Raw genomic sequence first — 115343 nt, forward strand, 5'->3', positions numbered from 1 at the left:
GACGAGCTGGTGGTGAACACAAATCCTGCATACACCCATAATCCACTGTGGGAGCGGGCTTGCTCGCGAAGGGGCCTGTACATCCGACATCAATGCAAGCTGACCCACCGCTTTCGCGAGCAAGCCCGCTCCCACAGGTCTGGTGGTGAACACGAATTCTGCATTTACCCCGCCCCCCACTGTGGGAGCGAGCCTGCTCGCGATAGCGGTATCAGGCGAACACGATCCCGTCGCCGCCAACCTGATCGAGACCAACCCCCACCAAGGTCACGGAACTGTCGCCGACCTTGAGCAGCGTGTCATTGCCCACTTGTGACAGGTACTCGCTGTAGGCATGACCTGTCCCGGCGCCCGGTACACCGAGAAACACCAGTTTGTCCCCCGCCTCATACCCCGTGATCCGGTCATGGCCGAACGAGCCGTTGAACAGGAAGGTGTCACTACCACCACCCGATTGCATCTGGTCATTGCCCGCGCCGCCGACGAAAGTGTCGTGGCCCGCACCGCCCAGCAGCACGTCGTTGCCGTCCTGGCCGAACAGCCAGTCACCCTTAGCACCCGCCACCAGGGTGTCGTTGGCCGCACCGCCCTTTATCGATGAGGCATACGCCGTCAGGTTGGCGCCCGCCACCAAGCCGTTGGCGGTGACGCTGTGGCTCACCTCATCCTTGAGCAGCCCCCAGAACAATCCGGACTCTTTACTGACCAAGGTGCCGACGTCGCGAGTGACGCTGATCGCGCCATGGGCATCGCGCAGGTACAGCGTCCCGGCGCCGTCATGGGCGAAACTGAAATCCTTCACCGACTGCTGCAGTTGCAGACTGTTGCTGCCCTGCCCGCCCTCGATCACGTTGTAGCCACCGCCATCACGAAAGGTGTCGTTGCCGGCGCGACCTTCCAGGTAGTCGTTGCCCTGGCCGCCCTGGATCAGGTCATGGCTGTCACTGCCGATAATGAACGTGCTGCCGGTGTGGGTTTCAGCGTTGCGGTTGAGGTCCTGGACCCAGGTATTGGCCCGCGCGGGGTCGGAAAGGTTGGCGACAATGACGGTGGAGTCTTTTTCGGTGAGGTCGTAGAACGCCGAGCCCATGATCCGCCCCATGCCATCGCTGTAGCCGCTGGGCAGGTGGGAAATCCAGGTGGGAATGTTGAGGATGGAAAACGGCAACACGTTCCAAGCCGCCGACGCGTAGTGATCATTGAAACTGACGATGTTGTTGGTGGCGGATTCCTGTTGCCCATCGTGCACACCCACCGACGCAAGGTTGAACGTCGAGCCATCCAGAGCGCGGAACACCGGATCGTTCTCGTAGCCGATGTTCAAGACCTTATCGGTACTGCTCTGGGTCGGCGAGGCGTAGGCGATGTAGTTCGCATCGGCGTAGAAGCCCGACCATTGGTTAGCGCTCAAGTCCGCCAGGCTGTTGACTGCCAGCCCACCCAGGCTGTGGCCGCTGACCAGCACGTCCGCGCCCGTCAGGCCATGGGCCTGGGCAAACTTCGCAACGTCCGCCAGCAGGCTGCCAAAGGCTTCGCCAGCGTAGTTTTTTGCGTAGTCCTTGGGGCCCAGCGCGGCCAGCAGGTCGTTGATCACGTCGCCAATGGAATCGCCAATCAGGTTTTCCCGAGGGCCGCTGGTGCCACGAAACGACACGCCGATTTCCTGCAACTGCCCCGTTGCGTCGTACTTGCCAAGGATCTCGACCTGCGCGGTGGTGTAGCCGGCCTTTTCGCCAAAGAACGTCCCGCGAGCATCCACCTTGCCGGCGTAACCCAGTTGCGCGGCGCTGATGGGTGTCCAACCGGCTTTCTGAACGGCTTCCAGGGCGAGTTTTTCCGAATCGGGATTCCACGGTATGCCGGGAATCACTCCTTGGGAATCCGTGCCCCCCAACAGCGCGGTGACCAGGGTCGCCGGCAGGCCGGCACCGAAGCCGTTGTGCTGGTACCCGGCGGCAAAGCCGTGGTCGAGGTTGTGGTAGGAATACAGCATGATCGCCATTGCGTCGCTGACCAGTGCCTTGGATTCGGTGGTACCGAGGTTCTTGTAGTCGTAGATACCCATGGTGGTTGCTCTCTTTTTGTTGTTGGAATGCTAAAACCATCTGATGGAGGATCATTGTGGCGAGGGACCTGTTCAGCCCCTCCTTCTGCAGAAGTGCCTGTTCAACGCCTTCTCTTGGTCAGAACTGCCAATCCAGGGTCAAGCCCACGCCATGGGTTTTATCCCGGGCGCCGAGCAGGCCGTTGTAGTCCAGGTTGACCCGCACATCCTTGGCGACCGCGAGCCCGGCACGGGCGCCGATCACCGCGGCGTTGCGGTCCATGGACACGCTCTGCACCGCGAAGGTGTTGCTGCTGCCGGCGAAGGCCAAATCCTGTTCGGACGAGGTGCTGCTCAGGTTGTGCTGCCAACCGAGGGAACCGGACAGTTGCAGTTGCTGTTGATCCGACAGCGCCAGGGTGTGGCTGGCCCGCACGCCCAGGGTCGAGAGCACGGCATCGCGACGATCATCGCCACCGTGCAGGGCCGCGTTGTCGCCTTTCTCGTGGAAGCTGTCGCTGTCCAGGTGCACATAGGCCAGGTTGGCGAACGGTTCCAGGGCCACCGGTTGCACATCGAGGCGGTACGCCGCTTCAGTGAAGAGTTGGGTGGTCCGCGCATCACGCTTGGCTTTCTCCCGGCCACTGACGTCGCCCCATTGCAGGTCGCGCTTGACGTCGATGCGGTGCCAGCTGTGGGCGCCGCCGACGGTCAGGCGCAGCGCGTCGATCTCATGCCCCAGATAGACACCCAGGTGATAGCTGTCGGCCTTGGCCGAGGAATGGGTGCCGTCGCCCATGCTCAACGAACTGTCGCTGTAGCCGGTGACGAAACCCAGTCGCGTCTGCTCGCTGATCAGGCCGTCGACACCGGCCAGCAATCCGCCGATGGAGCTGGTCGTACTGGCGTGATCATTTCCACCGTCGTTCTTGCCCCAAGCGCCCAGCACCTTGAACCAGGCATTGCTGCTGGCATCGGTCGGCGTACCGGCGTCATAGAGCACGTCCTGGCGCAGGCGGTCACCCACGGCGTCACGCAAATGGCGGCTGTCGTTGATCAACAGCGTGCCGATGGCCGGGTGGATTTCGCCGGACAACTGCTGGAATGCCTGTTGTGCCACGGCGGCGCTGGGGGCCAGCAGCAAGGCCTCGTACAGCCCGTTGCCCGCGCCGAGTTGCTCGGCGGCAGTGGCCACGGAGCGCTGGTTGGGCGTCAGGCCGAGGCTGGCAAATGACGCGTCGTTACGCTCGACAGCCAGTTGAATGCCGCTGGCGCTGTACGCCAGGTCGCCCCCCAGGAACGCGTAGTTGGGCAGCACTTCGGCAAAACGCCCATCAATGCCACCGGCAGCTTGCAGGATGTTGAACTGTCTACCCAGCAGGCTTTTCACTTCTCCGGCGGTGAGCAGCGTCGGGCTGTTTTCCAGGGACAGCGACACCGTCGCCCCGTCAATGGAGGCCGTGCCGCCGGCTACGATCAGGTCGCTGGAACTGGGCGAGACTTCCACCGCGTAGTTCGAACCGGGCTGGAACGTCACGTCGCCAGCCACTTGCAAGGTGCCGATGGAGTTACCCGGCGCCACGCTGCCGCCGCGGCTGGCGGTCAGGCTGGCGATGCGGCCGTTGCCGCCGAGGATGCCGCCGTCGTTGACCGTCACGGCCGATGCCAGCGAACCATTGATCGCCAGTCGTCCTTGATTGACCAGGGTCGGCCCGCTGTAGGTGTTCTCGCCGGTGAGCACCAGGGTGCCGATGCCTTCCTTGGTCAGCCCGCCGTGACCAGCGATGTCGTTGCGCCAGACGTCCAGGCCGCATTGGATGCCGCTGCACACCCGCTCCGTGGACTTGCCGGCATCGATGATCGCGCCGATGCCCGGCAGGTCCGCCACGAACTGACCGGAGCCGTAGGCGCCATCGATGCGAAATTCCTCGGGAATGTCCTGTTCGGTCACCAGCATCGATGGACCATCGATGGCCTTGCCCAGGTTGATCATGCCCCAGCCATACAACGCATCGACGCCCGGCGCGCCCATGTCGGTGGCGGTGGTGCGCAACACGCTGGCGACCTGGGCGCCGGTCATGTAGGGAAAACGCTCCATCAACACCGCCACGCTGCCGGCGACATGGGGCGCGGCCATGGAGGTGCCGCTCTTGTTGGCGTAGCCCACGGTCAGGTCGTCGGCACCGGTGCCGCCGATCACGGCGCTATAGACCCGGGTGCCCGGCGCCGACACGCAGAAACTGGCGGTGTAGCCGCAGCGCGACGAGAACGTACTGATGGTGTACGGGTCGGGGCTGGCGGTGTCCGGGTTGACTTGCAGCGCCGCCACGGTGAGCCAGTTCGCCGCGATCTCCGGGACGAAATACGCCAGGCCCGCGATGGCATCGGGGTTATTGAGGTTGTAGTCGTTGCCGGCGGCAAAAATCGTCACGATCCCACTGCGAGCCGCGGCAATCGCCCCTTCGTAGGCACCGCCGGGCTTGGTGCCCAGCAACGGCTGGATCTGATCGAATTGCAGTTGTGCATCTTGCACGGTGAAGTGCGGGAACGCCGGATCGCGACCGCCCTGGTCGAAGCGGTCAGTGATGCCGATGCCCCAACTGTTGTTGATGATCCGTGCGCCGCTGGCGATCAACGCGTCCCACCCCGCCTTGTACACCGCGCCATCGTTGCCACGGATAATGCCGTCCTCTGGCCCCGGGTCGCCATTGTCGGCGCTGATGATCTGCGCATCGAACGCCACGCCGTGCATCGGGCTGCCATCGCGGCTGCCAGCGGCGATCCCACCGACGTGGGTGCCATGGGAACCCAGCTTGCCGTCCGAGCCAACAGTGGGTGAGCCATCGTAGCGGAACGGATCGCCGGCCTTCACCGGGATGTAGGGGTCGGTGTATTCGCGGATGCCGCTGGTGACCAAGGTCACGACTTTGCCAGTGCCGGAAAACTCCGGGTGCGCCGCGTAGACCGGCTGGTCGAAGATCCCCAGCTTGACGCCCTTGCCGGTGTACCCGGCGGCGTAGGCCTGCTGCGCGTTGATCGCACCCAGCCCCCATTCGGCGTTGAATTCGCTGCTGCGCCAACTGCCTGGGTCACCCGCCCTGCCGTCCTCGACATAAGGCGCCGCCTGGGCCGTGCCCAAGGTCGCCAGGGCGCAGAGCATGGCGCGGTTGAGGGTCTTGAGCAGGAACACGCGACCTGTCGGTCTGGGTTGTTGTTTGTTTTCGATTTTCATCACGAACCATCCTTAGTTGTTGCAAAAATCCTGTGGTGTTCCTGGCTTTGTGGCTTGCCATGGCTTTGTGGCTTGCCCAGCTTCTGTGGCTTACCCAGCTTTTGTGGCCTACCCAGCTTCTGTGGCGAGGGAGCTTGCTCCCGCTGGGTTGCGCAGCAGCCCCAAAATGCCTGCGAGCGCTTCGCACTCGAGCGGGAGCAAGCTCCCTCGCCACAAAGGCATTCTCGCTGTCATTGAGCGCCCGACCGGGACACAAACGCCTCATCCACCTTCGCCAAATCCTGCGCACCGAGGGTGCCGGCGTAGTAATGCAGCTTGGTCCAGGCCATGAGGTAGTCGTAGCGGGCCTGGGCCAGGTCGCGGCGGGTGGTGTAGAGCTGCTGCTCGGCGTTGAGCGCGTCGAGGTTGACCCGCTCGCCGCCAAGAATGCTTTGCCGGGTCGAGACCACCAGCGCTTCGGCGGAACTCAGGGCCTTCTGGTACGCCCGCAGTTTGTTCACCCCCGACACGCAAGCGCTGAACTGCCGGCGCAGCTCGATCAGCGTCTCGCGGGTCTTGGCCTCCAGCTCGTATTCAGCGTGTTCCATGTTGCGGCTGGCCTGGCGGGTCGACGCCGAGACCCCGCCGCCGGCATACAGCGGCACGCTGACTTCCAGGCCGATGGTGTTGGTGTCGTAGCGCTGGTTGTAGGTGTTGCCGCTTTCCGATTCGTTCTGGCGCATCGTCGCGTAGGCATTGACCTTGGGCAGGTGCCCGGCACGGTTGCGTTCCACCTCGAAGCGCGCGACGTCCACCGCCTGGCGCTGGGACGCCAGGCTGGGGTTATTGCTCACCGCCAGCTCATGCCAGGTGTCGAAACTGGCCGGTTGCAAGGCAAAGACCTGGAAGGTGTCGTGCAAGGGCGCCAGGTCGCCGATGTCCAAGGCCGGGACGCCAATCAACGAGCCGAGCTCACGCAAGGCGGCATCCTGCTCATCCCGGGCCTCGATTTCCTCGGCGATTGCCAGTTCATAGCGCGCCTGCGCCTCAAGGATGTCGGTGCGGGTGCCTTCGCCCTGGCGAAACAGCTGTTCGTTCTGCTGGAACTGGTGCTCGAACGCCTTTTTCTTGGCCTGGGCGATGTCGATCTGGTCCTGGGCGAACAAGGCCTGGGTGTACTGGCTCAGTACCCGCACCAACAGCGCCTGGCTCTTTTCCCGAAAGCTTTCATCGGCGAACAGCGCCTGGGCCACGCCCTTTCGGTAGGCGGCGTACGCCTCATAATCCAGCAAGGGTTGTTGCAGCGTCAGGCTGGAGCCGTAGCTGCTGTAGTTGCGATCGTCGTGCTGACTGGCACCACGGTCATTGAGGTACGTGACCTTGGATTGGTTGCGGCCCTTGTTGTAGCTGTAGCCCAAGTGCGGCAACAGCCCGGCACGGCCAATGGCGCGGTTCTCCAGGCCCGCATCGCGCTCCTTGATCGCACCCAGGTAGACCGGGTCATTGCGCAAGGCCTGCTCATAGAACTCGAACGGCCCCATGGCCCAGGCGCTGTTGCCCACGGAAAAGGCAAGCAAGGCCATCCAATAAAAACGCTTCATACCGCCGGACATCCTTATTCTTCGGTCAACGCAGAGCCGGCTCGGTCGAGCAGCGGTTTGAACAGGTAGTTGAGCAACGAGCGCTCGCCGGTGCGCACGAACATCTCAGCCGGCATGCCGGGCTTGATTACCAGGCCGTTGAGCTTGTCCATGGCCACGGCGCTGACGCTGCTGCGCAGCACGTAATACGGCGCGCCGGTTTTTTCATCGAGCATCTGGTCTGCGGAAATCAGGCTGACTTCCCCCGGCACTCGCGGCGTGCGGTTCTGGTTGAAGGCGGTAAACAGGATGTCCACCGGTAAATGCGGGCCGACCTTGTCGATCAGGTGCACCGGCAGGTGCCCTTCCACCTCCAGCCGCGTGCCCTGGGGCACGATTTCCAACAAAGTGTCGCCCTGGCGCACCACCGCGCCTTCGGTGTGCACCCCCAGGTTCACGGCGATGCCATTGGCGGTGGCGAGGATTTCGCTGTGTTGCAACTCGAACCCGGCGGACTTCAGTTGCTGTTGCAGGGTTTCGCTCTTGAGTTGGGCGTCAGCCAACTGGCTGCGCACTTCTTTCTGGTATTCCTCGTTGTGCTGCTGCAGCTTCAGCCGCGACTCGACGATCCCCTGCTCCACCCGCCCGCTTTCGCCGCTGTTCTGCGCCAGTTCCTGCTGCACTTGCGACAACTGGCGCTGATAGTCCAGCAGGCGGTTGCGCGGGATGTAGCCGTTGTCGGCCAAGGGTTGCAGGTTGCCCAGTTGCAGGCGCAGGGATTCGGCCTGGGCAGTCAGGTCGCTGCGGGCCCGGCGCATGCCCGCCAGTTGCGCCGTGGCGCCCTCGATGCTGGCGCGCAACGCCGCCTGTTCCCGGGCGAACGCTTCACGGCGACTGCTGAATAGTTGCCGCTGGCCTTCGAGCACCAGGGCCAGGCGTGGATCGGGATCGCGGCTCAGTTCGGTCGGGAAACTCACCTGCAACAGGTTGTCCCGCTCGCTTTGCCAGCGCGCCAGGCTGGCCCAGGTCATCCGGTACTGCGCCTGCAGCGATTGCACGTCGGCGGCGGCCTGGGTCTGGTCCAGGCGGAACAACGGCTGCCCTTGCTTCACCGCCTCGCCTTCGCGCACCAGGATCCGGCTGACCACTCCGCTGCTCATCGATTGCACGGCCTTGCGCTTGCCTGAAACCACCACGGTGCCTTGTACAGGAATCCCTTGGTCCAACGGCGCCAGGCTGGCCCAGGTGAAAAAACTGCCCGCGCCCACGAGCGCCAGTGCCCAGCCCATGCGGGTGAAGAAACGAGCATCGCGCTCCGGGCGTTCGACGTCCTGGGAATGTTCGAGATTCATCTCGCGATCCTTGCTCATGCGCCGCTCGGTTTGCTGGCGGCTGGGTACTGGCGACTCATGCTCAGTCCGTTGGGCGCCTGGGGGGCACCGGTTTGTGGATTGCGTTGTGGCTCCGGCTGGCCGGACAGTGCCCGCAGCACTTGCTGGCTCGGGCCGAAGGCTTGTAGCCGGCCGTCATCGAGCACCAGCAACTTGTCGGCCTGGGCCAGAGCCGAGGAGCGATGGGTAACCAGCACGACGCTGATGCCTTGGGCCTTCATCTGCGCAATGGCACCGGCGAGCGCGGCCTCGCCAACTGTGTCGAGGTTGGAATTGGGCTCGTCGAGCACCACCAGGCTCGGCCGGTCGTACATCGCCCGGGCCAGGGCGACCCGTTGCTTCTGCCCGCCGGACAAACCACCGCCGTCCTCCCCCAGCACCGTGTCGTAGCCCTGGGGCAGGCGCAGGATCAGTTCATGGACCCCGGCCTGTTGCGCGGCAGCGACGACTTTCTGCGGATCGGCCTGGCGAAACCGGGCGATGTTCTCGGCGATGCTGCCGCTGAACAGCTCGATGTCCTGGGGCAGATAGCCGATGTGCGGGCCGAGTTGCTCGCGATTCCAGCGATGAATGTCAGCCCCGTCGAGGCGTACCGTCCCCGTGAACGTCGGCCACACGCCGACCAAGACCCGAGCCAGGGTCGACTTGCCGGAACCGGACGCCCCCAGCACACCGAGCACCTCCCCGGCGGCCAGGCTGAAGCTGACCTGCTGCAACGTCGCGTTGCGTTGTCCTGGCGGTCCTGCGCTCACTTGTTCGAAGCTCACCTGGCCCTTGGGCGCTGGCAGCGTCATGCCGTCATCCTGGGGCGCAAACGCCTGCAACAGCGCATCGAGACGGCGATAAGCCAGCTTGGCGCCGCTCCACTGCTTCCACACGGCAATCAATTGGTCGATGGGGCTCAACACCCGCCCCATCAGGATCGAGCCGGCAATCATCATCCCGGCGGTCATGTCCCCCTTGATCACCAGCAGCGCGCCCAGGCCCAGCACCAAGGATTGCAGGCACAGGCGCAGGGTCTTGCTCAGCGAACTGATCACCGCACCGGTGTCGCTGGCCTGGTTTTGCAGGCCGAGAAAGCGCGAATGCACGGCAAACCAGCGGCTGCGCAGCGCGCCGAGCATACCCATGGCCTGGATCGTCTCGGCGTTGTGCAAATGGCTGGTGGCCAATTGGCTGGACTGTTGCGAGTAGACGCTGGCCTGCCCCAAGGCTTTTTTGGTCATGGCCTCGTTCAGGCACGCCAAGCCGATCAACAACAGCGTGCCGACGGAAGCAAACACGCCGAGCCACACGTTGAACAGATAGATCACCAGCAGATACACGGGAAACCACGGCGCATCGAAGAAAGCGAACAGCGCCGGCCCAGTGAGGAATTGGCGAATGTGCGTGAGGTCGCCCAGGGATTGCCCAGCATTACCTTCACCCTGGCGCAGATTGCGCTCGAACGCGGCCCGGTACACCTGGAGGTTGAAGCGCCGTTCCAACTGGCTGCCGATGCGGATAACCACGAAGCTGCGGACCATTTCCAGCAGCCCGATGAACACGAAGAAGCCCACCACCATCAGCGACAACATCACCAAGGTGGTTTCGTTCTGTGATGACAGGCCGCGGTCATACACTTGCAGCATATAAATCGAAGGCGCGAGCATCAGCACGTTAATCAGCGCGGTAAAACAACCGACACTGATCAGGATATTCTTATAATCGCCCAGCGCTTTAACCAGCGGCACTGCGGCAGCGCTCCTTGCCCTGTTCATGATCTTCCCTGCTGTTGGCTTCGCCAGCGAACCGGCCGTTAGTTCAACTTACCAATTTTTGATTGTTGATACGGTGCACACCGACATGCACACCTGTTCGAACAAGCGTGCTTCGATAATTGCCGCAATTATGCAAACTCGTTAATGGGCATTCTGGGACTTATTCCGTTCAAGCCTAAGTATCAAACCGGACTTCAAGGTGACTAAGTAATGATGTTCCCCCCGCAGCCCCAGGTGAGTCCTGGAGTCTTGCTGGCCGATCAAGGAAAGACCGTCGGGTTCGGTGAACCAACGAACCGGCTCATCCCCCAACCATTGGCCCAGGCAATCGGTTTGCCCACCGAGGGTCTGGTCTGCCTTGAGTTCGACCAAGCAGGTGTTGGACGGTTTGTCCTGTATTGCCTGGCTTTGCGTGGTGTCTTGCGGGCTCGACAGAATCGCCTGCCACTGACCGGCCAACTGCGAGGGTTCTGCTAACAACAGGCTGCGCGCCATGGCGACTTCTCCACAAAACATCATCAGCGTAGCGAGCAACCCGACGGTTGCCTGAACGCTACTGGGCATGAATTCTCGATGCATATCCTTGATCCTGACCAGAGTCCCCGTAGGAGCTGCCGAGCGAAGCGAGGCTGCGATCTTTCCCTTACCACTTGAGTCCCAAGCAAAAAGATCGCAGCCTTCGGCAGCTCCTACAGGAGGGTCGGCATTACGCCACGATATCCGAGGCCGCCGCCTGGCCAACGGTGCTGACCAGGAAGTCAGCCACGCCGTGCCCGGAGAAGTCCACCGACAATAGGCTGTTGCCACCCGATGTCGACAGCACCGCATCCCCCGCCGCACCGGTGAAGGCGCTGACGAAATGCAGGCCCGCGCCCTTGGTGATACCGGTCAGGTCGATCTTGTCCAGGCCACTGACGAAATCGAGGATCTGGTCGGTTGCCCCCGGCCGCGAATCGGAACTGGCAGCGAACACGAAGGTGTCCGAACCCGAGCCGCCCCAGAGCTTGTCCGCACCACCGGCGCCCCAAAGGATATCGTTGCCGGCACCGCCCTTGAGGTCGTTGGCCACCGCGTTGCCGATCAACAAGTCACTGCCCGAGCCACCGATCGCGTTCTCGATGGTTGCCCCCTGGGCGATGGACACGTTGCCGACCATGCCGCCAACATCGGAGAACGAGGCGTCATTGAGATTGATTTTCTGATTTTGGGTAAAGCCAGAGAAATCCAGGGTGTCACGGCCGCCCGCATCCCATACTGAAAACACGACTTTGTCCGAAGATGATGAGGCGCTAAGGAAATCGCGACCGGTGTTTGAATTGAAACCGTAGGTCGAATCGCCGGTACGGGTCGTGGTGTTGGCACCGTAGAGTTTCTGGATAGCCGCGATGTCATCCATCAGCGGACCCGAGGCGTAGGCTTCGACGCCGCCCTTGCTGAAGTTCTGGTCGGTATTGCTTTCGCTCCAGTAGCTCATGAGGCTGTAGCCACGGGTGTCCTGGCCATAGGTGGCGTCATCGTAGGTCGGGCTGCCTTCGCCGGCATTGTAGTCACCCGGATGGGCGAGGCCGAGGGTGTGACCGATTTCGTGGGTCAGGGTCTGGCGGCCGTAGTTGTTCAGGTCCGGGTTCTTGTTCTGGGTGTAGCTGCTGTTGATCAGGTACCAGGATGTCCCGTCATAACCGGCGCCAGTCCCCGGCAGATAAGCGAACGCCGCGGCGCCATCCTGGCCGCCGCTGTAGTTACCGAAGGTCATGTGACCGTCGCCACCGCTGGCCTTTTCGGTGAAGGTGACATTGGCCACGTCCGCCCAGGATTGCATGGCCAGGGCGGCCTGGCCCTTCTGCTGGGAGCTGAACTGGCTGAAGCCACTGATCCCATGCTTGTTCATGGTGCTGGACGAGGCTGACGTCAGGAAGGTGTAGGTCAGCTCGATCTTGCCGCTGCCGTCCCGGTCCTGGTAAGCCGCGCCGTCGCGCAGCAACTGGGTGGCCGCCTCGTCGACGGAGTACGACGGTTTGCCGTTGACGGTCAGGTTACCGCCACGGTCGTATTGATGACTGAAACTATTGATCTGGTTGAACGCATTACTGGGAGCGGCCAGTTGCGGCGCCCAGAGCAGTTGTTCGGCAGAATCGATAGCGCTGTTTTTGACTTTCGACATAAACACACTTCCTTGTTTGCAAATGGAACAGTTTTAGTCAGACAGACGATCTCTGGCGAGATCGTCCTATTCACTCGCCCAATGAGGACGTAAGAAACCTGACACAATTGGAAATCAAACGTCTAGCAATTTTTTTCGTTCGATTTCACGCCCTGCCCCTTAACGCCCCTAAACAATAGACTTCGGCCTCGCTAGTGTCCGCGTGCAACTGCCGAAACTGCGGATTGTCGGACAAAACTATATTTAAATATTAAATACCAATAACTACTCATTTGCGGAGTACGTCGCACTTTTGCCAACTAAGTGCCAGCGAAATGCTATTAATGAATATCTACTAACGCGTTAGGGTTTACTTGCGCACACTTCCCGCAAACAGCCTCGAAGCCAGCGATGCACGGGGTCGGCGTCCATCCGTGGATGCCAGAGCATGGCAATCGTGAACCCCGGCACCGGAAATGGCAGCGCAAAACTGTGCAGGCCAACGCGTAGGCTGGTGGTGTAGCGCTCAGGCACGCTGGCGATCAAGTCGCTGGACCGGGCCAGCCCCAGCGCCGAGGAAAAACCTGGCACGCTGGTGACGATTTCCCGGGACAGGCCCAACGCTGCCAGGGCCTGGTCGATGAGACCGTGATCCAAGCCGCGCATCGAAACCCCGATATGCCCGCTCGCAGCATAACCGGCAGCGCTCACCGCCGCCTGGCTCAGCGGGTGTCCGGCACGCGTCACCCCGATCAAGCGGTCGCTGAACAGCGCCTGGGTCCGCAGTTCCGGACTGGTGTCCTTGTCCACTACGGCCGTTTCCAGGTCCACGGTGCCTTCGCGAAGCGCCGTGCTGTCTCGGTCGGTCTTTTCCACGAAACGCAGCCGCACGCTGGGCGCTTGTTCGTGAATGCGGGCGATCAGGTCGATGGCGAAGTTTTCCACGAAGCCCTCACGGGTGCGCAGCGTGAAAGTCCGGTTCAAGCGCCCAAGGTCCGGGATCGTCACTGGGCGCAGCGCCGCCTGGGCCTGCTGGACCAAGAGGCTGACCTGTTCACGCAACTCCAGCGCCCGGGGTGTCGGCACCAGCCCTCGCCCGGCCCGTACCAACAGCGGATCGCCAGTGGTTTCTCGCAACCGCGCCAGTGCCCGGCTCATGGCCGACGGGCTGAGCCGCAGCCGCCGGGCGGCCCGGGCCACGCTGCCTTCGCAGAGCAGTGCATCGAGGGTGACAAGCAGATTGAGGTCAGGCGAAGACATGGCGCTAATCTCGAATTGAATAGAGGGCGTTTTGTGCAGCTATAACCTGCAAACGCTGCGTCTTCCGCCATGTTATGCCCAGCGGTAACGTTGTGACAGCGCCGTATTGAGCGCGCGGAGACAGGTGACACGATGAAACCCATCAACACGCAACCAAACCAGCCGGCAACCGCACCCGCGAGCCAGTCCTTTTCACCTCGCTGGGCCTTGGCGAGCCTTGCGCTCTCGACGCTGCTGGCCTCCCTCGGCGCCAGCGTGGCCGCGGTGGCGTTACCGACACTGGCCCAGGCCCTCGATGCCTCTTTCCAGCAGGTCCAATGGGTGGTGCTCGTCTATCTGCTCGCCATGACCACGCTGATCGTCAGCGTCGGCCGCCTGGGCGACCTGATGGGCCGGCGCACGCTGCTCTTGGTCGGCATCGCTTTGTTCACCTTGGCCTCAGTACTTTGCGGCCTGGCGCCTTCGCTTTGGCTGCTGATTGCAGGCCGGGCGCTGCAAGGCCTGGGGGCCGCCATCATGATGACGCTGACCTTGGCCCTGGTTGGCGAAACGGTCGCCCCGGAAAAAACCGGCAGTGCCATGGGCCTGCTGGCCACGCTGTCGGCGGTGGGCACGGCCCTGGGTCCTTCCTTCGGCGGTCTGCTGATCGGCGGGTTCGGCTGGCAGGCCTTGTTTCTGGTCAACCTCCCCCTCGGCCTGTTGACCTTAGGGCTGGCGTGGTACGCGCTGCCGGTGCGGCAGGTGCCGCCAAAGGCCGGAACGGCCGGCTTCGACATCACCGGCACCGTGTTGTTGGCGTTGACGCTCGGCGCCTATGCCTTGGCCATGACTTCCGGGCGCGGGACCTTTGGCGAGTCGAATATTGCGCTGCTGCTGGTCGCGCTCGTGGGCGGCGGATTGTTCATTCGGGCCCAATCCCGGGCCGTGTCGCCGCTGATTCCGTTGACTTTATTTCGCGACAGGTCATTGGTCCCGGGTCTGACGACGAGCGCCCTGGTCGCGACCATCATGATGGCAACGCTGCTGGTCGGGCCTTTTTACCTGTCCATCGCCCTGGGGCTGCCGGCGGCCCTCGTCGGGCTCGTGCTGGCGGCTGGGCCATGCGTCGCGGCGCTGGCCGGGGTGCCTGCCGGACGCCTGGCTGATCGGTTCGGCGTGCAGCCCATGCGGCTCACCGGGCTGGCGACCATGGTCCTCGGCTGTCTGCTGCTGTCACTTGTCCCCCCTGCGCTCGGCATCGCCGGCTATCTCCCGGCCATCGTGGTAACAACCCTGGGCTACGCGTTTTTCCAGACGGCCAACAACACGGCGGTCATGGCCGATGTGCCGGCCCAAAGGCGGGGCGTCGTCGCGGGGCTGCTTAACCTGTCGCGCAACCTGGGTTTCTTCACCGGAGCCTCCGTACTCGGCGCGGTGTTTGCGGCCGCAGCGGCGACGAATGACATCACTCACGCCAGCCGCGAGGCGGTGACGAACGGTCTGCACACGACCTTCGCCGTTGCCCTGGGAATGGCGATCCTGGCCCTGATCATCGCCCTGAAATACCGCGTGCCAGAGCGGTCGGGCGAGCCCGAGGAGACTCCCGATCAAGCGTGATGGCATTCTGAACATCACCGTTTAAGTCGTGATCCAGATCAAAAAAAGTGAACCAATCGCAAAACGGACTGAAAAAATCCACATGAGCTTCATTTTCAGGTGCTATTTTTAGTTCTCACTGGTAGAGCCAAGATGGCTCTTCCTTCCTGACATGAGCAAAAGGAAGCGCTCGATTGAAGAAGGCGGGCAACACATGAATAAAGGATCTTTCAGCAAGGTTACGTTCCCCAACGCTTGCCAGTTGATGCGCTGGCACTTCCATCCCATGGGATTCGAAGCGAGCATGGATGCGCCTGGCAGTATGGTTGCCCGGTTGTTCGATCGTGCCAGCGGCGAGACCATGATCGCCATTGCAGGAATCCCCTGTGCGACGGTAATGAATGCGCCGGATGTGGAACGAATAATCGAGGCGGTTGAGGCCGAGCTGGAAGCTTTTGTGCCACCGGTTGGGCTGCGGCGGTTTGCTTCCTGATCGAATTGGTTCCTTTGCTAGATAAGCGGCGCCTCCCTTTTTGGGAAGGCGCCGTTTTTTCGAGGTACATAACCGTTGCTGCGGTAACGGCGGCTTAGGGTTCCGCTTTACAGCGGGTCACTATTGCGAGGCGGCCTGAGAGCCGACTTGGCTCTTCAGTTCGTACACCCATCAGATCTGTGGGAGCAAAGTTTGCTCGCGATTGCGGTTTCACAGTCGATGAGGATGTTGGATGGGCCGACCTCTTCGCGAGCAGGCTCGCTCCCACAGGTGATCTGGGTATTCATGAGTTTTGTGTTCACCGCCCGGCCCTTTGTGGGAGCGAGCCTGCTCGCGATTGCGGTTGTTCAGCCACAGAGAGGCTGGATGTGCCCCGCTTTTGCTTTGCTTTGCTTTGGATCTTGATCTGGGCGCCCCGTTAAACCACGCTGGCCGAACGCAGGCATTGCGCAGTGGGCATCCCGGCATGGATGCCGGGATAGCCGCGCTGGGCCATGGATGGCCCTTCGCGGCGGCCCACGGAGCAATGCCGGAGTGAGGGCACACCGAGCCTAGGCGAGGTGCCGAGTGGTGGGGCAAAGCGCTTTTGGTTACTTTTGGCGCTCTTCCAAAAGTGACCCGCTGTTGAACTGCCCCCCGAATGTTGGACACCTGCCCCTCGGGAGGGTGTTCCATGACGAAATACAACCTAGCACTCAAGCAATCACTGATTGAAGAGTGTCTGTCTGCCAGTAGCGTTCATGAGGTGGCCCTCAAGCATGGCTTGAGTCCATCGCTGCTGCGGCGCTGGGTCAAGGGTTTTGAAAAGCACGGCGCCTCTGGCTTGATTGCCAAGTACAGCCATTACGATGCCCCGTTTAAATTGAAGGTTTTGCAGTGCATCGAACAAAACGGACTGTCGGACCAACAGGCCTGTATACGGTTTGATATCCGTGGTCCAAGCAGTATCAGGCAGTGGCGAAAGCTGTACGATGAAGGCGGTGTAGAAGCACTACAACCGCATCGTCTTAAAGAGTCCAGCATGCCCCGCAAACCTTCCAGGCAACCCAAAGCAAATCCTGCTCTTCCTGCGGATGCAGAGCTGAGCTCTGAACAAATGCTCGCAGAACTGGCCTATCTGCGCGCGGAGAATGCCTATCTAAAAAAGCTCGATGCCTTAATCCAAGCGGATCCCCGTACTGCGCAGCCAAAAAAACGCAGGCCGTCCAAGGATTGAGGCATGAGTATCCACTTGCTCTGTTGCTACGTGCTGCGGGACTTGCACGCAGCACCTTCTATTACCAAAGCAAAACACTGCTAACCGACAAGCATGCCGACCTTAAAGATCGCATCCGCAGCGTCTATCACGGGCATAAGGGGCGTTACGGCTACCGCCGTATCACCGCAACCCTTGGAAACAGTGGTGAGTTGATCAATCACAAGAAGGTGTATCGGCTGATGCAGATGATGGGCCTCAAGTCGCTGGTCAAAGTGAAGAAGTATCGCTCTTACCGAGGTGCTGAAGGGCTTGTTGCGCCTGATCTACTAAAGCGCGAATTTAAGGCAGAAGCCCCTAACCAGAAATGGGCAACCGACGTGACGGAGTTCAAGGTAAAGGGGCAAAAGCTGTTTCTCTCGCCTCTCATGGATTTGTACAACGGCGAGATCCTGGCTTACCAGATCAACCGACGTCCCGAATTCAGGATGGTTTCGATGATGCTGGAAAAAGCCTTCGGGCGACTGAGTCGAGATGAAAAACCAATACTGCACTCTGACCAGGGTTGGCAGTACAGGCAGCCTACCTACCGACACATGCTGGCCGAAAAGAGCATCGAGCAGAGCATGTCGCGCAAGGGTAATTGCTTGGACAATGCCGCCATGGAAAGCTTTTTCGGCACGCTCAAGAGCGAGTTTTTCTATCTGGAATCATTTGAGAGTGTGGAGCAACTGGCATCAGGCATAGAGGATTACATCGCCTACTACAACCAAGACCGCATAAGCCTCAGACTGAATGGCTTGAGTCCGGTACAATTTCGGACCCAGGCATTAAATCAATAGCGTCCCCTGTCCAACTTTCGGGGGGCAGTTCATGTAAGAGCGGAACCCTAAGTAGCCGTTACCGAAGAAACGGATATACACACCATTCCCCCTGAACAAAAAACTACCACTGCAACGAAATACCACTCTCGAACACCCGTTCCAAGCCAGTAACCGGATCAACAAAACGCAACCCTTGAGCCAGCAGCTTCAAAGGATTCGAGTAATCATCCTCAACATCCCGAAGCACATCCGGATAAAACGGATCGTTGCAGATCCCCGCCCCAAGGGCATTCATGTGAACCCGCAACTGATGCTTCTTACCCGTAACCGGATACAAGCCATAGCGCCACAGCTCACCATTCCTTTCCAATACTTCAATGGCCGTTTCGGTATTGGGCTCGCCCGCCCCCTCTTGCATCCGGAAGAACGGTTCGCCATCGATCATCCGGCTTTTATGCACCCGGGGAAAGGTCAACCCAGGCAATGCACGGGCAATGGCCTGGTAGCGTTTCTCGATCTGCCGCGTCGGAAATAGCGACTGATACGCCGAACGGGTGTCCGGATTGGCCGAAAACAACACCAGCCCGGCCGTATGCCGATCGATGCGGTGCAGGGGCACCAGATGCGGATTGTCCAGCCGTCGGATCAACCGTCGCAACAAGGTTTGCTCGACATATTCGCCCGCCGGCGTGACAGGCAGAAAATGCGGTTTGTCTGCCACCACCAGATGCTCGTCGGCGTACAGGATCGACTCCACCACCGGGATCGGTTTCTCGTCGGGTACTTCACGGAAGTAGTGGATGCGCAGGCCTTCGCGGTAGGGCAAGTCAACAGGGATGGCCTTGCCCTCCCCGTCCAACACCCGGCCCCGGGCAATCCGGTCCAACCATTGCTCTCGACTGATGGCACCGAAATGCTCGCATAGACACTCCAGCACCGTCGGCCAGGAACCGGGCGGCAGGTACAACGTACTGGCCTGATGATGAGCAGCGGAAAACGATGAACCGGACATTGATAACTCTTGGGCATTTTTACAGGACCGCATTATCTGACAGTCGCACGGGCCAGCCCAGCAATGATTGCTTTACGCCGTGGCTGACGTCGGTTTTGCCGCCGCTTCGGTGAACTCTTTCAACCAGCGCAGTACGTCCACCGCCTCCCAGCGACCTGGATCGTAAAGCGCGTACAGCAAGCCCTGGTAACCCACCACATCCAACTGCTTGTGGTAGCCGGCACGCTGGAACAATGCTTCGATCTCGGCGAAACAGGTATTGAAATGCAGTTTATTGAAGGGTGTCTTGCCTTCCGTTACCAAGCCATCCAGGCGCAACTCCAGGACCGCCTCACGCACAACGTCCGCGGACATCCTGTTTACGCTGCTTTTCAGTTGTTCGACATTGACCAAGGGGGAGCACTCCAGATAGCTGTATGCGCATACAGTAACCGAAGGACGCCGCTTCCGCCAACCACAGTGTCAGGAACTGACGAACGAGCCGTTCAACGGAGGAATGTCACGATCTGTTCGGTATCGAAGGGCCAGTCCAGCTCGGCACCGGTATCCAGCCTGCGCAGCACCGGAATACGCAGCCCGTAATCCTCCACCCAGTCTTCACGTTCTGAAATGTCCACCAGTTCCACCAACAATCCATGTTCGACCAAAGGCATCAATTCAGCTTCGGCGACTTCGCAAAGATGGCACCCCAGGGTACCGAACAATTGGCATTCAGGAGGCATGGCGGGTAGACCCAAAAAAGATAGACGGTCATTCTAGGCCCGCCTCGGAAAACCGTCGAGTCGCTGGCTCGCTTCAGGGTGTTTCGGTAAAACGCTGATGCAAATCACTGAACGCAAATGCTTTTCCAGCGACGCTTGTCGCGTTTTCCCTTCTACGCTGTGCGTTGTAGCCTTGAATGGAGTTCCCCCTTGTTTGCCAACCTGCTGATCATCCTCGCCTCGTCCCTGGTGGTCATCGCCCTGTTCAGGCGGCTGCGCCTGCCCGCCGTATTGGGTTATCTCTGCGTCGGGTTGGCGGTAGGGCCTACCGCGCTGGACTGGGTCAACGACAGCGAAGAATTGCCAGACCTGGCCGAGCTTGGGGTGGTATTCCTGTTGTTCTCGTTGGGCCTGGAGTTTTCCCTGTCGAAAATGTTCGAACTGCGCCGGGTCGTGTTCGGCCTCGGCAGCCTGCAGGTGCTGTGCACGGGAGCGCTGCTGGCGGGCTTACTGGCTGTGTGCGGCGCGCCAGCAATTGCCGCGTTGCTGCTCGGCGCCGGGCTGGCCTTGTCCTCCACCGCCATTGTCAGCAAGGAATTGACCAGCCTGGGTGAGATCTTCAGCAGCCACGGCCAGAACGCCATCGGCGTGTTGTTGTTCCAGGATGTTGTCGCGGTGCTGCTGTTGACCCTGGTGCCGGTCTTCGCCGGCAGCAGCGAGCACCCGTGGTATTGGGCGCTGCCCCTGACCCTGGGCAAGACCCTGGTGTTGTTTGGCGGCCTACTGCTGGCCAGCCGGCTGCTGTTGCCCCGGCTGTTCCATGAGGTGGCGGCGTCCCGGTCCGCGGAACTGTTCGTTCTGTTGGCCCTGGTGATCGTGCTGCTGACGGCATGGCTGACCCACCTGCTCGGTTTGTCACCGGCCTTGGGCGCTTTCCTGGCAGGCATGCTGTTGGGGGAAAGCCACTACCGGCATCAGATCGAGGCCGATATACGCCCGTTCCGTGACATCCTGCTGGGGCTGTTTTTTGTCAGCATCGGCATGCTGATCGACCTGCAGTTGTTCCTCGATGACGGCCTGTTGATCCTGGGACTGACCCTCGGCTTGATGCTCATCAAGGGCTGCGTGGTCGCCGTCCTGGTGAAATGGCGCGGCAGCGACGGTGAAACCGCCTGGCGTAGCGGCCTGGCCCTGGCCCAGGGCGGGGAGTTCTGTTTTGCCTTGATGGCACTGATGCAACAGAACCAGCTCATGCCTGCCGACATCAGCGGCCTGTTGCTGGCCGCGACATTCTGCTCGATGCTGCTGACCCCGTTGTTATTGCGCGCGGCGCCACACATCGCCGCACGCCTGCATCGCAAACCCAACGAAGAAGCACAACTGGACCAGATCAGCGCACTCAATGCCGGGTTGTCGAATCATGTGGTGATTTGCGGCTACGGGCGTGTCGGCCAGTCCATCGGACGCTTCCTGCGTCGCGAAGGCCAGGCGTTCGTCGCCCTGGATGACGACCCGGTGATCATCCAGGAAGCCACCGTCGGAGAGCACTGCGTACATTATGGCGATTCACGACGAGGTGACCTGCTCACCGCCGTTGGCTTGAGCCGCGCCCGGCTGCTGGTGATCGCGGTGGATAAGACCGACATCGCCATCACCGTGCTCAAGGCGGCCCGACAGATCAACCAACAGGTGCCGATCCTGGTGCGCACCCGTGACGACAGCCAACTGGCCGAGTTGCAGGCGGCCGGGGCCAGCGAAGTGGTCCCGGAGCTGTTGGAGTCGAGCCTGATGCTGGCCTCCCACGCCCTGATCATGCTCGGCCTGCCTGAACAGCAGGTCCGGCATCATGTGGATCAGGTCCGTCACGACCGCTATCGCCTGCTCCACGGCTTTTATCCCGGCAACCAGGACAAGGAGCCCTAGTGCGACGATCAGTCCTGGCTGACCGCACCGATCTTGTGAATCGACAGGTCGGCGCCGTAATACTCTTCTTCCTGGGTCAGGCGCAGTCCCAGCACGGCCTTGATCGTGCCATAGACCGCGAAGCCGCCGGCCAGGGCGACGACAACACCCAGCACCGTGCCGATCAACTGGCTGATGAGACTGACCCCACCCAGGCCGCCCAAGGCACTCTGGCCAAAGACACCGCAGGCAATACCGCCCCAGACCCCGCACAGCCCATGCAATGGCCAGACACCGAGCACGTCGTCGATCTTCCATTTGCCCTGGGCCGCCGTGAAGCACCAGACAAACAAGGCACCGGCAATGGCACCGGTAACCAGCGCACCCACCGGGTGCATCAGGTCGGAACCGGCGCAGACTGCCACCAACCCGGCCAGCGGGCCGTTGTGCAGGAAACCTGGGTCATTGCGCCCGACAATCAATGCCGCCACGGTACCGCCCACCATCGCCATCAACGAATTGATCGCTACCAGCCCGCTCACCCCAGGCAAAGTCTGGGCACTCATCACGTTGAAGCCGAACCAGCCGACAATCAGGATCCACGAGCCCAGGGCCAGGAATGGAATGCTCGAAGGCGCGAACGCCACCAGGCGCCCCTCCCGGTAGCGGCCATTACGCGGGCCGAGCAAGAGCACGGCGGCCAGCGCCAACCAGCCACCCATGGCATGCACCACCACGGAACCGGCAAAGTCATGGAAACTGGCGCCGAACCGGGCTTGCAGCCAGGCCTGCAGGCCGAAATTGCCGTTCCAGACCAAACCTTCGAAAAACGGATAGACAAACGCCACGATCAGCACCGTGGCGCACAGCTGCGGGGCGAACCGCGCGCGCTCGGCAATACCGCCGGAAATGATGGCCGGGATCGCCGCAGCAAAGGTCAACAGGAAGAAGAACTTAACCAGGCTGTAGCCATGATCGGTGCTGAGCACCGCTGCCGGTTGCAGGAAGCTCACGCCGTAGGAAATCCAATAGCCGACAAAGAAATAAGCCAGGGTCGAGACCGCAAAATCGCTGAGGATTTTCGACAGCGCATTGACCTGGTTCTTTTGCCGGACCGTTCCCACTTCAAGGAACGCGAAGCCGGCATGCATGGCCAGGACCATGACGGCGCCGAGCAGGATGAACAGCGTGTTGGAGCTGTGGATCAGACTGTCCACGGCACTTTGCATATTTTCCATGGTGTTGGCAGACCTGAAAAAGTTGAAAAAAGCACCAAGCCGGTTCGCTCACCTCACAAACGCACCAAGTTGAAACGGACCAACGACCAAATGGAGGTCGACGAACCGCTTTGGTGCACCAGAACGGGCAAACGAAGCCCCGCTTCGCGGGTTTCGATTATTTGAGTTAAGGTTTTACGGGCTTGCGCCCAGCTTCAGCGCACTGGCGCAGGCTGATGCACCAGTACATGGCGGGAGCCTGAGCAAAAGTTGTACCAGCCACTTGCACTGAACCTTCCGGCAAGGCTCATACTCGAACGCTTCAGACGTCACTTACGGAGATTCACCCATGGCCAGAACCCAGGCAAAGACTGCTCAAGAAATCCTGATGGAAGACTTCCAGACGCTGGTCAGCGACACGGAGCGCTTGCTCGATCACACCGCGACGCTGGCAGGCGATCAAGCCGATGCACTGCGCAGCCAGATCCACGAAACCCTCCTGCGCGCCCGTGAAACACTCAAGCTGACCGAAGATTCCATGCGCGAACGCGGCCAGGCTGCGGTAGTCGCCACCGAGGAGTACGTACAGGCCAACCCTTGGCAATCGGTGGGCATCGCCGCGGGCGTTGGTTTTCTGATTGGTCTGTTGGCAACACGGCGCTGATCATGGGTATCGACGAATCCGGCTCGTCCGAAGCGGGCACACAACCTACAGCGCGCCGCCTGGGCGCGGCGTTTCTCGGCTTGCTGCACAGCCACGTCGAATTGTTCGGCATGGAATTGCAGGAACAGAAGGCTCGCACCGTCAGCCTCCTGCTGTTCGCCGGCCTTGCGCTGGTATTCGGCTTGCTGCTGTTGGTCGGGCTTTCCGCGCTGGTGCTGATCCTGGTGTGGGACACCTATCGCCTGTCGGGCATCATCGGCCTGTGCCTGTTTTACCTGCTGGCGGCCCTGTTTTGCGGCCTGCGGCTCAAGGCGGCGATCTACGACGAGTCCTCTCCTTTCAACGCCACCCTCGAAGAACTGGCCAATGACCGGGAGCGCCTGCTGCCATGAGCCTGCCTGATATCCCCCAAGCCCGGACGCGACAGGAAATGCGCAAGGCACTGGTGCGCCTGCGCATGGAAATGCATCGCCAGGAAATCCGGCAAGAGACGCGCCAGTTGTTGCAGCCCTTGCATCGAGTACGGGGCTTGACGCAAAGCTGGCACGAAGGCTTCGGCATCAAGCATGCGCCACTGTGGGGCGTGGCGGCGGTGTCCCTGCTGGGCTTTCTCACTGGCAAACGGACCCGCCGTGGTGGCGGCGGTGGTGTAACAGGCTTGATCCGCCTGGCAACCACATTGCTGCCGCTGATCAAGCTGGCCAAGACCCTGCGCAAACCCTGAAAAACCTACACCTGTGGCGAGGGAGCTTGCTCCCGCTTGAGTGCGAAGCACTCACAAAATTTGGCCTGCTTCGCAGTCCAGCGGGAGCAAGCTCCCTCGCCACAAAGGGTATGTATCCAGCCTGCGCAGGCCTATAGGCCTTGCAGGCCGCCCCACGAACCGGGAAGCTAGGGCATCGACCTCATCGAACGGAGCAACCGGCCTTGGATTGGCATACCCTGCTGACTCGCGAACGCCTCGGAAAACCGCTGCACAGCCCGCAAGAGCTGGGCCGCAGCCCCTTCCACAAGGACCACGACCGCATCATCTTTTCCGGAGCCTTCCGCCGCCTCGGGCGCAAGACGCAAGTGCATCCGGTGTCCAGCAACGACCACATCCACACGCGCCTGACTCATTCCCTGGAAGTCAGTTGCGTCGGGCGTTCCCTGGGCATGCGTGTAGGCGAAACCATCCGCAACGCCCTGCCCGACTGGTGCGAGCCCAGCGACCTGGGCATGGTGGTGCAATCGGCCTGCCTGGCCCACGACATCGGCAACCCGCCGTTCGGTCATTCCGGAGAGGACGCGATTCGCTATTGGTTCCAGCAGGCCGCCGGGCGTGGCTGGCTCGATGCTATGAGCGAAGCCGAGCGCAACGACTTTCTCAACTTCGAAGGCAACGCCCAAGGCTTCCGCGTCCTTACCCAACTTGAATACCATCAGTTCGACGGCGGGACCCGGCTGACCTATGCCACCCTCGGCACCTACCTGAAATACCCCTGGACCGCCCGCCACGCCGATTCCCTGGGCTACAAGAAACACAAGTTCGGTTGCTACCAGAGCGAACTGCCACTGTTGGAGCAGATCGCCCACAAGCTCGGTTTGCCACAAATCGAGGATCAACGCTGGGCACGGCATCCCTTGGTGTACCTGATGGAAGCCGCCGATGACATCTGCTACGCGCTGATCGACCTGGAAGACGGCGTGGAGATGGACCTCCTGGAGTACCCCCAGGTGGAATCGCTGCTCCTGGACCTGGTGGGCGACGATCTTCCGGACACCTACCGGCAACTTGGACCGCTGGATTCGCGACGGCGCAAGCTGGCGATCCTGCGGGGCAAGGCCATCGAACACCTGACCAATGCCGCCGCCCGGGCGTTTGTCGAGCAGCAGGAAGCGTTGCTGGCCGGCACCCTGCCAGGGGATCTGGTGGAGCATATGCACGGCCCGGCAAAACGTTGCGTGTTGAATGCCAAGGACATGGCGCGCCGGAAAATCTTCCAGGACAAGCGCAAGACCCTGCATGAGATCGGCGCCTACACCACGTTGGAAATCCTGCTCAACGGCTTTTGTGGCGCCGCCCTCGAACAGCACGGCGGACGCACGCCTTCGTTCAAGAATCGCCGCATCCTCGACCTGCTGGGGAACAATGCGCCGGATCCCAACGGCCCTTTGCATGGTGCGTTCCTGCGCATGATCGATTTCATCGCCGGGATGACCGACAGCTATGCCAGCGAAATGGCCCAGGAGATGACGGGCCGTACGCGTCAATAAAAGGCGCGGGATTTCCACCCTGTGCTGTGCCTTGGTCCACAACTGTGTGTGCGGGCTTGCTCGCGAAAACGGCGGATCAGGCTGTAGCGATGTTGAATGAGCCTACGTCTTCGCGAGCAGGCCCTTTCCCTCAATGGCTCATCGCGCGAGTGCCCCTAAGGTGGGGACATGAAACTTATCAGCGACATTGAACAACCCCACATCCATTTTGCTTGCATAAACATCCTACTGAAAAGAAATATCCTTTCACAAACAGCCTTTAATTCTTCGCCCTGTTTCATCTGCCTACTAAAAAACCGATTACATCGTAATACCTTGCCTCTTTTTTTGTAGGAAACTTCTGAAATTGAAGTTGTATGCCTGTCTCTTCGTACGGCCCTGGCTATAAGTGGGCTAAGGTGCGCGCTTTATTCAAGTTCGCAGGGTATTTATTCATGAACTCCGTTTTCATTGTCGACGATCATCCGGTCATTCGCCTCGCCGTTCGCATGCTACTGGAACATGAGGGTTACAAGGTCGTAGGAGAAACGGACAACGGCGTCGACGCGATGCAAATGGTGCGCGAATGCATGCCAGACCTGGTTATCCTGGACATCAGCATCCCTAAACTTGACGGACTGGAAATCCTGTCGCGCTTCAACGCCATGACCACGCCGCTCAAGACGCTAGTGCTCACAGCACAATCGCCGACGCTCTTCGGGATCCGATGCATGCAATCCGGTGCCTCTGGTTACGTTTGTAAGCAGGAAGACCTCAGCGAACTTATCAGTGCGATCAAAGCGGTATTGTCCGGCTACAACTATTTTCCCAGCCAGGCGCTGAACCCGGTACGCCCGGATGATCCACGCAGTTTAGAGCTGGATCTTTTCAAGAGTGTCAACGATCGGGAACTGATGGTGCTGCAACTTTTCGCCCAGGGGCGTACCAACAAGGAAATAGCCAAGGGGATGTTTCTCAGCAATAAAACCGTCAGTACCTATAAAAAACGTTTGATGCAGAAATTGAAGGTCAAGTCCCTGGTCGAGCTGATTGAAATGGCGAAGCGCAACGCGCTGGTGTGAAAAACAGATGCTCAGACGCATAACCGAATGTCTCTTGCTGATCAGCGTAGCGTTGTGCACAGGAGCGCTCGCGGCGACGCCAGATATGCCCGGGCGGTACACGCTACTGGGTCGTTCGTCCACGGCTCAGGCCGAGATCATGCTCAATGACGCTCATCGCGCCTGGCTAAAAAGCCGGCAGGAACTGGTCCTGGGAACTTCTGCGCCGGATTACCCGCCCTTCGATCTCTCCGCCAGCGGACGCGACTATGAGGGCATGACCGCCGACTATGCCGATATCATCAGCAAGGCCACCGGCCTGCCCATGAAAGTCCTGCGTTTCGCTTCCCGAGAGACAGCCATGGCGGCGCTCAAGGAGGGCCAAATCGATATGCTGGGCACCGCCAACGGATTCGAGGCCCGCGACCCCGATGTTGTGCTCTCGACGCCGTACGCAGTGGACCAACCCGTGCTCGTCACCCGAACGAATGAAAGCCGATCGCTGAATGAAGACCTCAAGGGTTTGCGGCTGAGCATGGTCTATCACTACCTGCCGCTGCGGGAAATTGAAAAGCTCTACCCCGAGGCAATCATCACCACCTATCCGTCGTACCAGAACGCCATCAATGCCGTCGCCTTCGGCCAGGCCGATGTATTTCTCGGCGATACCGTTTCCACCCACTACATGATCAGCAAGGGCTACCTAAGCAATATTCGCATGGCCAGCTTTGGCAAACATGAATCCTACGGATTCGGTTTCGCCGTACACCGTGGCGATACCCGCTTGCTGGAAATCATCAACACCATACTGAACCAGGTCCCCGTCGCCGAGCAGACGGCCATCTCCAAGCGCTGGAGTGCAGGCAGCGACCTGTACCTAACCGACCACCGCGTACAACTGACCGACCGCGAGCAACGTTGGCTGGACAGGCATCCGGTGGTTCGGGTGGTAGTGAACGAAACCGCCGCCCCCTTCACCTTCTTCGATTCGGACGGCGATTTTCGCGGCATCAGTGCCGACCTGCTGGAGCTGATCCGACTGCGCACCGGCCTGCGCCTGGAGATCCAGCGCCGCCAGAACGACAGCGACATGATTGCCGCGGTCCTGAACGATCAAGCCGACATGATCGCCGCACTGTTGCCCAGCCGCGAAAGGCAAAGCCAGTTGAAATTCAGCCGTCCGTACATCAACAGCGCGTTCGTCCTGCTGACCCGCAAACAGTCCGACACACCCACGACACTCGATCAGTTCGATCACGCCAGCCTGGCAATCGCCAAAGGCAACCCAGTCATTGACTGGCTTCGCAGCCAGTACCCGAATATCCAGGTCATCGAAACGGACGGCCCCTTGCACGCCGTGGAAATGCTCGCCCATGGCCAGGTCGACGGCAGCGTGCACTCGCAGGTGATGGCCAACTACTTCATCTCTTCCTATACGTGGCGGGACAGGTTGCAAATCAGCAGTACGGTGGGCACCCAGCAAGCCCTGTTCGCGCTGGCCACCGCCAAACACGCCACCGAGTTGAATGCCATCCTCGACAAGGCCCTGACCAGCATCGACCCTGACGAACTGGGCGTCATCAACAACCGCTGGCGCGGTTACGTCTCACCCTCGGAAAACACCTGGCGCACCTATAACCGCCTGTTCTTCCAGATCGTCGCGGGTGTCGGCCTGTTGCTGCTGCTGTCGCTGGCCTGGAACGCCTACATGCGGCGCCAGATCAGGCAACGTCAACGGGCGGAACTGGCCCTCAACGATCAACTGGAATTCATGCACTCACTGCTCAATGGCACCCCGCACCCCATCTACGTGAGGGATCGCAACGGCATCCTGCAAAGCTGCAACGACAGCTATCTGGAAGCGTTCAACGCCAAGCGCGAAGACGTCATCGGCAAGGACTCGATGCCAGGCTCCATGAGCAACGCCTTCGAAGCGCAGGAGTACCAGGCGGACTACCAGCGCGTCATGGCCGAAGGCAGCGCCCTGATCGTCGACCGCCCCCTGCACATCGGCGACCGGAAGCTGACGATCTATCACTGGATCCTCCCCTACCGAAACTCCGCCGCCGAAGTGCAAGGCATCATTGGTGGCTGGATCGACATCAGTGAACGACGGCAGTTGTTCGAGGAATTGCGCGCGTCCAAGCAACGGGCCGATGATGCGAACCGCGCTAAAAGCACGTTCCTGGCAACCATGAGCCATGAAATCCGCACCCCGATGAACGCGGTGATCGGCATGCTCGAGCTGGCCCTGAAACACGCCGACAGGGGCCACGTAGACCGCTCGACCATCGAAGTCGCGTACGAGTCGGCGTCCGGCATGCTCGAGCTGATCGGCGATATCCTCGACATTGCCCGTATCGAATCCGGCCATCTGAGCCTGGCTCCCGAACGCGTCAACCTCAGGACCCTGCTGCAATCGGTCATACGGGTCTTCGAGGGCGTGGCCCGGCAAAAAAACCTGGTGTTGTCGCTGCAGTTCGACGCCGCCGAGGGAAACCCTGACGTGTCGATTGACCCCTTGCGATTCAAGCAAGTGCTCTCGAACCTGATCAGCAATGCCCTCAAATTTACCGAGCAGGGCCAAGTCGTGGTCAAGGTCCGGCTATCGCCAACCGAGCGGGACGACGTCCTGCACATGCATCTGGAAGTCAACGACAGCGGCATCGGCATCGGCCCGGCCGACCTGCATCGATTGTTCGAGCCTTTTGCCCAGGTCGATAACAGCAGCCGGATGGCCCGCAATGGCGCGGGACTGGGGCTGGTGATCAGTCGCAACCTGTGCCAGATGATGGGGGGCAACCTCCATATGAGCAGCCAACCGGGCGTCGGCACCCAGGTTCAGGTCCGCCTGCGACTGACGGTCCTGTCGACGGCACCGGTTCGTCCCGTACCTGAACCGACCATCGAAACGGCACAGGCCATCTTGAACGTCCTGATCGTGGACGATCACCCAGCCAACCGCCTGCTGATGTCCCAGCAATTGGAGTACCTCGGCCATCAATACCAGGTCGCCCACGATGGCGCCCACGGGCTCGAGGTCTGGCAGAAAGGCGATTTCGACCTGGTCATTGCCGATTGCAACATGCCCATCATGAGCGGTTACGAACTGGCCCGGTCGATTCGTCGCGATGAAGCCGAACAGCAACGGCCGCCCTGCACCCTCCTGGGGTTCACCGCCAATGCCCAGCCGGAGGAGAAACAACGCTGCCAGGACGCTGGAATGGATGACTGCCTGTTCAAACCGATCAGCCTGAGCGCGCTGAGCCAGTGGATCAAGACAGTCAAACCGGTCGGCCATCCAGCGGTTTTCAGCATGCATAGCCTCCAGGCGCTGACCGGCGGCGACCCTTCGTCGAACCGGCGGCTGCTGGCGGAACTACTCAGCAGCAGCCGCGCGGATCGCCAGGAGTTGCTCGACGCCGCCCAGGGTGGGAGCCGGCAAGCCCTGACCGAAACGGCGCACAAGATAAAAGGCGTCGCGCGCATCGTCCAGGCGACCTCTTTGATCCAACGGTGCGAGGCGCTGGAACAGGCGTGCCATCAGGCACAGGCGCCTGAACGCATCAGCGACTGCATCGATGCTCTCGACCGCGCCATGACCGAACTGGAGCGGTCTCTGGAAACAGAGATCGCCAAGGCAAAATAACCCAGTGTTTACTATGCTATTCGCTCAGCAGTGGGTACCTGGGGGGTTCTCGATCGGTTTCCCTTGCACGCAGGAACACTCATCGAGAACGCCCCCCTGACACTTGGAGTGACTGCAATGCCCAGCGCACCGCGTCCGGACAAACGCCGGTTCCCCCTGCACGTCCACATCAGTGTGATGTTTACTCTGCTTTTGTTGTTGACCGGGGTGGTGCTGGGCATTTTCAACTACCGGCAAACCACGCAAATCATCCTTTCCAGCAGTGAACAACTGTTCAACCGCATTGAGCAGGACGTACGCCTGGACCTATATGACACCTACGAACCCATCCGCCACCTGTTGAGCCTGTTGGCGGACTACCCGGCGACGCGTACGTCGCAGATGGCTCAGCGCCTGGCCCTGCTCGCGCCCTTCAGCCAGGCCCTGCGGGACAACCCGAACCTGGCGTCGTTGTACCTGGGCGATCAGCGCGGCAATTTCCTGATGGTTCGGCCATTGCGCACCCCAGCCCTGAGAACCGCCCTGCAGGCACCCGCCGAGGCGGCCTATCAGGTCTGGACCGTGGAGCGAGCCACCGAGCAAGGCCCGGTCCATTCCCAGTCGCTGTTCTACGACCAGACCCTGACGCTGATCGAGCGCCGGGACATCGCCGACGAAACCTACGATCCGCGCAATCGTGGCTGGTTTCGCAGCGCCGTCGGCAGCACCGAGCAGATCACCACCGAGCCCTACGTTTTTTTCTCGACCCATAACGTCGGCACGACCCTGGCCCGGCGTAGCGGCGAGCAGGCGGTTATCGGCGCCGACCTGACCCTGGCGGCCCTGTCCCAGACCCTGGCCAAGCACAAGGTGACCACCGGCACCGAGATCGTCCTGCTCGACCCCAAGGGCAACGCCGTGGGTTATCCCGACAGCGACCGGCTGCTCGCCGATGCCCAGTCGGCGCGCCTGATCAAGGCCCGCGACCTCAGCCCGGCCATCGCCGCCGTCCTCGATGACAACGCTGACACCACCCGCCTGGAGGCGGCCGGACGCCAGTGGATCGTTTCACGCAGCCACATGCAGGAAGGGGGTCCCCGAGGCCTGGAACTGGCGTTGCTGGTGCCTGAAGACGAACTGCTGGACAACGCTTATCGCATGCGCTGGCAAGGCGCACTCATCACCCTTGCCACCCTGCTGCTGTGTCTGCCCCTGGGCTGGCTGACGTCCAGAATCCTGGTCAAACCGTTGCGCGAACTGGTGCAGGAAGCCGACGCCATTCGCAGCTTCGATTTCAACTACCCGGTGTCCCGCCGCTCCCCGGTGCTGGAGGTCGACCAGTTGAGCGTCTCGATGGCGCGTATGAAAGAGACCTTGGCGAGTTTCTTTGAAATCACCGCCAGCCTGCGCGCCGAAACCCGCTTCGCCCCGTTGCTGGAGCGGGTGTTGTTCGAAACCGTGAAAATCGGCCAGGCCCAGGCCGGCCTGATCTACCTGCACGAGAATGACGATAACCGGTTCAAGCCCTATGGGCTGGTGATCGATGGCACGCCCAGGGACCTCGACGCCTTCAAGCTGCGCAGTCATGAGTTGCAGGCTGGCGACAGCCCGCAATGGCTCCAGCAACTGGCCGTCTCGGACAATCTGGTGACCTCCCTGGGCTTCGAGCAGGCGGCTGACCTGCAAGGCATCCTGCGGGCTCTGGACTCGCCCCGGGTCCACCTGATCGGCATCCGCCTGCGCAATCGTCACCAGGAAACCGTCGGCGTGTTGGTGCTGCTGATCACCGACAGCGGCACCGAAGCCGACCTGGAAAAACTCCAGCCCGACCGCATCGCCTTTCTCCAGGCCGTGTCCGGTACCGCCACCGTGAGCATCGAAAGCCAGCGCCTGCAAGCCAAGCAAAAACAACTGCTGGACGCTTTCATCCAACTGCTGGCCGGCGCGATCGATGCCAAGAGCCCCTACACCGGCGGCCACTGCCAACGGGTGCCGGTCCTGACCCTGATGCTCGCCCAGGCCGCCGCCGCCAGCCAGGCGCCGGCATTCGACGCCTATCGGCCCACGGAGGATGAATGGGAAGCCCTGCACATCGCTGCCTGGCTGCACGACTGCGGCAAGGTCACCACCCCTGAATACGTCGTCGACAAAGCCACCAAACTGGAAACCCTGAACGACCGGATCCACGAGATACGCACCCGCTTCGAAGTGCTCAAGCGCGACGCCTGGGTCGATTACTGGCGGGCCGTGGCAAACGGCGGCGAGTCGTCCTCCCTGGCGCAACAGCGTGACGCCACGTTGACGACCCTGGATGACGACTTCGCTTTCGTCGCCCGCTGCAACCTGGGCTCCGAAGCCATGGCCGAGGCCGATCTGCAACGCTTGCGACACATTGCGCAACGCCCGTGGACCCGAACCCTCGACGATCGCCTGGGGGTTTCCTGGGAGGAGAACCGACGCCAATCCCGTACGCCCAATCCAACGCTTCCGGTCACCGAGCCGCTGTTGGCGGACAAGCCCGAGCATCTGTTCGAGCGCCACGCGGCCGAACTGATCCCGGCGGACAACCCTTGGGGCTTCCAGCTCGATGTTCCGGCCTGGAAATACAACCGCGGCGAGCTCTACAACCTGAGCATCGTGCGCGGCACGCTGACCCGCGAGGAGCGCTACGTCATCAATCATCACATGGTGCAGACGATCCTGATGCTCAGCCAGTTGCCCTTCCCCAGCCACCTGGGGAATGTGGCGGAGATCGCCGGCGGCCATCACGAGAAGATGGACGGCAGCGGTTATCCCAAGCGCCTCAAACGCGAGGAAATGAGCCTGCCTGCACGCATGATGGCGATTGCCGACATCTTCGAAGCACTGACAGCGGCCGATCGCCCCTACAAGAAAGCGAAGACGCTGAGCGAAGCCCTGGGCATCATGGCCACCATGTGCCGTGACGCCCATATCGATCCCGAACTGTTCGGGCTGTTCATCGAGGAAAAGATCTACCTGAGCTACGCCGAGCAGTTCCTCGACCCGCACCAGATCGATGAAATCGACCCCGACAGCCTGCTGGTCAAGGCAGGGCTGAAGGCATGATCAGCAATCCGTCAGGCGCAGGAATATCGCGGCCAGATGCTCGATGCCGGCTTGATCATGCTCGGTAAAGCGCGCCAGTTTCGGACTGTCCAGGTCGAGCACGCCAATCAGGCGCCCGTCCTTGACCAGCGGCACCACCAGCTCGCTGTTCGACGCACTGTCGCAAGCGATGTGCCCAGGGAAGGCATGGACATCTTCGACGCGCTGGGTCTGCCGGGTCGCTGCCGCCGTGCCGCAGACGCCGCGGCCAAAGGGAATCCGCACGCAGGCGATCTGGCCCTGGAACGGCCCCAGGACCAGTTCTTCATTGCGATTGAGGTAAAAACCAGCCCAGTTCAGGTCTTCCAGTTGCGTGAACAGAAAGGCCGAGAACTGCGCGGCATTGGCGACGAAATCACGCTCATCGGCCAGCAAGGATTCCAGCTGTGCCGATAACAAGCCGTAGCCATCGAGGCCTTCGCCGGCAGCGTTCAAATCGATCATGCCTTGTGCTCCAACAATTTCAGGCCAACCCAGTAACGGGCAAACTGATAAGCGCAACGTCCGTTGCGATTGCCGCGACCGGTTGCCCAGCGCACGGCTTGTATATCCAGGGTTTCATCGCGCTCCCAGGCCAGCCCGGCCTTGGCCGCCAGTTCGCCGATCCAGTGCTCCACGACGTCGAGGAAATGCTCCTGGGTAAACGGATAAAACGACAGCCACAAACCAAAGCGGTCGGACAAGGCGATCTTGTCCTCCACCGCTTCGCTGGGGTGAAGTTCGCCGTCGACCCGTTTCCAGTTCTCGTTGTCGCTTTCCTTTTCCGGCACCAGATGGCGACGGTTGGAGGTGGCATACAGCAGCACGTTGTCCGGCGCCTGTTCCAAGGAGCCATCCAACACGCTCTTGAGCACGCGGTAGTCGCCCTCGCCGGACTCGAACGACAAGTCATCGCAGAACAACACGAAGCGCTGTGGCAGTTTTGCAACCTGCTCGACCACCCGGGGAAGATCGGCCAGGTGGTCGCGTTCGATCTCGATCAACCGCAGGCCATGGGGGGCATGTTCGGCCAGCAGGGCGCGCACCAGGGACGATTTGCCGGTGCCACGCGAGCCCCAGAGCAAGGCATGGTTGGCGGGCATGCCATCGATGAACTGCCGCGTGTTGCGGCCCAGTTGTTCGACCTGGCGATCCACGCCGATCAGGTCCGACAGGCGCATGTCGAGGCTGACTTGCAGCGGCAGCAGGTAGCCGCTGCGCCCGTCCCGCTGCCAGCGGGCGGCCAGGGTCTGGGTCCAGTCGATGGTGGGCCGTGGCGCTGGCAGCAACGGCTCGATCCGGGCCAGCGCGGCATCGGCGCGCTCAAGAAAAGCATTCAATCGCGAGTCCACGTCTTCTCCTCGGACAGGTTCACAGTAATGATGGCGCTCCAGCAACGAAACGCCGTATCCAATGGCGGGTCTACTTCACACAAAACCAACCGGTTGCACCGGTATTCAGAGATGATCAGCTATGCTTGACCGGCGAAGGGAAACGTAAGTGGTTCATCACTCAATGGACATCCGATTCACCCAACGGCTTTCCTATAAGCAGGCCCGCCTGACCGTCCTGGTGGGTTTCCTGTTGGGCACCCTGCTCAGCCTGATGCAGATCGGCATCGATTATGCCAGCGAAGACGCGTCGATCAACCGTGAAATCCTGTCGTTGCTGGAAATCAGCCACAACCCGGCCTCGCGCATCGCCTACAACATCGACGCCGAACTCGCCCAGGAGCTGTCCATGGGCCTGTTGCGCTCGCCGGCCATCATCGGGGCCGAACTGATCGACAACAACAATACCGTGCTGGCCAGCGTCAAGCGGCCCGAGCTGCAAAGCAGCTACCGCTTCATCAGCGACTTCCTGTTCGGCGCCCAGCGTCAGTTCGAGGACCGGCTCTACTTGGACCACCTGCCCGGTGAATCCCTGGGCATACTGCGACTGGACGTCGACACCTATGCGTTCGGCAGTCGTTTCCTGCGCCGCGCCGAGGTCACCTTGCTCAACGGCTTCGCCCGCAGCCTGATCCTGACCGGCCTGCTGCTGGCGCTGTTCTACGTGATGCTGACCAAGCCCCTGGTGCGGGTCATCCGCGAGCTGAGCAGCCGCGACCCGAGCAGCAGCGAACAGAACCGCCTGGAATGTCCGGCTGGCCACCAGTCCGATGAAATCGGCGTGCTGGTGTCCGTCGCCAACCAGCAGTTCGAAAATATCTCCACGGAAATCCAACAGCGGCGCACGGCCGAAAACCGTCTCACCGAATACCTGGCGCAACTGGAGAACATCGTCTCGGCACGCACCGCCGAGCTCAAGGCCATCAATGCCCGCCTCAGCCAGTCCAACGAGGAGCTGGAGGTAGCCCGGCGCACGGCCCTGGACATGGCCGAAGCCCGTTCCGCGTTCCTCGCCAACATGAGCCACGAGATCCGCACACCGCTCAACGGCCTGCTGGGAATGATCGCCCTGTCCCTGGATGGTCCCCTGACGGCGGAACAACAACAGCAGCTCTCGATCGCCCATGACTCGGGCAAGGTATTGGTCGAACTGCTCAACGACATCCTCGACCTGTCGAAATTCGACGCCGGTCAATTGGAACTCGAACGCATCCCGTTTGACCTCGGCGCCCTGGTGGAAGATACCGCTAACCTGCTTTCCCAGAATGCGGCCCCCAGTGTCGAACTGGCCTGCCTGATCGAGCCGCAGTTCCCGGCACAAGTCATCGGCGACCCGACCCGGGTGCGCCAGATCGTCAGCAACCTGCTGTCCAACGCATTGAAGTTCACGCGCTTCGGCCGGGTCGACGTGAAGTTGAGCCATTACGAAGGCGGCGTGCGAATCGAAGTCTGCGACACCGGTATCGGTATTCCCCAGGAAGCCCAGGCGAGAATCCTGCAACCGTTCACCCAGGCAGGGGCCGGGATTACCCGTCAGTTTGGCGGCACCGGGCTGGGCCTGGCACTGACCTACAACCTCTGCGAAGCCATGCAAGGACGATTGACGATCAGTTCCGAAGCCGGCTTCGGCAGTCAGTTCTGCGCTGACCTGCCCCTCCCCTGCCATCTCCCGGCAACGCCGGTCGAACCGCTGCACGGCAACGTCGTCGCCATCACCGCCAGCAGCAGCGGCCTGGCCGAGTTGCTGGGCATGCTACTGCCGGGATGGGGCCTGGAATATGTACAGCGTTCCATCGATGATGGGCTGCTGGGGCTCAAGCCTGACGTGTTGATCACCGACTGCCCGGAATGCCTGTTCAACCTGCGGCCGACCTTTGATGCGCCGATCTTGCTGGTGACCGCCTATGGCAGCTTCATGCCCAGCGAAGAAGCGGCTGCCCTCGCACCGCTGATCCAACAGGCCCGACCACTGGCACGTCATGCGCTTTATCAGATCTTGCGACGCGCCATGCAAAACGAGGCGACCACCATCAACGACGCACAGATCGAAACCCTGGTGCCGTCCAAGCGCGGACAGGTACTGCTGGTGGAGGACAATCCGGTCAACCAACTGGTGGCCAAGGGCATGTTGGTCAAGTTGGGTTGTGAAGTCACCGTCGCGGCCCACGGCGTCGAAGCCCTGGATCAACTGGAACAGCGGGCGTTCGACCTGGTGTTGATGGACTGCAACATGCCAGTGATGGACGGTTACGAAGCCAGCCGACAGATTCGCCGCAGCGGGCGCTGGTCGGACCTGCCGATCGTGGCACTGACGGCCAACGCGATGCCCGAGGAACGTGAGCGCTGCCGGGCGGCCGGCATGAACGATTACCTGTCCAAGCCATTCCGCCGCGAAGAACTGGCGGCCGTGTTGGACCAGTGGGTCCCCACTACGTCAGCGCTTTGATCTGGCCCAGAAGATGATCGAGACCGTCTCGCAACGCGCCCAGGCGGTCCAGATCGACACCGCTGTCGCACAACAGGCGGGCCTTGAGCGGGCCAACCTGCTCGCGCAAGGCCCGCCCCGCAGCCGACAGGCTCAAGTGCACCTCCCGCTCGTCCCGGGCTGAACGCTGGCGCTGGACCAGGTCCAATTGTTCCAGGCGCTTGAGCAGCGGCGTCAGCGTGCCGGAATCCAGCAGCAACCGCTCACCCAGGGCCTTGACGGTCGGCTGTGGCGGGGCCGTGTCCTGCCATTCCCACAACACCAGCATCGCCAGGTATTGGGGATAGGTCAGGCCAAGTTGATCGAGCATCGGCTTGTAGCCACGGATCACTGCACGGGAAGCGGCGTACAGCTTGAAGCACAACTGGCTGTCGAGCTTCAACGAATCGGCTGGCAGGTCATTCATTTGAGCAGTGCTTCGATCTCGCCGGTCAGGTCCTGGGGTTTGGTGGTCGGGGCAAAACGCTTGACCACCTGACCGTCCTTGCCGATCAGGAACTTGGTGAAATTCCACTTGATGCCCTTGGAACCCAGTACGCCGGGGGCACGCTGTTTAAGCTGGACGAACAGTGGGTGGGCGTTGGCGCCGTTGACTTCGATTTTCTTGAACAGGGGAAAACTCACGCCGAAGTTCAGTTCGCAGAACTCGGTGATCGCCCCTTCATTACCCGGCTCCTGCTTGCCGAACTGGTTGCATGGAAAGCCCAGTACCACCAGGCCCTGGTCCTTGTAGGTCTGCCACAACGCCTCCAGCCCCTTGTACTGCGGGGTGAACCCGCACTGGCTGGCCGTGTTGACCACCAGCACCGCCTTGCCGGCGAAATCGGCGAGGGTCTTTTGCTCACCCTTGATGGTGGTGCACGGGATGCTCAGCAGGTTGTCGCTCATGGCAAGACTCCGAAAAAACAATAGGATTGGCGGCGAAGATAGCGAACGATTCAATTGCGTGCAATCTAATTGTCCGCCCCGATGGTTTTTTCGAATCTACGGGACTCTGTGGCGAGGGAGCTTGCTCCCGCTCGGCGGCGCAGCCGTCGTAAACCGGCCGACACGGTCTTCTTGAAAAATCGCGTCAAGCCGTTTTGGGGCGGCTGCGCCGCCCAGCGGGAGCAAGCTCCCTCGCCACAAGGGTCGTGGTGAACAGTCCCTACCGGGGGACCAGGTCCAGGCACACCGAGTTGATGCAGTACCGCAACCCCGTAGGCGGCGGACCGTCGGGGAAGACATGGCCCAGGTGGGCATCGCATTGGGCGCAGACCACCTCGGTGCGGATCATGCCGTGGCTGACGTCCCTTACCTCTACCACCGCGCTGCCTTCGATCGGCGCGTAGAAACTCGGCCAGCCACAGCCCGAATCGAATTTGGTCCGCGAATCGAACAGCGGCTCGTTGCAGCAGATGCAGTGGTACACACCGTCAGTCTTGGTTTCGTTGTATTTACCGGAGAATGGCCGCTCGGTGCCCTTCAACCGACAGACGTTGTACTGCTCCGGGTCGAGCATGGCGCGCCATTCTTCAAGGGTTTTCTGCAACTTTTCCATCGTCCTACCTCGGCAATTGAAAAAGCCCGATCCGACGCTTTTCCGCAGATCGGGCGGCACGTATGATTGCGCCTCGTCAGACGCCAGTCTGGCAGTCACGTCATGCGCATTCAAACGGATTGTGGCGCCTATACCGCGTCAGGCCTGGGCACAGACGCAGGATTCCCAGTACGGTAGTTCATACGCCGCCTGGATCGTTCATTTTCGGGAACACATCGCCATGCAGGTCAGCAAATCGAACAAGCTCGCCAACGTCTGCTACGACATTCGCGGCCCGGTGCTCAAGCACGCCAAACGCCTGGAAGAGGAAGGCCATCGCATCCTCAAGCTGAACATCGGCAACCCGGCCCCCTTTGGTTTCGAAGCGCCCGATGAAATCCTCCAGGACGTCATCCGCAACCTGCCGACCGCCCAAGGCTACAGCGACTCCAAGGGCCTGTTCAGCGCGCGCAAGGCCGTGATGCAGTATTACCAGCAAAAGCAGGTCGAAGGGATCGGCATCGAAGACATCTACCTGGGCAACGGCGTGTCCGAGCTGATCGTGATGTCCATGCAAGCCCTGCTCAACAACGGCGACGAAGTGCTGGTGCCGGCACCGGACTATCCGCTGTGGACCGCTGCCGTGAGCCTGTCGGGCGGCAACCCGGTGCATTACCTGTGCGACGAACAGGCCAACTGGTTCCCCGACCTGGCGGACATCAAGGCCAAGATCACGCCCAATACCAAGGCATTGGTGATCATCAACCCGAACAACCCGACTGGCGCCGTGTATTCCAAGGAAGTGTTGCTGGGCATGCTGGAACTGGCCCGCCAGCATAACCTGGTGGTGTTCTCCGATGAGATCTACGACAAGATCCTCTACGACGACGCCGTGCATGTGTGCACCGCCTCCCTGGCCCCGGACCTGCTGTGCCTGACCTTCAACGGCCTGTCCAAATCCTATCGGGTCGCCGGTTTCCGCTCCGGCTGGATCGCCATCTCCGGGCCCAAGCACCATGCCCAGAGCTACATCGAAGGCATCGACATGCTGGCCAACATGCGCCTGTGTGCCAACGTGCCGAGCCAGCATGCGATCCAGACGGCATTGGGCGGCTACCAGAGCATCAACGACCTGATCCTGCCCCAGGGCCGGCTGCTGGAGCAGCGCAATCGCACCTGGGAATTGCTCAACGACATTCCCGGCGTCAGTTGTGTCAAGCCGATGGGCGCGCTGTATGCCTTCCCACGGATCGACCCGAAGGTCTGCCCGATCCACAACGATGAAAAATTCGTCCTCGACCTGCTGCTGTCCGAGAAGCTGCTGGTGGTCCAGGGTACGGCGTTCAACTGGCCTTGGCCGGACCACTTCCGCGTCGTGACCCTGCCGCGGGTCGATGACCTTGACCAGGCCATCGGCCGGATCGGCAACTTCCTCAAATCCTACCGTCAATAAGCCGGGCAGCGTGCGAGGCGTCCTCACCTCGCACGCTGTTTGATTCAGCAACATATCCGTTCCGCCGACTCCGTTGGGCCTTCTAAACTCGGGAGTGGACAGCCAACGTGCATCCAGGCTCAACGTTCACGGGGCGCAGGCAGCGCATTTCTTTTCCCTGGTCACTTTCAGAAAAGTCTTTCAAACATTTAGGACGGCTGTAGGACACAGTTTGAAATAGTCGGCGAGTTGAATAGCCTGCGGCAGCACCTTATATACCCCGCATAACGCTACATCTTTAGCATGAGGAGATTTTCACAACCATGATGCGCATCCTGCTGTTCTTGGCCACTAACCTGGCGGTCGTGCTGATTGCCAGCATCACCCTGAGCCTATTCGGCTTCAACGGGTTCATGGCGGCCAATGGGGTTGACCTCAACCTCAGTCAGCTGCTGATCTTCTGCGCGGTGTTCGGTTTCGCCGGTTCCCTGTTCTCGCTGTTCATCTCCAAGTGGATGGCGAAGATGAGCACTGGCACCCAGATCATCAGCCAGCCGCGCACGCGTCACGAACAATGGCTGTTGCAGACAGTCGAGCAGTTGTCCCGCGAAGCTGGTATCAAGATGCCGGAAGTCGGTATCTTCCCGGCCTACGAGGCCAACGCCTTCGCCACCGGCTGGAACAAGAACGACGCCTTGGTCGCCGTCAGCCAGGGTTTGCTCGAGCGGTTCTCGCCCGATGAAGTCAAGGCCGTGCTGGCCCACGAGATCGGTCACGTCGCCAACGGCGACATGGTGACCCTGGCGCTGATCCAAGGCGTGGTGAATACCTTCGTGATGTTCTTCGCCCGGATCATCGGTAACTTCGTCGATAAGGTGATCTTCAAGAACGAAGAAGGCCAGGGCATCGCCTACTATGTGGCGACCATCTTCGCCGAACTGGTACTGGGCATCCTCGCCAGCGCCATCGTCATGTGGTTCTCGCGCAAACGCGAGTTCCGCGCCGACGACGCCGGTGCACGCCTGGCCGGCACCAGCGCCATGATCGGGGCCCTGCAACGCCTGCGCGCCGAGCAAGGCCTGCCGGTGCACATGCCCGACACCTTGAATGCCTTTGGCATCAACGGTGGCATCAAGCAGGGCCTGGCTCGCATGTTCATGAGCCATCCGCCGCTGGAAGAGCGTATTGATGCACTGCGTCGTCGGGGTTGATCACCGGGCTCAAAAAAACCGCAGTAATGTTGTTCACTTAGAAAAAACGGCGCTTCTTTCAGAAATGGGAAGCGCCGTTTTTTTTGGTTTTGTTGTTTTGGTGTGTATATCCGTTATTTAGGTAACGGCTGCTTATGGTTCCGCTCTTACAGCGGCTCACTTTTGAGAAGCGCAAAAGTAAGCAAAACGCTTCGTGCCCCACCACTTGGTGCCTCGCCTAGGCTCGGCATGCCCTCACTCCGGCATTGCTCCGTGGGCCGCCGCGAAGGGCCATCCATGGCCCAGCGCGGCTAACCCGGCATCCATGCCGGGTTGCCCACTGCGCAACGCCTGCGTTCGGCCATCGTGGTTAACGGGGCGCCGAGATCAACGTCCACTGCGAGGCGGCCTTATAGCCGACCTGGCTCTCCCGGTCATACACCCATCAGAACTGTGGGAGCAAAGCTTGCTCGCGATGGCGGTGGCTCAGTCACATGGATGTTGGGTTTGCTGGCCTCATCGCGAGCAAGCTTTGCTCCCACAGGGGATTTGGGTGTTCATGAGTCTTGTGTTCACTGCAGCCCCATTGTGGGAGCGAGCCTGCTCGCGATAGCGGTGGCTCAGCCACATAGATGCCGGTATGTGCCCTGCTCTTGCTCTTGCTTTGGATCTTGATCTGGAGCGCCCCGTTAACCACGCTGGCCGAACGCAGGCATTGCGCAGTGGGCATCCCGGCATGGATGCCGGGATAGCCGCGCTGGGCCATGGATGGCCCTTCGCGGCGGCCCACGGAGCAATGCCGGAGTGAGGGCACACCGAGCCTAAGCGAGGTGCCGAGTGGTGGGGCAAAAGCGTTTTGGTTACTTTTGCGCTCTTCAAAAGTGACCCGCTGTAAAAGCGGAGCCCTAAGTGGCCGTTACCGCAGCAACGGATATGTACTCGATCAACAAATCCAAGCCACCTGCCAGGCCGCCTTCGCGAGCAAGCCCGCTCCCACAGGGAACTTGGGTGACCACAGGTTTTGTATTCACAGCAGATCAAATGTGGGCAATGGCATCAGCACAACCACCGCTTCAACCTCTGGACAGCCGATAAACACGCTCATCCAACCGTTTCACACCCGCCTGCAAAAACTTCCAGCTCTCCCCCAGTACATCCTGCTCCTGCAACACCTCCAACTGCCAGACACCTCCCAGCAGCCGCTGCACCTCATCATTCCCGACAGAGAACGGTGGGCCAGGCATTTCATCCTGGTTGTAATCCAAGGTAATCAACAAACCGACCCCATCAGGCAGGATCTTCTGCAGATGAGCCGCGTACCGTTCCCGCATTGGCACGGGCAACGCGATTAATGCAGCGCGGTCGTACAGTGCCGTGCAATCGGCCACATCCTGCGGGCCCAGGGCAAAGAAATCACCACAGCGAATCTCGATATCACCAGCACGGAACACCCTGAATGCGCCCTCTTCACTCACCACCGGCTCAAGCTGATGCTCAAGGAAAAAATCAGTGGCGGCTTTTTCCGACAGTTCCACGCCCAACACCGAATACCCCTGATCGGCAAGCCACAACAGATCCAGGCTTTTCCCACACAACGGCACCAGCACCCGACTGCCCCGGGCCAACCCCAGTTGCGGCCAGAAACGCTGCAGGTAGGGGTTCACCTCCGGCAAGTGAAAACCGATCTGGTTCGATGACCAGCGCTTGTGCCAAAACTCGGGCTCCATGATTCGCTCCAAAAAATCGATCAAAACGGGCTAAAACTTATATTAGATTTAGATCATAGACCTGACGGAAGATGGCCCATCTTAACGCTCAGGAGTCCGCTCATGCTGCCCAGCCTGTTTATCTCCCATGGCTCACCGATGCTCGCCCTGGAGCCTGGTGCCAGCGGCCCAGCGCTGGCCAGCCTTGCCGCTCAATTGCCCAAGCCCAAGGCCATCGTCATCGTCTCCGCTCACTGGGAAAGCAACGACCTGCTGGTCAGCGCCAATCCGCAACCGCGCACCTGGCATGACTTCGGCGGTTTCCCCCCGGCGCTGTATGAAGTGCAGTACCCCGCCCCTGGTGATTCACAACTGGCGAAGCGAGTGGCAGACATGCTCAACGCCGCCCACCTGCCGGCGCGCCTGGACCCTCAACGGCCGTCCGATCATGGCGTCTGGGTGCCATTGTCGTTGATGTACCCCGAGGCCGACATCCCGGTGGTGCAGGTCTCCCTGCCCAGCCGCCAGGGACCGTTGCTGCAGACCCAGATCGGCCAGGCCCTGGCAAGCCTGCGCCACGAAGGCGTCTTGCTGATCGGCTCCGGCAGCATCACCCATAACCTGCGCGACCTGGACTGGAACGCCGGCCCGGACAGCATCGAGCCGTGGGCCAAGGCCTTTCGCGATTGGATGGTCGAGCAACTGGTGGCCGACGACGAAACAGCGTTGCACGACTACCGCCGTCAGGCGCCCAATGCCGTACGCAGCCACCCCAGCGATGAGCACTTGCTGCCGCTGTATTTTGCCCGGGGTGCGGGAGGGACATTCAATGTTGCCCATGCGGGGTTCACCATGGGGACGCTGGGGATGGACATCTATCGGTTCGACTGATGGACCGCGTCGCTTCAATCGCGAGCAGGCTCGCTCCCACAGGGGAACTTGGGTGATCACAGGTTTTGTGCTCACAACAGATCGAATGTGGGAGCGAGCCTGCTCGCGATTGGCGTCCACACCACTCCCCCTCAAGGAGCCCCAAACGACAGGCGAAAAAAATCCCCGAACCAGTCGGGGATTTTTCATGTTCGATCAGTCAGCCCAAGGGCCGATCAATCTTCGCGGTAGCGACGCAGCTTGAGCTGCTTGCCGGCCACGCGGGTGTCTTTCAGCTTGGTCAGCAACTTCTCCAGACCATCTTCCGGCAGCTCTACCAGGCTGAAGCTGTCACGCACCTGAATGCGGCCGATCGCTTCGCGGGCCAGGCCGCCTTCGTTGAGGATGGCACCCAGCAGGTTCTTGGCGGCGATGCCGTCACGGGCACCCAGCGCGGTGCGGCAGCGCGCACGACCTTCGGCCAGCGGGATCGGAGCACGACGCTCGCGATCACCACGGTCCGGACGATCACCGGTGCGCTCAGGACGATCGCCACGCGGTGCGTTGTTCGGCACCAGGGGACGTTCCTTCTCGATTGCAGCCAGGTTCAGCGCCTGGCCATTGGTGGCCTTGCGCAGCAGTGCGGCGGCCAGGGCGCGTGGGGTGCAACCGATGTCAGCGGTCAGGCGATCGAGCAGATCACCGTGGGTCGATTCGGCGTCAGCTACCAGCGGCGACAGGCTGTTGGTCAGTTTCTTGATGCGCGCATCGAGAACGGCCTGGGCGTCCGGCAGGCGAACTTCAGCCACCTTCTGGCCAGTCACACGCTCGATCACTTGCAGCATGCGACGCTCACGCGGGGTAACCAGCAGCAACGCACGACCTTCACGACCGGCACGGCCGGTACGGCCAATACGGTGAACGTAGGATTCCGGATCGTACGGCATGTCCACGTTAAATACGTGGGTGATGCGCGGAACGTCCAGGCCACGGGCCGCGACGTCGGTCGCCACAACGATGTCCAGACGGCCATCCTTGAGGGAGTCGATCACGCGCTCACGCTGGTTCTGGGCAATGTCACCGTTCAGCGCGGCGGCTTTGTAGCCTTTGGCTTCCAAGGCACTGGCCAGGTCCAGGGTCGCTTGCTTGGTGCGTACGAACATGATCAGGGCGTCGAAGTCTTCGACTTCCAGCAGGCTCAGAACGGCAGAAGTCTTCTGGTCGGCGTGAACCAGCAGGTGAGCCTGCTCGATCGCGGTGACGGTCTGGGTCTTGGTCTGGATCTTCACGTGTTGCGGATCGCGCAGGTGGCGCTCGGCAATGGCACGGATCGATTGCGGCAAGGTGGCCGAGAACAATACAGTCTGGCGAGTCGCTGGCAGGGCCTTGAAGATGACTTCCAGGTCATCCATGAAGCCCAGCTTGAGCATTTCGTCGGCTTCGTCGAGAACCAGGTGATTCACGGTAGCCAGGACTTTTTCGTCACGACGCAGGTGGTCGCACAGACGACCCGGGGTGGCGACAACGATCTGCGCGCCATTACGGATGGCTTTCAGTTGTGGGCCCATCGGGGCACCGCCGTAAACGGCCACAACGGTAACGCCAGGCATCTGTTTGGAATAGGTTTCGAAAGCGGTTGCTACTTGCAGCGCCAACTCACGAGTTGGCGCCAGGATCAGGGCTTGCGGTTCGCGCTTGGCAGGATCGATGCGATGCAGGATCGGCAGGGCGAACGCAGCGGTTTTACCCGTACCGGTTTGCGCCTGGCCAATCATGTCGTGGCCGGCCATGATGATCGGGATCGATTGCTGCTGAATCGCCGAAGGTTCTTCGTAGCCGGTCGCAGTGACGGCAGCAAGAATGTTCGGGTTGAGATTAAAAGCGGCGAAGCCGCCGGTTTCCTGGGTCATGGGTCTGCCTCTAAGTGCATCCGCAAAGACCCATGCTCCAAAGCTGCGCGTGCCGTGTTGAGACTCAAGAGTCGCCCTGGCTGCTTTGTCGGCGGGGATTTGCGAAAACGAATGAATGGAAAAAGAACGTCGTGGAAGCATCCGTTGTGCGGACATGCAACCGAAGCTGACTTCGGGGAATTGCGCTACCTTGACGCGGCCCGGCTAAAGGCCGGCGCGCACTATACCGGAATTCGCCCGAAATGGGAGATTTTTTTACTACAAAACCCCGTTATGGGGCTCGCTGTCACAAGGCATTGGGGCAGCCATCTAAAACGATTCACCTCCAGAAGCCTCTGCCCTTGTGGCGAGGGAGCTTGCTCCCACTCGGCTGCGAAGCAGACGCCTGGGTTGATATCTAAAATCGAAGGGCCGCTTCGCGACCCAGCGGGAGCAAGCTCCCTCGCCACAGGGCATTCACTTGCCACAAGGACTTATGGCTTTGCTCGATCACGTCGCCGGGCGAATGGCCTTGATCAGCGACTGCAACGAATAACCCAGCCGCGGCGCCAACCCTTCGGCCCTGGCCACCAGCCCTTGCATATCCAATTCCTGATCCAGGTCCGCCGGCACGATCAGGATCACGTTGCCCTCCTTCACCGGCAACTCCCAATAATGCCGGTGGTACAAACCACGCAACAGCGCCGCGCCCAACGGCTTGCCGTCGTCGGTGGCCCATTGGTTGATCACCAGCCAGCCACCGGGGTTGAGGCGTTTCTGGCAGTTTTCCAGGAACCCCCAGGCCAAGTGCCCGACGCCTGGGCCGACATCGGTATAGAGGTCGACGAAAATCAGGTCCGCCGGCTCCGCCGTTTCAAGCAATTCCAAGGCATCGCCAACGCGGATATACAGCCGCGGATCGTCATCCAGCCCCAGGTATTCGATGGCCAGGCGCGGCACGTCGGGGCGCAGTTCGATGGCTTCGACATCTTCCAACGGCAGGAACTTGAGGCAGGCCTGGGTCAGCGTCCCGGCGCCCAGACCCAGGAACAGCGCGCTTTCCGGCTGCTCATGACACAACGCTCCAATGAGCATGGCGCGGGTGTAGTCGTATTCGAGCCAGCTGGGATCAGCCGTGAACACGCAGCTTTGCTCGATGGCATCGCCGAACTCGAGAAACCTGTAATCGGCCACTTCGAATACGCGAATCATGCCGAACTCGTCGTGCACCTCGGCGAGCAAATGCTCGACACGCTCCTCTGTCATTTCATCTCCTGATGGCTGCCGTGCCGGCATGAGCCTGTGGATGCGGGGCAAAGGCGCGATTGTCCGCGAAGCAACCGGAACAGGTCACGCACTAATTTGCTGATAACATGACCGTCCGAGCGTAAATCACCTAGAGATCATGATGAGCCAACCCTGGAGCCCTGACAGCTGGCGCGCCCTGCCGATCCAGCAACAACCCCGCTACCCCGATGCCTCGCACCTGTTGCAGGTGGAGCAGACCCTGGCCAGTTATCCGCCACTGGTGTTTGCCGGTGAAGCCCGGGAGTTGCGCCGTCAGTTCGCCGAGGTGACCCAGGGCCGGGCGTTCCTCCTGCAAGGCGGCGACTGCGCCGAAAGCTTTGCCGAGTTCTCGGCGGCCAAGATCCGCGACACCTTCAAGGTGCTATTGCAGATGGCGATCGTCATGACGTTTGCCGCCGGCTGCCCGGTGGTCAAGGTCGGGCGCATGGCCGGGCAGTTCGCCAAGCCGCGCTCGGCCAACGATGAAACCATCGACGGCGTGACCCTGCCGGCCTACCGGGGCGACATCGTCAACGGCATCGGTTTCGACGAGAAAAGCCGCGTACCGGATCCAGAACGGTTGTTGCAGTCCTATCATCAGTCCACCGCCACCTTGAACCTGCTGCGGGCCTTCGCCCAGGGCGGGTTCGCCGACCTGCACCAGGTGCACAAGTGGAACCTGGACTTCATCGCCAATTCGGCCCTGGCGGAAAAATACAGCCACCTGGCCGACCGCATCGACGAAACCCTGGCATTCATGCGCGCCTGCGGCATGGACAGCTCGCCGCAACTGCGCGAAACCAGTTTCTTCACTGCCCACGAAGCGTTGCTGCTCAATTACGAAGAAGCCTTCGTGCGCCGTGACAGCCTGACCAACGATTATTACGATTGCTCGGCCCACATGCTGTGGATCGGCGACCGCACCCGCCAGTTGGACGGCGCCCATGTCGAATTCCTGCGCGGAGTGAACAACCCGATCGGCGTCAAGGTCGGCCCGAGCATGGACCCGGACGACCTGATCCGCCTGATCGACGTGCTCAACCCGGACAACGATCCCGGCCGGCTGAACCTGATCGCCCGGATGGGTGCCAACAAGGTCGGCGAACACTTGCCGCCGCTGTTGCGTGCCGTGCAGCGCGAGGGCAAGCAAGTGCTGTGGAGCTCCGACCCGATGCACGGCAACACCATCAAGGCCAGCAGTGGCTACAAGACCCGGGACTTCGCGCAGATCCTCGGCGAAGTGAAGCAGTTCTTCCAGGTCCACGAAGCCGAAGGCACCTATGCCGGCGGGATTCATATCGAAATGACCGGGCAGAACGTCACCGAATGCATCGGCGGCGCACGCCCGATTACCGAGGATGGACTGTCGGACCGCTACCACACCCACTGCGACCCGCGGATGAATGCCGATCAGTCGCTGGAATTGGCATTTTTGATTGCCGAGACATTGAAACAGGTTCGGCGCTAGGTTCTTCTTCGCCTGTTCAATCGCTTCGCGAGCAGGCTCGCTCCCACAGGGATCTGCGGTGACCACAGCTTTTGTGTCCACAGCAGATCCAATGTGGGAGCGAGCCTGCTCGCGAAGGGGCCGGTTCAATCACCGGCGACATCAGCCAATGCCACCGCCAACCGCACCCCACTCACCCGCTGGCAATTGAGCTGCACCCGCTCCAGCCCCAGCCACCTGGCCATGCGCCACAGGTTCAGTGCAAGAGCCTGCATCCCCTCCTCGTCCAGCCCCGGCGCTTCCTCGTGCACGGCATGCACCGCCAATTGCCCCAACGCCCGCTCCGCTCGCAGATCAACCCGGGCGGCAATCCGCTCGTTGTGCAGAAATGGCAGGACGTAATAGCCATACACCCGCTTGTGCACCGGTGTGTAGATCTCCAGCCGATAGCGAAAGTCGAACAACCGCTCGGTACGGCCGCGCTCCCAGACCAGTGAATCGAACGGCGACAGCAAGGCACTGGCGGCGACCTTGCGCGGAATTTTCACCGCGGGTCGGCACCAGGCCGGTTGCTTCCAGCCCTGCACCTCACAGCGCAGCAATTCTCCGGCCTCCTCCAACTCGGCCAGCCGACCACGGCTGTCGGTCAGGTCGAGACGAAAGTAGTCGCGCAGATCTTTCTCGGTCGCGATGCCCAGGGCTTCGGCGGCATGCACCAGCAAGGCGCGCTGGGCCTGGGCTGCGTCCGGCAGTGGTTGCTGCAGGATCGAAGCCGGCAGTACCCGCTCGGGCAAGTCATAGAGCCGCTCGAACCCACGCCGCCCGGCTACCGTGACTTCACCTGCCGCGAACAGCCATTCCAGTGCATGTTTTTCGGCACTCCAGTCCCACCACGGCCCGGCCTTTTCCTGGCGTGTGGACAAACTGCCTGCGCCAAGAGCGCCCTGCTCCTGGACCGCCGCCAGGACACGGCGGATGACATCCTGGCGTTCCTGGCCGAAACGCGCCAATTGCTGGTAGATCCCTTCGCCACCCGACGCCCGATTCATGCGCCAGCGCATCAGCGGATACATCGACATCGGCAATAGCGAGGCCTCATGGCCCCAGTATTCGAACAGCGTGCGACGTCGGCCCTGGCTCCAGGCAGCTTGATCGAGCAAATCGCGATTGTAGTGACCGAGGCGGGAGAACAGCGGGAGGTAATGCGAGCGCACCAGCGCATTGACGGAATCGATCTGCAGGACGCCGAGGCGTTCGATCAGGCGGTTGAGGCGCGAGGGTTGCACCGAAGCTGGCGGCGACCGCCCATCGAATCCTTGGGCGGCCAGCGCCAGACGCCGGGCCTGTTTGAGGGTAAAGGACACAGTCGCGGGCATGGAGATCTCCTTGTCTGCTCGCAACCTACCTCACCAATAAGGGGTTTGTGTAGGAAAGGATGGCTCATTTGTGCATTGGGTCATCCCAGAATGGCCGAACCACTTCCTGCTCTACGTCGGCACGACTCACGCCAATGTCCTTGAGCGCCTCGTCGCTCATGCCGGCCAGCAACTCACGTTCGTGGTGCAATTCGTACCAGCGACTAACCTTATGCATCAGAGCACTGACCGAGAAGCCGTGGGAGAGTTTGTCTATCAGTAGATAACCTTTTTGACCTTTCATCGTGATGTCCTCCGTTGGGGATGGCTCAAGTCTCGCGCTGACGCTAAGATCAATCCAACGAATGTTTCTTATGCAATACATCTCGGAGATTGATCAATTGTCGAGTTACCCGAGCATCGATACGGAAGTGCTGCGTACCTTTGTCGCCATCGCCGACCAGGGCGGTTTCACCCGGGCCGGGGAATTGGTCAATCGCACCCAGTCTGCCGTCAGCATGCAGATGAAGCGGCTGGAAGAAGACGTGTTGCAGCGACGGCTGTTCGAGCGTGACGGGCGCCAAGTCAAGCTCACCGCCGAAGGCCAGGTGCTATTGGGTTACGCCCGGCGGATCCTCAAGCTGCACAGCGAAGTGTTCAATACTCTGCGCGAACCGCACATGGTCGGCACGGTGCGCATCGGCACCCCGGACGATTATGTGATGCGTTTCCTGCCGGGCATCCTGCAACGCTTCGCCCAGTTCTACCCTTTGATCGAAATCGAAGTGCACTGCGAGTCGTCCAAGCAGTTGCTGCTGCGCCAGGACCTGGACCTGTCCATCGTCACCCGTAAACCGGGGGATGAGATCGGCCAGTTGCTACGCAAGGAGCGCTTTGTCTGGGCCGAAGCCGCCTGTTTCAACGTTCACGAACAAACACCGTTGCCGCTGGCGATGTTCAACAGCGATTGTTTCTGCCGGCAATGGGCCTGCAATGCGCTGGATGCCATGGGCCGCGATTACCGCGTCGCATACAACAGCTCGAGCCTGTCGGCGCTCATGGCCGTGGTGGGTGCCGGCCTGGCAATCACGGCGCAACTGGAAAGCCTGCTGACCCCGGACATGCGCGTACTCGGCGAGGCCGAAGACCTGCCGGAACTGCCCGAGGCCAGCATCATGCTGATCCGCAACCTGCACAACCCGTCGCCGATCACCGAGTGCCTGGCCGAACACATCGTCGAAGGGTTCAAACTTTAAAGGCGAGCAGCACCGCGCACAGCACCAGGAAACCGCAGAACAGCCCGCGCAACAGCCGCTCCGGCAAGGCGTGGGCGACTTTCACCCCCCAACTGATGCTCAGCAAGCCACCGACGGCCAGCGGCAGGCCGATGCTCCAGTCCACTTCGTGGTGAAACGCATACGTGGCGAGGGTCACACCGGTACTGGGCAAGGCCAGCGCCAGGGACAAGCCTTGAGCAACCACTTGGGTAGTGCCAAAAATACTGGTCAGGATCGGCGTGGCGACCACCGCCCCACCGACACCGAACAGGCCACCCATGGTGCCGGATGCGGCCCCCAGCACGGCGAGCCATGGCCAGCCATGACGCATCTGCGCCGAAGCCGGTGCACTGGCGGCGAACATGCGGACCAGGTTGTAGAGTGTCAGTGCGATCAGGAACGCCACGAAACCGATCCGCATGCGGTCCGCGTCAATCCCCACCGCCCAGATCGAGCCGAGCCAGGCAAAGCAGAACCCCATGGAAGCCAACGGCAGGACATGGCGCAACTCGATGCGGTTGCGCTGGTGATAGCGCCACAACGCAAGCATGACGTTGGGCACCACCATGACCAGCGCCGTACCTTGGGCCAGTTGCTGGTCGAGGCCGAACCAGACGCCCAACACCGGAATGGCAATCAGGCCGCCACCGATCCCGAACAATCCCCCCAAGGTTCCCAATACGGCACCAAACAGCAAAAACTGCACAAATTCGAACAAGACAATTCCCCTTTCCTTAGGGCGTATATCCTACGCAGTCCGCGCCAACGGGGAAACGGGACACTGGGTCAGCACGTCAGAATTATCTGGCGCATTAAAGATTTGCCCGCTAGATTCGTAACGATCATTGATTGAAGGTTTTGCCATGAACACGTTGCGCGACACCCCCGAAGCCTGTGAAGCCCTGTTGCTCGACAATCAGGTCTGCTTCGCCCTGCACTCCACGTCGCTGCTGATGACCAAAGTCTACAAGCCGCTCCTACAGGCCCTGGGCCTGACGTATCCGCAATACCTGGCGATGATGGTGCTGTGGGAACAGGACGGATTGACCGTCGGTGAAATCAGCACCCGCCTGCTCACCGATCCCGGCTCGCTGACTCCTCTGCTCAAGCGCCTGGAGGCCGAAGGGCTGTTGAGCCGCACCCGTAGCCGTGAGGACGAACGCGTGGTGATTGTCGAACTCACCGAACAGGGTCGTGCCCTGCGCGAGAAGGCCCTCGACATCCCCCAATGCATTCTCGCCGCCAGCGGCCAGACATTGGAGCAGTTGAAGAAGCTGCAACTTGACCTGCAAGCGCTGCGCGGCCATTTGCAAGACAGCCTCTAAAAACACCGCTAACCCCTGGGGGGCGGGCTTGCTCGCGAAAGCGGCGGCACATCCAACATCCTCTGTTCAGATCCACCGCTATCGCGAGCAGGCTCGCTCCCACAGGGTTTTGTGTCGGACATGAATTTTGTGTTCACCGGAGATCCAGTGTGGAAGCGAGCCTGCTCGCGATAGCACCAACCCTGTCTACCCTGCCCTCCTAAAAAATTCTAGACGCTCAATAACCGCTCTAGCTAAAGGCTTTCAGGCTTTTTCAGATCGCCGATTCCATCTCGCTTCGAAAATTTATATTGCGCGCAAAATATTAGCGCTATACATTTGCCTCACACCTACTTAGCGCGCAAACATTTAGCGCAAATAATCAACCCAGAAACGAGGCGATCATCATGCAAACTCTCTACACCGCAATCGCAACTTCCACTGGCGGCCGTGACGGTCGTGCGATCTCCAGCGACAACATCCTCGATGTCAAACTCGCCACGCCCAAGGAACTCGGCGGTGCAGGCGGTGCGGCTACCAACCCTGAGCAGCTGTTCGCCGCCGGCTATTCGGCCTGCTTCATCGGCGCCTTGAAATTCGTGGCTGGCCAAAGCAAACGCAAGATCCCGGACGACGCCTCGATCACCGCCCATGTCGGCATTGGCCAGATCCCCGGCGGTTTCGGCCTCGACATCGACCTGCACATCAGCCTGCCGGGCCTGGCCCAAGCCGACGCGCAAAGCCTGGTGGATGCGGCTCACCAGGTCTGCCCGTACTCCAACGCCACTCGCGGCAATGTCGATGTGCGCCTGCACGTAACCGTCTAAACCACCCAAACCGGCCCCGATTTTAAGGAGATACCCATGAACACGCTCAGCAAAGCCTTGACCGCCACCCTTCTCGCCCTCAGCGTCAGCAGTGCCTTCGCCGACGGCATCGTCGAACACAACACCCAGGCGTTTCTCGACGCGCTGAATGCCGGCACCGGTAAGCCGCTGGAACAGCTGTCGCCCAAGGATGCACGTGCCGTACTGGTCGGCGCCCAGGCAGGTGTGAAGTTGACGCTGCCCAAAGCCGATGTCAGCGAGAAGACCATCAAGGTCGACGGCCAGTCGATCAGCCTGACCATCGTTCGCCCCGCTGGGGTCAAGGGTGAGTTGCCGGTGTTCATGTTCTTCCACGGCGGTGGCTGGGTATTGGGGGACTTCCCGACCCACGAACGACTGGTTCGGGATCTGGTGGCGGGTTCGGGCGCCGTCGCGGTGTTCGTCAACTACACACCCTCTCCCGAAGCGCATTACCCGGTGGCGATCAACCAGGCCTATGCGGCGACGAAATGGGTCGCTGAGCATGGCAAGGAAATCAATGTCGATGGCAAGCGCCTAGCGGTAGCGGGCAATAGCGTGGGTGGCAACATGGCCGCGGTCGTGGCGCTGATGGCCAAGGACAAGGGCACCCCGGCGATCCGCTTCCAGGCATTGCTGTGGCCGGTGACCGATGCCAGCTTCGAGACGGCGTCCTACAACCAGTTCGCCGAAGGACACTTCCTCAGCAAGAACATGATGAAGTGGTTCTGGGACAACTACACCACCGATGCCGGGCAACGCAGCGAGATCTATGCCTCGCCATTGCGGGCAACCACCGCGCAACTCAAGGGCCTGCCGCCCGCGCTGGTACAGACTGCCGAGGCCGATGTCTTGCGTGATGAGGGTGAAGCCTATGCCCGCAAACTGGACGCGGCGGGGGTCCCGGTCACAGCTGTACGTTACAACGGCATGATCCACGACTATGGCTTGCTCAACGTGGTCAGCCAGGTGCCTGCGGTGCGTTCGGCGATGTTGGAGGTGTCGCAAGAGCTCAAGCAACACTTGAAGTGATTTGTGGTGAAACACTGTGGGAGCAAGGCTTGCCCGCGATGAAAACAGCGCGGTGCCTCTGGAACCTAGGCGCCTGTATCGCGAGCAAGCTTTGCTCCCACAGAGCGGGGAAAAATCCCTTCACCACAGCCTCCATAATGCCTCTGGTCTAAATCTGATCCGGCAGACATAAAAAAGCCCGACTCAATGGTCGGGCTTTTTTCATACAGAGGGCTTCGCTTATTTAGCGCGACCTTTGTAGGAACCGCCTTCGCGGGTATCGATCTCGATCATGTCGCCGATTTCGATGAAGTCAGCTACCGACAGCTCGGTACCGTTCTTCAGTTTGGCAGGCTTCATGACCTTGCCGGAGGTGTCACCGCGAGCGGAGCCTTCGGTGTAGTCAACCTGACGCACGATGGTGGTCGGCAGTTCTACGGAAACCAGGCGCTCTTCGAAGAACACGGCTTCGCAGACGTCGGTCATGCCTTCTTCGATGAACGGCAGAACGCTTTCGATGTCTTCGGCGTTCAGCTCGTACATGGTGTAGTCAGTGGTGTCCATGAACGTGTAGGTGTCGCCGCTGATGAAGGACAGGGTCGCTTCTTTGCGGTCGAGGATCACGTCGTCCAGTTTGTCGTCGGCGCTGTAGACGATCTCGGTCTTGTAACCGGTCAGCAGGTTCTTCAGCTTGGTCTTCATGATCGCGCTGTTACGACCCGACTTGGTGAACTCAGCTTTCTGAACCAGCCAAGGATCGTTTTCGAGACGGATCACGGTCCCGGGTTTCAGTTCTTTACCAGTTTTCATTGCGAATATCCGAATTTGGATGGGATTTACAAAAATCTAGGCCGCGTATCATATCCAATTTACATAAAACTTCACCAGCGCTGCGGCAAGATCGGGTCGCGAGGCCTGTTCCAGACACCACGCCTGGGCGTGTTCGAGCAGTTCCGGCTGCTGTTCGCGGCTGGCTTTCCAATGTTCGGCCATGTCCTGGCCGGCATTCCAGGCCCGCCACAGACCACTGGTCGCTTTTTGCGCGGCCGGCGAAAGCCCCTGATTGTAGAGGGTGAGAAACGCCTCGAGCTTTTCCAGGTGGACGTCCTCTTCCTGCTGGTAGATATGCCACAGCAGCGGCCGGCCGGCCCATTGAGCGCGCACGAAGGAGTCTTCGCCGCGCACGGCATTGAAATCACAGCACCACAGCAAGTGGTCGTACTGGTCCTGGCGGACGAACGGCAGCACCTGCACCGTCAGCGCGCCGCGTCGATGCAGCGCACCGGCCTTCAGGCCTTCGACACCGAGCCAACGCTCGACATCGCCCAACACCCGCCCTTCGGGAACCAGCACATGGAACGCCTGGGCATCGGTTGCCATTGCGTCAAACCAGCTCGCCAAACCTGCGTTTTCATAGGCAAACAGCGAGATCAGGCAAGTCTCCAGCGCCCGCTCGATGCCCAATCCCTGGAGGAAAATACGTTGTGCCTCGGCATCCTGCTGGAATTGCCGACGACGCTCCAGCAAACCGGCCTCACGCAGCAAACCACCTGTTCCCTCCCGAAAGCCCGGAAAAAAGAAGTATTTCTGCACGTGCTTGTATTTGACCGACGGCAAGCCGTGGCAACCGATCACCCAGTCCTCGGCGCTCAAATAATCGAGGTTCATCCACAAGGGCGCGGTCGGGCGCTCGGCCATCGCCTCCATGTAGGCACTCGGCAACTGGCAGGCAAAAGCGGCGATCACCACCTCGGCGGCCTCGGTAGCCGGCCAGTCCGCAGGCCAGTGGCGCACCTGTACGCCCTGCTGCCATTGCTCGGACAGGGTGATATCGATTTCCGGACACAGCCGTTCGAAGGCGCGTAGATCGTCAACCCAGAGCCGCACCGCACATTGGTGCTCGGCCACCAATTGCCGAGCCAGGCGCCAAGTGACACCGATGTCGCCATAGTTATCGACGACGGTGCAAAAAATATCCCAGCGCACAGCCATTCCCGACTCCCTGTGACAAAGGCCTGATTGTCCCGAATAAACCGATCGCGCAGAAGAGCCGACGGCGATTAAATCTTCATGCGACAATCACCGCCTGCCCATGCCCCTGCCAGGAAGCAGCCATGCCTGATCACCCGCCAGCCCCACGTCTCAGCACTTTGAAATTGACGGTCAGTATTGCCCTGGGCCTATGGTTGGGGTTTCTCGCCATCGTCATGACCGGCTGGCTGCTGTCAAGGTTCCTGTTCGACGAACAACTGGCGCCCGTGGCCGCCGCCGTCCATCAATTGGCGCAACCACCGGCGCTGCAGCCGGCCCCGGAACCGCCCGCCCCCATGTTCGAGCAGTACCAGCAGAACCTGCAAAGGAACGAGCAGCGCCAGGCGCTCGATCAGGCCAGGAGCAATCCGCGCAACCTGTCCAACCCCAAGTGCCAGTTCTGGTTGCAGCAGGACCAGAATGCCCCCAGTGAAAAAAGCCGCGCCAACGTCCTGCAATTCTGCGAATGATATGAACAAACAGACCGTCCACCAGTTGATTCTCGACAAGCTCAAGATTGATCTCGACATCGCCGAACGCGCCGCGCAGACCGCCTACGAAACCGCGACCCACGAAGAAAACATCGCTGAGAACAAGTACGACACCCTGGGCCTCGAGGCATCCTACCTCGCCGCCGGACAAGCCAGGCGCGTGGAAGAAATCCGCCAGGCCCTCGCCCTCTGCCAGAACCTGGCGTTAAGGCCTTACGACGAACAGCGCGGCATTCAGGTCGGCACGTTGATCGGCCTGGAAGATGAGGACGGCCGCCAGCAATGGCTCTTTTTGGGGCCGGATGCGGCAGGCTTGAAAGTTTCGCTGGTGGGCCAGCCGATCACCGTCATCACCCCTCGCTCACCGCTGGGCCGAGGCCTGCTGGGCAAGTTCGAAGGGGATGAAGTGGAGATCGTGGTCGCGGGCGCCCGGCAACAGTTCGCTGTCACCGAGGCGATCTAAAAGGGCCTTAGTGCACCGGCAGCTCGACACCGTCGAACAGCTCTTCGAGTTCCTGCTTGTTGTGGCACTGGATGGCCTTGGCCATGACTTCGCGGGTCAGGTGCGGCGCGAATTTCTCGATGAAATCGCACATGAAACCGCGCAGGAACGTGCCACGACGGAAACCGATCTTGGTCACGCTGGATTCGAACAATTCGCTGGCATCCAACACCACCAGGTCACTGTCGAGCTTGGTATCGACGGCCATCTTCGCGACGATGCCCACGCCCAGGCCCAAGCGAACGTAAGTCTTGATCACGTCGGCGTCGGCGGCGGTGAACACCACTTTTGGCGTCAGGCCACGGTGGCTGAAGGCTTCGTCGAGTTTGGAACGACCGGTGAAACCGAATACGTAAGTCACGATCGGGTATTCGGCCAGGGCTTCGAGGGTGAGCTTCGGCAGCTTGGTCAACGGATGGCCCTGGGGCACGACCACGCAGCGGTTCCAGCGGTAGCACGGCATCATCACCAGGTCCCCGAACAGCTCCAGGGCCTCGGTGGCAATGGCGAAATCCACCGTGCCGTCGGCCGCCATCTCGGCGATCTGCATCGGCGAACCCTGGTGCATGTGCAGCGCCACGTCGGGGTATTGCTTGATGAAATTGCTGATCACCGGCGGCAGCGCATAACGAGCCTGGGTGTGGGTGGTGGCGATCGAGAGGGTGCCTTTTTTCTCGTTGGAAAATTCCTGGGCGATCTGCTTGATGCTCTCGACCTTGCGCAGGATCTCGCCGGCTGTGGTGATGATGCGCTCGCCAGCCGGGGTCACGCGGGTCAGGTGCTTGCCGCTGCGGGCGAAGACTTCGACGCCCAGTTCATCTTCCAACAGGCGGATCTGCTTGCTGATGCCGGGTTGCGACGTGTAGAGGCTTTGGGCAGTAGCGGAAACGTTGAGGTCGTGGTGCGCCACTTCCCAGATGTAGCGCAGTTGTTGAAGCTTCATATGTATCCCTCAAAGCAGTTGGACGCCACGGGCATCAGCGACGGTATATAACTATATGGAAGGTCACGACAATAAATCTAGAACTTTTTATAAAGCGCCATCATTTAGCCTCAGGCCTCGCCCTGGCGTCGGCGCTGCACCAGCGGGACCAGGTAGACCGGTACCCGGGATAACTGCAATACCCGTGCTGCGGTCCTGCCCAAGGGGGTTTCGCCGCTCGCTCCTTGGCAATGACTGCCCACGATCAACAGATCCACCGAGAGTTTCGCAGCCTGCTCCAGGATGACCTGGGAAGGATCGCCCTGGTACACCCTGACCGATTTGATCAGTTTCAAGTCCTGTTGCCCGTCCCCCAACTCCTCGCGGAAATTGTCGAGCACCCGCTGTTCGATATTGGCCATCACCGTACTCAGACCTTGGCGATGGAATTCGTTCAGCGCTTGCTCGTCGAGATAGCTTTGCAACACCGATTCGGCGAACAGCCCCATCGGTTCTACCGCATGCACCACATACAACTCGGCTTCGAACGTCCGTGCCAGCGCCAAGGCATGCTGCATCACATAAGGGGCGTAGAGACCCAGGTCTGTGGCGTACAGCATCGAACGAATCATGTGACCTCCTCGCGTGCCAGAATGGCGGAGATTGATTCAGCTTAGCAGCGCCTTGGAGACTGCGACGTGCGGCCTGACGTCCCGGCCCCGAGGTCGTCAGGGCTTTATTTCGTTACTGATGCCATGGGGCACATGACCGGTGGCAACCACCTCGCGGGCCAGTTCGCAATGGCCGGTCTGGTCATCGAAAAACACATCGGCGGCGAAAGCCTCCAGAAAGGCCGATTTGGTCAGGCCGCCGAGAAACAACGACTCATCCAGACGGATGTCCCATTCACGCAACGTCCGGATGACCCGCTCGTGGGCCGGTGCCGAACGGGCCGTCACCAGCGCCGTGCGGATGGGGCAGGCGTCCTCGGGAAACTCACGTTGCAGCGCATTGAGCGCCGCCAGGAAGCCCTTGAACGGCCCGCCCCGCAGCGGCTCGCGGGCGGCCTGTCGCTCGCTGGCCTGGAACGCCTCCAGACCACCGGTCTGATAGACACGCTCCGACTCATCGGAAAACAGCACGGCGTCACCGTCGAAGGCGATGCGCAACTCCCCGCTGGCGGCGCGACTGGCCCCACCCGACAAGATGGTCGCTGCGGCAAACCCGGCGTCCAGGGCGCTGCGCACGTCTTCGGCATGGGTGGACAAGAACAGGTCGCAGCCGAATGCCTTGAGGTACGGGTAAGGACTGCGACCGCCTACGAAGGCCGCGCGTGAAATCGCCAGCCCATAGTGATGAATCGAGTTGAACACTCGAAGGCCGGTGTCGGCACTGTTGCGCGAGACCAGGATCACCTCGACCCGGGCCCGCCCCAAATGCTCGTTGAGGTCCAGCAGTTTCTGCACGAGGGCGAACGCGTCACCGGGTGCCAGGACTTCGTCTTCATGCTCGATCTGGTATTGCCGATAGGCCTCGACGCCACTCGACAGGTACACCTTGTGGCTTTCCCTCAGGTCGAACAGCGCCCGCGACGAAATCGCCAGCACCAGTTTGTCGTCGATGTTGTTTGCCATGCCGCTCCCCCTTTCGCCCGCTCAGCGATTGTTCCGATCCATGAACGCCAACGCCTGATACAAGGCTTCGATTTTCGGCAGCTCACACCCTGCCGCTTTCGCCGCCGCCAATGGCCGGCCGTAGATCGCGTCCAGTTCCAGCGCACGTTTGTGGGAATAATCGTGGTACATGCTCGGCCAGTAGTCGGGCATCTTCTCGGTCATCGCGAACAGGTACTCGGCATAACCCGGCGCGATCTGATGCCCGCAGGCTTGGGCGCCGCGAACCACCTCGCCCATCAATGCCTGGATCAATTCGCGGCTATGGTCATTGCCCATCAACGGCGTGGTGCTGGCGCCCAGCAGAACCGAAAGGCCGTTGTACGGCACATTCCACACCAGCTTCTGCCAGCGGGCCTGTTGCAGGCCAGGCATGGCCTGGGCGTCGATACCGGCACTGCGGAACAGCATCGCCGCCTCTTCGACGATGGCCATGCGTTGCGCCTGATCGGCACAAGGACCGCTGTGATAACCGACATTGACCGCGCCTAGTGCCTGGTGGGCGACGACGCCAGGGCCGACGCGATGCACGCAGATCAGGCACAGGCCTCCCAGCAGGTGCAACGAGTCGGGCAGCAGCGGGCGAAGGTCGTCTTCGACATCCAGGCCGTTCTGCAGCAGCAGGACTTTGGCCCCGTCAGCGGCCGCCTGGGCAATGGCCGGGGCCAGGTCGGCATTGCTGGTGGTCTTGGCGCCGACCAGCAGCCAGTCGCAGGGCGGCATATCGGCTGCCGAGCGATAGGCCTGGACCGGGTTGAGGGCCAGCGCACCGTGGACCGCACTGTCGATTCGCAAACCGGCTTCGGCCACGGCAGCAAACTCGCTGCGCAACAGGAAGTGCACGTCAAAACCGGCGCGCGCCAGCATCACCCCGTAGAACCCGCCAATCGCCCCGGTGCCGATCATCCCGATCCGCGGTTTAGCGCCTGCCTGCATCGCTGCGACTCCCCTGGTAAAAAGCTTGTGCACATCATTACACAGCCTGGTTCTGTAGGCGCTGGCGAAGCCTGCGATCTTTTGAGCTTTCGCTCTCGACTCAATCGGCTGTGGAAAGATCGCAGCCTCGCTTCGCTCGACAGCTCCTACGAATCCAGTGGGAGCAAGCGCCCTTGCCACAATTAAACCGGGCCCAGCCCATTGTCGAGCAGCCTCGTAACGCGATAAGGTTCGGCTCCCCGACGCGCTTAAAATCCGCTGTGCACCGCCGCGCGGGGATCGCTGGCGGCCGGCACCCGTGACCTGACGAGTAACACGATGGCTGATTTACCGATCAATGACCTTAACGTCGCCTCCAACGAGACCCTCATCACGCCTGACCAGCTCAAGCGTGATATTCCCCTGAGCGACGCTGCCCTGCGCACCGTGACCAAGGGCCGGGAAGTCATCCGCAATATCCTGGACGGCACCGACCATCGCCTGTTCGTGGTGATCGGGCCCTGCTCGATTCACGACATCAAGGCCGCCCACGAATACGCCGAGCGCCTGAAAGTGCTGGCCGCGGAAGTGTCCGACACCTTGTATCTGGTCATGCGCGTGTATTTCGAGAAACCTCGGACCACCGTCGGCTGGAAAGGCCTGATCAACGACCCGTACCTGGACGACTCCTTCAAGATCCAGGACGGCCTGCACATCGGTCGCCAATTGCTGCTGGACCTGGCGGAAATGGGCCTGCCCACCGCCACCGAAGCCCTCGACCCGATCTCGCCGCAGTACTTGCAAGACCTGATCAGCTGGTCGGCCATCGGCGCGCGCACCACCGAATCCCAGACCCACCGCGAAATGGCCTCCGGCCTGTCGTCGGCGGTGGGCTTCAAGAACGGCACTGACGGCGGCCTCACCGTGGCGATCAATGCCTTGCAGTCGGTTTCCAGCCCGCACCGCTTCCTGGGCATCAACCAGGAAGGTGGCGTGTCGATCGTCACCACCAAGGGCAACGCCTACGGTCACGTAGTGCTGCGCGGTGGCAACGGCAAGCCGAACTACGATTCGGTCAGCGTCGCCCTGTGTGAACAGGCGCTGAACAAAGCCAAGATCAAGCCGAACATCATGGTCGACTGCAGCCACGCCAACTCCAACAAGGACCCGGCGCTGCAACCGCTGGTGATGGAGAACGTGGCCAACCAGATCCTGGAAGGCAACCAGTCGATTATCGGCCTGATGGTCGAAAGCCACCTGAACTGGGGCTGCCAGGCCATCCCGAAAGACCTCGCCGACTTGCAGTACGGCGTCTCCATCACCGATGCCTGCATCGACTGGAGCGCGACCGAGAACACCCTGCGCAGCATGCATGCCAAGCTCAAGGATGTACTGCCGAAGCGGCAACGCGGCTGATCGACCTGCTTCAACGCATAAAAAGCTGCGCAAAAAAAACGCCGGACATTTCAGTCCGGCGTTTTTATTGGAATCCGTTTTTCTCAGAGCTTCGCCGCGTGCCGCTGGTGACGCTCCATGTAGCGCTCCACGTAGGAGCAGGACGGGATCACCGTGTAGCCCATTTCGTCGGCGTACTTCAGCGCCTCTTCGGTCAACTTCGCAGCAATCCCCCTGCCACGCAGGGCGTTGGGCACGAAGGTGCGATAGATGTCCAGGGTCTGCTTGCCCAGGTCCATGTAGGTCAGATAGGCACGATGACCGTCCACATTGGTCTCGAACTGATGACCAGCCTGGTCATGGTGGATGGTAACCGCCTCGCTCATCACTACTCCTCGCGGGTCTGAATGCCGACCCCTACCTTACCGATGTTTTTCCGGCGAAGGAACCTCTACGCCACCCCGTGCCTTCCTGGTCACCGAGCACCAAAACCGATCCGCTCAAACCCGAGCACGTCGTGAATAGTAGGCACCAATGACGCAAATGCTCAAGGCACGCCTGTCATCGAAGGGGTGAACCTGGTTGGGTTTATCGTTTGAGCGCCATCGTCGCGCCGTAGTCGGTCACGGTGCAATAGCTGAACATCGCCGGTTGTTGAGTCTTGAGACGAGCGCGCGTAGTTAAAGTCACCGCCAATACCAATAAAGATGCTTGGGACATTGCACAAAAAACGTACAAAAGTGTAGGTGAATCAATAAACAACGACGTTAGCAAGGACCGCAAGAGTTCTTCCGTGCTGCGGAACTTTTCTTCCTCGACGCGCTCCAGCCAAGGGCTTGGGGCTGTATATTTTTTAAACAACCCTAAGAAAAGTTGCTCGAAAAAGAATCACCGCCTACAATTTTTTTGCTTCTTGCGCTACGTCAGTTTACTTACTACAAGTAATGGGTAGTATGTACGCCGGCTAACTCCTCAGTCTGGGGAGACAGTCACTAATAGAAAGTCCTTGAAGGGGAAACCGATGAACAACGTTCTGAAATTCTCTGCTCTGGCCCTGGCCGCAGTTCTGGCTACCGGTTGCAGCAGCGCATCGAAAGAAACCGAAGCACGTCTGACTGCTACCGAAGACGCAGCAGCTCGCTCCCAGGCTCGTGCAGACGAAGCTTACCGTAAAGCTGATGAAGCTCTGGCTGCTGCTCAAAAAGCACAACAGACTGCTGACGAAGCTAACGAGCGTGCTCTGCGCATGCTGGAAAAAGCTAGCCGCAAGTAATAGTCCTTCGGGATTGTTATCGAGCCGACCCATTTTTGGGTCGGCTTTTTTATTGGCGGGTGTTTTTGCCAGGCGATAAAAAACCCGCCGACGTCGCGAAACGTCGGCGGGTTGCTTTCGAGCTTTTACTGTTGCAAGTCGATCGGCGCGCTCGAGACCATCGGGGCCGAGGTATTTGGAACAGCGATTTCCACCGGCAGGCCATCTTCGGCCGCCACCACGTCCCGCACCACGTCCCAGTTCATGCGCAGGTTGCTGGTGATGTCTTCACGCTTGAGCATCGCATTGATCACGGCGGTGTGCTTGTCCACCACCGACGGGTTGCCCTTGTCGTCCAGCGGCGTATGCGCTTCCAGGTACACTTTGCCGCCGCTCAAGCCCAGCTTGTAGGGGTCGTTGATGATCCGCACCGACGTGCCCACCGGCACCATGCCGGCCATTTCCAGTACGTTGTTGTTGAACATCCGGAAGCAACCGTGGCTGGTGCGCATGCCGATGCCGAACTTCTTGTTCGAACCGTGGATCAGGTAGCCCGGGGTGCCCAGGGTGAACTTGAAAGGGCCCAGCGGGTTATCAGGACCGGCGGGCACGACATTCGGCAACGGGTCGCCGTCGGCGGCGTGTTCGGCCTTGATCGATGCAGGCGGCGTCCAGGTCGGGTTCGGGGTCTTGGCGATGATGCTGGTGTGGGCGATTGGCGAGCCCCAGCCTTCACGGCCAATCCCCAGCGGGAAGGTGTAGACCACGTTCCGCCCCTTGGGGAAATAGTAGAGGCGGTACTCGGCCAGGTTGATCACGATGCCCTCGCGTGGGCCCGGCGGCAGGATGAAGCGAGTGGGCAAGACGATCTCGGTGCCGGCGCCCGGCAACCAGGGATCGACCCCCGGGTTGGCGGCGACCATCTCGCTGTAGCCCAAGTCATAGGCGGTGCCCAGGTCGGCGAAGGTGTCTTCGTATTTGGCCTTGATGACTTGCACCTGGCCGATGATGTCTTCACCCGGCGGTGGCAGGGGCAGCTCCAGGGCGGCAACGGGGCCCGCCACACACAGGGCGGCAAGAGACAGGCAGCGGGCGACGGCAGGCAAGCGCGGCAACATCCGGGAAATCCTTCGCAGATCGAACTGGGGTATGAAAACGGCGATTGTACACTGCCACCTGTTATTTCGGGGAGAGCGGTACGGAGGCGTCCGATGTGAAGCATTGTTTCAGGCATTCACATCTATGGATGGTTCGACCAAATCCCTGTGGGAGCGAGCCTGCTCGCGATAACGGTGGGTCTGCTTGCATTAATGTTGAATGTGCTGCCGCCATCGCGAGCAGGCTCGCTCCCACAAGGGACATGTCGAAATCTGGGAAACTACAACTCGAACCGCAGCTCCGGCCAGATCGGCGACGTGCCGCGTTTCTGGGATTCCAGGATCGCCCGGCACAGCGAGCACAGGCGATGGTCCTGGAAAATCCTGCGATCGACGCTCGACCAGCGCGGCTGGGCCGGCAGCAGGCTGCCGCAGAGGGTCCGGTCGGCCGAGCCACCGAGTTCCAACTGCCGGGTCACCAGGTGCACCCGTACTTCCTGGCAGGCGAACAGGTCCAGCTGCTCGTCAGGCTCGATCAGTTGGTAGGCAAACAGGGACCAGGCGGGACGCGGCATCGGGGGCTCCAAATCGGGGGCGCCACATTAGCCGAAAGCCCGCCGGTAGAAAAGCGTCAAAGCAGCGGTTTCAGCGTCGGCCAGACATTTTCCAGCAACTTGCCCTGGGCCGCGACGGACGGGTGCAATCCGTCGCTCTGCATCATGGTCGGAACGCCACCGACGTCCTTGAGGAAAAACGGCACCAGCGGGACTTTCTTCTCCTCGGCCAGGGTGCTGTAGACCCGGGCGAAGGCATCGGTGTAGCGCCGTCCATAATTGGGCGGCAATTGCATGCCCAGCAAAAGCACCTGGGCACCGCTGGCGCGGGCGCTGTCGATCATCGCTGCAAGGTTTTGTTGCAATTGTGTTGGCGGCTGTCCACGCAAGCCATCGTTGCCACCCAGCTCCAGGATCACCAGGTCCGGTTTATGGGCTGCAAGCAGCGCCGGCAGCCGCGCCTGGCCGCCGGCGCTGGTGTCGCCGCTGATGGAGGCATTGACCACTTTATCGTCAAAACCCTCGGCCTTGAGCCGTTGTTCGAGCAACGACACCCACCCTTGCCGGGTATCCAGGCCGAAAGCCGCGCTGATACTATCGCCAACGATCAGGACTGTACCCGCCGCTGCGTTCTGGACCATGCACATCAAGGCCAGGCCGGCACTCAAAAACCACACACGCATCGGATTCTCCATGGGCTCAAGCATTCTCACCGCGACGGACCTTAGCAAAGTGGTCGCCAGCGCGGAAGGTGAACTGACCATCCTGCATGAACTCAGCCTGGAACTGAACAAGGGCGACAGCCTGGCCATCGTCGGCGCATCCGGTTCCGGCAAATCCACCCTCCTGGGCCTGCTGGCCGGCCTCGACCTGCCCAGCAGCGGCGAGGTCACGCTCGCCGGCCAGGCCCTCAGCGCGCTGGATGAAGACCAGCGAGCGCGGATTCGCGCCGAACATGTTGGTTTCGTATTCCAATCGTTCCAGTTGCTCGACAGCCTCAACGCGCTGGAAAACGTCATGTTGCCGCTGGAACTGGACGGCCGCAAGGATGCCCGCGAACGCGCCACGCAACTCTTGCAGCGCGTCGGCCTGGGCCAGCGCCTGACCCATTCGCCGCGCCAGCTCTCCGGTGGCGAACAGCAACGGGTGGCGATCGCCCGCGCCTTTGCCGCCGAGCCCGACGTACTGTTTGCCGACGAACCCACCGGCAACCTCGACAGCCACACCGGCGAGCGGATCAGCGACCTGCTGTTCGAACTGAACCAGGAGCGCGGTACGACCCTGGTGCTGGTCACCCATGATGAACGCCTGGCCCATCGCTGCCGGCGCCTGATCCGACTTGAAGCCGGCGAGATGGTCGCCCCTCTGGAGCCTTGATGGCACGCTTGCCGCTGTTGCGCCTGTTCAGTCTCGCTGTCCGCCAATTGCTTCGCGACGCCCGCGCCGGTGAGTTGCGGGTGTTGTTCTTCGCCCTGTTGGTGGCGGTCGCGGCGAGCACCGCCATCGGTTACTTCGGTGCCCGCCTCAACGGCGCGATGATGATGCGCGCCACCGAATTCCTCGGCGCCGACCTGCTGCTCGAAGGCAGCTCGCCGGCCCGCCCGGAGCAGATCCGCAGCGGCACCGAACTGGGCCTGGAACACGCCCGGGTGGTGGAGTTTTCCAGTGTCGTGGCCACCGACAATGGCATCCAGCTGTCCAGCGTCAAGGCGGCCGATGACCGCTACCCGCTGCGCGGTGAGCTGAAAAGCACCCCCACCCCGTTCGCCCCGGAAGAAACCGGCGGACGTCCGGCCCCTGGCGAGGCCTGGGTCGAGGCGCGGCTGCTGACAGCACTGGACCTGAAGATCGGCGATAGCATCGACGTCGGCAATCAGACCCTGCGCCTGGCCCGAGTGCTGACCTATGAACCGGATCGCGCCGGCAACTTCTACAGCCTCACCCCGCGGGTACTGATCAACCTCAAGGACCTGGAGGCCACCGGCGTGGTGCAACCGGGCAGTCGCGTCAGCTATCGCGACCTGTGGCGCGGCCCGGCACCGGCCCTGCAAACCTATCGCGACCTGGTCAAGCCTGGCCTTGAACCCAACCAGCGCCTGCAGGATGCCCGCGACGGCAATCGCCAGATCGGCGGCGCCCTGGGCAAGGCCGAGCGCTACCTGAACATGGCCAGTCTGGTGGCGGTATTGCTGTCCGGTGTGGCCGTCGCGCTTTCGGCCAACCGCTTTGCCACCCGACGCTTCGATGCCAGCGCGCTGCTGCGCTGCCTGGGCCTGTCCCGCCGGGAAACCATGGTGCTGTTCAGCCTGCAATTGACGGTGCTGGGCCTGCTCGCCAGTATCAGCGGCGCCCTGCTCGGCTGGGTCGCCCAATTGGGCCTGTTCGCCCTGCTGCACGACCTGCTGCCTACCACCGTTCCCCCCGGCGGCCTGCTGCCGGCGATCGCCGGCATCGGTACCGGGCTGGTGGCATTGGCAGGGTTCGCCCTACCGCCACTGGCTGCGCTGGGGCGAGTACCGCCGCTGCGTGTGCTGCGCCGGGACATGCTGCCGATCCCCTCCAGCTCCTGGGTGATCTACGGTGCCGCATTGGGTGCCCTGGGCCTGATCATGTGGCGCCTGAGCCTGGACCTGGTGCTGACCTTCGCCCTGTTGGGCGGTGGCGTCGTTGCCGCGCTGGTGCTCGGCGGCCTCTTGTTGCTGCTGCTCCAGAGCCTGCGTCGCCTGCTGGCCCGCGCCGCCCTGCCCTGGCGGCTGGGCCTCGGCCAATTGCTGCGTCATCCCTTGGCGGCTGCCGGCCAGGCCCTGGCGTTCGGCCTGATCCTGTTGTCCATGGCGCTGATCGCGCTGCTGCGCGGTGAGTTGCTGGACACCTGGCAAAACCAGTTGCCCAAGAATGCGCCGAACTATTTCGCCCTCAACATCCTGCCCAACGACAAGCAGGCCTTCACCGACAAACTGCTGGAATTGTCCGCGCAATCAGCCCCACTCTATCCCGTGGTACCCGGGCGCCTGATCAGCATCAATGGCGAACCGGCCACGGAGTTCGTCACCAAAGACTCGGCGGGTGACCGGGCACTGCAACGCGACCTGAGCCTGACCTGGGCCGCGGACCTGCCGGCGGGCAACGTCGTCACCGCCGGGACCTGGTGGCCGCAGCAGCCACCGGACGATGTCCCGGGGGTTTCGGTGGAAGGCAAAGTGGCCGAAAACCTCAAGATCAAGCTGGGCGATCGCCTGGTCTTCAGCGTGGGCGGCGTCAACCGTGAAGCGAAGGTCACCAGTCTGCGGGAAATCAACTGGGACAATTTCCAGCCCAACTTCTTCATGATCTTCCAGCCCGGCACGTTGAAGGACCTGCCGGCCACCTACCTCACCAGCTTCTACCTGGCAGCGGGTCACGACCAACAGATCGTCGACCTGTCCCGGGCCTTCCCGGCGGTGACGATCCTGCAAGTCGAAGCCCTGCTCGAACAACTGCGCAGCATCCTGGCCCAGGTCACCCTGGCCGTGGAGTACGTGCTGTTGTTCGTGCTGGCGGCAGGGATGGCGGTGCTGTTCTCCGGCCTGCAGGCGACCCTCGACGAACGGATTCGCCAAGGCGCACTGTTGCGCGCCCTGGGCGCCGAACGGCCCCTGCTGGTCAAGGCCCGGCGCATCGAATTCGGCCTGTTGGGCGCGGTCAGCGGCCTGCTGGCGGCCCTGGGTTCGGAGCTGGTGAGCCTGGTGCTTTACCGGTACGCCTTCGACCTGCCCTGGCATCCGCATCCATGGCTATTGGTATTGCCGCTGCTGGGGGCTTTGCTGATCGGCGCAGCCGGGGTGTTCGGCACACGTCGGGCGCTCAACGCCAGCCCGCTGACAGTGTTGCGCGAGGGTTGATAGACTCTCGGCTTCGCTATTACAAGAAGTTGCCATGAGCCGTTATCGCCCACCCCGCACCGCCGGCACCGCGCTGATCACCCCCGAGGGTGAAGCGCGGATGCGCGCCGAATTCCATGAGCTGTGGCATGTGCGCCGTCCCCAGGTGACCCAGGCGGTCAGCGAGGCAGCGGCCCAGGGTGATCGCTCGGAAAATGCCGAATACACCTACGGCAAGAAAATGCTGCGGGAAATCGACAGTCGCGTGCGCTTCCTCACCAAACGCCTTGAGGCGCTCAAGGTGGTCAGTGAAAAACCCAGCGATCCGAACAAGGTGTATTTCGGCGCTTGGGTGACGATCGAGGACGAAGATGGCACCGAATCCCGCTATCGCATCGTCGGGCCCGATGAGCTGGACTTGAAACAAAACCTGATTAGTATTGATTCGCCGCTTGCGCGAGCCTTGATTGGCAAGGCGCTGGATGCCGAAGCCCGAGTTCAAACACCGGCCGGAGAACAGCTTATATATATAACTCGCATCGAGTACTTATAATCAACACACCTGCACCCTGTTCCACATCGAAACATTAGCGCACAAGACAACTCCGCCTTTGATTTGACATCAAACTGTTCATGCAGGAAATTAAAAACGCGCCAACAGCGCTCTTTTAATTTCCAATCCATTATTCAAGGGCGAATAACATGAACATCAACCTCAGCGACCGCTGGATGAATAATACTCCGGGCCTCTACAAACTCCGCATCGATGAATTAATCTTACCTGGCACCCATGATTCGGGTTCTGACAAAGAAGCCCCTAAGTTTATGTTGCCAAACGAAATCACTCAGGATGTACCCATCCGCGAGCAAATCATCAGGGGGTTCAGGGCCCTTGATTTGCGTGTAGAGCTGTTCCCAAGTCAGCCCATCGGACATCCACGTCGTTTTCAGCTATACCACCTGACCGCTTCCGGACGCACCGTAGCTACGGATGTCCTTGATGTGCTCAATGCGTTTTACGCGACGCCTGGCCGAGAGCACGAAATAATAATTCTTAACTTTCATCAATTCAAAAACTTCACCCATGCCTCGCACCAAGAGCTTCAAGCCTTAATTGATCAAACGATTGGACATCGACTGATCCCGTATTCCCAACGCTATCTGACGCTTCAGGAATTAAAACTAAGCGCGCCTGGAAGAAACGTTGTCATCTCCTATAACGCTTACAGCGAGAATAATTACTGGCCCGGCGTCGAGCAGCAATGGATCGGAGAAAATTATGTAAGTACTTCGACACTGAAAAGCTTCATGGACGAAGCCAGTTCCCAACCCAAAAGGCCCTACGCTCTTCGTTCCATTCAATGCGCCAAATATTCCGGCCTTTACGTCCCTGACGATTTCAGCAACAAAGTGGATCTCTGGTTTGCATCCGAAGACAGCAACAGCTACATCCAGCGCTTCCACATCATCAATACCGACTGGTCGACGCGAAGCAACATCGTATCGAATTGCATGCATGCCAACCAGTTTCGAGCCATGGCCAAGCGCTGACCGCCCTAGCGGCGAGTGATCAGCCCCTGTCGAGCCACACGGGTCAGCTGCCGGATCATCTCGGGAGCGTCAGCCGCATTTGGCGACTGAATGACTGCCAGGTCGAAACTGTCATTGGCGAAACGCGCCAGGGATTCACTGTCTTCGACAAACTGGATCAGGAAAGCCGCCGGGCCGTGGTTGCGTCGCGGCCAACCGTCGAGATACCGCAACAGCGTCGGCTGGTGGGTCCCGCCCAGGAGAATTTTCGGATTACGTTGGACAAGGTTCGCCGTGATCGGCGCAAGACGTACAAGGGGGCTGGGTGCGTTCATCGTGTCGTGTCTCTGCCTCAAAAGTCTGCATGGCAGGTGAGAGGCAACACCGAACCAGCGCTTTAGCGGTATTTCGAAGCCGTGTATTCCGGCTTCTATCGGCGACGGGATGAGTCACCTGGCGCCCCGCAAGTAGCTGTTTAAATCGGCGCATGAGCGGCATCCTAGAGAAGCTGACCGGCCAGTGTCAAGAATCGCTTCCCATAAAGAAGGACCGTGCAAGACGTAATACTGTTCACTTAAGGAGACGGTGCTTTTTTTTTCGAGGGAGCGCTGTTTTCTTTGGGGTTGGGTTGGATTGGGTACATATCCGTTGCTGCGGTAACGGCGGCTTAGGGTTCCGCCCTGACGGCGGGTCACTTTTGGAAGAGCGCCAAAAGTAACCAAAAACGCTTTGCCCCACCACTCGGCACCTCGCCTAGGCTCGGTGTGCCCGAACGAAGGCATTGCTCCGTGGGCCGCCGCGAAGGGCCATCCATGGCCCAGCGCGGCTATCCCGGCATCCATGCCGGGATGCCCACTCCACAATGCCTGCGTTCGGCCAGCGTGGTTTAACAGGGCGCCCAGATCAAGATCTAAAGCAAAGCAAAGCAAGAGCGGGGTATTCCAGTATCTATGTGGCTGCGCCACCGCTATCGCGAGCAAGCTCGCTCCCACATTGATCTTCAGCAGACACAAAACCCATACACACTTCAAAACCTGTGGGAGCGAGCCTGCTCGCGATGAGGCCAGCGCATCCAACAGCTTCATTGACTGTGATACTACCTTCGCGAGCAGGCTCACTCTCACAATGGGCCGCAGTGAACACAAAATTCATGAAGACCCAAGATCACCTGTGGGAGCAAAGCTTGCTCGCGATGAGGCCAGCAAACCCAACATCCACGTGACTGAGCTACCGCCATCGCGAGCAAGCTTGCTCCCACAGTTCTGATGGGCGTATGACCGGGAGAGCCAGATCGGCTATAAGGCCGCCTCGGCGTGGACGTTGATCTCGGGCGCCCCCTCAACCATGTGTCCGGTCCGTACACGCTTTTCGAAAGTGACCCGCCGTCAGGGCGGAACCCTAAGCCGCCGTTACGCAAATAACGGATATACCCACCAAAGCAACTTCAAATCATGCAATCAACCCGCAATGGCCCGATCAACCGACAGCTTGCCCGCCCCTTCAATCAGCACGGCAATACTGCCCGCCAGCAACGCCAAGGCAAACTCATAACCGTTGTTGGCCATGAACAAGCCGTTACCGATGTGCACCGAGAAAATCGCCACCAGCGACAGAAAGGCCAGGCCCAGGGCCGCAGGACGCGCCAGCAGACCGATGATCAACGCCAGCCCGGCAAAAAACTCCGTACCGCCCGCCAGTGTCGCCATCACATAGCCTGGGGTCAGGCCGATGCTTTCCATCCATTGCGCCGTGCCTGCCAGGCCGTAGCCACCGAACAGACCGAAGAGTTTCTGCGAACCGTGGGCGGCAAAGATGAGACCGACGACGATGCGCAGCACAGTCAAGCCGTAGCCGGCGCGGGTGAACAGAACTTTGTTGATGAACGTGCTCATAAGGTCATTCCTTGGGAGTAGTAGAGGGTTGGCCGCTATATTAATCAACAAAATTCATGTTAAAAGCGGAAATAATCCGTGATACCAATCAGTTTATTCGATCACTTACGCAATGCAACCTTTTGCTCTTTCGGTTCCAAGGACTCCCGTTCACGATCAAACGCCAGGTAGTACTTATTCACACTATTAACATAGCTGACGGCGCCCATTCCCACCTGCTCCATGGCAATGCGTTCGACCTGGAAAAACCATTGGTTAGGGTTCAGTCCCCGCCGCCGAGCCTCGGCGCGCATACCTTGGACGCGCTCGGGGCCCATGTTGTAGGCCGCCAGGACGAAGGCCATGCGTTCGCGCTCGTTGAGCTTGGGGCTGGCGAAGAACTTGCGGCGGATGAGGGCCAGGTATTTGGCGCCGGCCTGCACATTGGCGTCGAGGTTCTGGATGTTATCGACCCCGACGCGCTGGGCCGCCGCTGGGGTGATCTGCATCAGGCCGGTGGGGCCTGAGCCGCTGCGGGCGTTGGGTTGCAGGGCGGATTCCTTGAAGGCCAGGGCCGCCAGGTTGAGCCAGTCCATGCCCTGGGCGTCGGCATGTTTTTGCAGCACCGGGCGCAGTTTTTCCAGGCGCTGGCGATTGGCCCGGGCCAGCGGATAGTGGACTTGGTACAAACGCCGATAAATACGCAGGAATGCCGCGTCCTGGTTGGAGGGCACCTTGTAGGTCGCCAGGAAGCGGTCGATGCTCGCCCGCAGCATCGCGGCGTCACGGCGAACGAACCAGTATTCGTCACCCGGCTCGCCAATCAGCACCTGACGGTCGAAGCGCAGCTTGGGCAGGATCTTGCCCCAGCGCTCGGCGATGGGCTGCTCGACGATGGTCAAATGGAAAATCCCGCCCTGGACCATCTCCAGGACGTCCTCCACCGCCAGGGAGGGATCGACCCATTCGATTTTCACTGGCGGCAGCTTGAGCAGCGCCAGCTTCTGGTTGATCTGACTCACGGCGTCCCCCGCCGCACTGCCGTTAGGCAGGGCCAGGGTCTTGCCGGACAGTTGCTCCACACGGGTGTAGCGCTTCTCGCCCTTGATGCCCACCAGCAGCAAAGGCACGTCGGTACGGATCGGATTGCTGGCGCTGACGGCATGGCCGGCCTGGGGTTCGAGCAACTCACCCGGCGCGACGAGGTCGCCCTCCCCGCGCTGCAAGGCACCGAGCAGTTGGTCCTTGGCTTTGGGAATGATTTTTAGAGTGATTTCCTGGCCGTCACGGGCGTGGCCGTTGAGGTATTGTTCGAAGGCGCGCAGCCGATGGTATTCGACGCCAATGGGTTGGCCCTGGACTTCACCGGAGCTGTTGCGGCTTTGGTTGACCAGCACCTTCAACACACGGCTGCTACGAATTTGCGCCAAGTCGCGCACGGTGCCCGGCGCCACCGCTTGCACCGGCCCGGGCAGCCGCGCTTCGGCCGGCATCGGCAGCAACAGCGAACAACACAACAGTAGCAACACCTGGGGACGTGTCATCCACTCTCCGGAAGGAATACTGCCGACCGCCTCCCTGGAAAACGAGGCTGAGTCGACAGAAACAGAGCGCCTGAGACGCTGAAAAAGTGCGGAAGACTGGCACAGTGATGGCTTTTATACCAACCCGATGTATCTCGCGGCCTTAACAGACAGCCTCAACTCGTTGTAGTTCTTGGCTTTTCTTATAAATCTACAGCTCTGATATGCTTTCCGGCCTTTGGGCCGAGGTAGCACCATGCAACTCATCGATATCGGCGTCAACCTGACCAACCCCAGTTTCGCCGACAAACACCAGGCGGTGCTTGAGCGCGCCTATGAATCCGGGGTCTGCCAACTGGTCTTGACCGGCACCAGTCTCGAGGGCAGCGAACAGGCCCTGGAATTGTGCCAGCACCTCGACGACACCGGGGAACGGCTGTTTTCCACCGCCGGCATTCACCCCCACAGCGCCAGCGAGTGGACCGCCGACAGCGCCCGGCACCTCAAGGACTTGCTGATGCACAGCCGCGTGCGTGCGGTGGGCGAATGCGGGCTGGATTTCAACCGAGACTTTTCTCCTCGCCCCCAGCAGGAAAAGGTTCTGGAGGAACACCTCGCCTTGGCGGTCCAGTTGCAACTGCCGGTCTTCCTCCATGAGCGCGACGCCGACCAGCGCTTGCTGGACATCCTCCGGGATTTTCGCGATCAGTTGCCGGCGGCCGTGGTGCATTGCTTCACCGGTGAGAAAAAGGCGCTGTTCAGCTACCTCGATTTGGACCTGCACATCGGCATCACCGGCTGGATCTGCGACGAACGCCGGGGCACGCACCTGCACCCCTTGGTGCGCGAAATACCCCGCGGTCGGCTGATGCTTGAAAGCGACGCGCCCTACCTGCTGCCCCGCACGCTGCGGCCCAAACCGAAGAACGGGCGCAACGAGCCGGCCTATCTGACCGAGGTCCTGCGCGAAGTCGCCGTGCACCGTGGCGAAACCCAAGAAGACCTGGCCGCCCACAGCACCGCCTGCGCCCGGGCGTTCTTTGGATTGCCCACAATCCCCTAAACCCTGCACATCCCTGTGGGAGCGAGCCTGCTCGCGATAGCGGTGTATCAGTCGGCATCCTTGCAAGCTGATCCACCGCTATCGCGAGCAGGCTCGCTCCCACAAGGGAAACTGTGTCCGCTATCAACTCGCATCAAAACCTTGGACTTTGTTATCCGTTGACCCACATCAAAACCCCGCCCCCTCAGTAGCGGCAGAATAATGGCACCTTGCCAATGCTGTTTCCGCTATCAGAGAAAACCTTCCATGGGTGCCTGGCTTAGCAATATCTCGCTGAAATACAAATTCTGGGCGGTCAATGCGGTCGCCTTTATCACTACGTTGATGCTGGTGCTCTACGCCGTGCACCTCGAACAGCAGGCGCGCAACCACACGGCCCAGGCGAACGCCCAGGCCCAGGCACACCTGCTTGATGCCTGGCCTGCCGGAACGCCCTTGCCCAAGGCCGATAATCTCCTGGAATTTCAGCGCGACCAGGTTCCCGTTATCCATGAACAATCATTGCCTTCACTGACCCAGGCCAACGGCTGGGTAGAACTCGACCCCGGACTGCTGTTTGGCGACAACCCTCTGCTGGGCGTCCAAGTGATCCGTCGAGGCGACGGCCAACAACTTGCCGTATTGGCCCATGGTGCAAGCCTGAGCCAAGTGTTCGGTGAACGCTTCAGCCAATACGCCGTGGCGGTGTTCGTGTTGATGCTGGCGATGTTGGGCGCGTCGCAACTGTTGATCCGCTTTTTGCTCAGCCAGCTCAACACGCTCAAGGACGTGATGCTGCACGTGGAAAAAACCGGCGACTTGTCCGCCCGTGTGCCCCTGGCCTGCAAGGACGAAGTGGGCCAGATGGCGGCGGCATTCAATGCCATGCAAGCCGGTTATCAACGGGTGGTCGACACCGTTGCCAGCACCGCACGGCAACTGGACAGTGGGGCAGCGCGCCTGGCGTCGAGCATGAACGAAGTGCGCCACGGCATGCTCGGCCAGCAAAGCGAAACCGATCAGGCGGCCACGGCGATCAATGAGATGTCCGCCACGGTTTACCACATCGCCCAGCACGCCGGTGCCACCCGTGACCTATCGAAAACCGCCGACACCTTGGCCGGTAACGGTCATGCAGTGGTCGGCCGGGTGCAGCAGTCGATCACCGGGTTGTCTTCGGGCGTGCAGCAGACCGCCGAGATGATCCAGCGCCTGGCCGAAGACAGCCAGAAGATCAACGGCGTGGTCAATGTGATCCACAGCATCGCCGAACAAACCAATCTGCTAGCCCTGAACGCCGCCATCGAAGCGGCACGGGCTGGAGAAATGGGCCGGGGGTTTGCCGTGGTGGCCGACGAGGTGCGCAATTTGGCCAAGCGGGTCCAGACGTCCACAGATGAAATCACCACCATGGTTTCCGCCCTGCAGGCCGGGACCCGGGACGCGGTGGACTTCATGCAGGAGAGTTCGCTCAAGGCCGACGACTGCGTGCAACAAGCCCGCGAGGCCGGCGACGCGCTGGCCCAGATCACCGCAGCGGTGGCGCAGATGCGCGAGAGCAACACCCAGATCGCGGTCGCGGCCGAGCAGCAAAGCCACGTCGCCGAGGAAATGAACCGGGCGGTGGTGAGCATTCGCGACGTAACCGAAAACACCGTGCGCCAGACCGTGGATTCGGCCACCACGAGCGATGAACTGGCAACCTTGGCGGGAGAGTTGAGCAAGGCGATCGGGCAGCTGAAACTGTAGAAGCTGGCTTGGCTGTGGCTTGGCTGTGGCTTCTGTGGCTTCTGTGGCTTCTGTGGCTTCTGTGGCTTCTGTGGCTTCTGTGGCGAGGGAGCTTGCTCCCGCTGGGGCGCGCAGCGCCCCCAAGAAGCCGAACCTCGTCAGCCTGAGACATACCGGGCTTGCAGTTTGGGTCCGCTTCGCGGCCCAGCGGGAGCAAGCTCCCTCGCCACAACAGCGGTTCCTCGCGACAACGCGGTTCCTTGCACAACAGCGGTTCGTTGCCACAAAGCAGTTCGTAGCCACAACAGCAAAACTGTATGGCCATCTATCGCTTCGATAGCCAACCGCCATTCGCCGCCCCGCCCGCCCGGACCTATCCTTGGCTTATTCGGTTTCGTTCAAGGAATAGCATCATGGGCAAACGTCACCCTAACCTTCCGGCCTGGCAATGGCGCGCCTACCCCGACAATCATCGCCACCCCACCAACCTGGTGTTGCACCTGATTGCCGTGCCGCTGTTCATCATCGCGTTTCTGCTGATTGTGTCGGGGGTGTTCAGCTTGAGCCTGGGCGATGTCGCCATCGGCATCATCGGCCTGCTCGCGGCACTCGGCTTGCAGCGTCACGGGCACAGCCTGGAGGCCCAGGCCTCCGAGCCGTTCAGCGATCGCAAAGATGCCGTGTCACGCCTGTTGGTGGAACAGTTCCTGACTTTTCCGCGGTTCTTTCTCAGCGGTGGCTGGTGGCGCGCCTGGCGCGATCGCCACCGTCACCGCAAGCCTTAGCCGAAAATAGTGACGGTCTGCCGGCTCAGGGCGATCAAGCGGCCATCGGCGCTCCAGAACTTCGCGGCGACATGGCCGTAGCCGTCCTGGGCATGCTCGATTTCGGCCAGGTACTTGCACCAGTCCAGCGTCGTGAGTTCCGGCAGCGGCTGGACGAACTCGATGGTCCACGTGAGCGTGCTGCCCGGGGCCATTTGCGAGAGGTGCGGCAATAACGCCGGCGGCCAGGCGTCCACCAAGGCCAGGATATGGCTTTCGTTCAGCGGCTCCTCCTGCACATCACCGCGTAAACGCACCCAGCCGCCCATGCTCCGGGATTTATTGCCGCTGAACGGCAAGCCGCCGACGCTCCAGCGCATCGCCAAGTGCCGCATGAATTCCGGGGTCATGCCCTTGACGTAAGGCAGTTCCTGGCATTGCTCCACGTTCTTGAAGTCCGGCGCGGGGTCGGCCTGCACCGCCACCACGGACGAGCGCGATGCACCGAAACTGCCTTGCACCACGGTCACCACCTGGCCGTTCTGCACCGCCCGCCCCAACACTTGGCTCACCGCCTTGCCTTCACGCAACACATCGACTTCAAAACTGACCGGCACGTCGGGCTCGACCGGGCCGACGAAGGTGATCGCCAGCGAACGCACCGGACGATCCGCCGGCACTCGAGCACGCATCGCCTCATATTGCAGCGCCGCCACCAACCCGCCAAAACTGGCCCGACCCTGGCCCCATTCTGGCGCGATGGTCACCGCACCTGGCTGCCGGCGCACGGCATCGATCAACTCGGAAAAGCGCATGACGACCTCGAAAACAGGGGTAAAAGGATGAAGGGATCTTAACCAGCCCGGGCGGGCGGCACAGGGCTCATTCCGGCCAAAGAGACTGACAGAAAAGCCGCCGCTTTTGAATTCAACCCAATCGATTGTGGGAGCGGGCTTGCTCGCGAAGGCGGTGGGCCAGTCAACGCTGTATTGACTGATCCGCCGCCTTCGCGAGCAAGCCCGCTCCCACAAGGGATGTGCTAGGTTCAGGATTTTTCGAAGCAACTCGCAATCAGCTTGTCGAGCACCCTGTCGGACTTGGCCTCGGCCTTTTCCATTGTGGCGTGCCAGGTGGGCACACATGCTTGCAGATCGGTTTCTTCCTTGGCCCTGGCCAGCCATTGCCAGCAATCATGCCAATCGCCCAGCGCGCCCTGGGCGGACTTGAGCCGGGGCATGGCCGCTTCAGGCAGGCGGTCGAGCTCAGGATAAGCTTCGATGGCGTAGCGCACGCGCTTGATCAACAGGCGCAACCGGTGGCGGTCATGGGCCGGATCGCGCAGGGCTTCGTCGAGTTTCTTCCATTGCTTGTCCAGGCGTTTTTCAATGCGCTTGCGCAAGCCTTTCAGCAACCCCTCACGCTGGGCGGCGCGAATGAAGCGCGGGAACGCATCGAGGATCATCAGCAACTGGGCCAACTCGACACTCGCGGCCACGGCGGGATAGGCATCGGCCATTTGCACCTGGCGTCGCCGCGCCGCCTCGGCCTGCCCGTGTTGCTCAAGATAAGCCGCCAACACTTCCCGATCCCGCAAGGGCGTGGTCAGGGTGCCAACCGCCGACGCCGCCGTTTCCAGTTGTTCGACGCCGGGCAACCCACGCAGCGGACGCAACAAACTGCGCAAACGGCGCACCGTGGTGCGCAGGTCATGCAGGGCTTCGCTGTCGGTGTGGGCATTCAAGCGGGCCTGACAGGCCAATAGGCGGACTTCCAGGCCCAGTATGCGGGCCACCAGCCGATCAATCATGGGGCGTACTCCGTACGCAGCTTCGAGTAGCAAGCTTCAAGCTGCAAGTAAGAGCGGCGCGGCGCACTCACTGGCAGCTTGTCGCTTGAAACTTGCAGCTGCTTCTCTCCTATGGGGCGTATTCCGTACGTAGCTTCGAGTAGCAAGCTTCAAGCTGCAAGTGAGGAGCGACGTGTAGCGCCCTCTTGCAGCTTGAAGCTTAAAGCTTGCAGCTGCTTCTCTCCTATGAGGCGTACTCCGTACGCAGCTTCGAGTAGCAAGCTTCAAGCTGCAAGTGAGGAGCGACGTGTAGCGCCCTCTTGCAGCTTGAAGCTTAAAGCTTGCAGCTGCTTCTCTCCTATGAGGCGTACTCCGTACGCAGCTTCAAGTAGCAAGCTTCAAGCTGCAAGTGAGGAGCGACGTGTAGCGCCCTCTTGCAGCTTGAAGCTTAAAGCTTGCAGCTGCTTCTCTCCTATGAGGCGTACTCCGTACACAGCTTCAAGTAGCAAGCTTCAAGCTGCAAGTGAGGAGCGACGTGTAGCGCCCTCTTGCAGCTTGAAGCTTAAAGCTTGCAGCTGCCTTTATCACCTTCCCGCGCGGGATTCGCGGATGTAGAAACGCGCCTTCTCGGCTTTCTTGGCGCAGCCTTCGAACGCTTCGAATTGTTGCTGGGTCTTGGCGCCCGTCAGCAGGGACAAGGCCTTGGAGTAGCTGACGGTGCCGGCAAAACCTTCGGCCTTGGCCAGGTCCAATTCACGCCAGGCGCTGTCGAGTTGGCTGCCACAACTGTCACGGTAAGCGGTTTTGCCTGCGCAACCAGCCAAGGCCAGAACCATCAGGGACGCCACCAGGGGCAGGCAGATCCGGGCTTTCATCGATTACACCTCAAGTCAGGAAAACAGTCGTGCTGGTAAGACGGTCGCGCCGGCAAAAAGTGCCAAGGTCCGACCGTGTAAATTCAGTGTGGCTGAGAATACGCAAATGCCACGCCGGCGTGTCAAAAAACGACGCGTATGCCACAACGATTGAGCCTAGCCGTCGATGAGTGCATTGTTGAAGTCTGTTCGACAAGAGGCCGGGTCATGACAAAACGTGTCGCATTGGTATTGGGTTCCGGTGGCGCTCGGGGCTATGCCCATATCGGGGTGATCGAAGAAATCGAACGGCGTGGCTATGACATCGCCTGCGTCGCGGGCTGTTCCATGGGCGCTGTCGTCGGGGGGATCTACGCGGCGGGCAAGCTCGAGGAGTACCGCGACTGGATCGAAAGCCTGGATTATCTGGACGTCCTGCGCCTGGTGGACGTCAGCTTTCGCCTGGGGGCGATTCGTGGCGAGAAGGTCTTCGGGCAGATCCGCAAGATCGTCGGCGAGCTCAACATTGAACAGTTGCGCATTCCCTACACCGCCGTTGCGACCGACCTGACCAACCAGCAGGAAATCTGGTTCCAGGAAGGTTGCCTGCACCAGGCAATGCGCGCCTCGGCGGCGATTCCCAGCTTGTTCACACCGGTGATGCAAGGCAACCGCATGCTCGTGGATGGCGGCCTGCTCAATCCGTTGCCGATCGTGCCGGTAGTGTCGAGCCACTGCGACCTGATCATCGCCGTCAACCTCAACGCCACCAATCAGAAACAATATCGCTTACCGGTGATCGCGCGCCCCGCCGCGTTCAGGCGTCGCTTCGATACCTTGGTCAGTTCCCTGGGTTCGCGCCTGCCGTTTCGCCGCAAGCAAGCCGAACAACTGTTGCTGCTGGAGCAGGAAGCCTTGAAGGCCGAGGCCGCCGACATCAACCCGTGGATCGACTCGGCCGAACCCGAGGGCCAACAACCGGCTGCCGCGCCAGAGAACGAAGGCGCGCCGAAATCCGCCACGGGTTCGTTCATCATCGATAACGTCGGCCCGGCTTCGTTGCTGGACTTGATCAACCAGAGTTTCGAAGTGATGCAGACCTCGCTGGCCCAGTACAAGATCGCCGGTTACCCGCCGGATGTGCTGATCAACGTGCCGAAGCGGGTGTGCCGGTTTTTCGAGTTCTACAAGGCGCCGGAATTGATCGCCCTGGGGCGGGAGATTGCCAGCGATACCTTGGATCGGTATGAGCGTGAGCAGAACTGAATGTGATCACAGGCCTCCTGTGGCGAGGGGATTTATCCCCGTTGGGCTGCGCAGCAGCCCTCAAGCCTGATACCACGGTGTGTCAGGAAAAACTCTGGCGAATGTTTTGGGGCTGCTGCGCAGCCCAACGGGGATAAATCCCCTCGCCACAACAGCGCTTGGCTTGACCTTGTTGTTAAACAGCACCCTCCCCCAACAACCGATACCCCACCCCCGCCTCGGTCACGATGAAGCGCGGCCGGGTCGGGTCGTCGGCCAGTTTCTGGCGCAGATGACCGACCACGATCCGCAGGTAGTGACTGTCTTCGGTATGGGTCGGGCCCCAGATGTCCTTGAGCAGTTGCTGCTGGGTGATGACCCGTCCTGGGTGCCGCGCCAGTTGCGCCAGGACCGCATACTCCTTGCGAGTCAGGGCCACTTCGGTGCCGTCCAGCAACACCCGGCGGTAGGCCAGGTCCACCGTCAGCGGGCCGAATTTCAGCGCCGCCTCCTGCGGCTCGCCCGCCGGGGCCTGGCGCAACAAGGCACGGATGCGGGCCAGGAACTCCTGGATGCCGAATGGCTTGGTCACGTAATCGTTGGCGCCGTTGTCCAGCGCCTCGACTTTCTGCGCTTCGCTGGCCCGCACCGAAAGCACCAGCACCGGCACCGTCGACCATTGGCGAAACTCGCGCAACACCTGCTGGCCGTCCATGTCCGGCAGGCCCAGATCGAGCACCAGCAAGTCGGGCTTGTTCAGCGCCGCTTGGGCCAGTCCTTCGGCGCCAGTGCCGGCTTCCAGCACCTTGTAGCCTTGGGAGCTCAGGCTGATGCGCAGGAATTTGCGGATCTGCGGTTCGTCATCGATGACCAAAAGGGTCGCGGTCTGGCTCATGGGGCTCATTCGTTGCAATCAAGTGGAAAGGCAAGCGGTCGCAAGCGGCGGGTAACAAAAGAGTATCTCAGCCGGGCTCAAGCATCATCGTCCATGCCCGGTTGCGCCTGCAACGGCAGGTGCAACGTGATGCAGGTGCCGCCTCCGTCGAGACCTTCGGCCACGCTGATGCGCCCACCATGGGCACCGACCATGCCCTGACAGATCGCCAACCCCAACCCCGTGCCCTGCCCGCCCCGATCACCGCGCGCGGCGGTATAGAACATGTCGAAGATTTTCTCCCGCTCCTCTTCAGGGATCCCGGGCCCTTCATCGGCCACGGCAAAAAATACCTCGCTGTCGGTCGCCCCGGCGCTCAGCAGCAAGCGCCCCTGGGCCGGCGAAAAGCGCGCCGCGTTCTCCAGCACGTTCACCAGGGCCTGTTCGATCAATGCCGCATGGACATGCAACAAGGGAAGTTCGGCAGGCACCTCGATACTCAGCGTCAACGGCGCCAACACCGCCCGCAAGCGGCTCAGCGCGCTGCCGACGATATCAGCCGGCGCAACCCAGTCCCGCGCCAGTTTCAGGGCACCGTGGCCGAGGCGGGTCATGTCCAGCAGGTTCTGGATGTAGCGATCCAGCCGCTCGGCCTCATCGCGGGTGCCTTCGAGCAGCTCGCGACGATCGGCCAGCGGGATCGCCTCACCCAGCGCCAACAGGCTGTCGATGCTGCCGCGCATGGCGGTCAGCGGTGTACGCAGATCGTGGGACACGGACGCCAGCAAGGCGCTGCGCAACTGTTCGGTTTCACCGTGCAGACGTGCCGCTTCCAGGTCCTGGGCCAGTTGCGCCCGGGCCAGCGCCTGGGCCAAGGGCTGACTGAGGGCCGCCAGCAAACGGCGGCGCTGGCCACTCAAGGGCTTGCCTTCTTTCGGGCATACGCCCAGCAACGCCAACGGCCCGCCTTCGACCGACAACGGCCACCACCACCAACGTCCGGAAGGCAAGGTGCCGGTGCCGGCGCCCGCCGGTTGATCGTGCTGCCACGACCAGTCGGCCGCCGCGCGCTCGGCCTCGGTGAAGATCAACGGTTCACCGCTTTCGATTTTCCAACCGCCCTGACCGTCGCGGTTGAGCAAGCACAGTTGCAAGTCATGCCAATCGTTGAAGTGCTGCACGGCGGCGCTGACCACCGCCTGGCGGTCGGTGGCGGCGGTGAGTTTGCGGGACAGGTCCAGCAGTTCGCCGGTTTCCTGTTGGGTATCGCGCAACGCCTGTAACTGACGACGCTGGCGGGCGGCAAGGTTGCCGGTCAGGGCCGCCATGAGCAGGAAAAAAACCAGCGTCAGCACGTCTTCTTCGCGTTGGATGGTGAAGGAAAAATTCGGCGGAATGAACAGGAAGTCATAAGCCAGGAACGACAGTGCCGCGCAGGCCAGCGCCGGGCCGAGGCTGCTGCGCACCGCCACCAGCAACACCGCCATCAGGAACAACAGGGAAATATTGGGCAACGCCAGCAACCCCGAGATGCCCCAGGCCAATGCACTGGCCGCCGCGGTCGCCAGCGACGCCAGGAGATAATCGAACCCGGTCTGGACAGCGCTTGTACGCACCCGTGCGGGACGCGGCTGCTCATCGCTGTCCAGCACGTTGATTTCCAGGCCACGGGCGTCGCGCAGCAAGCGCGACGCGAGGCCGCCGCCAAACAAGCGTCGGCGCAGACGTGGCCGGGACTGGCCCACCAGCACCAGCGTGGCGCGCCGTTCGCTGGCATGCTGGATCAGCGTCCTGGCCACTTCGCCGGCCCGCAGCAGCACCACTTCGCCACCGAGGCGTTCGGCCAGTTGCTGGGCATTCTGCAAGCGTTGGCGCGAGGCCTCGTCACGGGCGCTGCCGTTGTCCACATGCACCAGGCTCCACGGCAGATGCCGACGCTGGGCAACGCGGCTGGCGTGGCGCACCAGGCGTTCCGCCTGCACATCACCGTCCACGCCCACCAGCAAGCGTCCGCGCACCGCCGGCGCGGCCTGGCCCAGTTGTCGATAACCCTGGGCCAGATCATTGTCGACCTGGGCGGCGGCGGTCTGCATTGCCAGCTCACGCAAAGCGGTCAGGTTGGTCTGGGAAAAAAACGCATCGATCGCCGCCCTGGCCTGTTCCGGCACGTAGACCTTGCCATCGCGCAGACGCTCCAGCAGCTCACGGGGTGGCAGGTCGATCAGCAGTAGCTCATCGGCTTCCTGCAGGACCCAGTCCGGCAAGGTTTCGCGCACCTGCACGCCAGTGATGCCTCGCACTTGGTCGTTGAGGCTTTCCAGATGCTGGACATTAACCGTGGTGTAGACGTCGATGCCCGCCGCGAGCAGTTCCTGGATGTCCTGCCAGCGTTTGGCATGGCGGCTGCCAGGAGCGTTGCTGTGGGCCAGTTCGTCCACCAGGACCAGGGTCGGCCGGGCGGCGAGCAAGCCGTCAAGATCCATTTCCTCGAGCATCACACCGCGATATTCCGAGCGCAGCAACGGCTGCTGCACCAGGCCGCCGAGCAGCGCTTCGGTTTCACTGCGACCGTGGGTCTCCACCACCCCGGCGATGACTTTCACGCCTTGGCGCAATTGGCTGTGAGCCGCTTGCAGCATGGCGTAGGTTTTGCCAACACCTGGGGCCGCGCCCAGAAAAACCTTGAGCCGGCCACGGCCGTTGCGGGGCAGATTGGCTAACAGTGCGTCGGCGCGGCCGGAGTCGCTCATGCTGGGGATTCTCATATTTCGAATAGGTCAGTCACCCTGTGGGAGCGAGCCTGCTCGCGATAGCAATGGTTCAGCCAGCATTAATGGTGACTGACACGCCCTCATCGCGTTCAGGCTCGCTCCCACAGGTTTCATAGCGCTTGCAGGGCCAGGTTCAGCGTCAGCACATTCACCACCGGTGGGCCAATCAGGGGTTGCTCGGTGTTGGCATCGAGCAATGGCTGCAAGGTCGAGACCGGCAGGTTGCGCGCGGCGGCGACACGCGCCAGTTGATAGGCAATCGCCGCCGGTGGCAAGTGCGGATCCAGCCCGCTGGCGGAGGTGGTCAACAGCGCCAGCGGCACCGGGCCCTGACCGGGCACCTGGAGCTTGCCGGCGGCATCGATCACCCGTGTGGCCAGGGCCGGATTGCTCGGGGAGAAATTGCTGGCACCGCTGGCGACCGTGGCGAAGGCGCCGGCCGATGGCCGTGGATGAAACCAGGCATCACCGGTGAAATCCTGGGCGATCAGTGTCGAGCCCCGGACCTTGCCGGCGGCGTCGACGATCAAGCTGCCGTTGGCCTGGGCGGGAAAGGCGACTTGCGCCACGCCGGTGACCACCAGTGGGTAGGCGACACCGGTGATCAGGGTCATCAGTAATAACAGGCTCAAGGCCGGGCGAATTAATGCGAACATCCAAATTTCCTCAGTGAAAACATATCTGTGGCGAGGGGATTTATCCCCGCTGGGCTGTGCAGCAGCCCCAGAACAATCGCCATCGTTTTGCCTGACACACCGTGGTATCAGGCTTGGGGGCTGCTGCGCAGCCCAGCGGGGATAAATCCCCTCGCCACAAAGTCAAAAGCCAGTGCCATTAACAGGCTCAAACCAGGCCCAACGCCGTCAGCAACATATCGATCGCCTTGATCCCCACGAACGGCACCGCGATCCCACCCAGGCCATAGATCAGCAGATTGCGCCGCAACAGCGCCGCCGCGCTTGCCGCCTGCACGCGCACGCCGCGCAGGGCCAGGGGGATGAGCACGACGATGATCAAGGCGTTGAAGACAATCGCCGACAAAATCGCGCTCTGCGGGCTGCTCAGGTGCATCACGTTCAACACACCGAGCTGTGGATAAATCGAGGCGAACAGTGCCGGCAGGATCGCGAAGTACTTGGCGATGTCGTTGGCGATGGAGAAAGTCGTCAGCGCCCCCCGGGTCACTAGCAACTCCTTGCCGATCTGCACCACATCGAGCAACTTGGTCGGGTCGCTGTCGAGGTCGACCATGTTCGCCGCCTCCCGCGCGGCCTGGGTGCCGTCGTTCATCGCCATGCCGACGTCGGCCTGGGCCAGGGCCGGGGCGTCGTTGGCGCCGTCACCGCACATGGCCACCAGCCGACCGTCATTTTGCTCGTGACGGATACGCGCCAGTTTCTTCTCCGGCGTGGCCTCCGCCAGCACGTCGTCGACACCCGCTTCGGCGGCAATCGCGGCGGCGGTCAACGGGTTATCGCCGGTGACCATCACCGTGCGGATCCCCAACTTGCGCAGCTCGGCAAAACGCTCGCGGATGCCCGGTTTGACCACGTCCTTGAGATGGATGGCGCCGAGCAGCTTGCCGTCCATGCACACCAGCAACGGCGTGCCGCCACTCTGGGCGATCTTGTCGACCTCCCGCGCCAGGGCGACCGGCAACTCATTGCGTGCCAGGCCGATGAAATCCAGCAACGAGTCCACCGCGCCCTTGCGGTAGATGCGGCCCTGATAGTCGACCCCGGACAAACGGGTTTCAGCACTGAACGGCACGGCCGTCAGCGCTTCGACGCCAGGCTCGGGCTGTGGGTGCAAACCTCGCAGGTACTCGACGATGGACTTGCCCTCGGCCGTCTCGTCAGCCAACGAGGCGAACAGCGCGCCTTCGGCCAGTTCCTTGGCGCTCACACCGGCAGCGGCATAGACCGCCGTGCAGCGACGATTGCCAAAGGTGATGGTGCCGGTCTTGTCCAGCATCAACACATGCACATCCCCCGCCGCCTCGACCGCGCGGCCGGATTTGGCGATCACGTTCAGGCGCACCAAACGGTCCATCCCGGCGATGCCGATGGCCGACAGCAACCCGCCGATGGTGGTGGGAATCAAGGTGACCAGCAAGGCCACCAGAAACACCAGCGGCAGACTGGCGTTGGCGAAATGGGCGACCGGTTGCAGCGTCACCACCACCAATAGGAAGATCAGCGTCAGGCCGATCAACAGGATATCCAGCGCCACCTCGTTGGGCGTTTTCTGGCGCTTGGCGCCTTCCACCAACGCGATCATGCGGTCCAGGGTGGATTCGCCGGGATTGCTGGTGATGCGCACCAGCAGCCAGTCGGAAACCAGCCGCGTATTGCCGGTGACCGCCGAGCGATCACCGCCGGATTCGCGAATGACCGGCGCCGATTCGCCAGTGATCGCCGCCTCATTGACCGCGGCGATGCCTGCGATCACTTCACCGTCGCCGGGAATCATGTCGCCGGCCTCGACGCGCACCACGTCGCCCTTGCGCAGACGGGTGGCGGGGATGATTTCAAAACCGTTGGCGGTCTGGCGACGGGCGTTGAGGCCTTCGCTGCCGGCCTTGAGGCTGTCGGCCCGGGCCTTGCCCCGCCCTTCGGCCAAGGCTTCAGCGAAGTTGGCGAACAGCACCGTGAACCACAACCACAGGGCGATTTGCGCGGCGACGAAAGTCGGCACGGCGCTGTCGGGAATGAAGCACAACACGGTGGTGAGGATCGCGGTCAGCTCCACCACCAGCATCACCGGTGCACGGTGCAACTGACGCGGATCGAGCTTGACGAAGGCTTGCACCAACGCTGGCCGCCAGAGGGCCGACAGGTGAGTCTTGGGTTGCTCCGGCGCCTTGGCGGCGATGGTTTTGCTCATTGGCATATTCATCATCAAGTCCTCAGAAGCCCATGCTCAGGTGCTCGGCAATCGGCCCCAGCGCCAGGGTCGGCAGGAAGGTCAAGCCGCCCACCAGCAGGATGGTCACGGTCAACAGGGTCACGAACAACGGGCCGTGGGTGGGGAAGCTGTTCTGACCAATCGGCGCGGACTTCTTCAAGGCCAGGCTGCCGGCCAACGCCAGCACCGGCAGGATGTAGCCGAACCGGCCAATCAACATGCCCAGGCCCAGCATCAGGTTGTGGAAAGGTGTGTTGGCGCCGAACCCGGCAAATGCCGAACCGTTGTTCGCCCCCGCCGAGGTGTAGGCGTACAACAACTGGCTGAAGCCGTGGGCCCCCGGATTGCTCACCGCCGCGGCCGGCCCGGGCAGGCTGGCGGCGACGGCACCCAGCACCAGCACGCTGACGGGCATTACCAGCAGGGTTGCCACCAACAGTTGCACCTCCCGGGCGCCGAGCTTCTTGCCCAGGTACTCCGGGGTGCGACCGATCATCAAGCCGGCCAGGAACACCGCCATCAGCACGTTCAACAACATCCCGTAGAGCCCAGCCCCAACGCCGCCGAAGATCACCTCGCCGACCATCATGTTCACCAGCGACACCATGCCGCTGAGCGGGCTGAGGCTGTCGTGCATGCCGTTGACTGAGCCGTTGGACGCCGCCGTGGTGGTCACCGACCACAACACCGTGGCGGTGGTGCCGAAGCGCGTTTCCTTGCCTTCCAGCGGTGCGGTTTGTTCGACGGCCGCGTTGTTCAGGGCCGGATTGGGCTGGTATTCGGCCCACAGTGACGTCGCGCCGCCGATCAGGAACAGCGCCAACATGCAGGCGATGATCGCGCGACTCTGACGCAGGTCCTTGACGTAATGGCCGAAGGTGAACACCAGCGCGGCGGGAATCAGAATGATCGACGCGACTTCGAACAGATTGCTCCAGGCCGTCGGGTTTTCGAACGGATGCGCCGAGTTGACGCCGAAGAAACCGCCGCCGTTGGTGCCCAGTTGCTTGATCGCGATCTGGCTCGCGGCCGGCCCCAACGGGATGACCTGATCGACGCCCTGCAGCGTGACCCCGTGCACATAATGGGCGAAGGTCTGCGGCACGCCCTGCCAGACCAGGAACAACGCCAGCACCAGGCACAGCGGCAACAGCCCGTAAAGGGTGGCGCGGGTCATGTCGACCCAAAAGTTACCCAGCGTCGTGGCGGACTTGCGCCCGATGCCGCGACACAGCGCCACCAGCACGGCCAGGCCGGTGGCGGCGCTGACAAAGTTCTGCACGGTCAGGCCGACCATCTGGCTCAAGTAGCTCAGGGACACTTCGCCGCTGTAGGACTGCCAGTTGGTGTTGGTCATGAAACTCACAGCCGTGTTGAAGGCCTGGGTCCACTCCATGCCGGGCAGTTGCTCGGTATTGAGGGGCAAATATCCCTGCAGCAGCAGAATCGTAAACAGCAAGACAAAACCTGCCAGGTTGAACGCGAGCAAGGCCAGGGTGTATTTCTGCCAGCTCTGCTCAGCGGTGGAATCAACACCCGCCAGGCGATAGCAGCCGCGCTCCACCGGGCCGAGAATCGGCGAAAGCCACGTGCGCTGGCCTTCCATCACTCGGTAATAAAACCGCCCCAGAAACGGTGCCGGAACCAGCACCAGGGCGAAAAAGGCGAGGATCAGCCCGAAGTCATAACCGTGCATAACCGCTCCTAGTTCCGATCGGCGCGCAGCAGCGCAACCAGCAGATAAATGAACAGCGCCACTGCCAGCAGCAGCGACACCCCGTCCAGAACACTCATGGGATTTCTCCGTGGTACGGCGTCGTGCCGTGTGGGGAGTGATTGTCGGCAGGGAGGCTGTAAAGGAACGAGATCGAGGGTGGGGTTGGGGGATAAAGAATCTGTAAAAAGTATTGGCTGGGCTGGCCTCATCGCGAGCAGGCTCGCTCCCACAATTGCTCTGTTGTGAATACGGAATCCGTGCCCACTGAGGATCCCCTGTGGGAGCGAGCCTGCTCGCGATGACGCCAGTCCCATCAACTTCGCCCTCAACTGGGGCACAAAACCAAACCATCCAGCAGCGAACATCCCCGATACGACACGATTTCACCCATTACGACCGCCCCCGCCACACTGGCACGCCCACTGCACAGCCCCTCCCCAGCGCTTTTGCTATGGATCGAGGGGAGCCACCGATGAACACACAACTCAAACCCACCCTGGGCACCCTGCACTTATGGGGCATTGCCGTCGGCCTGGTGATTTCCGGCGAGTACTTCGGCTGGAGCTACGGCTGGGGCGTGGCCGGCACGCTGGGCTTTTTAGTGACGTCATTCATGGTCGCGGCCATGTACACCTGCTTCATTTTCAGCTTCACCGAACTGACCACCGCCATTCCCCATGCCGGCGGGCCGTTTGCCTACAGCCGTCGTGCCTTCGGCGAGAAAGGCGGATTGATTGCCGGACTGGCGACGCTGATCGAATTCGTCTTCGCACCGCCGGCGATTGCCCTGGCCATCGGCGCCTACCTGAACGTGCAGTTCCCAGCGCTGGACCCGAAACACGCCGCCGTCGGCGCCTATATCGTGTTCATGGGCCTGAACATCCTCGGGGTCAAACTGGCCGCGACGTTCGAGTTGATTGTCTGCGTCCTGGCGGTGGCCGAACTGCTGGTGTTCATGGGCGTCGTCGCCCCGGCGTTCAGTTTCAGCAGCTTTGCCCTGAACGGCTGGGCCGGCTCCGATGTGCTCGGCGCACCGGCCATCGCTGGCATGTTCGCCGCGATTCCCTTCGCCATCTGGTTCTTCCTGGCCATCGAAGGCGCGGCCATGGCCGCCGAAGAAGCCAAGGACCCGAAACGCACGATTCCCAAAGCCTACATCAGCGGCATCCTGACCCTGGTGTTCCTGGCGATGGGCGTCATGTTCTTTGCTGGCGGCGTCGGCGATTGGCGCACCCTGTCGAACATCAACGATCCCCTGCCCCAAGCCATGAAAACCGTGGTCGGCGAAAGCTCCGGCTGGCTGCACATGCTGGTGTGGATCGGCCTGTTCGGCCTGGTGGCAAGTTTCCACGGCATCATCCTCGGCTACTCGCGGCAGTTCTTCGCCCTGGCCCGCGCCGGCTACCTGCCCGCCTCCCTCGCCAAGCTGTCACGCTTCCAGACCCCACACCGGGCGATCATCGCCGGCGGACTGATCGGCATTGCCGCGATCTACAGCGACGGCCTGATCAACCTCGGCGGCATGACCCTCACCGCCGCGATGATCACCATGGCCGTATTCGGCGCCATCGTCATGTACATCATGAGCATGCTCAGCCTGTTCAAGCTGCGTAAAACCGAACCCAACCTGGAACGTACCTTTCGCGCGCCGGGCTATCCGCTAGTACCCGGCATCGCCCTGGTATTGGCCGTGGTGTGCCTGGTGGCGATGGCCTGGTTCAACGCGCTGATCGGGCTGATTTTCCTTGGCTTCATGGCGGTGGGCTTTGTCTACTTCGTCCTCACCGCACAACTGCGTGCGGATGCTCCCGCCGATGCGATGCTGACCGGGCTGTGAGGTGAAGCCGGCCGAACGGGCGTAGTATTGAACCACTGCGAACAACATTCGCTCATAAGTGGTAAGTGCGATGGATTGGCGAAACGTTCGTCTGTCCATCGCGCCCTCAAGGAGAGCCCTATGCCCTGGTATGCCTGGTTGATTCTGATCGTAGCAATCGGCTCGATCGTGGGAGGCCTGATGATGCTGCGCGACACCGCCAACAAGGTCGAACTCACGGACGAACAGCGCAAGCGTGTGGCCGAGCGCAATGCCGAAATGGATGCGAAAGAAGCCAAGGATCGTTGATTACCTGGCTTGCTTAGTGCTTTTGTTTAGTGCTTTTGTGGCGAGGGAGCTTGCTCCCGCTGGGGCGCGAAGCGGCCCTAACCCTGCTGGCGCGGAGTGTCAGGCTAAATCGAGTTTTGGCCGTTGGGGCTGCTGCGCAGCCCAGCGGGAGCAAGCTCCCTCGCCACAAAAAGCCTGCGCCCGCTACATCACTTTTCCCAATCCGCCTTGGCGATATGCAAGCCATGCAACCCCTTGTACGCCGCCCGCTCAGGCTGGCTCCAGCCTTCCAGCATTGAATCCTCCAACCGATAGATCTCCACACCCAGAGGACGACAAACGCTGAGAGGATCCTGCGCCTCCGGCCCCCACATCGCCAGCGACAGGTCACCACCCGGACAGGTGGACAGGGCGCACAACAGATCGATCTCGGCAAAAAACTCCAGGTAATCGCCCTTCTGCGCCGGACAAGCCTTCATGAAATACATGTCGTCATGATTGAGTCCCGTGCATTGGAAAATATTCAACACATCATGCACATCGAACTCCGTCAGGCCGTGGGGCAACACCGCACGGGTCAGGTTCGAATGGCAGTGATGATGGAAATCCTCCCCGGTCAGCATCTTGTTTACATAGGGATCACAGCGCGTACCCAGCAGGTCGTGCAGTCGTCCACCATGCTCATCGATGCCATAGCCAGCCAGGCTGTCATCGGTGATGGTCACCAAGGGCCGCAGGAATGGCAGGTTCGACCACAATCGATCATGGGTGCTGACGTGGGCGCCCTGGAGCTGACGTGTGCGCGCCGCCCAGAGGCGTTCCCGCGGATCGTGGGCGTTCCAGACGTTGAAGTCTCCCACCTGCGGGCCCACCGGAGTGGTGACGCGGAACACATGCCCGGCGGGTACGTGCCAGGCGCGGCCGGTGCGGATGGGTACTTCGAACTGCTCGATCAGGGTGCGTTTGTCTTGCTCGGTGCGGATGCGGTCGTAGAAGGGTTTGTCCACCTGCAGGGCTGAACCTTTGCTGACCTGGTAGGCGGCTGGGTAGTCTTTGTACATGGCGCGGGTCCTTGATCAGGGGAGATGGGTGGGAGTTAGCAGTTGCAGAAGCAGTTGCTCGGAATCGTCGAGGTAAAGGCTCATCGCTTCGTGAGCCGCCGACTTGTCGCCTTCGGCCAGCCAATCATGAATGCGCCGGTCACGGGCCAGCCACGGCGCCTGAAAACGTGCCTCATCGGGTGCGGAGCTAAACACCAGGCGCAGTTGTGCGACCACATTGGTGAAAAACTCATCAAGTAATGGGCTGCGCATCAAACCAACGATGTGTTGATGGAACGCCAGGCCATGGGTACCGACCGAACGCCAATCCTCACGCTCCCGAGCCAGATCCGCTGCCTCGAGGGCTTCGAGCATTCGGTCTGACTGATACTCGCGTAATGGTTGGCTGCCTAGGATCGCCTGAAGCTCCAGGGTGCGACGGACCTTGAACAGATCTCGCACGTCATCGACACCCAGCCTGCGGACCATCACCCCTTTGTTGCGCACGTAACGGGTCAACCCTTCCTGGCCGAGACGGTGTAGCGCTTCGCGGATGGTGTTGCGTGAGGCGTTGTAAGCCGAGACCAAGTTGTTCTCTATAAGCGCCATGCCTGGCAGCAGGCGGCCGCCGATGATGTCGGCGCGTAGCTCCAGAGTGATCTGGTCGGCGAGGGAGAGAGTGTTGGTCATGAGTGGAGGACCTTGGATTGTTGAACAATCGGTTGGCTCTAGGTAACCATTATTTATGCCAACTTCTGGGAAACCTTCAGAATTCGCATCCATCAGATAGCAAAAAGGCCAGTCTATTCGACCGGCCTCTTTCAATCACAAACTCAATTCACTTCCAGCTTGTCACGGTTCCTGTCGAGAATCGACTTGCCGATCCCCTTGACCTCCAGCAATTCCTCTACTGAAGAAAACGGCCCATTACTCTCCCGATACGCAACAATCGCTTCGGCTTTGCCCTTGCCTATGCCTGACAGCTCGCGCTGCAGCGTTGCCGCATCCGCTCCGTTCAGATCCACCTTGGCCCCTTGCGTTTTGGCTGGCTGCTCCACGGCCTGAGGCGTAGCGACCGACTCGGGTTTGAGCACTGGGGCAGCGATAGCAGCAATCGAGGCGCTGGTCAGAAGGGCAAAAATCAAAGAGTAGAAGTAGCCTGTACGCATAAATGACGCTCCATGACATCGTTAAGAGAGAAGCAGCTTTTCCGAAGCTGCTTCTCAAACTTAGGCGATGAAGTGTCGTTGTCAAAAATGTGTACGTTACGGCGTGTGTAATAATCAGGGTTCGAGACGGCGTTGCTGGTAGATCCAGTCGACAATCTCACCGTCCGGAGCGTAGCCACTGACGGTATCGCGAAGTAGTTGGCGGACCCGGGTGTAGTCATCCTGCTCGATAGCGGCCAGCAATTCGGTCAGCTTGGTCTTGAGCACGTCCCAGGACAGGTGATCCTCGTTGGCACTCATAATCATCGGGTGCTGGGTCGCGACGACGTTGTCGCCAATCAGCAACTCTTCGTAAAGTTTCTCGCCTGGGCGCAGGCCGGTGAACTCGATTGAAATGTCGCCGTGGGGGTTCTTTTCCGAACGAACACTCAAGCCAGACAGGTGAATCATCTTTTCCGCCAGCTCGACAATCTTCACCGGTTCGCCCATGTCGAGGACAAAAACGTCTCCGCCCAACCCCATGGAACCCGCCTGAATCACCAACTGAGCAGCCTCGGGAATGGTCATGAAGTAACGTGTGATCTTCGGATGGGTGACGGTCAATGGCCCGCCGGATTTGATCTGTTTATGGAACAACGGAATAACCGAACCGGATGAACCTAGCACGTTGCCGAACCGAACCATGGTGAAACGGGTTTTATTGACTCTTGAGACGTTGGCCTTGTCACCGAATAGCACGGGGGCCAATTCCCGGCTAAGGGCCTGCAAAGTCAGTTCCGCAAGTCGCTTAGTGCTGCCCATTACATTGGTCGGGCGCACCGCTTTATCCGTGGAGATCAGAACGAAGTTCGATACACCTGCCTGCAACGCAGCTTGTGCCGTGTTCAACGTACCGATCACATTGTTCAGGACGCCTTCGGCGATGTTGTGCTCGACCATTGGGACATGCTTATAGGCGGCGGCGTGGTAGACCGTATCGACGTTCCAGGTCTTCATCACATCCAGCAGTTTATCCTGGTCTCGTACCGAACCAAGGATAGGCAACAACCGAACCGACAACGACTCGCGAATAACACGAGGTTCAAGTTCGGAGAGAATGCTGTAGAGGTTGAATTCACTGTGCTCGTACAGCAACAGCGTCGTAGGTTTCAATGCCAGGATTTGCCGACAGAGCTCGGAGCCAATCGAACCACCGGCCCCTGTGACCAAAACCGATTGGCCAGCGATACAGTGCTCCAGCAGGTCAGGTTGTGCGGGGACCGGATCGCGCCCAAGAAGGTCCGCAATATCCACTTCCTGGATGTCATCGACCTTGACCCTGCCGCTGGCCAGATCCATGAACCCAGGGACACTGCGCACATGCAACGGGAAGCCTTCAAGCAACGTCAGGATTTCTCGACGGCGACCACGTGACGAGGAAGGCACAGCCAGCAAAATTTCCTGAGCGCCAGTGGCGTCGATCATCTTTTGAATATGCTTGGGCTGGTAGACCTGTAGCCCAGCGATCACGCGGTCCGCGATGCTTCTATCGTCATCGATGAACGCGACCGGTCGCATCACTCGCCCCATTCGCAGCGCGGCCACAAGCTGGTTACCTGCGGCCCCGGCACCATAAATAGCGACCTTGGGCAGGCCGTCATCGCGGTTGGTAAAGGGTACGTGCTGGGCTGCGGTAAACCAGTCACCCAGGAAGTATTGCCGCATCATCAGGCGCAAACCGCCAATCATGATCAGGCTCAACCACCAGTAGTTGAAAATGATGGATCGTGGCACCACGGTTTTATGGTTACTGTACCAATACACCAAGAGCGCCAACAGCAAAGCTGAAAGACTGACCGCCTTGCAAATGGTGATCAGCGCATCGTTGCCAAAATAACGCATGACAGCGCGGTACATGCCGAAGCGAATGAAAATCGGAATAGCGATCAGCGGAGCGGATACGAAAAGCCACAGATGCGTTTCGATTGGGCTGGCCAACGCCTCGACGCCCAGTCGAACGACAAATGCCAGCCATAAGGCGAACCAAACCAAAACCACATCAGTGGCTACCTGGATCGCGCGCTTGTGGCGTCGGGGCAGCCCCAACAACGCCGATCGTATTTTATCCATAACCCCTTCACGCACCTTGGCCAGCTCCTAAAGCAAATGCATTCCTGAAGCACGCAATTATATTTCCATCTCTTAGACAACCGATAAGAAAAAACGCGAACCTTTACACTGAAATCAGGTTTTTTCCAGCTCACCCGCATGAAACCTGACGGCAAGCAGCACCAACGGAACGTAAGCGACTGTCAGAGCCAACACTCCATCCATGCCCCACAAAACGACACATGCCGCCAGCGGCAGGAGCCAGAACAAGTTAATCATCGCCACCGCCGCGGTTACCGGTAAATGGCGACCATACTGACGCGAAGCGAATTGGTACGCATGGCTTCGGTGGGCTTCGTACACCTTATCGCCTCGTAGCAGGCGTCGTATCAAGGTGACGGTCGCATCGACGATGAATACACCCAACAAAATTAGCCAGACCCAAAGCAGCTTGGGTGAAGTCCAAGCTGCCTGCAACGACAACAGACCGAGGATGATACCGAGAAATCCGCTTCCCGCGTCCCCCATAAAAATTCGTGCGGGAGGGAAGTTCCAGTAAAGAAACCCTCCCACTGCCATTGCGAGTACCAGTGGTGCCACAACCAAGCTATCAAAGCCCCCCAACCAGTAAAGCAGGCAAGCCCCGAGGCAAGCGCAAATCGCCTCGACGCTGGCGATACCGTCGATACCGTCCATGAAGTTGTATAGATTGAGCATCCAGACCAGGTAGAAGACTGCCAGGGCGTGCCCAAACCAAGCTAATTCAAGTTCAAGACCAAAAAAGCTGATTGCCGGCAGACCGCCCAACCAACACAACGCCCAAATTGACGCCGCGAAATGCCCGAGCAACCGCCAGCGGGCAGCGATGTGACCATGATCGTCCAAGAATCCCAGCACAGCGATCCCAGATCCCGCTCCAAGCATTGCCCACATGACTGACCAAGGCAGGACGCCGGTAGTTGCCAGTATGGGCAAGGCCAGCAGGAAGCTTAGGACGATCGCCACGCCGCCACCACGAGGGGTGGGGACTGTATGTGAGCTACGGGCGTTGGGGATGTCGATAATGCTTCGGGCCAACGCATAACAGCGCAAACTATAAGTTAAGATCAATGACAACCCGACAACCGACAACAATAGAAAGAATAAAGTCATTTTATGCTAGCCATATGTAGAAACCCGTTAAAGCGAATGCTTACGCAACTTATAAGCCATGCCAGCTTGAACCAAAGCTTTTACCGGATCAATAGGCGGCGTCCAACCTAATAGATCCTTAGCTTTACTTGAGTCAATAACGAGAGACTTACATAATTGCGTGTATACGGAAATCCGGCAACATATTGTGGCCATCGATCGAAGAAACAAATCTGGTACCGGAAACAGGATTGAACGCTTCCCCATGCCTCGGGCGATCATTCGAATGATATCAGGAGTCGAAAAATCTTCACCATCCGAAACCAGGAAAAGCTCGTTGCCTGCTATTTTATTATCCACGCAGACCTTAATGAAGTCCGTAAGATTCTCTAATGCGATGATACTTCTAGCATTGCGAACACCTCCCAATGGTAAAGGCAAACCCATATCAACCGCCTTCAATAATCGAGAGAAATTCCCAGGTGCATCGAAGGAATACACTAAAGGTGGCCGAATAATCACCAACTCCATTGAGCTATTTCGCGCAATCGCCCTAAGTTCCTCTTCAGCCTCCATTTTTGACACAGCATAGTCTGCATGAGGCAGACAAGGAGAGTCTTCATTGACGGAAGCATTCGTAGTCACAGCCCCATTTACACCAATTGAGCTAATAAATATGAAACGTTTAACTCGATGTTCCAAAGACTGTTTCGCAAGTGAGACAGCGCCCCCCACATTCACCCGCCGAAATTCGCATAAAGGATTACGGAACGATTCATTTAAAACATGAGCACGTGCAGCCAAGTGAATAACCACATCGACACCAGATAAGGCTGAATGCCAATCAGTATCAAAAGATATATCACCAACAGAGATATATGTTTCTCGTGAGGAAATAACCCTCCCCTCCCCTCTTACAGCGCCGACCAAATCAAAATCTGTAGTACTCAAAAGATCGGAAATCAAGTTCCGGCCTAAAAAACCCTTAGCCCCGGTAATTAGAACCTTCATTTCAAAACATCTCGGTAAATAGAAAGCGTCTTATCCAACATCCTATCAAACAAAAACGCCTCCTCAAATTGCTCCCTTCCTGCCGCTCCCATTGCGCGTCTCATTTCGGAAGAGCCAAGCATAGACCTAATAGCCTCAGCCAATTTGTTAATATCGTTTCTTGCCACAAGTATACCCGTACGCCCGTCTTGGACTGCTTCGCTAACCCCCCCTACGTCGGAAGCTATTACTGGCAGGCCCGCACGCATAGCCTCAAGAATAGTAAGAGGAAATCCTTCCCAGTTTGTGATCAGTAAAAAAATCTGAGAGCTATTTAATCTCTTAGGAATATCGTCACAAGCCCCCGAGAACAATATGCGCCCTTCTAACCCAAACTGCTTTACAAGTTGCTTTGTATTAAAAATAGAAGGACCATCACCTACAAACTCCAACACCCATGGAATATCCTGCAACAATGCTAGCGCTTTCACCAAACTAACGTGATCTTTTTGCTCATCAAATCGAGCAACCATAATCATCTTGGGCAAAGCAGAATCCTGACAAATGGAGTTATCTAACTCAAGCGCAGGCATTCCATTGTGCACGGTACAAATAAGGCCTTCATCTCCTACCCCTGAACTTAGTGCAATTTTCCGATCATAGTCGGAGACAGTGATAATTCGGCTTACAAAAAGAGCCATCACACGTTCGATTATCTTATAAACCTTACGCCGCCCGGTCGACACCCCCTCAGTAAACGCCCAACCATGCGCTGTAAAAATAGCAGGTGTACCTAGAGATTTAGCTACTAATCGTCCTAAAATACCCACTTTGGAGGAATGGAGGTGAATGAGATCAGGCTGAATAGCCTTTATATATTTTCGCAGTTCAAAAAAAGCAAAAATATCCTTAAACGGATCTATATTTCGGACCAAAAATCTCAAAGAGATAACAGGAATGTTTTTTTTGTTGGCACGCGTTACAAAGACTCCCTCTCCGCCCACCATGACGATAACTTCGTGCCCAGCCTTTTGCGCACCGCTAGCCAGATCAAGTACGTGAACACTCGCTCCGCCCATAGTATCTGAGCGTGTAATTACATAGACGATTTTCACTTACAATTCATCCTCCGTATCCGCTGGGACTATTAAGCTGCCATCGCCAAGTATCTTCTACCATTTTTTCCAACCCATACTCAGCGCGCCAAGAGAGCTCAACCTCGGCTTTTGTAGTATCCGCCCAGCAAGCGGCTATGTCACCCAAACGGCGCGGCATAATTTTAATAGGTATTGTTTTTCCACTCACCGCCTCAAAAGCCCTAACAACCTGCATTACAGAGTAACCAACACCGGTACCAAGATTCCAAACATGTTTTCCTGCATGCCTATCCAGATATACCAGAGCTGCGAGATGTCCTCTCACGAGGTCAACAACATGTATATAATCCCGAACACCGGTACCATCAGGTGTCGGATAGTCATCACCATAAACCGACAACTCAAACAACTTACCAATGGCGACCTGACTTAGATAAGGAAGCAAGTTATTAGGTGTACCGTTAGGAGCCTCCCCTATGAGGCCGCTTTCATGAGCACCGATTGGATTAAAGTATCTAAGAATAGCAATTGACCATCGGGGATCCGAAACAGCAACATCAGTTAGTATATTCTCAACAAACAGCTTTGAGCGACCATATGGATTACTTGGACTATTAGCAAATGAAGATTCGACAATTGGATTTTCTATGGGATCACCATAAACAGTCGCGGAGGAACTGAATATCAGGCTAAAAACATTAGCTTTTTCCATTGCCTTGAGCAGCACCATGCTGCCATAGACGTTATTATCGTAATAAAGAATTGGATCGCACACACTTTGCCCTACAGCTTTAAGACCTGCAAAATGTGCGACTTTATCTATAGCATATTCTGAAAAAATCCGATCCAGCAGTTGAGCATCTCGAACATCGCCCTCTATAAAAATCGGCTCTTTCCCAGATAACAAGCCAACTCTTTCAATCGCTGCTTGGGCGCTATTTGATAAATTATCTAACACTACAACCTCATACCCGAAAAGCAGGAGTTCAAGAACGAAATGCGATCCTATATAACCCGCCCCACCGGTCACTAGCACTCTCATAACCCCTCCCGCCTTGAAGCCCTAACGCCATTAGAGCTAAGCCCTGCAACAGCCCGAAGAACTAGTATTGCCACAAAATAAAGATAAAAATCAAAACCACCAAAACTATTAACAAACGGAAGCAAAAAGATGGAAAGAAGCACAATCAACATTGATCCCACCCCCAAAAACCTCGCCGACCTCAATACCACTCCATAAATCATTCCCAAAAACATCATAAAAGCTATCGAAAAATTCCCAAAGGCATTATAAGCAGTTCCAGCCATAGTGTAGTACATACCGGGTCTAATAACCTCCTGAGTTTGATCAAGAAATTTAGCAAAATGAGGGAGCACTATAACGATATCGGAAAACCAGCCATCAAAACTACCAAACATATATGAAAACTCAAAAAAACCATGTGCTAGATACTGATTAGCCTGAAGAAAAGGGAATATAACCAACAGAGCATTTCCTTCGCCCGCTAGCGCATCAATCCAATCTGAGTATGGAACAAAAAAAGCATAACCAAGAGAGCTAACCGAAACAAGCATTGACTGCACGTCTACTTCCCTACCCGCAAGGGAGATAAATCTGAAAACAAATAGAAGACCGGACAGCAACACTAACACTGGCAATACAAAAAGAAATTTCTTAAAACTGAAATAACGCCCTAACAACATAACCAATGCAACCAACACCACACCACGTGACCCTGAAGCAAGCAGATCAACAAATATAAGAACCACCATAATCAAGGGAACAATCTTAATCTTCGCCCCAACGACTGATTTCGCTCGCTGCAGATATGCATCCATGCTTACGAAAAAGAAAGGTAGCAAGAACGAACCAAGAAAGGAAAAAATATTAGTCCCGGCTTTACGCGCCTGCCTGTAACTTTCAATAGAAAAATAATTATCTACCGGTCGAAAATAAAACCGATCCAACACTCGAAACAAAAATGTAAGCACCAAAAAAAACATAAATAATTGAAAAAAAATCGATACTCCACCATCATGCCGCTTATTGTCGGGAGGCATATCAATAAAAAACAGCGCCATATAAAAAATTATGTATGAGCAAAGAAAATACAAACAATATTCAATGCCGACATTTTCATAGTTGGGCTGAATCAACGGCGAAAACATAGCAGAGAAAAAAACAAACCAAGAACATAAAATCGCCTTAAGCAAGTTCTTATCAACCTTCAACACACAGCACCTCTGCCCCTATTAACCCCATTAATGGCGCCACCCCTGAAAATAGCAAGCTGGTCTGCTCATTACCCAAGCAATATATCTTTGCTGTTTTTGAATATGCTCTAACCACGATTGACGCAGAAGAATAGAAAGAATACATCTCTGTAATATTTTTATGCATCGCAAAGCACTCAAAACTACCATCAATACAGTACGCCCAGTCAGTCTCTGCAAGCATAGCCGACAACAACGTCTCTCTAGATGGGTGTGGCTTATAGTAAAATCTTTCCTGCGACCCTGAAAATTTCAGCTTAAAGTAATCAAAAATCTTAACCGCATTATAATAGCTCAATACCGTCGGCGTACTATCAAGAAATACAACTACAGACTCATGTAATCCATCCATAGATCCAAACTCATCTTCAGGCAGCACAATGCTAATTATTTTGCTTCTAAAACAACTCCCACACTCAGCAAACAGCTTTGGATACAAACAATAATACTGCTCAATATTTGCGGAAATCAATATATCCTTGTACCCAACCCCCGCCCTCAATAAACCACTTATTTTCTTTGACAGCGTCGAATAAAATGCCACGACCAACCCACTTGGAGCCAATGAGTTATTATAGTAAGCGATACCATCATCATATAATGAGACTTTTCTACTCGCGCAGATAAATAGCGAAAACCATAAATTGTATGGATGTGAAACGACAACGTGCGACTTACGATCAATTAAACAACGAGCTAGCATAATCAATCCGTCACAACGTCCTTTCAGCCACACTCGCCAATCTTTAGTGTCCCCGCGGCGTCTCAGATCAATAATTCTGTAAATCTCAGAGGGCCAGTTTTTACTAAAATTTTCAGCAAGAAGAAGGTGAAAATTCGTTACACACACAATATACTTCATATACCCCCTATTGCTCCCTTAAATAATCAATTGAATGAGAAAGCAATCACCTCCCATGCAACTTACAACTACTCAAACCAGCTTACCAATTAATTATTTTAGTTTACTTACCTTCCTATTTGTGCCGCCAAAACCGGAGTATTTTGTTGCACATCACACAACAGAGTCTTACCACAAACATCTAAATAGTATTTCGGAGCCAAACCAAACCCAGGTCTCACGCTCCGAATAGAATCGGGAGTTATAATATCACCCGCCTTCAATGCTTTTACAAAATATAAGGAGCGTCTAAATTGCACATTTCCCTGCTCGCTAGACTTCCTACCATAGTCAATGCTTCCTAATGCAGCCCATGCTGTTTTGCTGTCTTTGCATAAAGCTGAAAGCTCTTTTGGCTCTAGCGAAAAACTGTCATCAGGCCCACCACCACTCCGATCAAGAGTGAAGTGCTTTTCAATGATTGATGCGCCCAACGCAACGCTGGTTATAGCAGTAGTGTTATCTAATGTATGATCGGATAAGCCTGTTACTAAACCATGACGCTGAATCATATCGGGTATAGTTCGCAGGTTATAATCCTGTGCAGGGGCGGGATAACCACTGACACAATGGAGTATTGCCAATTCTTTGCAACCGCCGTCTCGTGCGGCCTCAATAGCCTCGGTTATCTCCAGAGTATCGGCCATGCCAGTGGAGATGATCATAGGTTTCCCGGTGCTAGCGACATATTTGATCAATGGCAAGTCAACCGCTTCAAAAGATGCGATTTTATAAGCTGGAGTTCCTAAACTTTCCAAAAGGTCTACTGCGGTAGTATCAAACGGAGAACTAAAAATTGTAATCCCCAGTTTTCTTGCATATTCAAACAATGGAACATGCCATTCCCAAGGCATTTGTGCCTCTAGATAAAGCTCATATAAAGATCTACCATCCCACAATCCACCCTTGATTTGAAATTCTGGCGCATCAGAATTAAGAGTAATTGTATCTGCCGTGTAAGTTTGCAACTTGACCGCATCGGCGCCAGCTTTTTTAGCGACCTCGATTAAATTCAACGCAGTATCTAATTTCCCGTTATGATTTGCGGACAGCTCTGCGATAACATAAGGTGAATGATCGACACCTATTTTTCGTCCAGCTATAGAAATTTCCGGATTCATTTTTCAACCCTTGGATATTTTAATCAATTTTTCATACATATAAGGTCTATGGACCTTCCACTCTCTAGAGAGAATACCAAGCTTATATATATCAACATATTTACCATCAACCAGATGATGCTCGCGAAGCACACCCTCAACTTTAAAACTAAATTTCTGATGAAGCTTTACTACAGCCGAATTAAATTCCAAAACCTCACATACTAACTTATGCAAGTGCATACGATGAAATGCATAATCCAACGCAAGAAATTCCATTTTGCTTCCTGCTCCTTTTGGAGCATCGGGCGCAGCATAGAACGCCCAAGATGAGATAGAGCTAACACCATCGATATTATTGAAGGCAACGATTCCCGTTGGCCTTCCATCGAGTTCATACATAAGATACAGCTGATCGTCGGAGTGCTGGACTCGTTCCCACCAAGCTAAATGCTCCTTGAGAGCTATCTCATGCCTTGTATACATATTCGCGCGTACATTGGGTGCATTCCGCCAGGCAAGCATCAACTCAAGTTCATCGGTTTTGATTTTACGAAGTTGACCGAAGATTTCCATCATCATATCCATCAATGGTATTGAAATTCAGCTATGGCATTTAATAGATGCTCGCAACCGGTCCCGTCGGTGATCAACTTCGAAGATTCACTTAATGACTTCATGAGCCGCGAATCCTTTATTACATGATCAACCGCTCGAGCTAGCTGTGAAATAATTCCGGTGCCTGACGGTACCATTAACACCGCGTTAGCGCTCGCTAACAAACCAGCTGCAAATCTTTGATTTTCTGCTAGCACTACCATAATAGTAGGAATTCCGAGACAACAACGTTCCCACGATGTCGCTCCTGCTGCACCAATGGAAAGATCGCTTTCAGCCATTAACTGCGCCATATTACCGACGTCCACCTTAACATCGGTGTACCATGGCATCGTACTCGCAAAATGCTGAATATCATTCAACCAAGGGGCAGTTGCGCCCATCACTACAGTGATACGACAGCTTTGGGGCAAGCCGGATAGTTTTAACCCCTCCAACACCGCCCGCGTCACATTGTCTTTATCAACCCCACCTAAGGTAACCAATACCGATTCAAGCTTATATAAACTTCTTCGTTTCAAACTATACGATCGCAACATCGAAAATTCAGGACGAAGCAATGCGTACTTTGAACCGCACAAGACAATGCAATCAGAAGGCACTCGTAAATTGTAATCGGTAGACTCACGCCCAAAGGTTTGGTCCAGCAAAATATCACTAATGTGATTCCGATCAGCTAAATCATCTATGACCAGGAGCTTAAGACCATTATTTTTGATCTTTAGCTCCCACGTTACATCCAATGCATAGTGATCAACAACTAACCAGTTGGGTTGCAACAGTTCAAGCACCCTTCCACTTTGCTCCGCATCTAGCTCTTGGGAAACCCCGAGCCAAGCAAAATGCTTAGGGTTACCACCCTGCGCTTCTAGTGAAGAACCTGATTCTTCATCTGAAGCCAAAACATGAACATTGAAGCCTTTACGGCGTATGACTTCTACAAGGTTTCCCGGATGCTCTCGACAAATAAATTGGCAGTCCGTCCCTTTCTTTCTCAGCGCCTCAGCCAACGTCAGACAACGCATGACATGTCCGCTACCTATGTGCAGAGAGGCGTCCACTCGAAAAGCCACAACGGTCCTGATCACCATGATGTCCAACCACCGTCAACCACCACGTTAGTACCATTTACGAAAGACGCCGCCGAGGAGGCAAGAAAGAGTATCGGCCCCATTATTTCTTTGGCTTGGCCAATACGTCCCATAGGGACCCTCTGTGCGAGTTTGGCAATAAACTCAGGAGCGGCCTGTTGTACTTGGATCGATGGAAATGGACCAGGCGAGATTGAATTGATACGGATACCTTCCTTGCCGAACTCACACGCTGCGTATTTGCTCCAGTGGATCATCGCAGCCTTGGCCGCACCATAAAAAGGAGGATTGGTTCCGGCCGCAGTGTCGTATATTCGAGCATCTGGGCTAACCATGCCATACATAGACCCGACGTTGATGACCGATGCTTCACCCGAAGAGCACACAGCTCTCCGCATAGCCGGCAGGGAGAGTTTTAAAACGTTATGAGCGGCTACCAAAGATACTTCATAAGCATCGAGATAATGCTCACCGCTGCTGGTTTCTACCGTTCCACCGCCCCCGGTGTAGGCATTATTGATCAATACATGCAGTTCACGCGGAGCAAACCCGTCCATAAAGTCCCGCACCTGTGTTTCGTCGCTCACATCGAATACTGCCAGCTCGGCGGAGAAGCCTTGGCTCGACAACTGCTCAACAAGCAAGGTACCACGCTCAAAGGAACGGGAATTGACTAATACATGCGCGCCTGCAGCAGCCACAGCATTGCTCATCGCAGTGCCCAAGTATCCCGTTGCACCGGTTATCAGCACGGTTTTGCCAGCCAATGAAAACAACTCGGTTCCGCTGCTCAATCTCACCCCCTCAACCAGCACGCCGGATTCAATGTCTGCTCCGTCAACCGAGGGCGGGAGGCCCGTAGAGCTGATATTTGCTCGGGCTCTAACGAGGGTTTACAGAACAGCTCCAGATTTTCCGAAAGCTGCTCGATATTCTCCATTCCCACGGCGATCCCATCGACCCAGGTCAATGTTCGCAAGTAGGCGAAACAGAGATCTACAATACTGTTGCGCCCTAAAGTCGAAACCTGATTATTCAGCCACTCACGCACCGTCGGCGAATCGTCCACATGAGCGGATCGCCAGCTCTCCTCATTTTCATTTACCAACAATCCCTGTAACAAGGCGCTGCGCACATGGATTATGAGCGAGCGGCCTTGTTTGGCTTCCTCAATAAGCGGTATCGAGTCGTCCCAGCGCCAGTCCAGGAGGTTACATGGCAATTGGATATAGCTGACCAGCGGCTCTGCCAACGCCCGTTGCAGCTCTACTGGATTCTGTACAGAAACACCCAGTGCAGCGATGACGCCTTGCTGTCGTAACTCTGAGAGTCTTTCCCAAGCAGCTCCTTGCCATTCAACAAGCTGGGCAGCACGGTGCAGCATGACTACATCCAGCGTCTTTGATTCCAAGTGGTGACATGATTCGAAAACACTCGCATCTACAGCCGCTCGCACCCACAAGGACTCAGCATCAATTGGACAATCAGCCAAAGGACTGAGTTTGGTAATGACAGTGGCCCGTCCTTCCCACCCGCCCTTGAAAGCTGCCCCGACAACAGCCTCGCTAGTGCCGTAGGCCCGCGCAGTATCGATGCACTTGACGCCGTTGATCACAGCGGTGCGAAGCATGTTACGAGCCTGGACAAAGTCAGGACGACCGGATGTATTACTGACTCCATAGTTCAGTCCCAATTGCACAGTACCAAATACCAGCTTATCGGGCGCTTGAGCCACAACCGGTCCGCCCGGTGCGGCCTGCAGCCTTTGCATTAACTCCAGACAGGGTACGTTTACAGCATCTGTGACCGAGCTGAATATCTTTTGAACCAGAAGATAATCGTCAAGGTTGTCGACTGTGCAGCGCAGCAATCCCAGCTTGCGAAATTTATAACGCTCAAAATAACAACGACCAAAGCGTCTGATGATTAAAGGTGTTACGTGCTCAGTATCAAAAGCGTCGACAGCATTGTCCAACGCCCAACGCAGATGGCCGAGTCGTGTAACTTCGGCGCTGACTCCGTAGGGCAAACCGGACTCTGTACCATTGCAACAGAGATATTCGTACTCGCCTTGAACGAATGCTTCTTCGATTTCATCTAGCAAGTCACCATCAGGGAAAACATTGTCCGCAGTCAAACGAAAAACAATGGTGTTTTCAGGGTACGCGTCCAAAGCCCGGACTATACGTTCCAGAGGGTTCTCCAGACTTCCCCGAAAGCACTTCAAACCATGCGTATCGAGTACATCGGCGAGCGCATCGTCACTGGCCAGGCTAGAGGTAGCAACGATTACTTCCCGACCGGTGTTAGCCGCACGCTTCGCCGCCAAGACCGCCAGCGGAATGCCATTGATGGGGAATAGCACCTTGCCAGGGAGGCGAGATGAAGACATCCTTGCCTGCAATACTGCAATGCTTTTCATGAAACGGCCTTTCGCAACGAAGCAACCACCCGATCCTGCTGCTCGTCACTCATCGTCTGGAACATCGGGATGCTAATGGCCTCGCGGTAGTAAGCTTGCGCCGCCGGGAAGTCCTCAGGCTTGAAGCCCATCTGCGCATAATAGGGCTGGGTATGAACCGGGATGTAATGCAGGTTCACGCCAATTCCTTGCTCACGCAGCGATTCAAACACCTGGCGATGAGTCTTGCTGATTTTGTCCAGCTGTAAACGAATCACATAAAGATGCAGACCCGAGTAGCTGTCAGCGTGTTGCCAAGGAACAGTGACGGGCAAAGTCGACAACAGATCGTTGTAGCGCGCAGCCAACTGATGGCGGCGGGCAACGTACTGGTCCAGACGCTCCATCTGACTGACGCCCAAAGCGGCCTGCAGTTCGGTCATTCGGTAGTTGAACCCCAAATCAACTTGCTGGTAATACCAAGGACCATCCGACTCATGAGTCATCTGTTGCGCATCGCGGGTGATGCCGTGACTACGCAGCAGAGCCATCTTATTGGCCAACTCGGTATCGTTGGTCAAAACCATGCCACCTTCGGCAGTGGTAATGATTTTTACAGGGTGAAAACTAAATACAGTTATGTCGCTGTACTTTCCGTTACCGATAAACGCACCTCGGTATTTGCCGCCAATGGCATGGGAGGCATCCTCAATTACCTTGAATCCATAGCGCAGGGCCAACCCGTGAATTGCTTGCATGTCGCAGGGCTGCCCGCAGAGATGAACCACCACGACAACTTTGGGCAGCGCACTTTCTCGCTCGGCCTGCTCCAGCTTGCGCTCCAACGCCATTGGGCAGAGGTTGTAGGTGCGAGGATCGATATCAACGAAATCAACCTGCGCGCCGCAATAAAGACCGCAATTGGCAGAAGCCACGAAGGTTACAGGGCTCGTCCACAAACGATCACCAGGACCCAATCCCAGTGCAAGACAAGCGATATGCAACGCGGACGTCGCGCTGTTCACCGCCAGCGCATGGCTGGCTCCCACATGCTGGGCAACCTGCTGCTCGAAGCGGGGCACCATAGGGCCTTGGGTGAGGAAATCGGATTGCAAGACCCCAATCACCGCATCGATATCAGCTTGGGTTATGTCCTGGCGACCGTAGGGAATCATGTATCAGATACTCCCGATCTTGGCTTCGTTGAGGGTGATCCAGTTTTTCAGATCCTCATCGCTCATCCACTCAGTGTTGTTATCACTGGCGTAAACGAAGCCTTCAGCGACCTTCTTACCGTCTTTGATTCGCTTGGGGCACGTTGCCCATTCGTTGATGACCGGCAGAATTTTAAAGTGCTCCGGGTATTCGTACGTGTAGTAGGAATCTTCGGCACTGATCATCTGCTCATGCAGCTTTTCGCCAGGACGAATGCCAACGATTTTTTGGGTAGCTTCAGGTGCAACGACACGAGCGAGATCTGTCACCTTCATCGATGGGATCTTCTTCACATATATCTCACCGCCTTCCATATCTTCGAAGGCATGCCAAACCAACTCGACACCCTCCTCCAGGGAGATCATGAAACGGGTCATACGTTCATCGGTGATCGGTAATTCACCTTTGTCCTTGATCGACATGAAGAATGGGATCACCGATCCGCGCGACCCCATCACGTTGCCATAACGCACAACCGCCATGCGGGTTTCGTGCCCACCAGCGTAGGAGTTACCGGCAACAAACAGCTTATCGGACGCTAACTTGGTGGCGCCGTACAGGTTTATCGGGCTGCTGGCCTTGTCGGTGGACAATGCAACAACGCGCTTGACGCCTTTGTCGATGCAGGCATCGATCAGGTTCATAGCGCCATTGATGTTGGTCTTGATGCACTCGAAAGGGTTGTATTCTGCAGTTGGCACGATTTTAGTCGCCGCTGCGTGAACCACATAATCAACACCGTCCAGCGCGCGGTACAAGCGCTCCTTGTCGCGGACGTCGCCGATGAAGAATCGAACGCGGGAATCACCCTCGAATTTCTTCGCCATGTCCCATTGCTTCATTTCATCTCGGGAAAAGATGATGATCTTTTTCGGGTTGTATTTGGCCAGGGTCATTGGCACAAACGTGTTACCAAAAGAGCCGGTACCACCGGTGATGAGAATGGTTTTATTGGTGAACATTGACGCGTCCCTTGGTTGCTTCCTGCACGAAGTCAGGATTGAAATAAACGGTAAGGTACTGGGGTGAGGCGATAGAAACTCCACGATTTCCAGCACAAAACGACAAAGAAACTGACGCACAGCCCTAGCGGCACCGCAAGATGAGGCCAGATTTGCACAAAACTCCAAGTCGCCAGAACAAAAATGATCAGACTGGCTAGGTGGCTATGAATGATCGGTCGATCACGACCTTGGGCATATAACCCATAATGGGGAATCATGCCCAGCGCGTAGAGCACCGTAGCCAAAAGTATCCAGACGAAAAGTCCCTGCTGCTCACTGTAAAGCGGCTTGCCTAGCCAAGCCAGCAATGGGCCTATCATAACCAGTGCGATTACCGAAAAAGCGCCGCAAAGACCAACGGTCTGCAGCAATAACTTGCGCATACCTTGATGAAAACCGACTGGATCGCGCTGCTGGTAGGCGCTGATCAGTCCTGGGTAAATAAAGGCAAATACACCTGCATCCAGAAATGACATCAGCGCCATACTGACGCCCATGAACAAGACATAGGCACCGAGCACGTCCAGTCCTGCTAAATCTTGGAACCAATAACGGTCCAGGGTGAAGATCCCCCTAATGGCTAAGGTCGCAATCAGCAATGCGGACGCTACCTTCAATCCCTTGATGATCCAGGGCCAGTCAATATCTTGCCGCCAACCCGATAACCCCATGCGCTTGACGCGATATATCCCCAGAAAAAGCGCTGTCGCCGATCCCAGCGCCCAGGCTCCAAATACCATGTCCAGATTTCGCGTATTGGGCTCGACAAACATCAATCCCGTGATCAGGACGGCCCAGACTCCCGATCGAAAAAATAGTATCAGACTCGCAAAGAGTTGATCCGCAGTCGCAATCAGCAAGCGACCCAATTCCTGAGTCAGATGTTCAAGTATCAGTAAAACGAAGAACCAGCCGATAACCGTCACTGGGAGCAAGCCTTTGATAAAAATCAGGCTTAGCAATGGTAAAAAAATGACGTAGAGCACCAATGTGAGAGCCCCTTGCGCCTTGAGTAGCCCACCCCACTCGCGACGCTCGCGCTTGAGCAGTTCACGAGTGCTGTAGGTGTAAAAATCGAACCCGAGAAAATACAGCGAATAGCCAACGGTCGCGGCCAGCAGGCCATAGATGCCTACATCGGCCGGCTCGAGAAAACGGGCAAGAAAAAAAATCAGCAAAAATTTGCTGACAAGCGTCAAGCCACGAATTGTAACATTGGAAAGCTGTAAAAAATTTCGAGCAAGCATTAAATTGGTCTATTCACGTCGCACCTGAGTTCCTGATAGAAGCTGCATAAAGCGCTTTTATCCTTGTGTGTGATCCTTGACACGCCACCGTTCCAGAATTTCCCTTCGCTTTCCCGAGCACGTAATTACCTATGCCGAGGCTCACACGCTTACTGTTGGCGTTTGATCATACTTTGCCCAACAAAATGACTCCACTCCCTCCATAGCCAGAAGCACGGCTTCTATCTCAGCATGATCGCTGTGGAGGACATGGTTATTTTCAACCAGAGCGAGAGTATTTCCATATCGAATTTTGATTTTTGTAACAATGAAAACCAGCCAGCGACATGGAGTGGGTGCCCATCAAACGCGACTTTTCGAGTAACTCCACGGCGCAAACTCTATTTTTCAAAGAGACCGCTATCACATTGCCACTCGACTCGGTGCGATGACCGAATTGCCCCCTACGCTAGTAGCCACTCAGGAGGCACCCCCAGCCTGCGCGTATTATGCCTGCTCTTGAGCAAAATGGCTTTACGGGTCGTCCACGTGCACCTGACAAGCAGCCCGGGCAACAGGGCAGACAATCCGGATCCTCGTCTTCGCCGCCAGTTTATCTTTTCTGTAACAGAAATGGCCACCGAGGCGACCCCACACCGAACTCGAACCCATCAGGAGACGCCAAGCCAGCCCGCGCGCTATAGCAAAATCATCGACTAGTAGCACAAAGCTATCAACCACCGACTCCGCTACGCAACTCTTCCCATACACCAAAAAGCCTGCCTGCACTGGGAAAATACCTAATGCAGGCAGGCTTACAAAGCCGAACAGAGACCATTTGTTCTTTATTAAGGCCTATCAATCACGACCATGCTGCTGAAATGACATTCAGTCGCGACCGGTTTAGCCGCCTCGTCGATCTTCCGAATTGCGATTCAACGCAAACCGGATCAAGGCTACAAACCCGCCTAATAGCAATCCCGCCACGAATCCCAATACGAGGATTAAACCTTTTTTAGGCTTTATCGGATTTTCCGGCACATCAACACTACCATCCTGCCGATACACAGCAATACTTTCAGGGTCAATGTTCAACTTACGATAAAAATTGTACCTCATTTGCAATGATCGTAAATCCTTAATAAAAGCATCGTCGGAAGTTCTAGACTCCAATGCTTTAATCTCCGCCGCCAACGCTTTACTCCCTCGCTGGTAATCCATTTTATGACCAGTTTCTACGGTGATATCCACTGCAGCGGTAGAATTGATAGCTGGTAAGTTTAAACCAATGGACTCAGCAACCTTTAGTGCTTCCCGTAGCTGTTGAATCCGATCCTCACGTACGCGCTGCGCATTCTCGCGCAAGCTGACGATTCTCTGCTCTAAATTGCGAGCCCTAACCGAAGCCTCAGTCGTGACGTTCTTGATCAACTCCGACTCAGCAGCCTCACTAGCACGCTGGGCATAATTTTTTGCCCACTTCGTGACTTGAACAGGGTCTGTACCTTGAACGGCAATAGAAAAACGATCAGGCGAACCTTTACCAAGCCCCTTTATCACCAGCTCTCGGGAAAAACGCTCATATAAACGATCGAGCGATCCCTTGCGCTCAGCCTCACTAAGCGAAGGAAGGTAGACCTCATTAAAGAACTGTTGACGAAGAGACTCACCCTGAAGATTCCGAGCGAACACCTCGTAAACATAAGCAATGGAATAAACATCCAGCTCCGTACTCTTTCCACGCCCATAATTCAGCTCAGCGATATCATTCTGAGTAGGTGGCACGATAAAAAGTTTGGATTCGTAAACAGGCTTACTGAGAAACGCATAAAGGCCTGCGCCAACAGTGACTAAAAGAGTGATACCCAAGATCAGCCATTTCTGAGCCCAAAGCCCCCGAACAAGCTCAATCAGATCAATCTCGCCTGCGTCACGCACATCAACACGATCATTTTGCATGAGAGACCTCGCTTGCAATCGCGCTGGTAGGTACATCAAACGCATTCAAAGGCAAGGCGGGCAAGGCCACGTCGGACACAGCGGCAAACTGAGCTAGATTAAATACCAACAAAACGCACCCAAAGTCAGAAAAAATTGTAGACAGTGATCCTTACCAAGACCCCTGGGCTCACACATCCATTTATTTCGATCGCCTACGCGCCCCCATGAACCACGCGAGCAACGGGCCAACCATCATACCAGCGAGAAGTGACACTAGCACGCAAACTGAAACAGGAAGTTGCGGTGATGACCAGCCCAGAAACAGCAATGCGACCGACTGGTTGTTTTCAAGCACAAACAGGACGACTGCCGAGGCCACGAGCAGTGCAAGTACAACAAGGGCCAGGCGTTTAAAGTTCCGCATGAGAACTCCTTTGTCTTAGCGCTCCGTCAGAGCTCATCCCCCTCCTCCTCATTCACCCGATCCCTAAGCTCTTTACCCGGCTTGAAATGAGGAACAAATTTTCCGTCAAGGCTGACGGACTGCCCGGTCTTCGGATTGCGCCCTACCCGCGGGGCGCGGTAATGCAGGGAAAAGCTGCCGAAACCACGGATTTCAATACGATCACCCGTAGCCAGGCACTGGGACATTTGTTCAAGCATGGTCTTGATGGCCAGTTCCACATCCTTGGATGAGAGTAGCCCTTGATGGGTGACAATTCGTTCGATCAACTCCGACTTCGTCATATTTTTCCCTTCTTTTTCAAGCAGCTAGGAAAATCGCTTGAAAAGGTTTTAGCATGACCGGAAGGATTTGAACAGCCCGAGTATTGACATTCTTCTTTGCTACCCTGTCGCTTCTTTCCATGCAGGCCGGGAGACTTCTCAAGCTATCGGCAGATGACCAGCATCGTACGAGTCAGATAGCCAGCCGGATTAAAACCAAAGGGGTATTGATCGTTATCCTTCGCGTCGTCGGATCGGGTAATGACCTTGTAGCCAGCGCCCTTGCACTCTCTTGCGGCTCTCTTATGGCACTTCTCCCAGCCAGAGCCCAACCCTGAGCAGTCGACCTCGATACCACTGACACCACGGACTGCGTGGGTCTTGGCGCTTGTGGTGCAACCTGCCAATGCCAGCATTGCGAATATCAGGATGAGTCTGTTCATTCATCTCCTTAAATATCCATCGCTCGACTGGGTGGTGCCTGATCTGGCGCTATCGCGAGCAGGCTCGCTCCCACATTGCTCAGGGGGAACCATGACATCTGTAGTCCAGCCTTGATAGATGGCTGATCCGCTTAAAGAAAGAGACAGCTGTGCTTGGAGGTTGGTTTCGCGACTGGAGAAAGATCGCAGCCTTCGGCAGCTCCTACAAGGAATCGCGCCCACAAAAAAGGGCGACCGAAGTCGCCCTTTTTTTATGGTCTGACAGAACTCAGTTCTGCTTTTCCATTTGTGCACGCAGCAGGTCGCCCAGAGTGGTAGGACCAGCAGCAATGTCAGCGGCTGGCTTGTCGCGCAGGCTCTGGATTGCTTCTTTCTCTTCAGCATCGTCTTTCGACTTGATGGAGAGCTGGATTACGCGGCTCTTGCGGTCAACGCTGATGATCTTGGCTTCTACTTCTTCGCCTTCTTTCAGAACGTTGCGCGCGTCTTCAACGCGGTCACGGCTGATTTCGGAGGCTTTCAGAGTTGCTTCGATATCGTCGGCCAGAGTGATGATGGCGCCTTTGGCGTCAACTTCTTTCACGATGCCCTTAACGATTGCGCCTTTGTCGTTCTCTTGAACGTACTCGGAGAACGGATCGCTTTCCAGTTGCTTGATACCCAGGGAGATACGCTCGCGCTCTGGGTCAACCGACAGGATAACGGTGTCCAGCTCGTCGCCCTTCTTGAAACGGCGTACGGCTTCTTCGCCCACTTCGTTCCAGGAGATGTCGGACAGGTGAACCAGGCCGTCGATGCCGCCGTCCAGACCAATGAAGATACCGAAATCGGTGATCGACTTGATGGTGCCGGAGATTTTATCGCCCTTGTTGAACTGGCCAGAGAAGTCTTCCCATGGGTTGGACTTGCACTGCTTGATGCCGAGGGAGATACGACGACGCTCTTCGTCGATGTCCAGAACCATGACTTCCACTTCGTCGCCGACTTGTACGACTTTCGAAGGGTGGATGTTCTTGTTGGTCCAGTCCATTTCGGAAACGTGCACCAGGCCTTCAACGCCTTCTTCCAGCTCAGCGAAGCAGCCGTAGTCGGTGAGGTTGGTAACACGAGCGGTGACGCGGGTGCCTTCTGGGTAACGGGCTTTGATAGCGACCCATGGATCTTCACCCAGTTGCTTGAGGCCCAGGGAAACACGATTGCGTTCGCGATCGTACTTCAGAACCTTGACATCGATCTCGTCGCCAACGTTGACGATTTCCGAAGGATGCTTGATACGCTTCCAGGCCATGTCGGTGATGTGCAGCAGGCCATCGACGCCACCCAGATCGACGAATGCGCCGTAATCGGTGAGGTTCTTGACGATACCCTTGACCTGCTGGCCTTCCTGCAGCGATTCCAGCAGAGCTTCACGCTCGGCGGAGTTCTCGGCTTCCAGGACACTGCGACGGGAAACGACAACGTTGTTGCGCTTCTG

At 58.9% G+C, this 115343-nt stretch carries 102 protein-coding genes (1 of these 102 only partly in view); 34 read left to right on the top strand and 68 right to left on the bottom strand.

Annotated elements, in window-relative coordinates:
* Positions 1-211: 211 nt before the first annotated feature.
* The 8 genes from J3361_RS10840 to J3361_RS10875 all read right to left on the bottom strand — a co-directional run bounded on the left by J3361_RS10840 (position 212) and on the right by J3361_RS10875 (position 13386).
* On the bottom strand, positions 212-2065 hold the full coding sequence (locus tag J3361_RS10840) for a polyurethanase (RefSeq protein ID WP_207964494.1): 1854 nt from the start codon (positions 2063-2065) through the stop codon (positions 212-214).
* Between the two features lie 118 nt (positions 2066-2183).
* Positions 2184-5204 (bottom strand): autotransporter serine protease, encoded by a 3021-nt coding sequence (locus tag J3361_RS10845; protein ID WP_243458836.1) that lies wholly within the window; start codon positions 5202-5204, stop codon positions 2184-2186.
* A 302-nt stretch (positions 5205-5506) separates the two neighbouring features.
* Entirely contained in the window at positions 5507-6856 is a 1350-nt protein-coding gene (locus J3361_RS10850; RefSeq protein WP_207964498.1) for a TolC family outer membrane protein, read from the bottom strand.
* 14 nt (positions 6857-6870) lie between these two features.
* Positions 6871-8205, bottom strand: coding sequence for an HlyD family type I secretion periplasmic adaptor subunit (locus J3361_RS10855; RefSeq protein ID WP_207964500.1), 1335 nt, complete (start codon positions 8203-8205; stop codon positions 6871-6873).
* Positions 8202-9986: a type I secretion system permease/ATPase gene (locus tag J3361_RS10860; protein ID WP_207964502.1), complete on the bottom strand. Its 1785-nt coding sequence runs from the start codon at positions 9984-9986 to the stop codon at positions 8202-8204. The genes J3361_RS10855 and J3361_RS10860 overlap by 4 nt, the downstream gene beginning before the upstream one ends.
* A gap of 141 nt (positions 9987-10127) precedes the next feature.
* A complete protein-coding gene (locus tag J3361_RS10865) occupies positions 10128-10550 on the bottom strand; it encodes an AprI/Inh family metalloprotease inhibitor (RefSeq protein WP_207964504.1) in 423 nt (140 codons plus the stop codon).
* A gap of 142 nt (positions 10551-10692) precedes the next feature.
* Positions 10693-12147 (bottom strand): serralysin family metalloprotease, encoded by a 1455-nt coding sequence (locus J3361_RS10870; protein ID WP_207964506.1) that lies wholly within the window; start codon positions 12145-12147, stop codon positions 10693-10695.
* 342 nt (positions 12148-12489) lie between these two features.
* On the bottom strand, positions 12490-13386 hold the full coding sequence (locus J3361_RS10875; RefSeq protein ID WP_207964508.1) for a LysR family transcriptional regulator: 897 nt from the start codon (positions 13384-13386) through the stop codon (positions 12490-12492).
* A 132-nt stretch (positions 13387-13518) separates the two neighbouring features.
* Here J3361_RS10875 and J3361_RS10880 point away from each other — a divergent pair, with 132 nt between their 5' ends.
* The 3 genes from J3361_RS10880 (at position 13519) to J3361_RS10890 (ending at position 17491) form a co-directional block, all read left to right on the top strand.
* Positions 13519-14982, top strand: coding sequence for an MFS transporter (locus tag J3361_RS10880; protein ID WP_207964510.1), 1464 nt, complete (start codon positions 13519-13521; stop codon positions 14980-14982).
* Between the two features lie 193 nt (positions 14983-15175).
* On the top strand, positions 15176-15454 hold the full coding sequence (locus J3361_RS10885; RefSeq protein WP_003201764.1) for a DUF1652 domain-containing protein: 279 nt from the start codon (positions 15176-15178) through the stop codon (positions 15452-15454).
* A gap of 673 nt (positions 15455-16127) precedes the next feature.
* A protein-coding gene (locus J3361_RS10890; RefSeq protein ID WP_207964512.1) for an IS3 family transposase occupies positions 16128-17491 on the top strand; the annotation gives its coding sequence in 2 pieces (ribosomal slippage) (positions 16128-16593 and positions 16593-17491; 1365 coding nt in all).
* Positions 17492-17594: 103 nt separating this feature from the next.
* Here the strand turns inward: J3361_RS10890 and J3361_RS10895 are convergent.
* From J3361_RS10895 to J3361_RS10905, 3 genes are all read right to left on the bottom strand, one after another.
* Positions 17595-18485, bottom strand: a complete 891-nt coding sequence (locus tag J3361_RS10895; RefSeq protein WP_207964514.1) for a pseudouridine synthase — start codon at positions 18483-18485, stop codon at positions 17595-17597.
* 72 nt (positions 18486-18557) lie between these two features.
* Entirely contained in the window at positions 18558-18878 is a 321-nt protein-coding gene (locus tag J3361_RS10900) for a transcriptional regulator (RefSeq protein ID WP_207964516.1), read from the bottom strand.
* Between the two features lie 92 nt (positions 18879-18970).
* Positions 18971-19207, bottom strand: coding sequence for a glutaredoxin family protein (locus J3361_RS10905; protein WP_186705335.1), 237 nt, complete (start codon positions 19205-19207; stop codon positions 18971-18973).
* A 189-nt stretch (positions 19208-19396) separates the two neighbouring features.
* Between J3361_RS10905 and J3361_RS10910 the strand changes: the two genes are divergently transcribed.
* On the top strand, positions 19397-21109 hold the full coding sequence (locus tag J3361_RS10910; RefSeq protein WP_207964518.1) for a monovalent cation:proton antiporter-2 (CPA2) family protein: 1713 nt from the start codon (positions 19397-19399) through the stop codon (positions 21107-21109).
* Positions 21110-21117: 8 nt separating this feature from the next.
* On the opposite strand, the gene J3361_RS10915 is transcribed toward J3361_RS10910, so the two are convergent.
* Positions 21118-22326, bottom strand: a complete 1209-nt coding sequence (locus J3361_RS10915) for an ammonium transporter (RefSeq protein ID WP_207964520.1) — start codon at positions 22324-22326, stop codon at positions 21118-21120.
* A 328-nt stretch (positions 22327-22654) separates the two neighbouring features.
* Here J3361_RS10915 and J3361_RS10920 point away from each other — a divergent pair, with 328 nt between their 5' ends.
* The 7 genes from J3361_RS10920 (at position 22655) to J3361_RS10950 (ending at position 32980) form a co-directional block, all read left to right on the top strand.
* Positions 22655-22969 carry a YqjD family protein gene (locus J3361_RS10920; RefSeq protein WP_092166820.1) on the top strand — a complete coding sequence of 105 codons (315 nt, stop codon included), beginning with the start codon at positions 22655-22657 and terminating at the stop codon, positions 22967-22969.
* Between the two features lie 2 nt (positions 22970-22971).
* Positions 22972-23361 (top strand): phage holin family protein, encoded by a 390-nt coding sequence (locus tag J3361_RS10925; RefSeq protein WP_060738527.1) that lies wholly within the window; start codon positions 22972-22974, stop codon positions 23359-23361.
* Positions 23358-23693, top strand: coding sequence for a hypothetical protein (locus J3361_RS10930; RefSeq protein WP_053120523.1), 336 nt, complete (start codon positions 23358-23360; stop codon positions 23691-23693). The genes J3361_RS10925 and J3361_RS10930 overlap by 4 nt, the downstream gene beginning before the upstream one ends.
* 203 nt (positions 23694-23896) lie before the next feature.
* The gene (locus tag J3361_RS10935) at positions 23897-25225 is read left to right on the top strand and encodes a deoxyguanosinetriphosphate triphosphohydrolase (protein ID WP_053183171.1); all 1329 of its coding nucleotides are present in this window, start codon (positions 23897-23899) and stop codon (positions 25223-25225) included.
* A 434-nt stretch (positions 25226-25659) separates the two neighbouring features.
* Positions 25660-26286 (top strand): response regulator transcription factor, encoded by a 627-nt coding sequence (locus tag J3361_RS10940; RefSeq protein ID WP_207964522.1) that lies wholly within the window; start codon positions 25660-25662, stop codon positions 26284-26286.
* A 7-nt stretch (positions 26287-26293) separates the two neighbouring features.
* Positions 26294-29914: a transporter substrate-binding domain-containing protein gene (locus J3361_RS10945; RefSeq protein ID WP_207964524.1), complete on the top strand. Its 3621-nt coding sequence runs from the start codon at positions 26294-26296 to the stop codon at positions 29912-29914.
* 117 nt (positions 29915-30031) lie between these two features.
* Positions 30032-32980, top strand: a complete 2949-nt coding sequence (locus J3361_RS10950; RefSeq protein WP_207964526.1) for an HD domain-containing phosphohydrolase — start codon at positions 30032-30034, stop codon at positions 32978-32980.
* Here the strand turns inward: J3361_RS10950 and J3361_RS10955 are convergent, their stop codons facing one another.
* Positions 32981-33463 (bottom strand): GAF domain-containing protein, encoded by a 483-nt coding sequence (locus tag J3361_RS10955; RefSeq protein ID WP_207964529.1) that lies wholly within the window; start codon positions 33461-33463, stop codon positions 32981-32983.
* The gene (locus tag J3361_RS10960) at positions 33460-34350 is read right to left on the bottom strand and encodes an ATP-binding protein (RefSeq protein ID WP_207964531.1); all 891 of its coding nucleotides are present in this window, start codon (positions 34348-34350) and stop codon (positions 33460-33462) included. The genes J3361_RS10955 and J3361_RS10960 overlap by 4 nt, the downstream gene beginning before the upstream one ends.
* Positions 34351-34513: 163 nt before the next feature.
* On the opposite strand from J3361_RS10960, the gene J3361_RS10965 reads away from it, so the two are divergent.
* Positions 34514-36835, top strand: a complete 2322-nt coding sequence (locus J3361_RS10965; RefSeq protein ID WP_207964533.1) for a response regulator — start codon at positions 34514-34516, stop codon at positions 36833-36835.
* On the opposite strand, the gene J3361_RS10970 is transcribed toward J3361_RS10965, so the two are convergent.
* The 3 genes from J3361_RS10970 to msrB all read right to left on the bottom strand — a co-directional run bounded on the left by J3361_RS10970 (position 36819) and on the right by msrB (position 38414).
* Entirely contained in the window at positions 36819-37280 is a 462-nt protein-coding gene (locus J3361_RS10970) for a MarR family transcriptional regulator (protein WP_207964535.1), read from the bottom strand. The two genes, J3361_RS10965 and J3361_RS10970, sit on opposite strands and share 17 nt — an antisense overlap.
* Positions 37277-37762: a glutathione peroxidase gene (locus J3361_RS10975; RefSeq protein ID WP_003199416.1), complete on the bottom strand. Its 486-nt coding sequence runs from the start codon at positions 37760-37762 to the stop codon at positions 37277-37279. The genes J3361_RS10970 and J3361_RS10975 overlap by 4 nt, the downstream gene beginning before the upstream one ends.
* 259 nt (positions 37763-38021) lie before the next feature.
* On the bottom strand, positions 38022-38414 hold the full coding sequence (msrB, locus tag J3361_RS10980; protein WP_207964537.1) for a peptide-methionine (R)-S-oxide reductase MsrB: 393 nt from the start codon (positions 38412-38414) through the stop codon (positions 38022-38024).
* 220 nt (positions 38415-38634) lie between these two features.
* Here msrB and J3361_RS10985 point away from each other — a divergent pair, with 220 nt between their 5' ends.
* Together J3361_RS10985 and htpX are read left to right on the top strand one after the other, a co-directional pair.
* Positions 38635-39846 carry a pyridoxal phosphate-dependent aminotransferase gene (locus J3361_RS10985; protein ID WP_207964539.1) on the top strand — a complete coding sequence of 404 codons (1212 nt, stop codon included), beginning with the start codon at positions 38635-38637 and terminating at the stop codon, positions 39844-39846.
* A gap of 302 nt (positions 39847-40148) precedes the next feature.
* A complete protein-coding gene (gene htpX / locus J3361_RS10990) occupies positions 40149-41036 on the top strand; it encodes a protease HtpX (RefSeq protein ID WP_207964541.1) in 888 nt (295 codons plus the stop codon).
* 1052 nt (positions 41037-42088) lie between these two features.
* On the opposite strand, the gene J3361_RS10995 is transcribed toward htpX, so the two are convergent.
* Complete coding sequence (locus J3361_RS10995; protein WP_207964543.1) at positions 42089-42742, bottom strand: thiopurine S-methyltransferase; 654 nt, start codon at positions 42740-42742, stop codon at positions 42089-42091.
* Positions 42743-42844: 102 nt separating this feature from the next.
* Between J3361_RS10995 and J3361_RS11000 the strand changes: the two genes are divergently transcribed.
* Complete coding sequence (locus J3361_RS11000) at positions 42845-43612, top strand: class III extradiol ring-cleavage dioxygenase (RefSeq protein ID WP_207964545.1); 768 nt, start codon at positions 42845-42847, stop codon at positions 43610-43612.
* Between the two features lie 215 nt (positions 43613-43827).
* Here the strand turns inward: J3361_RS11000 and J3361_RS11005 are convergent, their stop codons facing one another.
* The gene (locus J3361_RS11005) at positions 43828-45501 is read right to left on the bottom strand and encodes a DEAD/DEAH box helicase (RefSeq protein ID WP_014337279.1); all 1674 of its coding nucleotides are present in this window, start codon (positions 45499-45501) and stop codon (positions 43828-43830) included.
* Positions 45502-45990: 489 nt separating this feature from the next.
* A complete protein-coding gene (locus J3361_RS11010; RefSeq protein ID WP_025212625.1) occupies positions 45991-46746 on the bottom strand; it encodes a spermidine synthase in 756 nt (251 codons plus the stop codon).
* 142 nt (positions 46747-46888) lie between these two features.
* On the opposite strand from J3361_RS11010, the gene J3361_RS11015 reads away from it, so the two are divergent.
* On the top strand, positions 46889-48235 hold the full coding sequence (locus J3361_RS11015; RefSeq protein WP_207964547.1) for a 3-deoxy-7-phosphoheptulonate synthase class II: 1347 nt from the start codon (positions 46889-46891) through the stop codon (positions 48233-48235).
* Between the two features lie 125 nt (positions 48236-48360).
* Here the strand turns inward: J3361_RS11015 and J3361_RS11020 are convergent, their stop codons facing one another.
* Both J3361_RS11020 and J3361_RS11025 read right to left on the bottom strand, forming a co-directional pair.
* The gene (locus J3361_RS11020) at positions 48361-49590 is read right to left on the bottom strand and encodes a winged helix-turn-helix domain-containing protein (protein ID WP_207964549.1); all 1230 of its coding nucleotides are present in this window, start codon (positions 49588-49590) and stop codon (positions 48361-48363) included.
* A gap of 64 nt (positions 49591-49654) precedes the next feature.
* Positions 49655-49873: a DUF1127 domain-containing protein gene (locus J3361_RS11025; RefSeq protein ID WP_207964551.1), complete on the bottom strand. Its 219-nt coding sequence runs from the start codon at positions 49871-49873 to the stop codon at positions 49655-49657.
* A gap of 97 nt (positions 49874-49970) precedes the next feature.
* On the opposite strand from J3361_RS11025, the gene J3361_RS11030 reads away from it, so the two are divergent.
* The gene (locus J3361_RS11030) at positions 49971-50825 is read left to right on the top strand and encodes a LysR substrate-binding domain-containing protein (protein ID WP_027912697.1); all 855 of its coding nucleotides are present in this window, start codon (positions 49971-49973) and stop codon (positions 50823-50825) included.
* On the opposite strand, the gene J3361_RS11035 is transcribed toward J3361_RS11030, so the two are convergent.
* On the bottom strand, positions 50815-51564 hold the full coding sequence (locus J3361_RS11035; RefSeq protein ID WP_207964553.1) for a sulfite exporter TauE/SafE family protein: 750 nt from the start codon (positions 51562-51564) through the stop codon (positions 50815-50817). The genes J3361_RS11030 and J3361_RS11035 overlap by 11 nt on opposite strands.
* A gap of 145 nt (positions 51565-51709) precedes the next feature.
* Between J3361_RS11035 and J3361_RS11040 the strand changes: the two genes are divergently transcribed.
* From J3361_RS11040 to J3361_RS11050, 3 genes are all read left to right on the top strand, one after another.
* Positions 51710-52171 (top strand): MarR family transcriptional regulator, encoded by a 462-nt coding sequence (locus J3361_RS11040; protein ID WP_207964555.1) that lies wholly within the window; start codon positions 51710-51712, stop codon positions 52169-52171.
* Between the two features lie 386 nt (positions 52172-52557).
* On the top strand, positions 52558-52977 hold the full coding sequence (locus tag J3361_RS11045; RefSeq protein ID WP_207964557.1) for an organic hydroperoxide resistance protein: 420 nt from the start codon (positions 52558-52560) through the stop codon (positions 52975-52977).
* 36 nt (positions 52978-53013) lie between these two features.
* Positions 53014-54027: an alpha/beta hydrolase gene (locus J3361_RS11050; protein ID WP_207964559.1), complete on the top strand. Its 1014-nt coding sequence runs from the start codon at positions 53014-53016 to the stop codon at positions 54025-54027.
* A 219-nt stretch (positions 54028-54246) separates the two neighbouring features.
* Here the strand turns inward: J3361_RS11050 and J3361_RS11055 are convergent, their stop codons facing one another.
* Both J3361_RS11055 and earP read right to left on the bottom strand, forming a co-directional pair.
* Positions 54247-54816 carry an elongation factor P gene (locus J3361_RS11055; RefSeq protein ID WP_003199385.1) on the bottom strand — a complete coding sequence of 190 codons (570 nt, stop codon included), beginning with the start codon at positions 54814-54816 and terminating at the stop codon, positions 54247-54249.
* 48 nt (positions 54817-54864) lie between these two features.
* Positions 54865-55998, bottom strand: coding sequence for an elongation factor P maturation arginine rhamnosyltransferase EarP (gene earP / locus J3361_RS11060; RefSeq protein WP_207964561.1), 1134 nt, complete (start codon positions 55996-55998; stop codon positions 54865-54867).
* A gap of 122 nt (positions 55999-56120) precedes the next feature.
* Between earP and J3361_RS11065 the strand changes: the two genes are divergently transcribed.
* Together J3361_RS11065 and J3361_RS11070 are read left to right on the top strand one after the other, a co-directional pair.
* Positions 56121-56507 (top strand): cytochrome b/b6 domain-containing protein, encoded by a 387-nt coding sequence (locus J3361_RS11065; RefSeq protein ID WP_207964563.1) that lies wholly within the window; start codon positions 56121-56123, stop codon positions 56505-56507.
* 1 nt (position 56508) lies between these two features.
* Positions 56509-56991 (top strand): GreA/GreB family elongation factor, encoded by a 483-nt coding sequence (locus J3361_RS11070; RefSeq protein ID WP_207964565.1) that lies wholly within the window; start codon positions 56509-56511, stop codon positions 56989-56991.
* 7 nt (positions 56992-56998) lie between these two features.
* Here J3361_RS11070 and cysB read toward each other — a convergent pair whose 3' ends face one another.
* The 4 genes from cysB to J3361_RS11090 form a co-directional block, all read right to left on the bottom strand.
* On the bottom strand, positions 56999-57973 hold the full coding sequence (gene cysB / locus J3361_RS11075; protein WP_003199376.1) for an HTH-type transcriptional regulator CysB: 975 nt from the start codon (positions 57971-57973) through the stop codon (positions 56999-57001).
* A gap of 110 nt (positions 57974-58083) precedes the next feature.
* Positions 58084-58584 (bottom strand): universal stress protein, encoded by a 501-nt coding sequence (locus tag J3361_RS11080; protein ID WP_186705358.1) that lies wholly within the window; start codon positions 58582-58584, stop codon positions 58084-58086.
* Between the two features lie 96 nt (positions 58585-58680).
* A complete protein-coding gene (locus J3361_RS11085; RefSeq protein ID WP_186705359.1) occupies positions 58681-59586 on the bottom strand; it encodes a 5'-nucleotidase in 906 nt (301 codons plus the stop codon).
* Positions 59587-59607: 21 nt separating this feature from the next.
* Complete coding sequence (locus J3361_RS11090) at positions 59608-60561, bottom strand: putative 2-dehydropantoate 2-reductase (RefSeq protein ID WP_207964567.1); 954 nt, start codon at positions 60559-60561, stop codon at positions 59608-59610.
* Between the two features lie 318 nt (positions 60562-60879).
* Here J3361_RS11090 and J3361_RS11095 point away from each other — a divergent pair, with 318 nt between their 5' ends.
* Positions 60880-61956, top strand: coding sequence for a 3-deoxy-7-phosphoheptulonate synthase (locus J3361_RS11095; RefSeq protein ID WP_003199364.1), 1077 nt, complete (start codon positions 60880-60882; stop codon positions 61954-61956).
* Positions 61957-62039: 83 nt separating this feature from the next.
* On the opposite strand, the gene J3361_RS11100 is transcribed toward J3361_RS11095, so the two are convergent.
* Complete coding sequence (locus tag J3361_RS11100) at positions 62040-62321, bottom strand: GNAT family N-acetyltransferase (protein ID WP_207964569.1); 282 nt, start codon at positions 62319-62321, stop codon at positions 62040-62042.
* 635 nt (positions 62322-62956) lie between these two features.
* Between J3361_RS11100 and oprI the strand changes: the two genes are divergently transcribed.
* Positions 62957-63208: an outer membrane lipoprotei OprI gene (oprI, locus tag J3361_RS11105; protein WP_003183784.1), complete on the top strand. Its 252-nt coding sequence runs from the start codon at positions 62957-62959 to the stop codon at positions 63206-63208.
* A 125-nt stretch (positions 63209-63333) separates the two neighbouring features.
* Here oprI and J3361_RS11110 read toward each other — a convergent pair whose 3' ends face one another.
* The 3 genes from J3361_RS11110 to J3361_RS11120 all read right to left on the bottom strand — a co-directional run bounded on the left by J3361_RS11110 (position 63334) and on the right by J3361_RS11120 (position 65521).
* Entirely contained in the window at positions 63334-64305 is a 972-nt protein-coding gene (locus tag J3361_RS11110; RefSeq protein ID WP_207964571.1) for a L,D-transpeptidase family protein, read from the bottom strand.
* A gap of 260 nt (positions 64306-64565) precedes the next feature.
* Positions 64566-64859: a hypothetical protein gene (locus J3361_RS11115; RefSeq protein WP_042728326.1), complete on the bottom strand. Its 294-nt coding sequence runs from the start codon at positions 64857-64859 to the stop codon at positions 64566-64568.
* A 56-nt stretch (positions 64860-64915) separates the two neighbouring features.
* Positions 64916-65521 (bottom strand): arylesterase, encoded by a 606-nt coding sequence (locus J3361_RS11120; protein ID WP_207964573.1) that lies wholly within the window; start codon positions 65519-65521, stop codon positions 64916-64918.
* A gap of 10 nt (positions 65522-65531) precedes the next feature.
* On the opposite strand from J3361_RS11120, the gene J3361_RS11125 reads away from it, so the two are divergent.
* The 4 genes from J3361_RS11125 (at position 65532) to J3361_RS11140 (ending at position 70249) form a co-directional block, all read left to right on the top strand.
* Positions 65532-66215, top strand: coding sequence for an ABC transporter ATP-binding protein (locus J3361_RS11125; protein WP_053120463.1), 684 nt, complete (start codon positions 65532-65534; stop codon positions 66213-66215).
* The gene (locus J3361_RS11130; protein ID WP_207964575.1) at positions 66215-68719 is read left to right on the top strand and encodes an ABC transporter permease; all 2505 of its coding nucleotides are present in this window, start codon (positions 66215-66217) and stop codon (positions 68717-68719) included. Before J3361_RS11125 ends, J3361_RS11130 begins: the two co-directional genes overlap by 1 nt.
* A gap of 34 nt (positions 68720-68753) precedes the next feature.
* The gene (greB, locus tag J3361_RS11135; protein ID WP_207964577.1) at positions 68754-69251 is read left to right on the top strand and encodes a transcription elongation factor GreB; all 498 of its coding nucleotides are present in this window, start codon (positions 68754-68756) and stop codon (positions 69249-69251) included.
* A 149-nt stretch (positions 69252-69400) separates the two neighbouring features.
* Entirely contained in the window at positions 69401-70249 is an 849-nt protein-coding gene (locus J3361_RS11140) for a hypothetical protein (protein WP_207964579.1), read from the top strand.
* Between the two features lie 5 nt (positions 70250-70254).
* On the opposite strand, the gene J3361_RS11145 is transcribed toward J3361_RS11140, so the two are convergent.
* The 3 genes from J3361_RS11145 to J3361_RS11155 all read right to left on the bottom strand — a co-directional run bounded on the left by J3361_RS11145 (position 70255) and on the right by J3361_RS11155 (position 73643).
* Positions 70255-70563 carry a class I SAM-dependent methyltransferase gene (locus J3361_RS11145; protein ID WP_207964580.1) on the bottom strand — a complete coding sequence of 103 codons (309 nt, stop codon included), beginning with the start codon at positions 70561-70563 and terminating at the stop codon, positions 70255-70257.
* Between the two features lie 1122 nt (positions 70564-71685).
* A complete protein-coding gene (locus J3361_RS11150) occupies positions 71686-72120 on the bottom strand; it encodes a DoxX family protein (protein WP_207964582.1) in 435 nt (144 codons plus the stop codon).
* Between the two features lie 101 nt (positions 72121-72221).
* Positions 72222-73643: a transglycosylase SLT domain-containing protein gene (locus J3361_RS11155; protein ID WP_207964584.1), complete on the bottom strand. Its 1422-nt coding sequence runs from the start codon at positions 73641-73643 to the stop codon at positions 72222-72224.
* A 235-nt stretch (positions 73644-73878) separates the two neighbouring features.
* Here J3361_RS11155 and J3361_RS11160 point away from each other — a divergent pair, with 235 nt between their 5' ends.
* The 3 genes from J3361_RS11160 (at position 73879) to J3361_RS11170 (ending at position 77177) form a co-directional block, all read left to right on the top strand.
* On the top strand, positions 73879-74685 hold the full coding sequence (locus J3361_RS11160; protein ID WP_207964586.1) for a TatD family hydrolase: 807 nt from the start codon (positions 73879-73881) through the stop codon (positions 74683-74685).
* Between the two features lie 246 nt (positions 74686-74931).
* Positions 74932-76413: a methyl-accepting chemotaxis protein gene (locus tag J3361_RS11165; protein WP_207964588.1), complete on the top strand. Its 1482-nt coding sequence runs from the start codon at positions 74932-74934 to the stop codon at positions 76411-76413.
* A 392-nt stretch (positions 76414-76805) separates the two neighbouring features.
* Positions 76806-77177 (top strand): terminase, encoded by a 372-nt coding sequence (locus tag J3361_RS11170; RefSeq protein WP_207964590.1) that lies wholly within the window; start codon positions 76806-76808, stop codon positions 77175-77177.
* On the opposite strand, the gene J3361_RS11175 is transcribed toward J3361_RS11170, so the two are convergent.
* The 3 genes from J3361_RS11175 to J3361_RS11185 all read right to left on the bottom strand — a co-directional run bounded on the left by J3361_RS11175 (position 77174) and on the right by J3361_RS11185 (position 79817).
* Positions 77174-77971: an acyl-CoA thioesterase domain-containing protein gene (locus J3361_RS11175; protein ID WP_207964592.1), complete on the bottom strand. Its 798-nt coding sequence runs from the start codon at positions 77969-77971 to the stop codon at positions 77174-77176. The genes J3361_RS11170 and J3361_RS11175 overlap by 4 nt on opposite strands.
* Positions 77972-78201: 230 nt before the next feature.
* Complete coding sequence (locus J3361_RS11180; RefSeq protein ID WP_207964594.1) at positions 78202-78963, bottom strand: CHAD domain-containing protein; 762 nt, start codon at positions 78961-78963, stop codon at positions 78202-78204.
* Between the two features lie 563 nt (positions 78964-79526).
* Positions 79527-79817, bottom strand: coding sequence for a hypothetical protein (locus J3361_RS11185; protein ID WP_014337256.1), 291 nt, complete (start codon positions 79815-79817; stop codon positions 79527-79529).
* Between the two features lie 207 nt (positions 79818-80024).
* Between J3361_RS11185 and J3361_RS11190 the strand changes: the two genes are divergently transcribed.
* Positions 80025-81062: a patatin-like phospholipase family protein gene (locus J3361_RS11190; protein WP_207964596.1), complete on the top strand. Its 1038-nt coding sequence runs from the start codon at positions 80025-80027 to the stop codon at positions 81060-81062.
* A gap of 175 nt (positions 81063-81237) precedes the next feature.
* Here J3361_RS11190 and J3361_RS11195 read toward each other — a convergent pair whose 3' ends face one another.
* The 6 genes from J3361_RS11195 to kdpF form a co-directional block, all read right to left on the bottom strand.
* Positions 81238-81936: a response regulator gene (locus J3361_RS11195; RefSeq protein WP_014337254.1), complete on the bottom strand. Its 699-nt coding sequence runs from the start codon at positions 81934-81936 to the stop codon at positions 81238-81240.
* A gap of 77 nt (positions 81937-82013) precedes the next feature.
* Positions 82014-84665 carry a sensor histidine kinase KdpD gene (locus J3361_RS11200; RefSeq protein WP_207964598.1) on the bottom strand — a complete coding sequence of 884 codons (2652 nt, stop codon included), beginning with the start codon at positions 84663-84665 and terminating at the stop codon, positions 82014-82016.
* Between the two features lie 131 nt (positions 84666-84796).
* Positions 84797-85342, bottom strand: a complete 546-nt coding sequence (gene kdpC, locus J3361_RS11205) for a potassium-transporting ATPase subunit KdpC (RefSeq protein ID WP_207964600.1) — start codon at positions 85340-85342, stop codon at positions 84797-84799.
* Between the two features lie 187 nt (positions 85343-85529).
* The gene (gene kdpB / locus J3361_RS11210) at positions 85530-87584 is read right to left on the bottom strand and encodes a potassium-transporting ATPase subunit KdpB (protein WP_207964602.1); all 2055 of its coding nucleotides are present in this window, start codon (positions 87582-87584) and stop codon (positions 85530-85532) included.
* Between the two features lie 10 nt (positions 87585-87594).
* Positions 87595-89289, bottom strand: coding sequence for a potassium-transporting ATPase subunit KdpA (gene kdpA, locus J3361_RS11215; protein ID WP_207964604.1), 1695 nt, complete (start codon positions 89287-89289; stop codon positions 87595-87597).
* An 8-nt stretch (positions 89290-89297) separates the two neighbouring features.
* Positions 89298-89387 (bottom strand): K(+)-transporting ATPase subunit F, encoded by a 90-nt coding sequence (gene kdpF / locus J3361_RS11220; protein ID WP_003218754.1) that lies wholly within the window; start codon positions 89385-89387, stop codon positions 89298-89300.
* Positions 89388-89782: 395 nt separating this feature from the next.
* Between kdpF and eat the strand changes: the two genes are divergently transcribed.
* Together eat and J3361_RS11230 are read left to right on the top strand one after the other, a co-directional pair.
* Entirely contained in the window at positions 89783-91147 is a 1365-nt protein-coding gene (eat, locus tag J3361_RS11225; RefSeq protein ID WP_207964606.1) for an ethanolamine permease, read from the top strand.
* Between the two features lie 120 nt (positions 91148-91267).
* Positions 91268-91435 carry a DUF2897 family protein gene (locus J3361_RS11230; RefSeq protein WP_003183831.1) on the top strand — a complete coding sequence of 56 codons (168 nt, stop codon included), beginning with the start codon at positions 91268-91270 and terminating at the stop codon, positions 91433-91435.
* A 188-nt stretch (positions 91436-91623) separates the two neighbouring features.
* On the opposite strand, the gene J3361_RS11235 is transcribed toward J3361_RS11230, so the two are convergent.
* The 23 genes from J3361_RS11235 to rpsA form a co-directional block, all read right to left on the bottom strand.
* The gene (locus tag J3361_RS11235; RefSeq protein WP_207964608.1) at positions 91624-92475 is read right to left on the bottom strand and encodes a DUF1989 domain-containing protein; all 852 of its coding nucleotides are present in this window, start codon (positions 92473-92475) and stop codon (positions 91624-91626) included.
* Positions 92476-92490: 15 nt separating this feature from the next.
* Complete coding sequence (locus J3361_RS11240) at positions 92491-93144, bottom strand: GntR family transcriptional regulator (RefSeq protein WP_207964610.1); 654 nt, start codon at positions 93142-93144, stop codon at positions 92491-92493.
* Between the two features lie 143 nt (positions 93145-93287).
* Positions 93288-93623 carry a helix-hairpin-helix domain-containing protein gene (locus J3361_RS11245; protein ID WP_207964612.1) on the bottom strand — a complete coding sequence of 112 codons (336 nt, stop codon included), beginning with the start codon at positions 93621-93623 and terminating at the stop codon, positions 93288-93290.
* Between the two features lie 114 nt (positions 93624-93737).
* A complete protein-coding gene (locus J3361_RS11250; protein WP_207964711.1) occupies positions 93738-95732 on the bottom strand; it encodes a nucleoside-diphosphate sugar epimerase/dehydratase in 1995 nt (664 codons plus the stop codon).
* A 114-nt stretch (positions 95733-95846) separates the two neighbouring features.
* Positions 95847-96863 carry a glycosyltransferase family 4 protein gene (locus J3361_RS11255; protein ID WP_207964614.1) on the bottom strand — a complete coding sequence of 339 codons (1017 nt, stop codon included), beginning with the start codon at positions 96861-96863 and terminating at the stop codon, positions 95847-95849.
* A 27-nt stretch (positions 96864-96890) separates the two neighbouring features.
* Positions 96891-97853, bottom strand: a complete 963-nt coding sequence (locus tag J3361_RS11260; protein WP_207964616.1) for an NAD-dependent epimerase/dehydratase family protein — start codon at positions 97851-97853, stop codon at positions 96891-96893.
* On the bottom strand, positions 97850-98947 hold the full coding sequence (locus tag J3361_RS11265) for a glycosyltransferase family 4 protein (RefSeq protein ID WP_347709627.1): 1098 nt from the start codon (positions 98945-98947) through the stop codon (positions 97850-97852). Before J3361_RS11265 ends, J3361_RS11260 begins: the two co-directional genes overlap by 4 nt.
* Before the next feature lie 7 nt (positions 98948-98954).
* On the bottom strand, positions 98955-99971 hold the full coding sequence (galE, locus tag J3361_RS11270; protein ID WP_207964618.1) for a UDP-glucose 4-epimerase GalE: 1017 nt from the start codon (positions 99969-99971) through the stop codon (positions 98955-98957).
* Positions 99968-101161, bottom strand: coding sequence for a hypothetical protein (locus tag J3361_RS11275; protein ID WP_207964620.1), 1194 nt, complete (start codon positions 101159-101161; stop codon positions 99968-99970). The genes galE and J3361_RS11275 overlap by 4 nt, the downstream gene beginning before the upstream one ends.
* Entirely contained in the window at positions 101151-102065 is a 915-nt protein-coding gene (locus J3361_RS11280) for a hypothetical protein (RefSeq protein WP_207964622.1), read from the bottom strand. Before J3361_RS11280 ends, J3361_RS11275 begins: the two co-directional genes overlap by 11 nt.
* 107 nt (positions 102066-102172) lie before the next feature.
* Positions 102173-103225: a pseudaminic acid synthase gene (gene pseI / locus J3361_RS11285; protein ID WP_207964624.1), complete on the bottom strand. Its 1053-nt coding sequence runs from the start codon at positions 103223-103225 to the stop codon at positions 102173-102175.
* A 3-nt stretch (positions 103226-103228) separates the two neighbouring features.
* Entirely contained in the window at positions 103229-103780 is a 552-nt protein-coding gene (pseH, locus tag J3361_RS11290; protein WP_243458833.1) for a UDP-4-amino-4,6-dideoxy-N-acetyl-beta-L-altrosamine N-acetyltransferase, read from the bottom strand.
* Positions 103781-103791: 11 nt separating this feature from the next.
* The gene (gene pseG, locus J3361_RS11295) at positions 103792-104913 is read right to left on the bottom strand and encodes a UDP-2,4-diacetamido-2,4,6-trideoxy-beta-L-altropyranose hydrolase (protein ID WP_207964626.1); all 1122 of its coding nucleotides are present in this window, start codon (positions 104911-104913) and stop codon (positions 103792-103794) included.
* Positions 104907-105707 (bottom strand): SDR family oxidoreductase, encoded by an 801-nt coding sequence (locus tag J3361_RS11300; protein ID WP_207964628.1) that lies wholly within the window; start codon positions 105705-105707, stop codon positions 104907-104909. The genes pseG and J3361_RS11300 overlap by 7 nt, the downstream gene beginning before the upstream one ends.
* Before the next feature lie 2 nt (positions 105708-105709).
* Positions 105710-107335: an aldo/keto reductase gene (locus J3361_RS11305; protein WP_207964630.1), complete on the bottom strand. Its 1626-nt coding sequence runs from the start codon at positions 107333-107335 to the stop codon at positions 105710-105712.
* Positions 107332-108489 (bottom strand): UDP-4-amino-4,6-dideoxy-N-acetyl-beta-L-altrosamine transaminase, encoded by a 1158-nt coding sequence (gene pseC / locus J3361_RS11310; protein WP_207964632.1) that lies wholly within the window; start codon positions 108487-108489, stop codon positions 107332-107334. The genes J3361_RS11305 and pseC overlap by 4 nt, the downstream gene beginning before the upstream one ends.
* 3 nt (positions 108490-108492) lie before the next feature.
* The gene (gene pseB / locus J3361_RS11315; RefSeq protein WP_176688389.1) at positions 108493-109491 is read right to left on the bottom strand and encodes a UDP-N-acetylglucosamine 4,6-dehydratase (inverting); all 999 of its coding nucleotides are present in this window, start codon (positions 109489-109491) and stop codon (positions 108493-108495) included.
* 32 nt (positions 109492-109523) lie between these two features.
* Positions 109524-110780, bottom strand: a complete 1257-nt coding sequence (locus J3361_RS11320; protein WP_207964634.1) for a hypothetical protein — start codon at positions 110778-110780, stop codon at positions 109524-109526.
* An 882-nt stretch (positions 110781-111662) separates the two neighbouring features.
* The gene (locus J3361_RS11325; RefSeq protein WP_207964636.1) at positions 111663-112718 is read right to left on the bottom strand and encodes a Wzz/FepE/Etk N-terminal domain-containing protein; all 1056 of its coding nucleotides are present in this window, start codon (positions 112716-112718) and stop codon (positions 111663-111665) included.
* A gap of 181 nt (positions 112719-112899) precedes the next feature.
* Positions 112900-113124: a LapA family protein gene (locus tag J3361_RS11330; RefSeq protein WP_207964638.1), complete on the bottom strand. Its 225-nt coding sequence runs from the start codon at positions 113122-113124 to the stop codon at positions 112900-112902.
* 26 nt (positions 113125-113150) lie between these two features.
* Positions 113151-113447 carry an integration host factor subunit beta gene (gene ihfB, locus J3361_RS11335; RefSeq protein WP_003199243.1) on the bottom strand — a complete coding sequence of 99 codons (297 nt, stop codon included), beginning with the start codon at positions 113445-113447 and terminating at the stop codon, positions 113151-113153.
* Between the two features lie 143 nt (positions 113448-113590).
* Positions 113591-113869 (bottom strand): hypothetical protein, encoded by a 279-nt coding sequence (locus J3361_RS11340; protein ID WP_207964640.1) that lies wholly within the window; start codon positions 113867-113869, stop codon positions 113591-113593.
* Between the two features lie 268 nt (positions 113870-114137).
* Positions 114138-115343, bottom strand: partial view of a 30S ribosomal protein S1 gene (rpsA, locus tag J3361_RS11345; protein ID WP_053120388.1) — the 3' portion only. 486 nt of this gene lie beyond the right edge of the window; 1206 of the gene's 1692 nt are visible here — the last part of the coding sequence; its start codon lies beyond the right edge, outside the window; it ends in the stop codon at positions 114138-114140.

The organism is Pseudomonas sp. OA65, from assembly GCF_017498305.1.
Taxonomy (GTDB): Bacteria; Pseudomonadota; Gammaproteobacteria; order Pseudomonadales; family Pseudomonadaceae; genus Aquipseudomonas; species Aquipseudomonas zanjanensis.

What these genes read in the sequence shown, in the direction of transcription:
- J3361_RS10840 (WP_207964494.1), bottom strand. Translation starts at nt 2,065, where the DNA reads ATGGGTATCTACGACTACAAGAACCTCGGTACCACCGAATCCAAGGCA.
- J3361_RS10845 (WP_243458836.1), bottom strand. Translation starts at nt 5,204, where the DNA reads ATGCTCTGCGCCCTGGCGACCTTGGGCACGGCCCAGGCGGCGCCTTAT.
- J3361_RS10850 (WP_207964498.1), bottom strand. Translation starts at nt 6,856, where the DNA reads ATGAAGCGTTTTTATTGGATGGCCTTGCTTGCCTTTTCCGTGGGCAAC.
- J3361_RS10855 (WP_207964500.1), bottom strand. Translation starts at nt 8,205, where the DNA reads ATGAGCAAGGATCGCGAGATGAATCTCGAACATTCCCAGGACGTCGAA.
- J3361_RS10860 (WP_207964502.1), bottom strand. Translation starts at nt 9,986, where the DNA reads ATGAACAGGGCAAGGAGCGCTGCCGCAGTGCCGCTGGTTAAAGCGCTG.
- J3361_RS10865 (WP_207964504.1), bottom strand. Translation starts at nt 10,550, where the DNA reads ATGCCCAGTAGCGTTCAGGCAACCGTCGGGTTGCTCGCTACGCTGATG.
- J3361_RS10870 (WP_207964506.1), bottom strand. Translation starts at nt 12,147, where the DNA reads ATGTCGAAAGTCAAAAACAGCGCTATCGATTCTGCCGAACAACTGCTC.
- J3361_RS10875 (WP_207964508.1), bottom strand. Translation starts at nt 13,386, where the DNA reads ATGTCTTCGCCTGACCTCAATCTGCTTGTCACCCTCGATGCACTGCTC.
- J3361_RS10880 (WP_207964510.1), top strand. Translation starts at nt 13,519, where the DNA reads ATGAAACCCATCAACACGCAACCAAACCAGCCGGCAACCGCACCCGCG.
- J3361_RS10885 (WP_003201764.1), top strand. Translation starts at nt 15,176, where the DNA reads ATGAATAAAGGATCTTTCAGCAAGGTTACGTTCCCCAACGCTTGCCAG.
- J3361_RS10895 (WP_207964514.1), bottom strand. Translation starts at nt 18,485, where the DNA reads ATGTCCGGTTCATCGTTTTCCGCTGCTCATCATCAGGCCAGTACGTTG.
- J3361_RS10905 (WP_186705335.1), bottom strand. Translation starts at nt 19,207, where the DNA reads ATGCCTCCTGAATGCCAATTGTTCGGTACCCTGGGGTGCCATCTTTGC.
- J3361_RS10915 (WP_207964520.1), bottom strand. Translation starts at nt 22,326, where the DNA reads ATGGAAAATATGCAAAGTGCCGTGGACAGTCTGATCCACAGCTCCAAC.
- J3361_RS10920 (WP_092166820.1), top strand. Translation starts at nt 22,655, where the DNA reads ATGGCCAGAACCCAGGCAAAGACTGCTCAAGAAATCCTGATGGAAGAC.
- J3361_RS10925 (WP_060738527.1), top strand. Translation starts at nt 22,972, where the DNA reads ATGGGTATCGACGAATCCGGCTCGTCCGAAGCGGGCACACAACCTACA.
- J3361_RS10930 (WP_053120523.1), top strand. Translation starts at nt 23,358, where the DNA reads ATGAGCCTGCCTGATATCCCCCAAGCCCGGACGCGACAGGAAATGCGC.
- J3361_RS10940 (WP_207964522.1), top strand. Translation starts at nt 25,660, where the DNA reads ATGAACTCCGTTTTCATTGTCGACGATCATCCGGTCATTCGCCTCGCC.
- J3361_RS10945 (WP_207964524.1), top strand. Translation starts at nt 26,294, where the DNA reads ATGCTCAGACGCATAACCGAATGTCTCTTGCTGATCAGCGTAGCGTTG.
- J3361_RS10950 (WP_207964526.1), top strand. Translation starts at nt 30,032, where the DNA reads ATGCCCAGCGCACCGCGTCCGGACAAACGCCGGTTCCCCCTGCACGTC.
- J3361_RS10955 (WP_207964529.1), bottom strand. Translation starts at nt 33,463, where the DNA reads ATGATCGATTTGAACGCTGCCGGCGAAGGCCTCGATGGCTACGGCTTG.
- J3361_RS10965 (WP_207964533.1), top strand. Translation starts at nt 34,514, where the DNA reads ATGGACATCCGATTCACCCAACGGCTTTCCTATAAGCAGGCCCGCCTG.
- J3361_RS10970 (WP_207964535.1), bottom strand. Translation starts at nt 37,280, where the DNA reads ATGAATGACCTGCCAGCCGATTCGTTGAAGCTCGACAGCCAGTTGTGC.
- J3361_RS10975 (WP_003199416.1), bottom strand. Translation starts at nt 37,762, where the DNA reads ATGAGCGACAACCTGCTGAGCATCCCGTGCACCACCATCAAGGGTGAG.
- msrB (WP_207964537.1), bottom strand. Translation starts at nt 38,414, where the DNA reads ATGGAAAAGTTGCAGAAAACCCTTGAAGAATGGCGCGCCATGCTCGAC.
- J3361_RS10985 (WP_207964539.1), top strand. Translation starts at nt 38,635, where the DNA reads ATGCAGGTCAGCAAATCGAACAAGCTCGCCAACGTCTGCTACGACATT.
- htpX (WP_207964541.1), top strand. Translation starts at nt 40,149, where the DNA reads ATGATGCGCATCCTGCTGTTCTTGGCCACTAACCTGGCGGTCGTGCTG.
- J3361_RS10995 (WP_207964543.1), bottom strand. Translation starts at nt 42,742, where the DNA reads ATGGAGCCCGAGTTTTGGCACAAGCGCTGGTCATCGAACCAGATCGGT.
- J3361_RS11000 (WP_207964545.1), top strand. Translation starts at nt 42,845, where the DNA reads ATGCTGCCCAGCCTGTTTATCTCCCATGGCTCACCGATGCTCGCCCTG.
- J3361_RS11005 (WP_014337279.1), bottom strand. Translation starts at nt 45,501, where the DNA reads ATGACCCAGGAAACCGGCGGCTTCGCCGCTTTTAATCTCAACCCGAAC.
- J3361_RS11010 (WP_025212625.1), bottom strand. Translation starts at nt 46,746, where the DNA reads ATGACAGAGGAGCGTGTCGAGCATTTGCTCGCCGAGGTGCACGACGAG.
- J3361_RS11015 (WP_207964547.1), top strand. Translation starts at nt 46,889, where the DNA reads ATGAGCCAACCCTGGAGCCCTGACAGCTGGCGCGCCCTGCCGATCCAG.
- J3361_RS11020 (WP_207964549.1), bottom strand. Translation starts at nt 49,590, where the DNA reads ATGCCCGCGACTGTGTCCTTTACCCTCAAACAGGCCCGGCGTCTGGCG.
- J3361_RS11025 (WP_207964551.1), bottom strand. Translation starts at nt 49,873, where the DNA reads ATGAAAGGTCAAAAAGGTTATCTACTGATAGACAAACTCTCCCACGGC.
- J3361_RS11040 (WP_207964555.1), top strand. Translation starts at nt 51,710, where the DNA reads ATGAACACGTTGCGCGACACCCCCGAAGCCTGTGAAGCCCTGTTGCTC.
- J3361_RS11045 (WP_207964557.1), top strand. Translation starts at nt 52,558, where the DNA reads ATGCAAACTCTCTACACCGCAATCGCAACTTCCACTGGCGGCCGTGAC.
- J3361_RS11050 (WP_207964559.1), top strand. Translation starts at nt 53,014, where the DNA reads ATGAACACGCTCAGCAAAGCCTTGACCGCCACCCTTCTCGCCCTCAGC.
- J3361_RS11055 (WP_003199385.1), bottom strand. Translation starts at nt 54,816, where the DNA reads ATGAAAACTGGTAAAGAACTGAAACCCGGGACCGTGATCCGTCTCGAA.
- earP (WP_207964561.1), bottom strand. Translation starts at nt 55,998, where the DNA reads ATGGCTGTGCGCTGGGATATTTTTTGCACCGTCGTCGATAACTATGGC.
- J3361_RS11065 (WP_207964563.1), top strand. Translation starts at nt 56,121, where the DNA reads ATGCCTGATCACCCGCCAGCCCCACGTCTCAGCACTTTGAAATTGACG.
- J3361_RS11070 (WP_207964565.1), top strand. Translation starts at nt 56,509, where the DNA reads ATGAACAAACAGACCGTCCACCAGTTGATTCTCGACAAGCTCAAGATT.
- cysB (WP_003199376.1), bottom strand. Translation starts at nt 57,973, where the DNA reads ATGAAGCTTCAACAACTGCGCTACATCTGGGAAGTGGCGCACCACGAC.
- J3361_RS11080 (WP_186705358.1), bottom strand. Translation starts at nt 58,584, where the DNA reads ATGATTCGTTCGATGCTGTACGCCACAGACCTGGGTCTCTACGCCCCT.
- J3361_RS11085 (WP_186705359.1), bottom strand. Translation starts at nt 59,586, where the DNA reads ATGGCAAACAACATCGACGACAAACTGGTGCTGGCGATTTCGTCGCGG.
- J3361_RS11090 (WP_207964567.1), bottom strand. Translation starts at nt 60,561, where the DNA reads ATGCAGGCAGGCGCTAAACCGCGGATCGGGATGATCGGCACCGGGGCG.
- J3361_RS11095 (WP_003199364.1), top strand. Translation starts at nt 60,880, where the DNA reads ATGGCTGATTTACCGATCAATGACCTTAACGTCGCCTCCAACGAGACC.
- J3361_RS11100 (WP_207964569.1), bottom strand. Translation starts at nt 62,321, where the DNA reads ATGAGCGAGGCGGTTACCATCCACCATGACCAGGCTGGTCATCAGTTC.
- oprI (WP_003183784.1), top strand. Translation starts at nt 62,957, where the DNA reads ATGAACAACGTTCTGAAATTCTCTGCTCTGGCCCTGGCCGCAGTTCTG.
- J3361_RS11110 (WP_207964571.1), bottom strand. Translation starts at nt 64,305, where the DNA reads ATGTTGCCGCGCTTGCCTGCCGTCGCCCGCTGCCTGTCTCTTGCCGCC.
- J3361_RS11115 (WP_042728326.1), bottom strand. Translation starts at nt 64,859, where the DNA reads ATGCCGCGTCCCGCCTGGTCCCTGTTTGCCTACCAACTGATCGAGCCT.
- J3361_RS11120 (WP_207964573.1), bottom strand. Translation starts at nt 65,521, where the DNA reads ATGCGTGTGTGGTTTTTGAGTGCCGGCCTGGCCTTGATGTGCATGGTC.
- J3361_RS11125 (WP_053120463.1), top strand. Translation starts at nt 65,532, where the DNA reads ATGGGCTCAAGCATTCTCACCGCGACGGACCTTAGCAAAGTGGTCGCC.
- J3361_RS11130 (WP_207964575.1), top strand. Translation starts at nt 66,215, where the DNA reads ATGGCACGCTTGCCGCTGTTGCGCCTGTTCAGTCTCGCTGTCCGCCAA.
- greB (WP_207964577.1), top strand. Translation starts at nt 68,754, where the DNA reads ATGAGCCGTTATCGCCCACCCCGCACCGCCGGCACCGCGCTGATCACC.
- J3361_RS11140 (WP_207964579.1), top strand. Translation starts at nt 69,401, where the DNA reads ATGAACATCAACCTCAGCGACCGCTGGATGAATAATACTCCGGGCCTC.
- J3361_RS11145 (WP_207964580.1), bottom strand. Translation starts at nt 70,563, where the DNA reads ATGAACGCACCCAGCCCCCTTGTACGTCTTGCGCCGATCACGGCGAAC.
- J3361_RS11150 (WP_207964582.1), bottom strand. Translation starts at nt 72,120, where the DNA reads ATGAGCACGTTCATCAACAAAGTTCTGTTCACCCGCGCCGGCTACGGC.
- J3361_RS11155 (WP_207964584.1), bottom strand. Translation starts at nt 73,643, where the DNA reads ATGACACGTCCCCAGGTGTTGCTACTGTTGTGTTGTTCGCTGTTGCTG.
- J3361_RS11160 (WP_207964586.1), top strand. Translation starts at nt 73,879, where the DNA reads ATGCAACTCATCGATATCGGCGTCAACCTGACCAACCCCAGTTTCGCC.
- J3361_RS11165 (WP_207964588.1), top strand. Translation starts at nt 74,932, where the DNA reads ATGGGTGCCTGGCTTAGCAATATCTCGCTGAAATACAAATTCTGGGCG.
- J3361_RS11170 (WP_207964590.1), top strand. Translation starts at nt 76,806, where the DNA reads ATGGGCAAACGTCACCCTAACCTTCCGGCCTGGCAATGGCGCGCCTAC.
- J3361_RS11175 (WP_207964592.1), bottom strand. Translation starts at nt 77,971, where the DNA reads ATGCGCTTTTCCGAGTTGATCGATGCCGTGCGCCGGCAGCCAGGTGCG.
- J3361_RS11180 (WP_207964594.1), bottom strand. Translation starts at nt 78,963, where the DNA reads ATGATTGATCGGCTGGTGGCCCGCATACTGGGCCTGGAAGTCCGCCTA.
- J3361_RS11185 (WP_014337256.1), bottom strand. Translation starts at nt 79,817, where the DNA reads ATGAAAGCCCGGATCTGCCTGCCCCTGGTGGCGTCCCTGATGGTTCTG.
- J3361_RS11190 (WP_207964596.1), top strand. Translation starts at nt 80,025, where the DNA reads ATGACAAAACGTGTCGCATTGGTATTGGGTTCCGGTGGCGCTCGGGGC.
- J3361_RS11195 (WP_014337254.1), bottom strand. Translation starts at nt 81,936, where the DNA reads ATGAGCCAGACCGCGACCCTTTTGGTCATCGATGACGAACCGCAGATC.
- J3361_RS11200 (WP_207964598.1), bottom strand. Translation starts at nt 84,665, where the DNA reads ATGAGCGACTCCGGCCGCGCCGACGCACTGTTAGCCAATCTGCCCCGC.
- kdpC (WP_207964600.1), bottom strand. Translation starts at nt 85,342, where the DNA reads ATGTTCGCATTAATTCGCCCGGCCTTGAGCCTGTTATTACTGATGACC.
- kdpB (WP_207964602.1), bottom strand. Translation starts at nt 87,584, where the DNA reads ATGAATATGCCAATGAGCAAAACCATCGCCGCCAAGGCGCCGGAGCAA.
- kdpA (WP_207964604.1), bottom strand. Translation starts at nt 89,289, where the DNA reads ATGCACGGTTATGACTTCGGGCTGATCCTCGCCTTTTTCGCCCTGGTG.
- kdpF (WP_003218754.1), bottom strand. Translation starts at nt 89,387, where the DNA reads ATGAGTGTTCTGGACGGGGTGTCGCTGCTGCTGGCAGTGGCGCTGTTC.
- eat (WP_207964606.1), top strand. Translation starts at nt 89,783, where the DNA reads ATGAACACACAACTCAAACCCACCCTGGGCACCCTGCACTTATGGGGC.
- J3361_RS11230 (WP_003183831.1), top strand. Translation starts at nt 91,268, where the DNA reads ATGCCCTGGTATGCCTGGTTGATTCTGATCGTAGCAATCGGCTCGATC.
- J3361_RS11235 (WP_207964608.1), bottom strand. Translation starts at nt 92,475, where the DNA reads ATGTACAAAGACTACCCAGCCGCCTACCAGGTCAGCAAAGGTTCAGCC.
- J3361_RS11240 (WP_207964610.1), bottom strand. Translation starts at nt 93,144, where the DNA reads ATGACCAACACTCTCTCCCTCGCCGACCAGATCACTCTGGAGCTACGC.
- J3361_RS11245 (WP_207964612.1), bottom strand. Translation starts at nt 93,623, where the DNA reads ATGCGTACAGGCTACTTCTACTCTTTGATTTTTGCCCTTCTGACCAGC.
- J3361_RS11250 (WP_207964711.1), bottom strand. Translation starts at nt 95,732, where the DNA reads ATGGATAAAATACGATCGGCGTTGTTGGGGCTGCCCCGACGCCACAAG.
- J3361_RS11255 (WP_207964614.1), bottom strand. Translation starts at nt 96,863, where the DNA reads ATGACTTTATTCTTTCTATTGTTGTCGGTTGTCGGGTTGTCATTGATC.
- J3361_RS11260 (WP_207964616.1), bottom strand. Translation starts at nt 97,853, where the DNA reads ATGAAGGTTCTAATTACCGGGGCTAAGGGTTTTTTAGGCCGGAACTTG.
- galE (WP_207964618.1), bottom strand. Translation starts at nt 99,971, where the DNA reads ATGAGAGTGCTAGTGACCGGTGGGGCGGGTTATATAGGATCGCATTTC.
- J3361_RS11280 (WP_207964622.1), bottom strand. Translation starts at nt 102,065, where the DNA reads ATGAAGTATATTGTGTGTGTAACGAATTTTCACCTTCTTCTTGCTGAA.
- pseI (WP_207964624.1), bottom strand. Translation starts at nt 103,225, where the DNA reads ATGAATCCGGAAATTTCTATAGCTGGACGAAAAATAGGTGTCGATCAT.
- pseH (WP_243458833.1), bottom strand. Translation starts at nt 103,780, where the DNA reads ATGGAAATCTTCGGTCAACTTCGTAAAATCAAAACCGATGAACTTGAG.
- pseG (WP_207964626.1), bottom strand. Translation starts at nt 104,913, where the DNA reads ATGGTGATCAGGACCGTTGTGGCTTTTCGAGTGGACGCCTCTCTGCAC.
- J3361_RS11305 (WP_207964630.1), bottom strand. Translation starts at nt 107,335, where the DNA reads ATGAAAAGCATTGCAGTATTGCAGGCAAGGATGTCTTCATCTCGCCTC.
- pseC (WP_207964632.1), bottom strand. Translation starts at nt 108,489, where the DNA reads ATGATTCCCTACGGTCGCCAGGACATAACCCAAGCTGATATCGATGCG.
- pseB (WP_176688389.1), bottom strand. Translation starts at nt 109,491, where the DNA reads ATGTTCACCAATAAAACCATTCTCATCACCGGTGGTACCGGCTCTTTT.
- J3361_RS11320 (WP_207964634.1), bottom strand. Translation starts at nt 110,780, where the DNA reads ATGCTTGCTCGAAATTTTTTACAGCTTTCCAATGTTACAATTCGTGGC.
- J3361_RS11325 (WP_207964636.1), bottom strand. Translation starts at nt 112,718, where the DNA reads ATGCAAAATGATCGTGTTGATGTGCGTGACGCAGGCGAGATTGATCTG.
- J3361_RS11330 (WP_207964638.1), bottom strand. Translation starts at nt 113,124, where the DNA reads ATGCGGAACTTTAAACGCCTGGCCCTTGTTGTACTTGCACTGCTCGTG.
- ihfB (WP_003199243.1), bottom strand. Translation starts at nt 113,447, where the DNA reads ATGACGAAGTCGGAGTTGATCGAACGAATTGTCACCCATCAAGGGCTA.
- J3361_RS11340 (WP_207964640.1), bottom strand. Translation starts at nt 113,869, where the DNA reads ATGAACAGACTCATCCTGATATTCGCAATGCTGGCATTGGCAGGTTGC.